We start from the raw sequence: 110,330 nt of genomic DNA, 5'->3' as shown, positions 1-110,330 counted from the left end.
TTCGTCGGCTTCGTCGCCCTCGACGCGTCGCTGAAAGTGCTCGAGGCGTTCGTCGGACTGTACAGCCTCCACCCGGGCGACGTGGAGACGTGGCTGACGATCGCGACCGGCGAGATGTGGTGGTCGTTCTGGCTGGTGATGGTCGGCCTCGGCTGGGTCGCGCCGCTCGTGCTGTTACACCGGCGCGACTGGCGTCGCCGACCGACGTTCGTCGCCGCCGCGGGCGCGAGCGTCGTTCTCGGCGTGGTCGGTACCCGTTTCAACATCGTCGTGCCCGCCCAGATCGAGCCCGCACTCTACGGCCTGCCGACGGGCGAATACGTCCCGTCGACGCCGGAGTGGCTCCTCTCGCTGGGCATCGTTGCGCTCGGTGCGCTCCTGCTTACGATCGGCACGGAACTGCTTCCGCTCGTTCCACGCGGTGAGACCCATGACTGATTCGAACGCGACCCACACGGACCCCGGAACAGAACGGACGGACGAACCACCAGCCGACGGTATCGATCGCCGCGATTTCGTCAAGGCGGTCGGCGGCATGGGGGCGCTCTCGCTCTCCGGCGGTATCGCGAGCACCGTGCTTGATTTCGACGGCTGGTTCGGCGAGGACGGTCACGGCGTCGGCACCGAGTACGGCGACTACGAGGCGTCGGACGTCGTCTACACGACCTGCGGGCAGTGCAACACGTTCTGCCCGATCAAAGTTCGGCTGGCCGACGAGAGCGGGACCGGCGAGTACAGTTCGCTCGTGCGCAAACTCGCGGGCAACCCGTACTCGTTTCTCAACACCCAGCCGAACGCGCAGGTCCCCTACGCCAGCGACCCCGAGGAGGTCGCGACCGGCGACCTGGAGGGAACCGGCGAGGTCGACGTGAGCAAGTGGTCGCTCTCGGGCGGACGGATCTGCCTGAAGGGCCAGGCCGGCATCCAGACGGCCTTCGACACCTACCGGCTGCGCAAGCCGATGAAACGCGTCGGTCCGCGGGGCAGCGACGAGTGGCAGACCGTCTCCTGGGAGCAGGCGATCGAGGAAATCGTCGAGGGCGACGACGAACTCGGCCACGACGGCCTCCGGGAGCTGTGGGCATACGCGCCCGAAGACGAGGTGATGAGCGACTGGGAGGCCGTTCAGGCGGGCGAGTTGAGCCGCGAAGCGTTCGACGAGCGATACGAGGACGTCCTGATCGACACGGACCACCCCGATCTGGGGCCGAAGGCCAACCAGATCATCGACGTCGGCGGCTTCCGGCGCAACTTCATCCGGAACCGGCTCTGGCACCAGGGGCTGGGCTCGGTCAACAGCATCCACCACGCCGGCGTCTGTGGGATCTCGAGCGTCGTGGGGAACAACCGCTCCCACGACGGCCAGAAGAAACGCCAGTACCCGGACGTCGAGAACTGCGAGTACCTGCTGGTCTGGGGGACCAACCCGATGGTCGCGAACAAGGGCCCGACGTGGCTCGCCCCGAAACTCACGAACGCGATTCAGGACGGGATGCGGATGGACGTCGTCGACCCCCGACTCTCGAAGACGGCCGAGAAGGCCGACACGTGGGTCCCGGTCAAACCCGGCGCCGACGCCGCGCTCGCGCTCGGGATGGCTCGCTGGATCGTCGAGCACGACCGCTACGACGAGACCTACCTCCGCAATCCCGGCGAGGACCCCGCCGCGGACGACGACGAACCGACCTGGAGCGACGCGACCCACCTCGTGCTCGTCGACGAGGACGAACGCCCCAAGGCCCGCGCGGACGATCTGGGCCTCGAGGCCGACGATCCCGAATCGTTCGTCGTCGTCGACGCCGAAACGGGCGAGCCCGCGCCCGCCGACGACGTCGAGGACAGCCTCCTCGACGTCGAGATCACGGTCGACGGACGAGCGGTCGCGAGCGCCTGGACGCTGTACCGCGAGCGCGTCCTCGAGTACTCCCTCGAGGAGTACGCCGAGATGGCCGGCATCGACGTCGATCTGATCGACGAACTCGCCGACGAGTTCACCAGCCACGGCAAGCGCGCGGCGATCATGGCCTACCGCGGGCCGGCAAAGCACACGAACGGGTTCTACACCGCGCGCGCGATCTCGACGCTCCAGCACCTGATCGGCAACTTCGACTGGAAGGGCGGACAGATCACCACCGACGCGGGCTACCGGACGATGAGCGGCCGGTACGAACTCGGCCAGGTCCCCGACGGCCACGAGCCGTGGGGAATCCCGATCCTGCGGGGCGGGGTCAACTACGAGGAGACCTCGCTGTTCGAGCGCGACGACGGCTACCCCGCCGAGCGGCCGTGGTTCCCCGTCGCGCCCCCGATGGCGACCCAGGAACTGTACGCCAGCGCCGACGACGAGTACCCCTACGGCGTCGAGGCGCTGTTCATCCGCCCGTACTCGAACAACCACGTTATGTCCGCAGCCGGCGGGGACACGATCCCCGACGTGCTCGAAGACGAGGACGCGATCGGGCTGATCGTCGCCTCGGACACGGTGCTGGGGGAGACCAGCCGCTACGCCGACTACGTCCTCCCCGAACCCACCTACCTCGAGCGCTGGGAGAACTTCGGCACGTATCCGAACAAGCGCCTGGCCGACGAGAAGCTCAGCCAGCCGACGATCCGCGTCGTCCCCGACGCGCGCCCGTTCGAGGAGGTGCTGATCGACATCTGGAAGGAGCTGGACCTGCCGGGCGTCGGCGAGGACGCGATCCCGGACGCCGACGGCGACCTGTGGTCGCTCGACACCTCGGAAGACTTCTACGTCAAGCTCGCGACCAACATCGCCTACGACCGCGAGCCCGTGCCCGACGCCGACGCCGAGGAACTCGAACTGTTCGAGCAAGCCCACGAGAAGGGGCTCGGCGAGCACTTCGACCTCGAGGAGTGGCGGGATGCGGTGACCGAGGAGGAGTGGCGCAAGGCCGTCACCGTCCTGAACCGCGGCGGGCGGTTCGAGGAGCCGATCGACGGCTACGAGGAAGCCTTCGCCGAACGCGGCCACGACTACGACTACGCCGGTCGCCACCCCGAGACGAACGCCTACGACGGCGACCACCTGCGCTACCGGCTCGGCACTCGCGTCGACTTCTACGACGAGGTCGCGCCGACCGGACGCCACGCCTACGACGGCGAGCGCTTCGACCCGCTCCCGCGCGTCGAGGACGTCGTCCACTACAACGGCGACGTGCAGGTGCCGGTGACGAGCGACGACGAGCCCGATCGACCGCTCCAACTGACCAACTGGAAGCCCCGAACACAGGGGATGAACCGGACGACCGGCTCGGCCTGGCTGCGCGAAACGCAGCCCGAGAACGCCGTCTGGATCAACCCCGCAGATGCCGAGGAGCGCGGCCTCGAGAACGGCGACCGGGCCCGGCTCGACGCGGGACGGCGGACCGTCGAGGCGACCGTCAGGGTCACGGGCGGCATCAGACCCGGCGTCGTCGGCACCGCCTGGGGCTTCGGCCGCCAAGGTGGCGGCGCGACCGAGACGACGATCGACGGCGAGCGAACGGATGGGGCGACCGAGGAGTACGGCCACGCCGCCCACTCGTTCGACACGCCCGGCGTGGACACGAGTGGCTACGCGAAGGGCCGGGACGCCGGCTTCGCGGTCAACCACGTTCAGCCGCTCGACGACGAACTCGGCGACGTCGGGCTGAGCGATCCCGTCGGCGGGAGTAACGCACAGTTCGCAGCCTACGTGGAACTCGAGCCCGTGAGCGACCGATGAGTATGATCGATACCCCAATGGCCGTAACGGTCGCCGACGCTCGCGCCGACCTGTACGGGCTGCTCGCGGCGGCGCTCGACGGCGAGACCGCCGTCCTCGCGGCGGCGATGTGCGACGGCTCGCTCGTCGACGTCGCGGCGACGCTCCCGGTCGAGATCGATGCGAGCGCCCTCGAGCGCGAGGACGTCGACGAGGAGGCGCTGTCGATCGCCTTCGATAACCTGTTCGTCGTCCCGGGTCCGAAGTACGTGCCGCCGATAGCCTCCGCCCACCGCGACGATCCCTCGGAGCCGTTCGAGTCCGACTCGCCGTTTCACGACGAGGGGAGCGCGGGCGAACTCCTCGGCGATCCCGCGTCGACGATGTCGGCGCTGTACGAGCGCGCGGGGTTCCAGCCACAGCGTGGGGAGTTCCCCGACCACGTCGCCGCACAGCTCGAGTTCCTCGGGGCAGCCGCGAGAGCGGAGGCGCGGGCGCTCGAAGACGGCGACGACGAGCGCGCCCGCGCCGAACGATTTCGGACGCTCCAGCGCGAGACGCTCGGACGGCTGGGCTGGCTCGACGCGTTCCACGAGGACGTCGCGGCCGCCGACGGCCGTGACGGCGTCTATACGGCGCTCGTCACGGTCACTCGGACCGTGACGGCCTGGCACGCTCGCGACCTCGAGGAATCGGATCGCTAAACACGGCTCGCGACGGTCCCGCTCCGTTCTCGCGCACGGCCGGATCCCAGGGTCCGTCGTCCTCGAGAAGGGAGACGGTCGCCGGAACGGTCAGATCGACTCGACGGCGACCTCGAGCGGCGTCTCGTTTTCCACGTTGTCGGTGACCGGACAGCGGTCCTCGACGGCCTCGAGCCACGACTCGAGCGTCTCCTCGTCCGCGTCCGCCTCCACCGCGATCGTGACCTCGAGGCCCTGGAGTCCGGACCGTGCGTCGGAGGGCTCGCCGCGGTAGCTGGCGTAGTCGACGTCGCCCTCGACCCGCAGCTCCATCTCCTCGATGGACAGGTCCTCGTCGCGGGCGACCATCGTCGCCGTCGAGTTCAGACAGCCCAGGACCGCACCCAGGAAGTACTCGACGGGGTTGACGTCCTTGCCGACGACGAACTCCGCGTCGCCGGTGTCGATTCGCGTTCGTCTCGGGCTGAGCCGCTCGCCTTTCAGTTCGTACGTCGTCGGTTCGGTCGGTGGTGTCATGAGTGCGGACCCTGCTACCAGGTCGTCCGTCTCGCCGAATAAGTCTTGGTCGGATTCTACAATTCCAAGAATCGGTCTCTCGGGACGTCACCGAGTCGTTCGACGAGACGGCGATGCCCAGACGAGGGCACTCGTGTGCCGTCGACCGTCGCTTTTCGACCGTCTTCTCGGAACGGAGACACTTCGATCTCGCTCGCTTCCGCGACCGGGCTCGAGGGGGGAACGCGACCACGCTTTCGACGACGATCGGCGCGAGTACTGCGTTTCGGCCGGAGCTCGACGGGGCGCAAAACGGTTCATCGACTTTGTACAATATTCGCACAACCCTTATACCGACGGGGCTCCTACCCCGAGCTAGTAATGGCAAACTCGATGGCGGAACAACTCCAGCAGGACATGCAGTGCGAGGGGCTGCTCGAGTGCATCCACGGACTGAAACAGCTCGACAAGGACTGCTTCCGGGCGCTGGTCGAGAGCGAGGAGCCGCTGACGATCGACGAGGTCGCCGAGCGGGTCGACCGCGAGCGTTCGACTGCCTACCGAGCGATCCAGCGGCTACTCCAGAGCGGCTTCATTCAGAAAGAGCAGGTCAACTACGACCAGGGCGGGTACTACCACGTCTACTACCCGACCGATCCGTCCCAGATCGCAAGCGACATGCAGCGGATGCTGAACGACTGGTACGCGAAGATGGGCCAGCTCATCCAGGAGTTCGAGGACAAGTACGAGGGCGTCGAGGACGGGACGCCGGCCGTCGAAGACATGCGAGCCTGATCCTCACCGACCCGTATCGTACTTGTACGTCGCCGTGTCCGGATCGATACCGAAGTCCTCGGCGCTCTCGTCGTCGCCCTCGTCCGCGGTCCGCTCGGTCGCTCGCTTGAACGCCTCCCGGAGCCGTTCGGGCATCCGGAACCGGTCGACCTCGATCGCTAACGGTACCGCGTCGGGGTCGATCCGCTCGCGCTTCTCGGCGCGGCGCTTCTCGAGCGGTGCGGGCAACTGCTCGGCGTCGATCCGGCGGAAGCCGAACCGGGCGAGGTAGGCGCTCTCCCCGGTCAGCGCGTAGACGGTGTCGAACCCCTCGTCGCCGGCGTACTCGAGCAGTCGCTCGACGACGTGGGCGCCGACGCCCTGGTCGCGCCACCCCTCGAGGACGCCGATGCTGGTCAGCTCGCAGACCTCGTCCGGGCCGTCCTCGTCGGGGTCGGTTCTGTGGACCCGGATCCGTCCGAACCCCGCCTTCTCGCCGGAGACCTCGTCGACCGCGACCACGTAGTCGCGGGAGCGAAACGCCGTGTCGTCGAGTCCCATCGACTCGATGTGGTCGAGCAGCCAGACCTCCTCCCTGTTTTTGGCGTCTCGGACGTACATGTGCGGACCTAGGCCAGCAGCTTCCAAAAGGGTTTGCTGGTCGGAGGTGTGACCGCGGGGGCGGTGGGTGCCCGAAGCGCCGGCTCGAGTGCGATAGGTGACGTAGCTGGCGCAGCTATTGTAGCTATTGTACCGAAGTCGGCAGGGTTATGTGGCTCTCGTCGGCTGTGTGCACTATCCGCTGAGGGAGACGTTCAGGACGGAATAGGTGCCTATCGTTCAGTGGATGGGATACACCATGACAGACGAGCCACGCGCGGTAAGCGTAGTCATCTTGAAAGGCGGTGTCGGAAAGTCGACGACTTCGATCAACCTCGCACGGCAACTCGCCGAGCGCGGGTCGACCCTGTTCGTCGATCTGGACCCCAACGGCCACGCGACGAACGGCCTCGGATTCGAGGACGCCTACCACGCCGAGACGGATCTGGGCGACGTTATCCTCGAGGGTGCGGCCACGCCCGGGGACGTGATCCGGGAGACGGAGTACGGGTTCGACCTGCTTCCCTCCTCGGACTCGCTCGAGGACGTCGAGACCGAACTGGCGGGCGCGATGCAGGGGTCGGCCCGGGTGAAGTCTAAGGTCGTCGACCCGCTGCTGGGCGAGGTATACGACTACGTCGTCTTCGACTGTCCGGCCTACCCCGGAATGCTCAACAACAACGCCCTGGTCGCGACGGGCAACGTCGTGATCCCGATCGAGCCCGGCTCGAGCGCTATCGGCGGCTACAAGCGAACGATGGAGCGGCTGATCGAGCCAGCCCGCGAGTACATCGACGTCGAGGTGCTCGCGATCGTCCCGAACAAGCTCGAGGACCGCATCGACCAGCGCACCGAGGACCGGGAGCTGCTCGAGAGCCTGAACACGGCCGAACACGAGGTCAACCCCGGTCAGCCTCTCCCCGAGGTCGTTCCCGAGTTCGCCCGGATCACCGAGGCGGAGTTCGAGCGCATCGACGCCGGCGAGCTCGAGCCCCCGAAGCCGGGCATTCGCCACCGGGCGGCGCTGTCCCGATCGCTGAGCCACGAGCAACCCCTGCAGGACTACGCCCCCGACTCCGACCAGATCGCGCCCTACGAGGAGCTCGCCGAGATCGTCGCGAACGGAGGGATCCAGCGATGAGCAACCCGTTCGACGACCTCGAGGCCGAGACCGCCGAATCGCCGAACGTCGAGGACGATGCGGAGACGCCCGACGCCGCGTCCGCCGACGAGTCGGTCGAGCCCACGGCGGAGGAAGACGCGGACGCGGTCGAGTCGACGCCCGCTTCGCCCGCCGAGAGCGGCCCCGCCTTCGAGTACGACGCGGTCCGCCAGCGCCCGCTGTACGCCCGCGGCGAGACCTGGGACGCCTTCGAGAAGAAGCTCCGGACGACGATCGCACCCGCACTGGCCCGGGAAGACGTCGTCGACGAGGAAACCCGCGAGATCCACGACGCGGTGCTCCGGTTGGCGACCGAAGAGCCCGAACGGATCGCCGAGCTGGTGCTCGAGGCCCGGCGCGAAAAGTAACGGGCGTCACGAGGCGAGTTCGTCCGTCGGCTCGAGGGCTGCACCAGCCGTCGAGAGCCTCGAGGGGCGAACCGATTCGAAACCCGCCGGCGCCACCTGAAGGAATTATCCCGCTCGCCCGCCGAGGACCGATATGCAGCGGTGGAACCAGCAGACGAGATCGACCGGGGACGAGGGTACGAGGGCTCGGACTCCGGGCCCGAGGGGGGAGGCGGCGTGACCGACGAGCCCCTCCCGGCCGAACGCCTCTCGCCGCTCGCCGCGCTCGTCGACGAGGTGCTCGCGGGCGTCGGCTACGAGGTGGCGGCCGCCACCGACGCGGTCGACGACGCCGTCCCCGGCTACGGCGGGCTGTTCGACCCCGAGACGACTCCGGCCGAGTTGCGCTCCGCGCTCGAGGAGCTGCTGGCGTCGGGACTCGCCCGGCCACCCGTCCCCGAGCCGTCGGGCGACGCCTTCGTCCTCTACGTCGACGGCAGTTCGCGCGGCAACCCCGGCCCCGCGGGTGCGGGCGCCGTCATCGCGGACGCTTCGGGGGACCAACTCGCCCGGCTCGGCCGTCCCGTCGGCTCCCGTGCGGGGAACAACACCGCCGAGTACGTCGCCCTCCAGCTCGGGCTCTCGGAACTGCTGGCTCGCTACGAGCCGCGCAGCCTCGAGGTCCGCATCGACTCGATGACGGTCGTCCGGGACGTCTGGGGCGGCGAGGACCCGACGGAGCCGGGCGTCGAGACGTACAGCGAGGCCGTCTCGGCGGCGCTGTCGAGGGTGCCGGAACACCGGTACACGCACCTGGCCGACAGCGACCCGAACCCCGCCGACGCGCTGGCGACGGTGGGAGCCGATATCGCGGCCTTCGGACCCGGATAGCAGCGCGACGTCGCTTACGGCGGCTTCCGCGGGTACGACGGCGATACGCGGGTCACTCGCCCTCGAGCCCGGGGGTTGGCCTCGAGCGCTCGTCTCGAGCCCCGTCGGTGTAGACCCCGTGTTCCCGCGGGTAGTCGGCGTGGAGACCCTCGCTGTAGACGTGGACCATCTCGGTGTCGGGACCGTCGTCCATCGACTGGCTGGTCGGGGGCGTCGTCTCGCCCGGTGCGGGTCGGCCCTCGGGTTTCGGGATCTCGATCCGCTGGCGGAGTTCGGCCTCGACGTCCATCGCCAGCGTCGTCCCGAGTCGCAGCCCCTCGAGCAGTCGTCGCGAGGTATCCTCGGTGAGGTGTTTGCAGGCCGCCCGATCCTCGCCGGCCTCGAGCAGCTTCCGGGCCGTCGCCTCGACGGCGTCGCGGTCCGCGAGCAGCTCCCGTTCGAAGCCCTCGATGGCGCCCACCACGTCGGCGTAGAACGCCTCGGGGTCCGCGGAGGTGAAATAGAGCAGGCGCTTGAACTCCCGGGTCGCGTACCGGGTGGCCTCCTGGAGCTTCCACCCGTCGTCGAGGAAGTTCGCGGCCGCGTTCGCGGTGAGGTATCGGTGCTGGCGAAACTCCGGGGGGACCGCCTCGACGCCGACGGGGATCGGCACGAACGGCGTCGTCGCGGCGCTCGTGACGGCGGTCCACAGCGTCTGGAGCTCCTCGCGGACGTCGGGCCGCAGGTGGGCGACCTGGCCGTAGCCCGCGTGGTCGGTCGCCCAGCGGGGATCCCGCACCAGCGCGAGGGTATCCTCGAGGCTGACCGGTGCCAGCTCCCGGAGCTCCTCCTCTCGAGCAGGCGGGTAGCGCGCGCCCTGGTAGAACTCGGGAGCCGTGTACTCCTCGGCTTCGGCGGGGAACTCGCCGATCCCGTAGACCTCGAACAGATCGAGGGTGTCGCCCTCGCCGTCCCACCACCCCCGCTCTTCCGCGAACTCGACCAGCCGATCCGAACCAACGAAGTCGGGGTCGTCCTCGTAGTCGACGGGAAAGTCGCGGATATAACCGAAATAGGACACCCGGACCTCGTCGGCGCCGAGCCGTTCGGCCGCCCAGAGGTCGCCGTCGGGGTGAGCGAAGTTGATGAACACCCACCCCTCCTCCTCGTCGGCGAACAGGTGGGAGTTGCCGCCGTAGGTCGAGTAACCGTGCTCGTCCATCAGCCCGCCGACGACCTCGACGGCCTCGCGGGCGCTCGAGGCCCGCTCCATCGCCGCCTTCGCGAGGTCGGAGTACTGGGGACCCGTCTGGGGGGCCTGCTCCTCGGCCAGTTCGACGAGCTCCGGCCGCGAGGGCGACCAGATGTCGCGGGCGGCGACGCCGTGTTCGTTGAGTCCGCCGTTGGTCAGCGGCGGGGGAAAGCCCGCCCACTCCGAGTACATCGAGGCGACGTACTTGTTCGTCTCCGAGGCCTGCGGGATCTCGGTCAGCTCGCCCGGGATGTCGGCCTCGTCGGTGACGCCGACGGTCACCGTCGCGTCCTCGGGGTGGTCCTGGCGGGGGACGATCTCGAGCCAGTGGCTCGAGGGCTCGTGGCCGAACCCGCCCAGCAGCGTCGAGCCGTCCGCGGTGAGCTCGCTGCCGACGTAGAAGCCGATGCTTTTCCCGTCGAGCGATCCGGGGTCGCTCGGGTCCTCGAGGCCCGCGTCGGTGCCGAACCCGCGGTCGCCCCGCCCGACGCCGGCGAACAGCGCCGCGCTCGCGCCCAGTGCTCCGAAGCCGCGTCTCGAGAGTCGTCTCTTAGCCACGTACTGTCACTCCGTCGGGTACGTTCGACGAATCGTTTGATAATAGTTAGCAATGATAACATAGAGAGAACGTAACGGATTCGAACCGGTCGGAGTTCCCGATTCCAGTCCCGGGCGGAGCCTAAAACTATAAACTACCACACACTAATACTGGAGTCGTCAAAGTCGCGACTATTCGACCGCTGGGGCAAATATCGCGGTTTTCGATGAACCATTACGATCGTTCGTCTCGAATTAACGATAATCCTTATGCGCACCGAGTTGGTTGGGTGAGACAGGATGGCACGTGAGAGCTGGGCGAGCCGCGTCGGATTCATCATGGCCGCGGTCGGGAGCGCGATCGGACTGGGGAACATCTGGCGATTCCCGTGGATGACCGCCGAGAACGGCGGTAGCGCCTTTCTACTGTTGTACCTGCTCATCGTCCTCGTCGTCGGGGTGCCGGGGCTGTTGGCCGCGTTCGTGATCGGCCGACGGTCGAACCGGAACCCGGTGGGGGCGTTCGAATCGCTCGCGGGATCGCGCGCCTGGACGGCGCTCGGCGCGCTCTGTGTCCTCACCTCGATCATGCTGATGTCGTTTTACAGCGTCGTCGGCGGCTGGATCCTCCGGTACTTCCTCGAGAGCGCGACGGGCGCGTACTTCGCGGACCCGGGGGGCCACTTCGCGGCGATCAGCTACGGCGCCGAGGCCTTCGGCTACCAGCTCGCCGTCCTCGCGGCCACGGCCCTGATCGTCGCCGCGGGGATCAGACGCGGCATCGAGGCGACGACGAAGGTGATGATGCCCGGCATCGTCGTGTTGCTCGTCGGGCTCGCGGTCTGGGCGTTCCGACAGCCCGGCGCCGCGCAGGGGTACGAGTTCTACCTCGGGTTCGACGGCGCCTACCTCGCTGAGAACTTCCTGTCGGTGCTGGGCTCGGCTGCCGGCCAGGCGCTGTTCACCCTCTCGATCGGCAGCGGAACGATGATCACCTACGCCTCCTACGTCGACGACGACCGCTCGCTGCCGCTGGACGCCTCGGCCATCGCCGTACTGAACCTCGGTATCGGCGTTCTGGCCGGGCTCGTGGTGTTCCCGCTGCTGTTTTCGTTCGCCGCGGGTCCGACCGAGGGCGGCCCCGGCGCCCTGTTCGTCGGCATCGCCGGCGCCTTCGCGAGTTTGCCCGGCGGGCGGCTCCTCGGCGCGGTCTTCTTCCTCGTCGTTCTCCTCGCAGCCCTGACGAGCCTGATCAGCATGCTCGAGATCCCGGTCTCGCTGCTGGTCGACGAGTTCGATCTCGAACGGTCGACGGCGACCCGGGGGCTGTTCGCCCTGGTCGCGGTCACCGGCGGCGTGAACGCGTTCAGTCCCGCGGTCTTTACCCTGTTTGCGGACCACCTCGTCGACCTGCTCCTGGTGCTTGGCCTGACCGGATTCATGGTGTACACCGCCTGGGTGCTCGGTCCGGCCGCGCTCGAGGAGTACCGCGACGGCGCGGGACCGATCTCGCGCCCGCTGGCGATCCCGTGGCGGTACGCGATCGGAACCGTCTTCCCGGCGTTCCTGCTCTTTACGTTCTACGCGGACGTCACGGCCCTGATCGGGCTCTCGGTAGGAACGGGGCCGCTGCTGGTCGCGACGCTGCTGACGGTGGTACCGTTCGTGCTGGTGGCCCGCCGCTCCGTCTCCCGGAACCGGCCGCAGCCGACCGAGAGCGCGGACTGACTGTCAGTCGCTCGCCTCGGCGATCTGAACCGTTCGCTCCGGTTCGACCACGCGGCGGTCGGGGAGGTCGGTCTCCGGCTCCCGGCCGACGGTGAAAAAGCGTTCGGTGCGGGTCAGCTCCTCCGTCGCCGGACTCGGTTTCGCCATGCGCTCGTACTCGACGGCTACGCCCTCGGGCTCGGCAGCGATGCGAACCACCGGCAACTGGTAGGAGGGGTAGAATACGGGCGGCAGGATCCCGATGACCCCGCTCCGGCGGTGGAGCCGCTTGAGCCACGTTCCGGTGTTGACCAGCAGCCCGCCCTCGATCTCGCGGACCCCGGGACGGTGGGTGTGGCCGTAGCAGTAGATCGTCGTCGCGGGTTGCTCGGAGAAGATCTCTCGGGCCGCCTCCTCGTAGGGTTCCTGGGGGTCGACGGTGAGTTCGGTCTCGAAGACGCCGAAGCGGTCGACGGTCTTTCTGATGTCGCGTCGAATGAAGTACAGCGGGACCCCGATCAACAGGAGGAGCCCGCCGATGGCGACGTTGAGCGCGAGGAAGAACCAGGCCGCGGTTCCGGCCCTGCCGAACTGCCCGAGAAACGCCTCCGTTTGGTCGACCGGCGCCGACCAGATTCCCGCGAGGTCAAGCCCCGCGAGCACCGCGAGGACGACGCTGACGTTGAACAACAGCAAAAAGGGGACCATCGAGTACCGCAACATCGGGTTCATCTCCCGGTAGAAGTACTTCGAGAGGAGCCAGACGGGCATCCGCTCGGTCGGCGTCACCGCCTGGACGTCCTTCAACCAGTTGTACCGCCCCCGGTCCGAGAGCTGTCCCGCACGGCTGGTCACGAGCGTGTTGTAGTAGTAGCCCAGCGGGGTCGCGTGGGGGTTGCCCCAGTCCTCGATCCGGTTGTTGGCGTCGTGCTGGTGGCCGTGCTCGAAGTGGATCGCCTGCTGGCCGACCTCCCGGGAGATCCACTTCTCCTGAATCAACTCGACGTTGTACTCGGCGAACCGGTCGGCGTACTCGTCGTAGGCCGCGAGCTCGTGGTCGTGGTTGCCCGGCAACAGCGTGATCGGGACGTTCTCGCCGGTCGCACGGAGCTGTTCGAACAGCTCCGGGTACGTCCGCTCGAGCACGTCGAACTTCTCGACCCCCTCGACGGTGGTAAACTCCCAGAGGCCGAACGCGTCGCCGTTGACGATCAACTCGGCGTTCTCGTCGGTCGTCTCGAGGCGCTCGAGGAAGGCGAGCAGCTCCTCGAGGAACTCGACGTGCTCGAGTTGCTCGTCGCCGCCGATGTGGAGGTCGCTGATGACGTAGTAGACCCGATCATCGGAGTCGGTGTCCATTATCCACACACTCCCGGCGGATCCCAAAAGGTGTTGTCTTCCGTACCGCGGACTGGAACCGGACTGCGAGATCGCAAGCCCAACCGCTACCCCGCGGCGGGCGGTGGATGGGGTATGGTCAGAATCTCGACGATCGTCATCGTGGTCGCGATCGTGCTCGGTATCGGCCTCCTCCCGATCCCCGTCATCCCCGGCGTGGGAATCCTCGTCGGCATCACGGGCGTGATCCTGGGAATTATTCTGCGGTTACTCGGGTACTAGCGACGGTACCGCGGCGGAGCCGCTTTTGACCCGAACGACGACGGCACAGCCACGGCGTCTCCGAGGCTGCGTCCTCGACTTCGCTCCGAGAGCGCCTCGCTTCGGCGGATACGCGGCTCGTCGACCGGGATCGGTCGTCCCGACGCCGGAGAACATTTGCGCCCCACAAAACACTCTTGACGGGGTACGTTCATGATGGTTTATAATGAGCGAGCGCGCCGACGAGGGAACGGCCAGCATCGACGACGTGCGATCGAACCCGATCCGAACCCGCGACGACTGGGAGCGGTACCGCGAGCGGGCCCGCGAGGACCCTGGCGCGTTCCACGGCTCGATCGCGAAACGGGAGATCCACTGGTACCACGACGACGAGGGCGCGTGGCTCTCCTGGGACGACGAGGACGGCGCGTGGAACGGGTTCGACGCCGAGACGGGCGCTCGAGCGAGCCGCGAGTTCCCCGAGTCCCGCGAGCCCTGGGACGTCGCATTCGACGACTCCGAGGCCCCCCTGTACGAGTGGTTCGCGGGCGGGCTGACCAACGCCTGCTTCAACGAGGTCGACCGCCACGTCCTCGCGGGCCACGGCGACGAGACCGCCTTCCACTTCGAGGGCGACCGCTGGGATCAGTCGAAAAACGACGGCCGGGGCGGTCCGGTCGTCTCCGAGGACGTCTCGAGGCGGGAGCTGCTGGTTCGAGTTGCGGAGGCCGCCCAGGTCCTCCAGAACCTCGGCCTCGAGACGGGCGATCGCATCGCCCTGAACATGCCCAACATCATGGAGCAGCTCTACTACACCGAGGCCGCCAAGCGGCTCGGGATCGTCTACACGCCGGTGTTCGGCGGATTCAGCGACAAGACCCTCTCCGATCGGATCGCCCGACTGGGCGCCGACGTGTTGATCACCAGCGACGGCGGCTACCGAAACGCCGAGATCGTCCCCTACAAGGAACGGTACGCCGACCCCGCGCTCGAGGACTACCTGCCCGTCGAGACGGTGACCGAGATCGTCGACGACACCCTCGAGGAACTCGACCTCCGCGAGCGCCACGCCGAGACGATCCGGGAACGGGTCGCGCGGGCGATCGAGGGCGAGGCCACCGTCGATCGGGGGCAGGCGATGCGGGGGGTCGGGAACGCCCTCGAGACGTTCGTCGACCTCTCGGGCGAGGCGCTCTCGGAGATCCGAACCGAGATCGCGCGCGCCCTGGTCGACTCCGAGGAACGGCTCGAGCGGGTGGTCGTCGTCGAACACACCGGCCAGGAGATCCAGACCCGCGAGCGGGACGACTGGTCGGCCGACCTGATCGCCGACGCCCGGAAAGATATTCTCGCGCAGGCGCGCAGCGAGGGATTCGACCTCGAGAGCTACGACGACCTGCTCGCGCTCAAGGATCGGGAACTGGTTCGGGCCGTCTGGGCCAGTTCGCGCCCCGTCCCCGTCGACGCGGAGTATCCCCTCTTCGTGATCTTCACGAGCGGGTCGACGGGGAAGCCGAAGGGCGTCGTCCACGTCCACGGCGGCTACACCGCCGGGATCGCGAACACGATGAAAGTCTCCTTCGACGTCGTCCCCGGCGAGGATACGATCTTCGTCGTCGCCGATCCGGGCTGGATCACGGGCCAGTCCTACCTCGTCAGCGCCTCGTTGACGACCCGGACGACGAGCATCTTACTCGAGGGCGCGCCCGTCTACCCCGACGCGGGCCGGTTCAGTTCGGTGATCGAGCGCTACGGCGCGACCGTCTTCAAAGCCGGCGTCACCTTCCTGAAGGGGATCATGGAGGACGACGAGAGCGTCGCCGACGTGCGCGAGTGGAGCACGGACTCCCTGCGGGTCGCAACCTTCTGTGCCGAACCCGTGAGCCCCGCGGTTCAGGAGTTCGGCATGGAGGAGGTCTGCGAGCGCTACATCAACTCCTACTGGGCGACCGAGCACGGCGGGATCGTCTGGACCCACTTCTTCGGCAACGACGACTTCGAGCTCCGGGCCGACGCCCACACCTACCCGCTGCCGTGGGTGTTCGGGAACGTCTGGGTCGAGGAGGAAGAGTACGCCGACGGCACCAGCGAGTGGCGCGAGGCCGACCTCGAGGAACGGGGCGAGATCATCGTCGAGGAGCCGTATCCCTACCTGATGCGGTACGTCTGGGGCGACCTCGAGGGGTGGGACGGCGCCGACTGGTCGGGCGAGTGGACGGGCGACGACGAGCGCTTCGAGGACGTCTACTGGGTCGAGAAGGACGGCGAGTACGCCTACCTGCAGGGCGACGTCGCCAAGAAGTACGCGGACGACTCCTTCAGCCTCCACGGACGGTCCGACGAGGTCATCAACGTCTCGGGCCACCGGATGGGCACCGAGGAGATCGAGGGCGCGATCCTCCAGGACAAGCGGATCAACCCCGACTCGCCGGTGGCAAACGCCGTCGTCGTCGGCGCCGACCACCACGAGAAGGGGCTGACGCCCGTCGCCTTCGTCCAGACAAAACCCGACGCCCGCCTCACCAACGAGGTCGAGGCTCGCCTCTCCCGGCTGGTCCGCGAGGAGAAAGGCGTCACCGCGGTTCCGGAGGCGTTCATCGAGGTCGAGGCGTTCCCCGAAACGCGGTCGGGGAAGTACATGCGCCGGATGCTGACCGCGATGTTGAACCGGGAGCCGATCGGCGACACGAGCACGCTGAAAAATCCCGACGTCGTCGAGTCGATCCGTCCGAAGTGCGAGCGCTGGCGCCGCCGCCAGGACCTCGCCGCGGAGCAGGAGCTCCTCGAGCAGTACCGCAACGTCACGGTCCAGTACAACGACGTTCGGGGCGCGGAGGGTGAACGGATCGCGACGGTCACGATCGACAGCCCGCCCGTCAACGCGCTCACCGAGCGGGCGTTAGACGAGCTCAACACCGTCCTCGAGCACCTCGATCGCCGCGAGGACGTCGGCGCGGTCGTGGTCACGGGCGCGGGCCCGTCGAACTTCGTCGCCGGCGCGGACGTCGAGCAGTTCTTGGAGGAGGTCCACGAGTTCGAGGACGCCGTCGCCTTCCCGAACACGGCCCACGAGGCCTTCCGCCGGATCGAGGAGCTGTCGGTCCCCGTGGTCGCCGCGATAAACGGCGCGGCGCTTGGCGGGGGCAACGAGCTCCAGCTCGCGGCCCACTACTCCGTCGCCGAGCGAAGCGCCGAGTTCGGCCAGCCCGAGCTCAACCTCAACCTGATTCCGGGGTACGGCGGCACCCAACGGCTTCCCCGCGTGCTCGGCGAACGGCGGGGAACGGAGGGGGTTCGCGACGCGGTGACGATGATCACGAACGGCCGAACCGTCGACGCCGAGGAGGCCCTCGAGCTCGGCCTCGTCGACGAACTCGAGACCGAGCGAACGGCCCGCATTCGGGCGTCGGAACTCGCCCGCGAACACGTCACGGGCGCGGGAAATACCCTGTCCGAGGCCCGCGAACGGCGCCTCGAGAACCGGTCGGCGTGGGCCGAGCCCGGCGAGTTCCCCGCCGAGGTGCTCGAGGACCCGATCGTCGAGCGCAACCGTCGCCAGTGTGAACACGCCAGTACGGGGCGGACGAAGGCCTTCGAGCGGGCCGTCGAGGCCGTCCGAGTGGGATTCGAGGAGGGGATCGACGCGGGTCTCGAGCGCGAGGCGACCCACTTCGCCGAGGCCGTCGTCGACCCCGAGGGCGGGAAGGCGGGGATCGAGAAGTTCCTCGAGCGGGCCAGCGAGCCGCTGCCGACCCGCGAGCGGTTCTCGCCTTCGCCCGAGGCGGAACGGGAACTGCTCGAGGAGGGCCGACTGCTCCCGCCGGGCGAGCCGTTCTACCCGGGCGTCGACGAGATTCCCGACTACCAGTACGCCCAGCTGGTCCGCAAGGACGACGAGACCGGCGAAGCCGACCACGGCGACCCCGAGGAGGCCGAGGTCGAGGAGGTCGTCCCCGTCGAGGAGCCCGGCCCGAACGAGGTGCTCGTCTACGTCCTCGCGAGCGAGGTCAACTTCAACGACATCTGGGCGATCACGGGGGTTCCGGTGAGCCAGTTCGACAGCCACGATCAGGACTACCACGTCACGGGAAGCGGCGGGGTCGCGCTGATCGTCGACGCCGGCGAGGCGGTCGTCCGCGAGGGGCGGGTCGGCGTCGGCGACCTGGTCACCATCTACTCGGGCCAGAGCGACGTGCTCTCCCCGCGGATGGGACTGGATCCGATGTACGCCGGCTTCTCGATCCAGGGCTACGAGGGGCCGAACGGTAGCCACCAGCAGTTCATGCTCGCCCAGGGTCCCCAGGTGCTGCCGATCCCCGAGGAGGCGTCGATCGAGCAGGCCGGGGCCTACGTCCTCGCGACGGGGACCGTCTGGCGCGCGCTGTTTACGACGCTTGACATCGAGCCCGAGACGTCGATGTTCGTCGAGGGCGCCTCGACCGGGACGGGCTGGGAGACGACGAAGCTCGCCGCCCGCAACGACGTCGACGTGACGGGGCTGTGCTCGAGCGCCGACCGCGCCGCGCGGATCGAGGGCCTCGGCGCCGACGCTCTCGACCGAACCGCCGACCCCTACGACGACATCTGGGGTCGGATCCCCCGCGAGGAGGACGCGTGGGACGACTGGAAGGAGGCGGGCCGGGAGTTCGTCGAGGCCTACGAGGCCCACCACGACGGCGAGCGGGCCGACTACGCCGTCAGCCACGCCGGGGAGCTCTCCTTTCCCCGGAGCTTCCAGCTACTCGAGGAGGGCGGGAAGCTCGCCTTCTACGGCGCCTCGACGGGGTACTACCTGACCTTCCTCGGCAAGCCCGGCGCGTCGACGCCCGACGCGATGTTCGAACGGGCCGACGTCCGGGCCGGCGACGGCGTCCTGCTCTACTACGGAACCGACACCGGTCCCGACGGGGTCGTCGACGAGACCGGGCTGCGAGCGATCGAGGACGCCCGCGAGGCCGGCGCCCGGATCGCAGTCGTCGCCTACACCGACGAGCAGGCGGAGTTCGTCGAGTCGCTGGGCTTCGGCGACGCCGTCGAGGGAACCGTCAGCCTCGAGGGACTGCGACGCCGCGAGGACGACTTCCGCTGGCCCGAGACGCTGCCCGATCTGCCCGACGCCCAGGCCGACCCCGAGGCGTTCAGGGCGGTCGTCCAGTCGATCACCGACGAGGTGTTCAAGCCCCTGGGGAAGGCGGTCGGCGACCTCCTCGGAACGCCGAAGAACCCGCGAGGGTACCCCGACGTGGTCTTCGAGCGGGCCGGCCACGACGCGCTGTACGTCAGCACGATGCTCGCGAAACCCCACACCGGCCGGGTCGTCTACAGCGAGGACCTCGAGGGCCGGCGCTACTCGATGTACGCCCCGCAGGTGTGGATGCGCCAGCGCGAGGTGTTGATGCCGACCGCGGAGATCCTCGGCACTCACCTCAGTAACGCCTACGAGGTCGAGCAACTCAACGAGGCCGTCGACGCCGGCGAGATCGACCTCACCGACCCCGAGGTCGTCGGCTGGGACGGCCTGCCCGAGGCCCACCAGGCGATGTGGGACAACGAACACGAGGCCAGCAGCTACGTCCTCGAGCACGCCCTCCCGGACGAGGGGCTGGCCTCGAAGGAAGAGCTGTTCCTCGCCTGGGCCGACCGCGGAAACTGAGCCCTCGAGACTGCGGGCGCCCCGCGTCGTGGTGCGACGGAACGAATCCGGGACGGGCCGAACTGTGGAACGTATTTATCCCACTCGTTCGGAATGAAAATAGGCCGGCGGAGCGCCTCTGAGACGCCTCGCGGTCCCTCCGGTCTGCTCCCCTATCGCTACTCGTTCGGTGCCCTCGAAACCGAGCGAACGGGTGGTGACGCCGTCGGACGGCGCGATTTGAACTATGTTTAGCCGTTTAGCATCTCTTCTTATTATAGTTAAACAATAGAAAGATTATTATGACTTGGTTAGATAGAATTACGTGGTCGGTGGGGGAGTTATTCGAACTGCCCTAACGGTCAGAGGTCATGCCTTTACCCTCGATCCCACCGACCTCGCACCACGAACTACTGCACGGACCACGCGGCGAGCCGGAGGGAGATGTCACTCGGCTCGCCTTTCGGGATGTCGCTCCTTCGAGGCCGGGACTCGAGCCCGTCGGCGTTCGCGCCGACCGATCGAAGCGGATTCGAACCGTTGTCACGCCCGTAGTGACGACCGCGTGACTATCCTCACACTCGCGGCCCACTTATTCCGCGGGACGACGATGGAAACGTATGGCGTTCGACTCCAAAACCCGCGCCGCCGGAACGTGCACGCAGTGTGGAAGCGTCTTCGCGGTCCGACGGTCGGACGGCGGGGCGGTCGAACCGATCGGCGTCCGCCGCTGTTCCTGCGGAGGGTCGTCGTTCGACGTCCTCGAGAGCGAACCGGCCGATCCGTGCGCGGCGAGCGACTGAGCGCGTCGGCGCAGCCGTTCGAGCGCTGACTATTCGGGAAACTGAGACGGACTCGTTCGTCATACTGTTCATATTCTGATAGGATGTCATATCCCTCGAGCGATCGGTTCGACCGATAACGGCGGCCGAGAGATAGCGATTCAGAGTTCTGTTCGATTCCGATATCGTATTATACCAATAGCTCAATCGGGGAAACATGTATGATTTAACCGGTTTCCAGCGAGACCTGTTGTACGTCATCGAGGGACAGGACGAGCCCCACGGGCTGGCGGTCCAGGAGGAACTCGAGAACTACTACGAGAAGGACATCCACCACGGTCGGCTGTACCCGAACCTCGACACCCTCGTCGACAAGGGGCTCGTCGAGAAAGGGCAGGTCGACCGTCGAACGAACTTCTACACCGTCACGCGCCGTGGCAAGCGCGAGCTCGAGGCCCGCCGGGAGTGGGAACAGCAGTACGTCGAGGACCTGCTCTCGGAGTAACTCGCGATCCCTTCTGGCGAGCCGATCGGACCGAAAGCGACCGCGGCGGTCGCGTCCTCGGCGTCCCCGAGGCCGGCTGTTCGGAGTCCGTAACCCGACGCACGGAGACCGTAACTAAGGGACGGCCGCCGAAGGAGTCGACCATGGCAGGATCCGGTCCCGAGCGAATCGGCGTGTTGGCCGATCCGTACCTCAACGAGTGGCAGGTACACGCTCTCGAACGGCTGCAGGCCGACCACGATGTGACGGTGCCGCTGATCGTCACCAACGAGGAGAAAGCCGACGGCGATCACGAAGCGTGGAACACGCGAGAGCGGATCGGACTCGCGGACGTTCGACAGTTCTTCGCGCTCCTCGAGCGACAGCGGGCGTGGGCCCTCGTGCTGGCGGAGCGAAACCTCGCGAAGCTGATCGGCGAGGAGCGACCGCTCTGGCGGCGCCACCCCGTCGATACCGTCGACTCCCTCGCCGGGGCCGACCGCGTCCGGTGCGATCCGATAACCGACGGCGCCTGGTACGAGTTTCCCGACGAGGTCGTCGACCGCGTCGCCCGAGAGTGCGACGCCGTGATCCTGTTCGGCTTCGGGCTCGTCCGCGGGCCGATCCTCGAGGCCACCGAGTTCGGCGTGTTGAGCTTCCACCCCGCCGACATTCGTTCCTACCGTGGAATGGGTCCGCCGGCGGTGTTTCGCGACGGCCGAGATCGGTGCGGCGCGACCCTCCAGCGGCTGACCGAGTCGATCGACGGGGGCGAAATCGTCGCGTACGACGACGTTTCGATCGAGGACTGTTCCACGCTGTGGGACGTCTTCGATCGCACCGTCGCCCGCCAGATCTCGCTGCTGAGCGAGGGCGTCGCCAACCTGCGGGATCCCGACTTCGAGCCGACGACCGTTCCGGAGGACGAGCTCGGCGAGGTGTACTACCGAAAGCGGCGCCGCGAGCTCTCCTTCTCCGGGGGAATCCTGCTGAAGAACCTCGTCGGTCGTGCCGAACGGCGACTGCGGCGCGGCGGTGGCCCCAGGGGATCGCCGACCGAACCGTCCGCGTCCGTCTCGAGTCACGGTCGCCCGCGGTCGGGAGATTAGTCCTCGAATCCGTCGACGGCTCCGTCCGACGATCTCTCGCCCTGCGTCGACGCCGTCGCTCGAGGTGATCGAACGCCGCCACCGTCCTCGAGTTTCCCGGGCCACGCGGCCGTCGGTCGCGACGGCGGCCCACGAACCGAAGCGCAGTCCCGGCTTCGCTTTCCCGGGAAGAAAGCGAGCGCTCGCGGTCCGGGGCCGCCTTCGACGTCCGCGTGACCGCCCGGGTGTTCCCGGTCCGACGGCAACCGGCTCAGGACGGGGTCAGCCGGTCCCAGAGAGACTTCATCTCCGACGCCGTCGACAGCGTGTTGAGCTCGCGGTAGGCCGATTTCTCCTCGTCGTAGTTCGACTCGAGGGGCGCCTGCGCGTCGTCGGAGAGTTCGAGTTCGGTCGCCAGCATCGACAGCCCCTCGTAGGTCGTCATCTCGAACCGCTCGGTCATCATCCCGGCGTTGAGATAGACCATATCGAGCAGGTCCTCGTCGTCGATCTGGCGCTCGAGGGTGCGGCGCTCTTCCTCGAGGGCGTCGAGGACCGGCATGTCCTCGGTCTCCGGGCGAACGTCGAGGGCGTCGAAGACGTCCTCGAGTCGCTGGACCTGGGTTCGGGTTTCGTCGCGATGGTCGGCAAACCCCTGGCTCAGTCGATCGTTGCCGGTGTTTCTCGACATCTCGTCGAGCGCGTCGACGAGTTCCTGCTCGACGTAGTACTGCTGGCGGAGCTTGTAGACGAACAGGTCGCGAAGGCCGGTGATACTCATTCCGTTTTAGCCGCCACCGACCACGTCCATAATCATCGCCCCCGAACACGCAGGGGAGACGGCCGCCCGGGCCGACTCGACGGTGTCCGCGTCGCTACTCCGACTCGAGGGAGGGGACGTCCGCGGGCGTATCGAAGTCGTGGTAGTGTTCGCCCTTCTCGGTGCTGAGGATGTCGAGCGCCGCGGCGCCGCCGTCGCCGGCGGCGATGACGGCCTGCCACTCCTCGGCCCGGACCATCGCGCCAGTCGCGTAGCAGCCCTCGACGCTCGTCTCCATGCTGAGGTTCACGTCGACGGTGTCCTCGTCGTCGAACTCGCAGCCGATCTCCTCGGCGATCGAGCGGTCGGCCCCCGTCGCGAGCACGACGTACGTCGCCTCGTACTCGCCGTCGTCGGTCTCGATCCGGAACCCGTCGTCGGTCTCCTCGACGGCGGTCACCTCCTCGTCGCCGTGGAGCTCGGCACCGCGGTCCTCGACCTGGCCCCGGGTGACCGCCATGAACTCGCTGCCGCTGATGCTGCGGATGCCGGGGTAGTTGAACAGGTGTGCCTTGTGCATCCAGGTCTCGTCGGTGTCGAAGACGATCGTCTCGAGGCCGTTTTTCGCGGTAAACAGCGCCGCGCTCAGTCCGGCCGTGCCGCCGCCGACGATGGCTACGTTTGACATGTTCGGACCTACGCCGACGTGTCAGTAAACGGTTGCGCAAGGGGCGGGTAGTTCCGATACTCAGTACCCGAGGGCGTCGGGATCGACGCGTTCGGCTTCGGGGGCGGGATCGCTCGAGACGGCGACGTCGCCGCGGGGCCCGTCCTCGCCGTCCGCGGACAGCACAATCGTCGCCTCGACCAGCAGCGGCGCGAGCACGCCCGCGATCACGGTCCCGGGGTTCGAAAGGGGCGCGCGGACGACGACCCGGTCGTCGGCTGCGAGTTCGCGATCGTCGACGACGCCGCGGGCCGCCTCGAGGGCCTCGCCGTGGGTCAGCGTCCGCTCGCCGTCGGTGACGAGGTCCGTTCCGGGATCGATCGAAAGCGGCGGGAACGAGGGGTTCTCGCTCCAGAGCCCGGCGTCGAAGTGGTGAACCCCCGGCTGGTCGGGCTTGTCGCCATAGTAGACCCGCTGGGCCCCCGGCGGTAGCTCGTAGGCGTCGCCCTCGTCTGTCGGCGCGACGAGGGCGCGGAACGCGTCCGCCTCGGCGAGGTCGGTCGGCGGATCGAACCGCGTGGTTCCCTCGAGCAGGGTCGTGCCGAAGAAGGCGAGCAGGGCGAAGGGGCCCTCGCCGACGACGCCGACGGTGACGCCCTCCCGAACGCCCGAGTGGCGCAGGAAGTTGCCGGCCTTCCAGGCGGAGGTACAGAGCCAGTGGCGGTCGTACTCGCGCTCGGTCGCGTCGACCAGCGCCGTCCGATCGCCGCGTCGCTCCCGCGCGAGCAGGTCGTCGACTGTCGCGGCGTGCATACGAGCCACTGGGAACCGGTCCCAAAAAAGCGCGCCGACTCGCGGGCGTCGGTCGTCAGTCGTCGGCCGCCTCCGCCGGCTGCTCGAGGTCGGTCCCCACCAGATCGAGAAACGCCGCGAGCCACTCGGGGTGGTCGGGCCAGGCCTGGGCGGTCACGAGGTTGCCGTCCCGCGTTACGGTCTCCGTCCACTCCGCGCCGGCCTGGCGCATATCGGCCTCGAGGGCGGGATAGGCCGTACAGGTCCGCCCCTCGAGGACGTCCGCGGCCGCGAGGATCTGCAGGCCGTGACACAGCGAGGCGACGGGTTTGTCTTCCTCGAAGAAGTGCCGGACCGTCTCGAGGACCGCGTCGTACGTGCGGAGGTACTCGGGCGCGCGCCCGCCGGGAACGACGAGCGCGTCGTAGTCGCTCGGGTCGATCGCTTCGAAGTCGTGGGTCAGCTCGAAGTTGTGGCCCGGCTTCTCGGTGTAGGTCTGGTCGCCCTCGAAGTCGTGGATCGCCGTCGGGCACTGGTCGCCGGCCTCCTTCTCGGGACAGACCGCGTGGACGTCGTGGCCGACCGCCTGGAGCGCCTGGAACGGCACCATTACCTCGTAGTCCTCGACGAAGTCGCCCGCCAGCAGGAGTATCCGTTCGGACATGGCGCGTTCACGTACGACGCGGCTCGGGAAAACTCGCGTTGCTACCCGTCGTGACTGTCACCCGAAGCGATATCTCGGCGCGCGCTCTCGAGCGGCGTGCCGTTCAGAACGCCCGCTTGATCTTCTCGAAGAAGCCCTCGTTGACCTCGATCTCGTCGCCGCCGGCCTCGGCGAACGCCTCGAGGGCGTCGCGCTGTTCCTCGTTGAGCGAGTCGGGCGTGACGACCTGGACCTTGACGTAGAGGTCGCCCTGACCGCGCCCGCGCAGGCGGGGCATCCCCTTGCCCTGCAGGCGGAACGTCTCCCCGCTCTGGGTCCCCTCGGGGACCTCGAACTCGACGCTGCCGTCGAGCGTCGGCACCTGCACCGTGTCGCCGAAGGTCGCCTGCGGGAACGAGATCGGGAGCCGGTAGCGGAGGTCGTCGCCCTCGCGCTCGAACTCGTCGTGCTCGGCGACCGCGACGTCGATCAGCAGGTCCCCGCGGGGGCCGTCCTCGGGGCTGGGCGAGCCCTCCCGTTCCATCCGCAGGGTCTGACCGCTCTGGATCCCGGCGGGCACCTCAACTGTCAGGGTCGCCTCGCCGCGGACGTACCCCTCGCCGCGACACTCGCCGCAGGTTTCGGAGTAGATCGTCCCCTCGCCCTCACAGCGCGGACAGGCGGTCGTCTGCTGGACGCGTCCGAGCGGGGTCTGCTGGACCTGCGTGACCTGACCGCGTCCCTGACACTCCGGACAGGTCCGGGCGTCGGCCTCGGGCGGGTGGCCCTCGCCGTCGCAGACGTCGCAGGCCTCGGGTCGCTCGACGCTAAACTGCTTCTCGACGCCCTCGTAGGCCTCCTCGAGGGAGATCTCGAGTTCGGTCCGCAGGTCCCGTCCCTTGCGCGGGCGCTGGCGACCGCGGCCGCCCCCGCCGCCGAAGACCTGTTCGAAGATGTCACCGAGGCCGCCACCGCCCATCCCGCCGCCCATCCCGCCGAACGGGTCGCCGCCCATCCCGCCGGCGCCGCCGCCGGCGTCGTAGCCGTGCTTTTCGGCCTGTTCGTAGCGGTCGTGGCCCATCCGGTCGTAGGCCTCCCGTTTCTCCTCGTCGGTCAGCACCTGCTTCGCCTTCTGGATCTTCTTGAACTTCTCTTCGGCGTCGGGGTCGTCGCTGACGTCCGGGTGGTACTCCGTGGCCTTCTCCCGGTAGGCGCTTTTGATCTCGTCGGCCGAGGCGTCGGGACTCACGCCGAGAACGTCGTAGAAATCCTCGCTCATTCGTTGTGGGCGGTACTCGGTTGAGACACTTGAAACGACCGTTCCCCCGCAACGGACTCCGGTCCGAGAGACGGCGCCGCACTCGAGGCGAGCGCGGTGGCGCCCGTGACGAACCACCCACCGAAAGGCGGCGTGCAGTTATCTCGGCGGCGATCGTACCGACGCGTATGCTCCGTGCAATAGTCGGCGTCCTCGGCGCCGTCGCGGCGCTGGTTCCCGAAAAGACGATCGAACGCTTCGAACGCGTCGCCCTCGAGGAGTCGGGGGACCGTCACCTCGAGCCGCGGGCGCGAACGGCCGTTCGGGTGGAAGGAATCCTCACGGTGGGGGCGAGCCTCCTCGGTGGGGCGACGTTCGCGGGGCTGATGAAACTCACCGGTGCGTTCGGCGCCGTCCTGCTCCTGTTTCCGGGGCGCTACCAACGGCTGGCGGGCCGACTCCTGTACGGCGATCCGGAGGCCGTCGAGTGGAGCGACGCGTTCGCCGACCGCGTCCGACTCGTCGGGGTGATCTACCTGCTGCTTGTCGCGAGAGCGCTCGGAAGGGATCGGAAGAACGATCGGCGGGAAGCGAACGGCGAGTCCGTCGAAAAAACGACCGCGAGGTCGTCGTTGCGATCCGTTAGTCCGCGTGGCCGCCGTTAGTTCTCCTCGTCGTCGTCTTCGACGTCGTCAGACTACGTCTGACGGGCTGACGAAAACGACTCAGTCTTCGTCGTTTTCGTCAACAGTGCGAATCGAAGATTCGCTGGCAGACGAAGACTCGTCCTTTCAGTCCTCGTCTTCGTCGACGTCCTCGAAGTCGGCGTCGACGTACTCCTCGTCGTCGTCACCGCCGGCTGCGCCGCCGGGACCGGCAGCGCCGCCCATGTCGCCCATTCCGCCGGGGCCCGCGCCTGCCGCACCGCCAGCGGCGCCGCCAGCGCCCGCCGCGCCGGCTTGCTGCTGGTACATCTGCTTGCCGATCTCCTGCAGCTCGGTGCTCAGCTCCTGAGTCGCGTCCTCGAGGTCCTCGGCGTCGGCCTCCTCGTCGTCGACGGTCTCCTCTAGGTCCTCGATCGCCGCCTCGATGTCGGCGCGGACGTCGTCGTCGATCTGGTCGTCGTTCTCCTCGAGGAGCTTCTCGGCGCGCTGGATCGTCGCCTCGGCCTCGTTGCGGGCCTCGATGCGCTGGCGTTTCTTCTCGTCTTCCTCGGCGTGTTGCTCGGCTTCCTCCTGCATCTCCTCGATCTGCTCGTCGGAGAGGCCGGCGCCGCCCTCGATGGTGATCTCCTCGCTCTCGCCGGAGCCCTGGTCCTCGGCGGAGACGTTGACGATCCCGTTCTCGTCGATCGAGAACGTGACCTCGATCTGGGGCGTCCCCGCGGGAGCCGGCGGAATCCCGCTCAGGTGGAACTCACCGAGCAGCTCGTTCTCCTCGGCGATCTCGCGTTCGCCCTGGAAGACCCGAACCTGGACGGTGGTCTGGTTGTCCGCCGCGGTGGTGAACACCTTCGACTCCTCGGTCGGGATCGTCGTGTTCTTCTCGATCAGCCGTTCGAAGAGGCCGCCCTTGACCTCGATGCCGAGCGAGAGCGGCGTGACGTCGAGCAGGACGATGTCGTCGACGTCGCCCGAGAGTACGCCGCCCTGGATCGCCGCGCCCAGCGCGACGGCCTCGTCGGGGTTGACGTTCTTCTGGGGCTCCTGGCCGGTGAGGTCCTCGACCTTCTCGCTGACCTGGGGCATCCGGGTCGAACCGCCCACGAGCAACACCTCGTCGATGTCGCCCTTGTCGTAGCCGGCGTCCGCCAGCGCCTGCTCGGTCGGCTCGACGGTGCGCTCGATGAGGTCCTCCGTAAGCGACTCGAACTTCGCGCGGGTCAGGGAGTCCTCGAGGTGGACCGGGCCGTCGTCGGTCGCGGTGATAAACGGCAGGTTGATGTCGGTCTCCTTGCGCGAGGAGAGTTCGATCTTGGCCTCCTCAGCGGCGTCTTTCAGCCGCTGGAGGGCCTGGCGGTCCTCTCGGAGGTCGATCCCGTGTTCGGCCTCGAACTCCTCGGCGAGGTAGTCGATGATCGCCTCGTCCCAGTCGTCGCCCCCGAGGTCGTTGTCCCCGTTGGTCGCGACGACCTCGTAGACGCCCCCGCCGAGGTCGAGAATGGAGACGTCGAACGTGCCGCCCCCGAGGTCGTAGACGAGGACGGTCTGGTCGGACTCGTCGTCGAGGCCGTAGGCCATCGACGCCGCGGTCGGCTCGTTGACGATACGCTCGACCTCGAAGCCGGCGATCTCGCCGGCGTCCTTGGTCGCCTGGCGCTGCTTGTCGTTGAAGTAGGCCGGGACGGTGATGACCGCCTTCTCGACGTCGTCGCCGAGGTACTCCTCGGCGTCGCGCTTGATCTTCTGGAGGATCATCGCCGAGATCTCCTCGGGCGTGTACTCCTCGTCGTCTACTTCGACCGTGTAATCTTCCTCGCCCATGTGGCGCTTGATCGACTGGATCGTCCGGTCGGGGTTCTGGACGGCCTGGTTCTTGGCCGGCTTGCCGACGAGTCGCTCGTCGTCGTTGAACGCGACGACCGACGGCGTCGTCCGCTCGCCTTCGGCGTTGGCGATGATCTCCGGATCGCCCCCCTCCATGACCGCGAACGCGCTGTTCGTGGTACCGAGGTCGATACCGAGAATCTTGTTGCTCGTCATTACGAGACGGGTAATGCTCACTTTGGTTTAAAGCTTATCACAGCGATCGACTGCACTTTGGATTATAGCTCACGGGGCGAGGGAAGACCTCTCGAGCCGGATATCGATTCGCCGCGCGAGGACGGCCCGGTCCTCGAAGCGAATCCTCGCGAAGATCGGGGGCGCTCGGTCCGCGATCCAGTTCGGGCCCGCGCCGCTGCGGCGAACGGGACGGTGAAAGCGAGTCGTCGATACCGGTCGCTAACGTCGGTAGGCGGCGGTTACGGCAGGGTAGCCGCCGTATACTGAATCTCGGTCACCGAATCCGAACGGACATGGATCGACGAACGTTCCTGTCCGGGATCGCCTGCGGGGGGGCGCTGGGCGGGTACGTCCTCACACGCGACGAGCGGGAAGAATCGGAGGTGTCTCAGCGGTCGGGGGAGCCGCGCGATCGGCGCGGCGAACGGACGGACGATCCGAACGGCCACGACGACGCGTCGGCCGGGGATTCCGACGACCCGTCGGACGAGGACTCGGCCGGTGACGAGGACGCCGAATCGGTGGTCGACCGCGTCGCGGACGCCGAGGGGATGGTCGTGTTCACGTACGACGACAGCCCGCTCGAGGACTACACGCTCACCTACGAGGTCCACCGGGAGTACGGCGTTCCCGNGAGGGGATGGTCGTGTTCACGTACGACGACAGCCCGCTCGAGGACTACACGCTCACCTACGAGGTCCACCGGGAGTACGGCGTTCCCGGCTGTACGGCGGCCTGTCCCGGCTACATGGAGGAACGAGACGCGTCCCTCGAGCCCGGACAGCTCCGGGAGATGCAGGACGACGGCTGGGGGGTCCTGTCCCACACCTACCACCATCGGGCGCTCGGCCACATCGAACTGACCGAACCCGCCCGCGAGGGCGACGACCGCCTCTACGTCCGGGCGAACCGTCACGGCGCTATCGCGGACGACCCGCTCGTGGTCTTCGACGAGGGGACCGAGACGACCGCGACGGTCGCCGGACGGGGCAGCGATTCGGTCGGGCAGTACGTCGAACTCGCGGAACCGATCGCCGAGACCGTCGGCCGGTCGGGGTACGTCAGGTATCCCGGGTCGTTCATGCGCGAGATCCTCGAGCGAACGGACGCCCGCCTCGAGTCGTGGGGACTGGACGTGACGGGATTCGTCTACCCGTACGGACGGTACGACGGCCTCGCCGAGGAAATCGTCCGCGATCACTACGACGCGGTCGCGAACCACCGCTACGGCGGTGGCCACAACGATCTCGAGGGCCTCGACCCGACGACGATGCGGCGGATGTACGTCGAGACAGACAAGACCACCCAGGACGACGTCGACGCGTTCATGGACGGGGCCGCCGAGGAGGACGTCCTCGCGATCGTCGGCGGCCACTCCCAGTACGACACCCTCACCGAGGATCGGCTCCGCTACACCATCGAGGCCGCCCTCGAACGAGACCTCGCGATCGTCACGATGGGGGAGGCGCTGACCGTCCTCGAGCACCCGGACGGGTAATCGGCGTTCGGCCGCGCTCGACGGTCTCGGCCGTCAGCGAACGATCGTTACCGAGACGGGGGAGCGACGCGTCACCGTCTCCGCGACGCTTCCGAGCAGCAACCTCGGGACGCCGGACCGCCCGGTGCTCCCCATGACGACGCGATCGACGTTGTTCTCCCGGACGAACTCGAGAATCTCCCGTCCGGCGTTGCCCTCCGTGAGCACCGTCTCGAGCGTTCGCCCGCGCTCGGCGGCGATCTCGGTCGCGTCCTCGAGGACGCGTTCCCCCTCCGCTCGGGCGAGTTCGTACGGCGTTCGCTCCCGATCTGCGGGGAAGGAGGTGACCTGTGCGACGTGTAAAGCGACGATCTCGGCGTCGGGGAACAGCTCGAGGGCCTCCTCGAGCGCCCGCTCGGCCTGCGACGAGCCGTCGACCGGAACGAGAACGCGATCCATACGCCGTCGACGCCGTCCAGCTCGAAATTCGTTGTCCGACGTCGACGGGAGTTGACAGCTTCGTCGTCCGCGACAACACGCCGGCTCGAGCGCTCGACGGGTCGACGAAAAATCGGTCGGGAGCCGAACGGGGATCTACTCGGCGTCGGTTCCGTCGTCCGACGACGCGTCGTCCTCGAGGTCGCCGTTCGAGACCGTCACCTGGGCGTTCTGGATGACCTTCTCGCCCATCTCGTAGCCCGGCGTGTAGACGTCGGCGACCGTCCCCTCGGGCTGGTCGCTGTCGACCCGCATCATGACCTCGTGGCGCTGGGGGTCGGTCTCGGTGCCCGGCTCGGGATCGATCTCGGAGACGTCCTCCTCGTCGAGGACGCGGTCGAACTCCCGCAGGGTCATCTCGACGCCCTCCCGCAGGCTCTCGACGTCGTCGCTGTCCTCCTCGAGGGCGCGCTTGAGGTTGTCGCGAACGCCGACGAGGCGCTCGACCAGATCCTCGGTCGCGCGGTCTTTCATCTGCTCCTGGCGCTTTTTCGCGCGCTTCTTGTAGTTCTGGAAGTCGGCCTGCTTGCGCTTGAGCCGGCCCTCGAGGTCCTCGATCTCGGCCTCGGCCTCCTCGAGTTCGGCGCGGAGCTGCTCGACGGGCTCGGCCTCCGCGTCGGTCTCGTCGGCGGTCGTCTCCGGCTCCGGCTCGGCCGTTTCCACGTCCGATTCGTCCCCCGCGTCGGTATCGACGCCGTCGCCGTCGTCGGGTCGATCCTCGGACGGGACACCCTGGGCTGACGCGTTCGTGCCCTCGTCTTCGCTCATGCTCGGATCAACGACCAGCGGCGGTAAAAGGGTTGAGATCCGGGCTCGACGGGGCGCGATCCGACGATATATGTGCCCGCCGACCGCAGTGTCCGGCGTGACACCGACGGTCGACGAGGACGCCCTCGAGCTCCGGTACGAGGACGGCACCGTCCGCCTCGAGGGACTCGGTTCGGAACTGGCGTCGACGCTGCGGGAACGGGTTCCCGAGCTCGAGGCGGATCCCAGATCGGGGGGCCGACGGGCCCCCGCCCTACGGTACGCGCCGCTTCGAGCGGCGCTGGCGCTCGAGGACGCCGACGTTCGGGATCGGGTGCTCGAGCTCGACTCCCTCCCGGCGCTGCGCTCGGCCTACGAGCTCCGGGCGTACCAGCGGGAGGCGCTGTCGGCCTGGCTCGAGACCGACCGCTGGACGGGCCTCGAGGACGGCGACCTCCCCGTCGACCGCGCCCCCGGAGGCGTCCTCGAGTTGCCCACGGGCAGCGGGAAGACCGTCATCGCGCTGAAGGCGATCGAACGGCTCGCGACGCCGACGCTCGTGGTCGTCCCGACGATCGACCTGCTCGAGCAGTGGCAGCGCGAACTCGAGCGGGAGTTCGACCGCGAGATCGGCCGTTTCGGCGGCGGAGAGCAGCGACTCGAGCCGATCACGGTCTCGACGTACGACTCGGCCTACCTCAAGGCCGACTCGGTGGGCGACCGGTTCGGGCTGGTCGTCTTCGACGAGGTCCACCACCTCGGCGGCGAGGGCTACCGCGAGATCGCCCGCCTGCTCGCCGCGCCCGCGCGACTCGGGCTGACCGCGACCTTCGAACGACCCGACGGCGCCCACGGGGTCGTCGAGGACGTCGTCGGCCCGCTCGTCTACCGGATCTCGCCCGACGAGCTGGCGGGCGAGCACCTCGCACCGTACGACGTGAAACGGCTCGAGGTGTCGCTCACCCCGACAGAGCGCGAGGCCTACAACCGCAACCAGGAGGTGTTCGCGGACTACCTCGCGACGTCGAACATCGAGTTCTCGAGCGGGTCGGACTACCAGGAGCTCGTCAAGCGCTCGGGGTCGGATCCCCGGGCCCGCGAGGCCCTGCTCGCGCGCCAGCGCGCCCGCGAGATCACCTACGGCAGCGAGGCGAAGGTCGACGCGCTCGAGGGGATCCTCGCCGAGCACCGCGGCGAGCGGATCATCGTCTTCACGGCGTTCAACGACCTCGCGTACGACGTCAGCGAGCGGTTCCTGATCCCGACGATCACCCACCAGACGGGGGCCGCCGAACGGCGGGAGATCCTCGAGCGCTTTCGCGAGGGGACCTACTCGCGGATCGCGACCTCGAACGTGCTCGACGAGGGCGTCGACGTTCCCGACGCCAACGTCGCGGTCGTCCTCTCGGGCAGCGGCAGCGAGCGGGAGTTCACCCAGCGACTCGGCCGGATCCTGCGGCCGAAAGAAGACGGCGGCCGCGCGCTGCTGTACGAGGTCGTCGCGAGCGAGACCGCCGAGGAGCGGACCTCGAGGCGCCGACGGGAGTGACGGCTCGAGGCTGCGTTCCGGCTCGGAACCCCGATCACGAACCGACGCAGCGCTCGTACAGGTCGACGAGCGAAACGGCGTGGACGGTTCCGGCGAGCGTCGCGCTGAGGACGGTCCCTACCAGAGGGACGCGCGCGAGCAGCCACGAGCCGACGCCGACGAGGAGGAGAATCCCCAGCAACGCGAACCCGCGACCCCGCGCGTACCGCCAGCTCGCGCCGATCGGGGCCAGGAGCCCGCGCTCGCGAAGGACCGTTATCGGCGCCAGGAGGAGTCGGACGGCGACGAACAGCGCGAGCGCGAGGACCGCCAGTCCGACCGGGAGACTCTCGGCGGCGTACTCGAACCCGCCCGCGTCGCCTCCCCGGGAGCCCAGTCCGACGAGAACCACGCCGCAGACGTAGACGAGACCGCGGTTCCGACCGATCGGCACGTCGCTCGCCCGCGCCATCGTCAGCCAGCCGGCGACGCCGACCGCGGCGACGGCGACGACCTCGAGCGCGAGGGCGTACCCGAGCCACGGGAGCTGGAGGTCGACGAGGGCGCCGAGCGATCGCCGCGTGACGGTCGTTCCCGTCGGATAGATCGCGGAGGCGACGTGGATCGTCGCCCCGTCGATCCCCGAGACCAGCGGCAGGGGATCGCGCTCGCGGAGCAGGTCGGCGCCGAGGAGAAGCCAGCCCGCGAGGAAGAACGGAACCCAGAGGCCCGGGTCCGCGCGGAGCCGGGCCGCGACCGAGTCGAGGACGGGCGGGCGCCCGTTTCGCGATCGGCGAGACCGCGCGCTCGAGACCGGTTCGGTACCGTCGGGGACGGACGAGTCCCCGCTTTCGGACGGTTTCGATCCGGGCTCGTCGGCGTCACCCCCGCGACCGTCGCTCATCGGGGCTCCTCCAGCGCGAGGACGCGCCCCCGGTTGACCGCGTACAGGCATCCGTCGCCGACGATCGGGGCCGACAGCGGCGCTTCGGGGGGTTCGTACCGGAACCGTTCGGCCCCGGTTTCGGCGTCGAGGGCGACCAGCGACGCGGCCCCCTCCACGGCGTAGACCGTCCCGTCGGCGACGACGGGCGTCGTTTCGGTCTCGAACGGCGTCGACCACAGCGACTCGCCGGTCTCGAGCGCGAGCGCGTGAAACCGATCGCGGCCGTCGCTCAGGAACGCCGTCCCCTCGGCGACCGCGACGGTCCCGTCGGTCGCGTTCCCCTCGAGGTCGCGCTCCCAGACGGGGCTCCCGTCGTCGTCGTCCAGCAGCGAGACGCCGCTCCGCGAGAGGACGACGATCCCCGCGTCCGTCGCGGGCGAACACAGCTGCATCTGGTCCTCGCGCTCGCGCCGCCAGCGTTCCGTCCCGTCCTCGCGGTCGTAGGCCGCCACCCGGTTCGGCCAGTTGGCGACGAACAGCGTCCCGTCCCGGACCGTCGGTCGGCCGAACGACGCGCCGACCTCCTCGCGTGCCGCCGTGACGCGCCAGCGTTCCGAGCCGTCGGCGGCGTCCAGCGCGACGACGTCGTTGGTTCCGTACACCGTCGCGTACACCGTCCCGTCGACCGTAACGGGGTCGACCGCGGGCCGGTGCTCGAGCGTCGGACGGTACTCCCCATCTTCCGGCACCGTCCATCGTCGGCTCCCGATCCCGCGGTCGGCTCCGGGGAGGCCGACCCCGCCGTCGGCGTTGAGTCCAGTGACGCCCCCCGTCGAGGTCACCGCCAGCGCTGGCGTCCGGTACGGCGACGCGCTGGCGACCGCCGGGCTCGAGGTGTACGGGCCGCGGCGTCCGAACCGCCGCTCGCCGGTGTCCGCCTCGAGGGCCAGCAGCCCGTCGCCGACGGCGTAGAGCGTATCGCCGAGGAGGATCGGCGGGCTCGCGCCCCGAAACCAGTCCGTGGCGTCGTGTACCCAGGCGACCCCGACGCCCTCGCTGGGACCCGACGCCCGGGGATTGTAGCCGGTTCCCGCGGGGTCGTGCTGGGCCATCAGCCAGTCGAACAGCGTCGACGAGGTCGACGGCGACCGCGTCCGTTCGGTCGCCGCAGCGCCGGTTCCCCCGACCAGCGCGGCGCTGACTCCGGCCAGGAGGTGACGTCTGGAGGGCATTCCTATCACACTCGTGATCGTATTGGCCCGTAAGTATTTCTATGAGGACTAGTCTCCCGGAATAGGAGAAGGCGAACCAGGAGCGTAGATTCCAATTCCGAGGAGTACGTTTTTAACGAATAATGTCTAATTCGATGTATGAATTCTCGTCGCCTCGCGATCGCTATCGGCGCGGTCCTCGTCGGCGCGTTCCTCGCCGGAACGGTCCTCGGTGCCGCCGGCGTGGGCACCCCCGAACCGGTGGTTACGCTCGAGAACGACGACGACGTCACCTACCGCGTGACCGCCTACACCGTCGAGGACCGGGACGCCGCCGGCTACCTCAACTTCGAGGTGACCGACGGCGGCGAGCGGCGGCTGGTGACCTACGCCGACCTCGTCTGGCCGGGCGGGTACCGGAACGTGACGCTCGTCGACGAGGCGGTCGACCGGGACGAGATCGTCGTCGGCCCCGACGAGACCGTCACCGACTCCCTCGAGGGCTGGACCCGCGGCGACGCGACCGTCTACGTCGTCGAGCGGGGGGAGGACCGCGTCCACCGGCGGTCGCAAACGGTGAGTTGTGATAGGCGCGGACAGGAGCACGAACTCCGGTTCTCGTCGGACTCCGGGGCGGGCAGCACGACGACCTGCGCCGGCGGCTTCGGCTGGCTGGTGCGGTGACTCGGAACGTCGATAGTTATATGGTAACTCTGTGTGCCAGATTCACTCATGCTCGGAGTACCGACGGGGACCGCCGTCGCGCTGTTCGTGATGGTGGCGCTCCCCGTAGCGACGCTCGTGCTGTACTGGATCGACCGCACGCGAAACGACGGCTACGTCTCGATCCTGGGGAGGCGGTGAGATGCTCTCGACGATACAGCTCACTTTCGGCGCGTACCTGCTCGTCCTGCTGGCGATCGGGGCGTACTTCTTCGCGACGACCGAGACCAGGCGGCTCTCGGACTACCTGCTCGCGGGTCGGAACGTCGGCGCCTGGCCCGTCGCCCTCTCCGAGGTGTCGTCGGTCGCCAGCGGCTGGACCTTCTTCGCCTGGGTCAGCGTCGGCTTCGCGACGGGGATCCACGGGCTGTGGTTCTCGCTGACGATGATCTTCGTCGTCGTCTTCATGTACCGCTACGTCGGCTCGCGGTTTCGCCGCCAGTCCGAGGCGCTGGGCAGCATCACGGTCGCCGACCACCTCGCGCTGGCCGTCTCCGACGACCGCGTCGGCGGGTACGTTCGGATCGTCGCGACGGTGTCGATCCTGCTGTTCATGGGCGCGTACGTCGGCGCCCAGATCATCGCGGTCGGCGAGGCGATGGACACCGGGATCGGGATCGACTACGCGGTCGCGGTCGCCGTCGGCGGCGTCGTGGTCGGCCTCTACACCACGCTTGGCGGATTCAACGCCTCCATCTGGACCGACGTCTTCCAGGGCGTGCTCATCTTCGTCGCCGCGGTCTCGCTCCCGGTTCTCATGATCGCCGAAGTCGGCGGCTGGTCGGCGTTCGTCGCCGAGGCCGCGGCCGTCGAGGACGCCGCCCTGCTCGAGCTGTCGGGCGGGCTCGCCGGCCAGGCGCTGCTGATCTCGGTGCTGGGCTGGGTCACCTTCGCGTTCGGCACGATCGGCCAGCCCCACTCGCTGATGCGGCTGCAGGCGATCCGCTCCGAGCGCCTGCTCAGCCCCGCCGCAGTCATCGCCGTCGCCTTCCAGTCGCTGCGGCTGACGGTGCCGCTGCTGATCGGCGCGGCGGGACGGGTCATCTACGGCTCGGTCGACAACCCCGAGAACGTCGCGATGCTCGCCATCGTCGACTTCTTCCCCGAACTCGTCGCCGGCGTTTTGCTCGCGGCGATCGTCTCCGCGATCCTCTCGACGTCGGACTCGATGCTGCTGGTCGCCTCCTCGGATTTCACTCGGTTCTACGAGGAGCGGATCGACCCGAGCGCCAGCCAGGGAACGCTCATCCTGCTGGGCCGGATCGCCGTCGTCGTCCTCGCCGTCGGCGGGGTCGCCATCGCGCTCGCCCAGCCCGGAACCATCCTCGAGATCGTCGAGTTCGCCTACATCGGGCTGGGTGCGACGTTCGGTCTCCCCTTGCTGTTCCTGCTGTTCTGGGAGCGGACCACCGGCGAGGCCGTCCTCGCGGGGATCGTCGCCGGCCTGGTAGCGACGCTCGGAACGTACGCCGTCACCGAGCACTACTCGCTGCTGGTCTGGCCGATCTGCATCGCGGCGATCGTCGGCGTCACGCTCGCGACCTCGAGGACGGGCTCCGCGGTCGCCGACGTTCCCGAGCCGACCTCGAGTTCCCAGCTCGCGGACGACTGAACCCGGTCCGACCGGGTCGGATCACTTTTGCGTTCGCCGTGCTCACTCGAGACTGATGCTGACGAAGGACCTGCTTCGCGTTTCGCGGGCGGGTGGCGGGTACCACCCGCAGTTCGCGAGCCGCGAGCACCGCCCGCTTGCCGCCCGCGTCATCGGGACCTACCAGGGTCACGTCGGTCGTTCCCGCGAGGAGCTCGAAACCGCACTCGCAGACCTCGAGCCCGACGCGGACCACTTCAAGCTCGTTCGCGGCTTTTCGGCCCTGCTCGAGCGCGACGCACGCTTCGAGACCGACGCCGAGATCGACCCCGAACGCGCCCGGAAGGCGACGTTCGAAGCGGCCGAGGACGTCGGCGTCGTCACCACCGGGGAGCGCGAGAGGGCGCTCGGCCGCGCGGCCGACGGGCTCGGACTCTCGACTGCGGCCCTCGAGCGGGCGCTGTACGCCGACCTCGAGGAACGGCAGGTCCTCGCGGCGGTCGACCCCCGGTGGGACCCCGACGGGCTGGTCGCGCAGTACAACCTCTCGCTGGCCCAGACGGCGCTGTTCGACGCGACCGAGCTGCGGGTGCGCTCGAGCGATCCGAAGGCGCTCGTCTCGGCGATCAAGCGCCTGCGGCTGATGTACGAGATTCGGAAGACGGGCGAGGTCGACGGCCCGAGCGAGCGCGAGGTCGTCGTCACCGGTCCCACGCACCTCTTTCGCGCCACGCGCCGCTACGGCACCCGGTTCGCCCGCCTCCTGCGGACGATCGCGAAGGCGAGCGAGTGGCGCCTCGAGGCGACGGTCGACGACCGGGGCACCGAACGGGTCCTCGAGCTCTCGGACGCCGATCCCGTGCGGGTGCCCGACGCCGAGCCCGTCGCGGACGTCTCCTTCGACAGCGGCGTCGAGGCCGACTTCGCCGGACGCTTCGCGAGCCTGGATCTGGACTGGGAGCTCGTCCGCGAGCCCGAACCCCTCGAGACGGGGACCCGGGTGATGATCCCCGACTTCGCGTTCGACTACTCGCACGGCGAGTTCCGGGTCTTCTTCGAGATCATGGGGTTCTGGACGCCCGAGTACGTCGAGAAGAAACTCGCCCAGCTCGCCGACCTCGAGGACGTCGAACTGGTCGTCGCCGTCGACGAGAGCCTCGGCGTCGGCGAGGAGATCGCCGCGCGGGACTTCCGGGCGATCCCTTACTCCGGCAGCGTCCGGCTGAAGGACGTCCGCGACGTCCTCCGGGAGTACGAGCGCCAGCTCGTCGCCGACAGCGCGGCCGCGCTCCCCGAGGAGCTGCGACCCGACGCGGACGTCCGCACTCTCGAGTCGCTGGCCGCAGACCGCGGCGTCAGCGAGGACGCGCTGGCCGACGTCGCCTTCCCCGAGCACGAGTTGGTCGGCCGGACGCTCGTTCGTCCGTCGGTGCTCGAGAACGTCGGCGAGGCGCTCGAGGCCGGCTCGTCGCTGTCGGAGGCGGAAGCGGTGCTCGAATCATACGGGATCGGGGACTCGAGCGCCGTCCTCTCGGAGCTGGGTTACCGCGTCGAGTGGGAAGGACTCGCGGGCGGAACGCTCGTCGAGCGAGAGCCGCAGTAGTCGATACCGTCCTTCCCGTGTTCGGTCTCGATGCGACATCCACGCGGGTCAAGCCGCAACGCAGGTAGGCGAGTGGACCGTCCGGCGTCGAGTCTCCAGTACCGACCCAACTGCCGCGGGGTGGGACTGAAAGGGCCAGGGGCTTTCGCGGTACTAACGACAGAAACAGTCCTGCTTGCACGAACACAGGGAATCGCCACGCCCTCCCCAGCCGACTCACTCGCTTGCGGACTCACGGCCACTGGCCGTTCGCCCGTCCGCGGCGCGTAGCGCCGCGCTCCGCTCGTTCGTCCACTGGCAGAGCACGCTCTGCCAAGCCATTCGCTCGTGTTATCTGCTCACGGGCACGGAGTGCCCGTTCGCACGGTACGCGGGGCCGTCGGTCCCGCGCTACTCGCGAAGACCTCGCGCGGCATTGTCGACCGCCCTCGCTCGGGCTCGCGGCTCTCTCCGGTCACCGCTCGCTTTTCGAGGTGCTCGCACGCTCGCACCTCGCTCTGCTCGAGCGGTCGACAGCGCACGCCACCGCAGAAAGAACGGTCGGATCGAACTGAGACATGGTCCGCCTGTACCGAACGAGAGTTTCACAGCTCCCGCTGTCGTCCCTTCGGCACCATCGAGCGCAACTCGCCGTGGACGTACAGTCCGACGCCGATCGGCTCGAGCTCCCCGGCGACGTCGTGGGCGGCGATCAGGTATCCCCAGTCGCCGTCCCAGCGCTCGAGGTCTCGGTCCTCGCCCGCGGCGAACGCGCGGGCCTCGTCTGGCTCGAGTTCGATCACGCACTCGTCGGCCTCCCGGCCGAACCGCTGGACGAAGTCGGTCGTCGGCTTCCAGTGCTCCTGGCGCGTCCGCAGGCAGGTCATTCCCAGAGCCTCGATCTCGACCGGGGAGGGAGCCGACCCGCCGTAGACCCAGATCTTGCCAGCCCCCTTCTCCCAGAACGTGTGGTCGTCGAACGTTTCGGGCGCGATTCCGAACCGGTCCGCGAAGTAGTCGACGACCGCCTCGCGGCTGGCTCGCCCCTCGACGGTTCGCTCGGCGGCGGTCGCCGGCAGGCGGCCGAACTGCTGGCCGTCGTTTTGCTCGAGGTCGCCCTCGCTCACGCCGTTCGAAGCGTCGTTGCCCATCAGGCCGTCACCTCCAGTTTCGCGACGAAGAATCCCCCGGTGTCGTTCTGGTGGGGGTAGATCCGCGCGGCGCGCTCCAGACTCGAGTCGTACTCGTCGCCGTCCCACTCGGTGAGTCCGGGCGAGTGCTCGAGGTCGAGGTCGAAGTCGACGACCCGACAGTCCTCCGCCTCGAGGACGTGCTGGACGACGGCCTCGTTCTCCTCGGGGGCGAACGTACACGTCGAGTAGACGACGGTGCCGCCCTCCCGCGTCGCCTGCACGGCTCGTCCGAGAATTCCCTTCTGGATCCCCGAGACCTCGTCGAGGTAGCCTTCCGACCAGCCGTCGAGCGCGTCGGGGTTCTTTCGGATCGTCCCCTCGCAGGAACAGGGCGCGTCGACGAGGCTGCGGTCGAACTCCTCGAAGTCGAACCGCTCGAGCGAGTAGTTGCGGGCGTCGTCGTTCGTGACCGCGAGGCTCGTCGCACCGAGCCGTTCGGCGTTGAACCGCAGCGCCGAGATCCGGCCGAGGTTGCTGTCGTTGGCGACGACGGTACCCCGATCGTCCATCAGTGCCGCGAGCTGAGTCGCCTTCCCGCCGGGGGCGGCACAGCTGTCCCAGACGCGCTCACCGGGTTCGGGTTCGAGAACGGTCGCTGGAACCGCAGAGACCTCCTCCTGGCCGTGGGTAAACCCGTGAAACGACGACCAGGTCGAGCCCGGCGAGTCGGTCTCGAGGCGCAGCACCCGGGGGTTCCAGTCGGCCCGCTCGTAGCCAACGCCCTCCGCCTCGAGGGCGGCCGTCGCTCGGTCAACGGTGGCCTTGATCGCGTTCACCCGGACGGCATTGCCGAGCGGGCGCTCGCAGGCCGCGAGAAACGCCTCGAAGTCGTCGACGATCGGTCGATACCGCTCGAGTGGCTCCATCGCCCGCGGGTTCGGGGCCTCGTCGCTTGTGGGTTTCGAAGCGCCGGCCGCGGCTTTATGTCGGTCACCGACGACCGATAGCACATGGCAGGGATTCAGCGACAGGGTCCGGAGGTATCGCTCGAGGATCCGACGCTCGTCGAGGGGTTTCCCGGCGTCGGGCTCGTCGGCAAGATCGCGACCGACCACCTGATCAGCGAGCTCGAGATGGAGTACTACGCGAGCCTGGACTGCGAGGGGCTCCCTCGCGTGGTGACCTATCAGGGCGGCGAGGGGCGAGCGCGACCCCCGGTTCGGATCTACGCCAGCGAGGACGACAATCTGCTCGCGCTCCAGAGCGACGCGCCGATCGCGTCCGCCGCCGTCGACTCGGTCACGAACTGCGTCTCGAAGTGGATCGGAAAGCGGGAGGCCCGCCCGATCTACCTCAGCGGGCTGCCCGCCGAGCGCGAGGAGCGACCCTCGCTGTACGGGATTGCCACCGGCGACGAACTCGAGACCCTCGAGGACCACGGCATCGACGCCCCGCCGGAGGACGGCGTCGTCAGCGGCCCGACGGGCGCCCTGCTCAACCGCGCCGCACAGGACGGCGGCGACAGCCTCGGCCTGATCGTCGACTCGAGTCCGCAGTTTCCCGATCCCGAGGCCGCGAGCGTCCTCCTCGAGGACGGCGTCGCGCCGATCGCGGACGTCTCGATCGACGTCGGAGAGCTGGTCGATCGGGCCGAGGAGATCCGGGAGAAACGCGAGCAGTTCGCCCGCCAGATGCAGGAGATGAGCCAGGAGGAGAGCAGCCAGGCCCAGCCGCTGCGGATGTACCAGTAGCGAGGACGTCGAACCCCGGATGTGAGGGCCGTTGGCACCCGAGGGCGGCACTCTTGCTCACGCAATCCCAACCCCTTTTCGGCTCCTGGCGTAACCTCCGGGTATGGCAGACGAAATCGCCGCAGACTTCTGTTCGCGAACGTCGAAGGGAATCCCGATGCTGGGACTGGGTACCTGGCAGAACGAGGACCCCGAGGCCTGTGCCGAGAGCGTCCGAACCGCCCTCGAGACGGGGTACCGGCACGTCGACACCGCACAGGCATACGACAACGAGGACGCCGTCGGCGAGGGGATCGCCAGCGCCGACGTCGACCGGGAGGAGCTCTTCCTCGCGACGAAACTCTGGATCGACAACCTGGGCGCCGACGACGTCGCGGAGACGGCTCGCGAGAGCATGGACCGTCTCGGCGTCGACTACCTCGACATGCTGTACGTCCACTGGCCCGCCGGGGAGTACGACCCCGAGGAGACCCTGGGCGCGCTCTCGGAGCTGTACGACGAGGGACTGATCGAGAACGTCGGCGTCAGCAACTTCATGCCCGAGGACCTCGAGACGGCGATCGACGTCTGCGACGCCCCGATCGCGGCCAACCAGGTCGAACTCCACCCGCTGCTCCAGCAGCCGGAGCTGCGCGAGACCTGCGAGAACTACGACGTCGACGTCGTCGCCTACTCGCCGCTGGCCCGCGGCCAGGTGTTCAACCACGAGGGGATCCAGAACGTCGCGGCCCGACACGGCGTCAGCGAGGCCCAGGTCAGCCTCGCCTGGCTGCGCGAGAAGGGCGTCGTCGCGATCCCGAAAGCGACCGGGGAGGACCACATCGAGGACAACTGGGAGTCGCTAATGGTCGAACTCGACCGCTCGGACGTCGACACGATCGACAACATCGACGACGTCAGCCGCGAGGTCGATCCCGACTTCGCCCCCTGGAACTGACTCGAGCGAGTCCGTTCCGACAGTTTCAAACTCCTGAATAGCAAGAAATCGTACCGCTTTTCGAGCCGTCGCAGGCGTATGGCAACCCGCACACGGAGGGGTAATCGAGGGGCCGCTGGCCGTCGGCGGGATCAACGAACTGCTCCGGGCGAACTTCGAACTCGCGGGCGCGGCCTACGCGGCGATGTGGATCGCGATCGCGTTCCCGCTGGGGTGGCTGTTCGGGCTGGCGATCGGACTGGCAACTCTCGTGCGTCCGTCGGGCTGAGTCGGGACCGCGGGCAAGCGGTATGCTCCTCCTCGTTGTCCCACGGGTATGACCGAAAGCGGCGAAACGATCGAACCCTTCCCGCCGGGGCGACGCGGCACCGTCGACTACATGCGAACCGCCGGCCGACGGAGCGTCGTCCACGGGCTCGTCGAACTCGACGTGACCGAGGCCCGACGGCGCATTCGCGAACTCGAGGAGCGAACGGGAACGAAATACTCGTTCACCGCGTTTTTGATCTCGTGTCTGGCCCGGGCGATCGACGACCATCCCTGCGTCCAGACGTACCGCGACTGGCGGGGGCGGCTCGTCCGGTTCGAGGACGTCGACGTGAACGTCCTGATCGAGCGGGAAATCGACGGCGAACGGATCGGCGTCCCGCACGTCCTCAGGGCGGCGAACCGGCGCTCGCTCGAGTCGATCCACGAGGAGATCCGAGCGGCTCAGACGGATCCGAACGCGGGACGACAGCGCGGGCTGTCGGCCGTGGGACTGCGACTCCCAGGCCCCGTCCGACGACTGTTCTGGCGGCTACCCCGGACCTTTCCCCGACGCTGGAAGCGCGTCGCCGGCACCGTCGCAGTGACTTCGATCGGCATGTTCGGTACCGGCGGCGGCTGGGGAATCAGTCCGACGAACTACGCGCTCCAGCTTACCGTCGGCGGGATCGATCGAAAACCGGGAGTCCTCGACGGGGAGGTCGTGCCTCGAGAGTACCTCAGCCTCACGGTGACGGTCGATCACGACGTCGTCGACGGCGCGCCCGCCGCCCGGTTCGTCGGACGTCTACGGGAACTCGTCGAAGCGGCGCACGGGCTGGAACCGGATCCCGAGGCGTAGCTCTCGGTCGACCGCCACTGACTCCGAACCCGTTCGGCTTTCCTCGAGCGCCAGGTCGAGCGTACTGCCGGTTTCCGATACCCTTTGGAGGTTCGCCGTCCCACGATTACGTATGGAGTTCGACCTGCCGACCACGGCGGCCACATTCATCGCACTGATCGCGCTCGGGACGGTCGGGATGATCGCCTCGGGAATGATGGCGACCGAGAACGTCCTGATGATGGTGGTCCCCGCGATGGTGATCTTCGGAGGGATCATGCTGCTGATCGGGATCAAACACGGCCAGTACCGGGCGATAAAGTAGCCGGCACCCTCGAGCCCGAGCCGCTCTTCTATCGTCCGTCGGTGAACGTCCAGCGAGTCGCATCGGTCGGGAACTCGGACCACGCGAACGCGACGTCCGGACGGACCCGGAAGAACGGCGTTCCGTGCCGAACGTCGTACTTCTCCTCGTAGGCCGCCTCGAGTCGCTCGAGGAGTTCGGCGCCGGCCGTCTCCTCGTCGAGTCGTTCGGCCCGGCCCTCGAGGATGACCACCTCCTCGGCGTCCTCCCGGTGGACGACGATGGCGTCGTTCCGCTCGAGGTTTCGCACCCACCGCGTCCCCTCCCCGCCGCCGCAGTGGAAGGCGCCGTCGACCCAGACGCCCCAGGTCGGACGGACGTGTGGAAACCCGTCCGGGCGAACGGTCGTGGTCCAGTAGGATCGGTCCCCGGCCAGCATCTCGCCGACGAACCCCCAGGGGAGCAGCCCATTTTCGTCGTCGGGAATCCCGTAGCTGTCCTCGGTCGCGGGTCGGGACCGGTTCGCGTCGTCGACGGCTCTCGAGTGATCGTCGCTCATCGAACTGCACACGCCACGGAGCCGCATGAAACGCACCGCTGTCGACCGTCGCACCGAAAGGAAAGATCCGGTTTCGAGGCGCTACTCGGCCGCGAACGCGCCTACATGTAGCCCAGATCGCGCAGGCGCTCCATCAGGTCCTCCTTGTCCTGGGCGCGGCCCGCGCGCTCGGTCGTTCCCTCGAGGTCCTGGAGCCAGGCGGGGTCGTCCTCGGTCTTCTCGGTGCTGATCTCGCTGCCCAGCGACCGGAACCCTTCCCAGTACTTCGGCGAGACGGGGGTGTCGGCGGGCTCGAGGTCGTTCGGCAGGTCGTCTTTCCCCTCGGGAACGTAGCCCTCGTCCGGGAACTCGTCGACGGTGTCGGGCACGACGAAGTTCCAGAACGCCTCCCAGACGGCGGCCTCGTCGAACTGCAGGATGGGCTGGACGCGGTCGTGAGGCGGGTAGATGTCGGGGTCGTGGCGCGGCGAGAAGAACGTTTCGTCGGCGCGGGCCTCCTGTTCGTCCCAGCGGACGCCCGAAAGGATGCCGTCGACGTCGTGGGCCTCCAGGGCGTTGTTCAGCGCGACCGTCTTCAGCAGGTGGTTGCCGACGTAGGTGTCGAGCAGGAACGGGAACGTGTCCTCCTCGTACTCGAGCAGCTCCCGGACGTGGCGCTGGTTCTGCTCGTTCAGATCGCCGATCTCGATATCGTCGCCGGGCTCGAGGTCGTTTTCCTCGACGTACTCGCCGACGTCCTCGTTGCGCGCGTAGATGACCTCCAAGTCCCACTTCTCGGCCCAGTCGTCGACGAAGTCGTGGATCGCGTCGAAGTGCTGGTAGTGGTCGATGAAGATCGCCGGCGGGATCTCCAGGTCGTAGCGCTCGGCGACCTCCTTGACGAAGTACAACACGAGCGTCGAGTCCTTGCCGCCGGTCCACATGACCGCCGGGTTCTCGTACTGCTCGAGACCCTGGCGGGTGACCTCGATCGCCTTCTCGATCTTGTCGTTGATGTGCGGGTAGTCCTCGGGGTCCTCACCTTCGCCGTCGTCGTAGTTCACGTCGACGTAGTCGGGGAAGTTCTCGGTCATCGTACTGTAATTAGATATAATTAGGAGAGTTAAACCGTTTGCGGGACCGGAAACCTCTGACGGAACTCCGGAGGCCGACCCGTCGCGCGCGGCGAGTGAACACATCGTTTATGTACTCGGGCGCGGGAATACTCGCCATGATCGACGGGGTCGCCGCCGCGTTCGTCCTCGCCGGAGTCGCCCTCCTGCTCTCGGGTACCGCCCTCTCGGTGTACGGAATCGTCGCCGTCGGCCTCGCCGCGGGCGCCGGCGCGGGCTCCCTGGTCGGCCCCGCACTCGGCCTCGAGGCGGTCGGCCCGGGCGTCGCCGCCGCCGTCGGCGCGGTCGTCGGCGGCCTCGGAAGCTACCTGCTGGTGTCGGTTGCCGTCTCGCTGCTGGGGTTCGCCGTCGGGGCCCCGCTCGCGCTGGCCGCGCTCTCCTCGAGTTCCGCCGCGGCAGGGTGGCTCCCGGAGTGGGGCGGCGCGGTCGCCGTCGGCCTCGTCGCCGCCGTCCTCGCGCTGGTACTCACGCGGTGGGTGATCGCGGCGATCACGGCGGTCGTCGGCGCCGCCCTCGCCTCCCGGGCGCTGACCCCCGAGGGACTCCTCGCCGCCCGCGAGTCGCTGACCCTCGAGCCGCTGCTGTTCGACGTCGGATCGCCGACGTTTCTGGCGCTGGTCGCGATCGGCTTCCTCTCGCAGTTCGGCTTCCTCTCGCTCGGAACGCTCCCGCGACTCCTCTTTCCCCGGCGCCGCGAGGACTCGAGGGCGACGCGGTAACCACGGTCGACGACGGAACGATGCGGCTCGTCCTCGAGGGCGGCACCGACCTCGGTCGGAAGCTGGAACTCGATCTCGCTCGAGTTCCGGGTCGGCCGTCGTTAGACCGACCCGCGTTCTCGGTCCCGAAGGGATATCACCGCGCGAACAGGGCGTTGTGACCGTGACTCCGGACGAGGATCGGAAGAACGGGTCCGACGCCGGCCAGCGCGAACGCGCCGCCGCCGTAGACGCCGTGGTCGACTCGAGTGCGTCGCCGTTCGGCGAGACGTCGACGCCGTCCCGACGACCCAACTCGAGCAGCAGGGCGTCGTCGCGCAGCCGCTCGAGGCCCCGAGCCGGGCCGAGAAAGAGCGGCGCAGGGACGACCGAGACGAGCGCCGCGAGCGCGATCCGTCCGACGAGCCTGTAGCTGGTCGGATCGTGCATACTCCGGATACGAGGGGACGGAATAGCGCTACCGTCGGTCGGATTTCGAAGCACTCCCGCGTCGAGAATCGTCAGTCGCTGATGAACTTGTTGTCCCGCCAGTTGACCCCGCCCTGGCTCGAGCTGTGGTCCCGGGGCCCCTCGACGACCTCGATGTCGGCGGGTCGGGGCTCGCCCTCGACGATCCGGGTCGCCTCGAGCTCGCCGTCGAACTCGGCGATCGCGGTCAGGGTGCCCTTCTCGGCGGCCTCGGCGATGTCACAGAGGACGAGGAACATCTCGTACTGCAGCAGCGAGTTCTGGAGGACGGTCTCGCGGTCGCCCTTGAACGCGGCGTACTCGACGAGCTCGGACTCGATCTCCTCCTCCTCGTCCTCGTCCCAGCGAAACGAGTTGTGGCGCTCGTCGGGGTCTTCCTCGTAGACTCGGTTCTCGGTGACGCTGGCCTTGAGCTGGGCCGTCGGGGTGTACTTGCTTACCGATTCGTCCTTGGCGACGGCCTTCAGGATCAGCGTGTTGTTTCGTCGCGTGATCTCGACGTCCGAGACGCCGTCGGGAAACGTCGCCTCGTCGATGTGGTCGTGGAGATCTTCGAGGGGCAGTTCGAGGGTCGAGTGGAGCCGATAAACGTGTCTGGATTCCTCTGTGGACATAGTGGGAAGGTGTGGAGCGGTCGTTGGCTTATAATACGGTCGCGTGGCTTATATGACCTGCTATTAAATTCAGTTCTGAAGCGGACGAATGAATTCAAAGCGGCCACGCCGCGAGTTATTCCGCCGCGAGGGTTTCCTCGAGTTCGCCCCGCTCCTCGAGTTCCGCGAGGATGTCAGATCCGCCGACGAACTCGCCGTCGACGTACGTCTGCGGGATCGTCTCCCAGCCGCTGCGGTCCTCGAGGGCCGCGCGGAACTCGTCGAGCGAGTCGAGGACGTCGACGGTCTCGTACTCGTCGCGGTACTGGTCGATCAGCCCGAGCGCGCGCCGCGAGTAGCCACACTGGGGCATCAACTGGGTCCCCTTCATGAAGAGGACGACCTCGTTGTCCGCGATCGTCTCGGCGACCTGCTCGTCGACTTCGTCCTGGTCGAGCCCCTGGTTCGGTGGGAAGTCCATACCCGGGGTACGGTCGTGAGTCGGATAGACCTTACGTCCCCGGACCCGCGGGGCCGAACTGCGAACGTGGAGTCGTTTCAGTCGGCCGCGCTCGAGGTCGCCACCACGTCGAGCTTCTCGGCGGCGTAGCCGAAGACGTCGCGGTAGCCGTACGAGGACATGAGGACGGGATAGAAGGATTCGGTGGCGACCTGGACGTCGCCGTCGGCGGCGGCGAAGGGATCGCCCGGCTCGATCTCGGTGAAGTTGTCGACGAAGACCTCGTAGCTGTCGGCCTCGCCCTTGGGAATCGAATCGACCAGCCGGTACACCGGGAGGTCGCGACCGACGGTGTCGCCGGGGAGGGCGCCGACGGCGGTCAGAAACGCCCGCGCGAGTCGGTCGGCGTTCTGGGCGGCCGTCTCCGAACCCTGCAGCCCGCACTCGACCTCGACGGTGTTGATCTCGGAGAACAGCCGTCCCTCGGCGAACTCGCTGGTCTCGACCATCGCCTGGACGGGCAGTTGCGGACAGATCGACTTCGCCCGCTCGTTGATCTCGTTGACGATCGCGAACGGCTCGGCGTGGCTCTGCGTCGAGTGCATCGAGAACGTGAAACAGCCCGACAGCTCGTCGACGAGCTCGTCGGCGAGTCGGCCCTCGTGGGTCTTCGCGTCCTGATCGCCCGGGAACGCCCGGTTGAGATCCTCGTCGACGAACCGCACCCGCCGCTCGAGGGCCTCCTCGTTGGCGACCACGAGCTTGACGGGACGCTCGACGGACGGGTTCTCGTCGAGCAACCGCTCGACGGCGCGAACCCCGCAGGGCTCGTCGCCGTGAATTCCTCCGACGACCGCTATCTCGGGCGTTCCGGTCCCGAGCTGTGCAACTTTCATTACCAGCCGTAGGAACTTCGGCTTCAAATGCGATTCGGTCCGATAGCGGGCGGAACGGCCCGGCGACCGACCCCGTATCAGGGACCCTCCTCGAGCGAGGCCGCGAACTCCCGATCGACCGATCGTGCGGTCGGTCGCTCGCCGTCCAGCGGAATCTGCCACTCGTCGATCGCGGTCGGCTCCTCGAGGGCCGTTTGCAGGGTCTCCCGGACCTCGCGGACGTCGACGCCGTAGTAGTCGTCGGGGATCCCCTCGAGGTACTGCAGGGCCGTCCGAAACAGGCTCTCCATCCCGCCGTCGTCCTCGAAGTCCGCGCGCTTGGAGGCGCCAGCGGCGACCTGGACCATCCCGTGGAGGAAGGCGCTCTCGGTGGTTCCGCGGCCGTAGTTGTACCACTCGAGTTCGAAGCAGTCGTGGGACTCGTGGAACGCCCCGTCGTTGAACAGCCGCACGCCGTGGACGACGGCCCGTCGGAGCGTGCCGTGTTCCCAGCCGTTGGACTCCCCGCGGTCGGGATCCCAGCCCGTCGGCTCGCCCGAGGTCGGCGGCGCAACGGAGTAGTCGCGCGTGTGGTCGGTCATTCCTGGACGGCGGCTCGAAGCGAGTCGGCGAACGGTACCATGCCGTCCCGTTCGGGCTCGAGAGTCCCGTGCGTTTCGCCCGCGGCTTCGATCGCCGCGAACCCGGTCGCCGCGGGCGATCGCTCGAGCGACGGACGGATCGCCGGGCGCGAACGCGCGCCCAGAACGCTTATTCCGGGCGGGAAGCGATCCCGGATCGATGAAACACCCCGACGGAAGCTGCCTGCGCTGTGGCGGCCGGCTCTTCGGACACGCCGACGGCGGCTACGCCTGTCACAACTGCGACGCGCGACACCTCCTCGAGCCCGGACCCGGGCCAGAGGGCGGGGGCTCGAGCTCCCGGCGCCGGAACCCGAACGCGGCCGAGGGTGACAACCCGTCGCTCACTCGATGAGCGGGAGGAACACGCCGAAGATCCAGACCGAGAAGAACCCGACGACGAACCCGAGGCCCTCGGCGTAGGTGAACAGCGTCTCCTCCCAGGCTGGGAGCCCGCCGAAGACCGCGTGACCGAGCAGTTCGCCGCTCGCACCCAGGACGAGCAGCCCGAGGCCGAGCAGGAATCCCGACTTGGCCATGAGGGCGTAATCTCGAGTGCCGTACCGTCCCATAGCCGACCCTTTCCCCGTCCCGTTATAGGTTTGTTCGTTCGAACTCCCGGCGGCGGGGGACTCGAGCGGCGGTTCGAACGGAGCCGAAACCGCAGAGTATTCATACGGTAGCCCCGAACCGTCGACCGCGTGCGAGGGTAGCCAAGCGGTCAACGGCGGCGGACTCAAGATCCGCTCGTGTAGACGTTCGTGGGTTCGATTCCCTCCCCTCGCACTCACCAGAGTGCGGCAAGAGCGAGCCTCTTGCCCTCGCAAAGCTTCTCGCGACCGACGACCCGCAAGCGACGGCTCCGCGCCGATCCGAAACGCGACCCCTTTTTGACGCCGGCCCGCCGACACCGTGTCATGAGCGACTCGAACGAACTCGAGCGACGCGCCGACACCGCCGGGCGAGCGGCTCGAGCGGGCGCCGCGATCGCCGGCGAGGCGTTTCGCACGACCCTGGACGTCGAGACGAAAGACGGGAAGACCGACGTCGTCACGCGGGCCGACCGCGAGGCCCAGGTCGCGGTGATCGAGGCGATCCGCGAGACCTACCCCGACGATCCCGTCGTCGGCGAGGAGGACGACGCGCTGAAGGCGGTTCCCGAGTCGGGGCCGGCCTGGATCGTCGACCCCATCGACGGGACGAGCAACTTCGTTCGGGGGATCCGATCGTTCGCCACCGCCGTCGCCGCGGTCGTCGACGGCGAGCCCGTCGGCGCCGCGATCGTCTGCCCCGCCCTCGAGGACGAGTACCGGAGCGGTCCCGGCGGGGCGTTCCGAAACGACGAGGGGCTCGCAGTCAGCGACTGTGTCGATCCCGAGGCCGCGACCGTCTCGCCGACGTTCTGGTGGAACCGCGAGCGACGCGACGAGTTCGCCGCCCTGAACCGCGAGCTCGGCGCCCGCTTCGGGGACGTGCGACGGTTCGGCTGCGCCCAACTCGGGCTCGCGATGGTCGCCTCGGGCGCGCTCGAGGGGATCACCACGAACCTGCGGGCGAACCCGTGGGACACCGTCGCCGGGGTCCACGCGATCCGGGAGGCCGGCGGGACGGTGACCGACCTCGAGGGCGAGCGCTGGCGCCACGACAGCGAGGGGCTCGTCGCCTCGAACGGCGCGGTTCACGACGAACTGCTCGAGGCCGCACGGGGTGTCGACGCGTAGGCTGGCGGTTTTCTCGGAGTGAAAACCGGAAACGGTAAGCGGTCGCTCCAACGGGTATCGGTTATGGACGAGTACATCGAGCGGTACGGGGCCATTCGGATCTGGGCCGCGGCCGTCACCGTGCTCGCTGTTGCCGTCGTCGCCCTCGCGGCGGCGTTTCCACAGCGAGTGTACGTCGATCTCATCTGGCAGTACTACTGGGGGCCGGTCGTCGCCGACGCCCACGGCTGGAGCTGCGTCGCGTGGGCCGACGGCGCCCAGGTGCCCTGTACCGAGGTCGGCCTCGACGCCGGGCCGACCGCCGAGCCCGGCTACACGGCGGTCTCCTACGCGGGCTACATTCCAACGCTTCTGCTGTTGTTGGTCGGGATCTACTTCCTGATCGACTGGCTGGACCTCGAGCGCTACCGGGCGGGCTTTTTCGCGCTGTTCCCGTTCATGCTGTTCGGCGGCGCGCTGCGGGTCGTCGAGGACACCAGCGTGGCGGCCTACCGGGAGACGGGCGAGCTCGTCCTCGAGCTCCCCTGGATCGGGTTCCTGATCAGCCCGCTGATCTACTTCACCGTCTTCCTGGTCGCGTTCGGCGCGATCGTCGCCGCGGTCTGGCTCGAGCGCAACGACTACGTCTCGGGCTACGAGTACCCGCTGGTCGCCATCGGGGCGGTCGCGCTCGCCGCGACCCTCGCGTTCCTGGGGTACACCGCCGCGACCGAGCAGTACGCCGTGTTCCGTCCGCTGATCCCGACGATCGTGCTCGGGGCGGCGACCGTCTCGACCGCGGCGGTCTGGCTCGGGATCGAGCGCTTCGCGCCCGGGCTGAACCGCGGCACCGGGTACATGGGGATCATCATCATCTGGGCCCACGCCGTCGACGGCTTCGCGAACCAGCTGATGCTCGACTGGTCGCACCTCTGGGGGATGACCTACACGCCGAAACACCCAGTCAACGAGGCGATCGTCACCTACACCGCGGCGCTGCTCCCCGAGAGCGCCGCGGTTATCGGCAGCGCGTGGCCCTTCGCCCTCCTGAAACTCGCCGCGCCCGTCTTTATCATCTGGCTCTTCAACGAGGAGATCTTCGAGGAGAGCCCGCGGTTCGCGTACCTGCTTTTGGTCGCCGTCGTCGCCGTCGGGCTCGGGCCCGGCACCCGCGACATGCTCCGGGCGACCTTCGGGGTCTGACGCGGCTGATCCGTCGTCGCGTCCGCCTCGAGTCGACGCGCTTTTGCGCCCGCCCTCGGATATCCGTCCCGAATGAGCGAGCGAGAGCCACACGCCGGTTCGGAGCCCTCGGTGCGCGCGGATTCGTCGTCCGAGGCCGATCTCGAGCGGCTCGTCGAGGAGCTCGAAGAACTCGAGGAGCTCGTCGACCACCCGGCCGAGCGCGAGCAGGTTCGACGGGCGATCCGCACCGCCCACCACGTCCCGGGGCTCCACGCGGTCGAGAACGGGATCAAGCGCTACACCACCCGCGACATGGCCGAGGCGTTCGTCGGCAGCATCCTCCTCTCGCTTCCCCTGCTCGTCGAGGACGGCGTCTTCGAAATCGCCGAGCACTTCGTCGAGTTCACGGTTGCGGGGGTGCCGGTCTTCCTGCTCTCGAACGTGTTGTTCATCGGGCTGTTTACGACTGCGCTGCTCTACTGGACCGACATCCGCGACCTCGGCGTAACCGACCCGCTGTTCGGATTCGTCCCCCGTCGCCTGGTCGGTATTCTGGGAATCTCGCTGCTCACGGCGACGGGGCTGATGATCATGTGGGGGCGGATCCTCGAGGGAGAGCCGACGGCCGCGGAGGCGTTCGGACGGATCACCGTCATCTGGACGGCGGGGGCGTTCGGCGCCGCGCTCGGGGACATCCTGCCGGAGAAAAACGAGGGGGACGACACCGCGATCGGCAGGATCGACGACCGGGACCGCTGATCGACGCCGTCGACGAACGGACGGTGCCGGATCGGGAACGACTTACGGCCCCGAGATCCAAGGAACGGGTATGACAGCAGATTCGCCCGCGGACGCGGGCTGGTTCGCGGGGCTCGACCCCGAGGACGGCGAGGCGCTCGCCGCCTCGATCGCGGACGGGTCGGCCCCCGAGCCCGCCGACTGGCCGGCGCGGGCCGTCGAGGCGGGCTTCGCGAGCGACGACGAGGAGTACTACGACCGACTCGAGGCGGCGACGACGGCGGCGACCCGCGAGGCCGTCGAGCGCGCCGAGCGGGCCGACGACCGACAGCTCGTCCACGCGGTGCGGACGATGGACGACTGCACGCGGACCGCGAACGAGCTCGCCGAACGCCTCGCCGAGTGGGCCGGGACGATCGACCCCGACGCGGGCGCGGGCGTCGACTACGCCCGCGAACTCGCGGGAGAGGAGGGACGCGTCGACCACCCACGCGTCCGCTCGCTCGCCGAGCGGATCGACGCGCTGGCCGACGAGGCCGAGGCCCTGCGGGAGTACGTCGAGCGCGAGACGCCGACCGTCGCGCCGAACCTCGCGGCGCTTGCCGGCCCCGTGCTGGCGGCCCGGCTGATCTCGCTGGCCGGCGGGCTCGAGAACCTGGCGAAGAAACCCAGCGGAACCGTGCAGGTGCTCGGCGCCGAGGACGCGCTGTTCGCCCACCTTCGGGGCCACGCCTCCTCCCCGAAACACGGGATCATCTACACCCACGACGCGGTGCGGGGCACCCACCCCGACGAGCGGGGGTCCGCGTCGCGGGCGCTCGCGGGCAAACTGGCCATCGCGGCCCGCGTCGATCACTACTCGGGCGAGCGCAAGCCCGAACTCGAGGCCGAACTCGAGGAGCGCATCGAGACGATCCAGGTTCGAACCGCCGACGGCGAGGACGACGGGAACGGGGGTGACGGCGAGTGAGCGACCTTCCCGCGGGCGTCGAGCGCCGTCGGTTCGACGGCGACGAACGGCTCGCGACGCGGGGCGAGCCCGTCTACGGCGAACCGACCGACGGCGAGTGGCGCGCCTGGAACCCGAACCGGTCGAAACTCGGCGCGATGCTCGCTCTCGGCATGGAGACGGGGCTCGAGGGCGGCGACGACGAGACGGTGCTGTACCTCGGCGCCGCCAGCGGCACGACGGTCAGCCACGTCGCCGACGTCGCGGGACCGACCTACGCCGTCGAGTTCGCCGCCCGGCCCGTCCGGGACCTGCTCGAAGCCGCCGACTCCCGACCCCGCCTCTTCCCGCTGCTCAAGGACGCCCGCAAGCCCGAGACCTACGCCCACGTCGTCGAGCGCGACGTCAACGTCCTCGTCCAGGACGTCGCGACGCGGGGCCAGGCCCGGGTCGCCCTCGAGAACCGCCGCTTTCTCGCCGACGACGGCCGACTGCTGCTCGCGGTCAAGGCCAGAAGCGAGGACGTCACCCGCGAGCCCGCGGCCGTCTTCGCCGACGTCCGCGAGGAGCTGGCCGAGGAGTACGAACTCCTCGAGAGTCGGCGACTCGACGACTACCACGCCGACCACCTCGGAATCGTCGCGCGACCCCTGTAGTCCGGGAACCGCGGCGGGCGTTCGCGGTGCCGTCGACCGCTCCCCTCGCGAACACCTATATGGCGATCTGTCATATCCTACCGTGGTATGTCCGAACACCCCACTATCGGCGACACCCTCGAGCAGACCGTCGCCCGGTACCCCGATCGGGACGCGATCGTCTATCCGCGGAAGGACCAGCGCTGGACCTACGCGGCGTTCGACGAGCGAGTAAATCGGCTGGCGAACGCCCTGCGCGAGGCCGGGATCGAGAAGGGGGATCGGGTCGCGACCGTCCTCCGGAACGGCTCGGAGATGGCGCTGACGGTCTACGCCTGCGCGAAGATCGGGGCCGTCTTCACCCCGCTTAACTTCCGGCTCCCGGCCGGCGAGATCGAGTACATCGTCGACGACGCCGGCGCGAAACTGGTGCTATTCGAGTCCGCGACCGAGGAGGCGGTCGCGGGCGCTCGCCCGGCCCTCGAGACCGTCGACGACTATCTCTCCGTCGACGACGACGTTCCCGAGTACGCGGGGGGATTCTACGACCTGCTCGAGTCGGGCTCGAGCGAGCGACCCGACGTAACCGTCACGGAGGACGACGTCTACGCGTTCATCTACACGTCGGGGACGACGGGCCGCCCGAAGGGGGTCGTCCACGAACACCGGAGCATGGTCGAGCACAGCCTGCTGTGTATCGCCGAACTGAACCTCACCCGCGACGACGTCGGCCTGTCGGTGATGCCGCTGTACCACTGCGCGGAGCTCCACTGTAGTCTCTTCCCCCGTATCCACCGGGGTGCGACGACCGTCGTTCACCACGAGTTCGAGCCGGAGACGGCCCTCGAGGCGATCGAAACCCACGGCGTGACGACCCTCTTCGCCGCGCCGACGGCCTGGAACGGCCTCTCGCTGACCGCCGCCGAGGCGGACGTCGACGTCTCCTCGCTTCGGATCGGCCTCTACGGTGCGGCCCCGATGCCCGAGCAGGTGCTGGACAACTGCATGGAACACCTCTGTGACGACTACGTTCAGGCCTACGGAATGACCGAGATCGGTCCCGCCGGCGTCTTCCAGTCGCCGGAAGACCAGCGCTCGAAGCAGGGGTGTGCCGGCCTCCCCGCGCTCAATCACGAACTGCGCGTGGTCGACCCCGGCGCGGACCCCGACCGCGAGGTCGACGACGGCGAGGTCGGCGAAGTCCTGATCGCGAGTCCGTGCGCGATGCGGGAGTACTGGAACCGTCCGGAGGCGACTGCCCGATCGCTGCGCGAGGCCGATAGCGCGACGTGGTACTACACCGGGGACCTGGGCTACCTCGACGACGACGGCTACCTCTACGTCGTCGACCGGAAGGACGACATGATCGTCTCCGGGGGCGAGAACGTCTACCCGGCCGAGGTCGAGGACGTCCTGTTCGCTCACGACGGCGTCGAGGAGGCGGCCGTCGTCGGCGAACCGGACGACGAGTGGGGCGAGCGGGTCGTCGCCTACGTCGTCGCCGACGCCGTCCCCGCGACGGAACTGGACGCGTTCGTCCGCGAGAGCGACCGACTCGCGGACTTCAAGCGTCCGCGAACGTACTATTTCGTCGACGAGCTCCCCAAGAACCCCAGCGGCAAGGTCCAGAAGTTCAAGCTCCGGGAGGACGAGGCCGACCTCGAGCCGGAAGCCGATCCCGTCGCGTAAATCGCCTCGCGGTCGCGCGGGCCGAAACGCCGTTCGCGAACGAACGGCTCGCACGGACTCCGTGATAAAGCGTGCCCCGAACCCGTTTTGCGGGTATTGCGAGCCCGCGGGAATCGCGCTCGGCCATTATGTGGTCGCCGTCCCGTGACTCGAGTATGGACTGCAACCAGTGCGAGCAAACGCCCGAGGGCGGCTGTACCGTTCGCGGCGTCTGCGGCAAGGAGCCCGATATCAACGGGCTACAGGAGCTCGTTATCTACGGACTCAAGGGGATCTCGGCGTACGCGACCCACGCCCGCGACATGGGCTATCGCGATCCCGACGTCGACGCCCTCGTCCACGAGGCGCTGTACTCGACGCTGACCAACGTCAACTTCGACAGGGACGACCACGTCGACCTGGCGATGCGGGCCGGGGAGGCGGCCGTCGACGTGATGGAACTGCTCGACGAGGCACACACGACCGAACTCGGGGTGCCCGAGCCGACGGAGGTCCCCCAGAACGCCGTCGAGGGCCACTCGATCCTCGTGACGGGCCACGATCTCTACGGGCTCAAGCAGTTGCTCGAGCAGACCGCCGAGGAGCCGATCAACGTCTACACGCACTCGGAGATGCTGCCGGCCCACGGCTACCCCGAGCTCGCGCGCTTCGACCACCTGAAGGGCAACGTCGGCGGCGCCTGGCACGACCAGCGACTCCTCTTCCAGGAGTTCCCGGGCGCGATCGTCGGCACAACCAACTGCGTCCAGCCGCCGAAAGAGGAGTACCGCGATCGGTTCTTCACGACCGGGCTGACCGGTCTCGAGGACGTCGAGGCGCTCGAGGGCTACGACTTCGAACCCGTGATCGAGACGGCCACGTCGCTGCCCGCGGTCGACTGGGAGAGCGACGAGACCGTCACGACCGGGTTCCACCACGAACCCGTCCTCGACCAGTTAGACGAGATCGTCGACGCCGTCGAGTCGGGCAAGCTCCGGCGTTTCTTCGTCGTCGCGGGCTGTGACGGCCCGACGCCCGGACGGGACTACTACCGCGAACTCGTCAAGCAGATCCCCGACGACTGCGTCGTGCTGACGACCTCGTGTGGGAAGTTCCGGTTCAACGACCTCGAGATGGGGACGGTGCCCGGGACGGACATCCCCCGCTACGTCGACCTCGGCCAGTGTAACAACTCGATCTCGACGGTGAAGATCGCAGGTGCGCTCGCGGAGGCGTTCGACTGCGGCGTCAACGATCTCCCGCTGTCGGTGGTGCTATCGTGGTTCGAGCAGAAGGCGATCGCCGTCCTGCTGGGCTTGCTCCACCTCGGCGTCGAGGACGTCCGGCTGGGGCCGACGGTTCCGGAGTTTCTCACCGAGTCGAACGTCGAGTTGCTCCACGAGGAGTTCGGCCTGCAGCCGATCGGCGAGCCCGAGGCCGACCTCCGGGAGATGCTCGGCGAGCCGACTCCCGGCGCGGCTGCCGGGCCCTCGCCCGCCGACGACTGAGCCGGCGACGGACGGTCGAACGCCGCCCCGGCAGCGCCGGCCGCGCTCGTGATCCCGAGCCAAACGGTATTTATCGGCGCGGCCGAAACGTGGCACCGATGGAACGCGGGTCGCCGGAATCGTTCACGCGCATGGGCACGCTCGGGATCGAAGAGGAGTTCTACGTCGTCGACGAGCGGGGCCGCCCGACGAGCGGCACCGACGAGCTCGTCTACGAGCACGATCCCCCCGAGATCCTCGAGGGACGGCTCGACCACGAGCTGTTCAAGTTCGTCATCGAGACCCAGACCCCGCTGATCGAGGAGCCGGGCGACGCCCGCGAATCGCTGCTCTCCGTCCGGGAGGCGCTGACCGACCACGCCGAGGCCCACGGCTACCGGATCGCCGCGGCGGGGCTGCACCCGCTGGCGAAGTGGCGCGAGCTCGAGCACGCCGAGAAACCCCGGTATCGCTCCCAGCTCGATCGCATCCAGTACCCCCAGCACCGCAACACGACCGCGGGGCTGCACGTCCACGTCGGCGTCGACGACGCCGACAAGGCGGTCTGGATCGCCAACGAGTTGCGCTGGTACGTGCCCGTGATGCTTGCGCTCTCGGCGAACTCGCCGTACTGGAACGGGTTCGACACCGGGCTCCAGTCGGCCCGCGCGAAGATCTTCGAGGGCCTGCCCAACACCGGAATGCCGACCGCTTTCGAGGACTACGCGGCGTTCGATCGGTTCGAGCGCCGGATGCTCGAGACCGACTCGATCAAGGATCGGGGCGAGCTCTGGTACGACGTCCGCCCCCACACGGCCCACGGCACCGTCGAGCTGCGAACGCCCGACGGCCAGGCCGACCCCGACGTCGTCCTGGCGTTCGTCGAGTACGCCCGCGCCCTGGTCGAGGCGCTGGCCGAGGAGTACGAGGACGGAACCTCGGGCCGCGACCACCGCCGCGAGCTCCTCGACGAGAACAAGTGGCGCGCGATCCGCCACGGCCAGGACGCCGCGCTCATCGATCGGGACCTCGGGGGGACCGTCGACCTGGGCGAACTCGTCGACCGGGAGTGCGAACGGCTCGGGATCGACGGCATCCGCGAGGTCTACGAGCGCGAGAGCGGCGCCGAACGCCAGCGGCGCCTGCGCGAGGAGGAGGGGACCGACGCGCTCTGCGAGTCGCTGTTGCTCGAGACCCACTGACTCGGTTGCTGCGTCGGACGCTGCTCGGCTCGACGATCAGCGAGGCGTCCGCGGTTCCCCGCGCGCGGCACTCTCGGCGAGGGCGTCGACGACCCGCATGTTCGCGATCGCCTCGTCGGCGTCGGTCCTGGGTCGGGCGCCCGACGCGACGCAGTCCGCGAAGTGCTCGACCTGCAGGCGGTAGTGGTCGACCGGGTCGAACGTCTCGACCGCGTGGCGGCCGTCGATCCGGTACTCCAGCTCGAGCGGTTCGTCCAGCGGCGCGTCGAAGGCGTCCGCGACCTCGAGCCAGCCGTTTTCGGCCTCGACGCGGTAGCGCTGGACCTTCGGCGTGTCCAGACCCGACGCGATCCGGGCCGAGGCGCCGTCGTCGTACTCGAGGATCCCCGCGAGTTCGGTGTCGACGCCCGTTCCTCGGGAGTCGTGTGCGTGGGCGTAGACTCGGTCGGGCTCGCCGAGGAACTGGCGGGCGGCCGAGACGGCGTAGCAGCCGACGTCCATCAGCGAGCCCCCGGCCAGCTCCTCGCTGAGGCGCACGTTCCCCGGGTCGTCGCACAGGGCGAACTTGAACGACGCCGAGACGGAGCGAACGTCCGCCAGCTCCTCGCGGGCGAGTTCGATCGCGCGCTCGGTTCGCGGGTGATAGCGGTACATGAAGGCCTCCATGAGGGTGACGCCGCGGTCCTCGCAGTGGGCCGCCACCTCGCGGGCCTGGTCGGCGTCGACCGCCAAGGGCTTCTCGCAGAGGACGTCCAGCCCGGCGTCGGCGGCCCGGATCGTCCACTTGGCGTGGGCGGCGTTGGGCAGGGGGATGTAGACCGCGTCGATCCCGTCGTCCTCGAGCAGGTCCTCGTAGGCGCCGTAGCTCCGGGGAACGTCGAACGCGTCGGCGAACGCCCGCGCCCGCTCGGGATCCCGGGAGGCGACCGCCCCGACCGCGTGCTCGCTCGCGTCGATCGCGGGCAGCACCGACTTCCGCGCGATTCCCGCCGTACCGATGATGCCGAACTCCATGTCTCCGATCTCTCAGGGGGTCCTAAAGAAGGTGGCCGCTCGAGTTCCCGACGGCGCGGCCGAACCACTATGTGATCCCGTCGGATACGACGAGCCATGAACGTCTACCGGACTCGAACGGGACTCCGCCACCAGTTTCGGGACGTCCTGAACTTCTACTATCCGGCCTGTATCGACACGACGGTCGGGGGGTACGTCGCCCAGCTCGACGAGCGCGACGGCCACGTCTACGACTCGCAGACGAGACACCTCGTCGCGACCGCGCGGGGCGTCAACAACTTCAGCCTGGGCGTCCTCGCCGACGGCCCCGACTGGTGTGACTACGCCGCCGAGCACGGTCTGCGCTTTCTCTCGACGGCCCACTGGGACGCCGACCGAGAGGGGTACGACTGGCTGCTCGAGGGCCGGACCGCGACGGATCGCACCCGGTACTGCTACGGGCACGCGTTCGCCCTGCTGGCCGGCGCCCGGGCCCTGCAGGCGGAGGTTCCCGGCGCCCGGGCGGAGCTCGAGCGCGCGTTCGGCGTCCTCGAGGAGCGCTTCTGGGAGCCCGAACACGGCCTGTACGCGGATCGGGCCTCGCCCGACTGGGAGCTCTCGAGCTACCGCGGCCAGAACGCGAACATGCACGCCTGCGAGGCGCTGCTGGCCGCCTACGAGGCGACGGGCGAGGATCGGTTCCTCGAGCGCGCCGCCACCGTCGCCGACCGCTTCACCCGCGAGGTGACGAGCGCGACCGACGACCTGCTGTGGGAACACTACGCCGAGAACTGGGAGCCCGACCTGTCGTACAACGCCGACGAGCCCCGCCACCAGTTTCGTCCGCCCGGCTACCAGCCCGGCCACCACGCCGAGTGGGCGAAGCTGCTGGCCCTGCTGGCCGAGCACCGATCGGCGTCGTGGCCCCTCGAGCGCGCGCTCGAGCTGTTCGACGCCGCGATCGACCTCGGCTGGGACGACGAGCACGGCGGGCTCTACTACACGGTCGAAGCCGACGGCGAGCCGATCGTCCCCGACAAGTACGGCTGGGTTCATACGGAAGCCATCGGCGCGAGCGCCCTGCTCTCGCGCCACGACGCGGCGTACGCCGACTGGTACGACCGCCTCTGGGAGCACTCGGTCGAACACCTCCGCAATCCGAAGTACGGCAACTGGTACGAGCGCCTGACTCGCGAGCACGAACGCGACGACCCGAACCGCGGGACGGCCGTCGAGCCGGGCTACCACCCGCTGACGAACTGCTGGCTCGCGATGGGCGTCCTCGAGGACGCGCCGACTGCATTCGAGTGATCGAGAGGAAACGTGTCTCCACCGTCTCGATCACCCCGTCGCAGCGACGTACCCCAGCGATACCCGTCGCGTTGCGGCGAGCGTCGCGTAGGCCCTGAGCAACGATCCGACGACGAGCGCGCTCGAGAGAGCGAGTCCGAGCAGGAAAACGGCCGCACCGCTACACCAGCCGACGAAGTAGGCGGCGCTCCCGGCGACAGCGTCGAGGGCTCCGAATCCGGCTCGGATCGAACCGCTTCGGGCACAGTTCCCGATCCCGATCGGGAGCAGGTAGCCGGCGAGCGGAACGAGCGCGAGGACGGGGACGCGATCGCGTGGACGAACACGCAGGGCTAGGCGATGAGCAGCGCCGTATCGCGTGCTCGCCGCGCAGCGGAGATCGCAGTGCCTTGTCCGTACGCTGGTCTCGAGCGCGACCCGGTTTACGTCTTCCGCGACCGAGCTCTCAACGACGGTAACCGTCTCGAGGCACCGTCGAGCGATCGGACTCCACAAGGAATCGGCTGACGGTACCGCATCTCGGGTCGGACAGTAGCCATCTTGGACCGGGATTAACGTCTATGAGTACTACTGATATACACTTACTACTGGTTTATAAAAAGGAGGTATCTGTGAACTATGTATATAATTATCTCTGGTAAGATATTAAACTAGTGCTATTCATATACGGATTCAAATGTTTGTGAAAGATTATTTATACTGTTACAAGTTATCACAGGCCGTATGTCGACTGATCAAAGCGAGAGCAACGACCAGGGTGAGGCGGATACGTCCAGACGAACGTTCCTGAAAGCAACCGGAGCAACGACAGCAGCAGTCGGGGCCGGTGTAAACACTGTCGGTGCAGAGGAAGGAAACGAGGACATCCAGGCACTCATCCAACGGATGAGTCTCGAGGAAAAAGTCGGCCAAATGACTCAGGTCGCACTCGGTGAGGACGGCGAAGGGCTCGGTCCGAACGAGGAGTTTACCACGCACGACGACGTCGACACCATCGGCGATCTGTTCAGCGAACACTACGTCGGGTCGATCCTGCACGGTGGATCGTCGGGTCCGACTCAGGACGGAACGGAGTTCGTTAGCGGACTTAACGACCTACAGGAGTACAACGTTGAGAACACGGACCACGGAGTACCGTTCATTTGGGGTGGCGACGCTCTGCACGGGAACTGCTTTCTCGACGGATGTACGAGCTTCCCACAGCGACTCAACATGGGCGCGACGCGTGACTTAGAGCGGGTCGAAGCTGCTGCAATGCACACTGGCGAGTCGGTCGCCGCGATGGGTGGCCACTGGAACTTCGGCCCGACTGCCGACCTTCTCCGGGATATGCGCTGGGGGCGGTTCTTCGAGGGGCACAGCGAGGACGCGATGCTTCTCGGTGAGATGGCGCGTGTCCGTGCTCGGGGGTTCGAGTGTCACGACCAAGTTGCGGCGACGGTCAAGCACTTCAGCGGCTACGGAACGCCGAACATCGGCAATGACCGAGCGCACGTTCGAACGTCGCTTCGTGACCTTCGCACGAGACAGTTCCCGCCCCAGGAACGCGCGCTCGAAGAGGCAAAGACCGTGATGGTAAACAGCGGTGCGGTCAACGGGAAACCCGCACACGCGTCCGAGTGGCTGCTGACGACAGTTCTTCGAGAACACTACGAGTTCGACGGGGTCATCCTTACCGACTGGGACGACTTCGATCGAAAGATCTCGAACCACGAGTACGTTCCCGACACCGAGGATGGCTGGCGACGCGCCGTCAAGGGTGGACTGGACGCAGGGATCGATATGTGTATGTGCGGCGCCGAGACCCCGCCGACGCGGTTCATCGAGACGACGATCGAACTCGTCGAGGACGGCGAGATCGACGAACAGCGTATCGACGAATCGGTGCGACGGATCCTCGAACTCAAACGTGACGTCGGACTTCTCGAGGAACCGTACGCCGACGAAACTGCGATCGAAGGTCTCGTCGGCGGCGCACAGGACGTCTCCGAACAGCTCGCGAAGGAGTCGCTGGTCCTGCTCGAGAACGACGACGGAACGCTTCCGCTCGAGGGCAGTGAGGAAGTGTTGCTTACTGGTCCGGGTGTCGATAACGGTACCGAAAACCGGTTCTTGATGCAACACGGCGGCTGGACGTTGGGCTGGCAGGGCGTCGAGGAAGGCGAACCGACCGAGGACGGCCCGCGACCGCGCCAAAGCACGATTGCGGGCGAACTCTCCGACCGGCTCGGTAACCGATTCACCCACGTTCCGACGTCGTTCGAAGCGGATCCGTACGGAACCGTGCAGGACTTCGAGAACGGGCGGTTCGATCTCACCGACGAGCAATCGGACGCGATCATCGACGCAGCAGGAACCGCCGACGCCGCCGTCGTCGTTCTCGGCGAGGGGCCACACAACGAAGGGTTCGGTGATCGTGACCGAATGCGGCTTCCGGAGGCCCAGCAGGAACTCGTTGCACTGCTTGCGGACGAACTCGACGACGAGGTGCCGCTCGTCGGTGTCATCTTAGCCGGGAGCCCGCGAGGAACGGACGAAACGTTCCAGCACCTCGATTCGATCCTGTTCGCCGGGCAGCCCGGAAGCGATACCGGTGTCGCCGTCGCCGACGTCCTGTTCGGCGAGTACAACCCGTCGGGCAAGCTGCCGTTCACGTGGGAGTCGAACGTCGGATTCACGCCGCTGTTTTACGATGATTACCCGCCCCGTCAGTCCGTCGGCGCCGAGGACGGTATGGTCCAGTACGAGTTCGGACATGGACGTTCCTACACCGACTGGGAGTACTCGGCGGTCTCCCTGTCAACGAACACCGTCGAATCACCTTCGTCAAAACCGACCGTTACGGCCGAAGTAACCGTCGAAAACACCGGCGATATCGACGGCGAACACATCGTAGAGGTGTACAACACGAAATCGTACGGTTCCGTTCTCCAGCCCCACCGACGCCTCGTAGGGTTCGAACGGGTGCAGGTTGATGCCGGTGACTCCGTGACGGTAACGGTCGAGTTGGATCTCTCGACGCTCGAGGTCGTTCCCGGTGACGTTCCCGGAACGCAACCAAAGGTCGTCGAAGCCGGCGAGTACGAACTCTCCGTTGGCGACCGAACGATGACACTTACGATCGGACAAACCGAGGGAATCTCGGAGAGTGAGGCGATCCCGATTCCTCATGCCGACAGTACGGAAAATTCGAGGACTGCTAGGAATCTGCTCGCACTCTTCCAGTAGCAGTAGACGCTTCTCGACTTCCGTTTCCGCTCTCGAAGTCGGTTCGAGAACCCCGGACGAGGCAGATACGTACGGTTCCGGCGAGACTCCGCTCTGGTATGTGCCGTTCGAAGATCGGTAGTGGACTCGGCTCGCATCCGAAATCCGGCCCCGTCGCGTATCCGACGAGCGGAACAGAGGCCGCATCAATCGCTCGGTGGACGAACGCCAGCTGACGTGGTCTAGACAGTACCGGTTGTTAGATAGCGTCTGCAGACGTACCGTTTTCTCGTCGGGTTTGCTCGCAGCGCTCGCTCACCGCTCTCTGCTCACGGGCGCTTCGCGCCCTCTGCTCACGGACGCGCAGCGTTCGTTCGTACGGTATGCGAGACCAACGGTCTCGCACTATTCGCATGGTCAGTGGGACCGCCGGTCCCACTCGACTCCAACAATCTACGTTAAAAAAGCCGCTCGCTCCTGCTGGTCGCTCGCGGGTGCTGTGCTCGAACCGCACCGCAGCGGTATCGGTTTCGCCTGTATGCAACACGATCATCAAAAACCGATCAAGGTCACAAGGTTTCAGCGGAGCCACAAAGGTTTATCCATGCACGCGGCCTCGTGGACACGAGAGGTACATGGCTTCAGACGACACCGACGAGCGCCCGGAGGGGGACGACGGACGGCTCGAGGCCGACGGAGCGGATCGAGCGCCGGCAGCCGAGGAGGTCGACCAGCGCATCGTCGACCTGCTCTCGTGGATCCTCGACACGGAGACCCGCGCGCGGATCTACGTCCACCTGCTGGCGGACCCCGGCAGCACCTCCGAGGAGGTCGCGACGGGAACCGGGCTCTACCCGAGCACCGTCCGCGAGGCGCTGGCGGAGCTCCACGACGAGGGGCGCGTCACCCGGGAGAAACGCCAGAGCGAGGGGGCGGGGAACAACCCCTACGAGTACACGGCGATCCAGCCCAGCGAGCTCGTCGGCGGCGTCGTCGATCAGGTCCAGCGCGAGCTCAACGCCATCTTCACGCTCGACCGGGCCGACACGCCCGACGGGGCAGAGCTCGAGCCGGTGACGATCACCGTCGACGACGCGGACGCGGACCCCGAGGAGGACGATCCGATGATGCTCGAGGACGACATGGACATCGACGCCGGCGACCGAACTGACGACGACGAGGCGACGGAGACCGACCGATAAACGACCGTTTCGACCGCGAGCCGTTCAGGAGTCCGCGAGCCCGAGCACCGCGGGTCGCTCGAGTTCGAGCTCGCCGCCGACGGCCGTCGCCGACAGGGTCGGCCACTCCCCGGTTGTCGTGAGCACCTCGACGTCGTCGTCGACCAGCGCGGTGTCCTCGCTTTTCGCGCCCTGCACCGTCGGGTTCCAGGCGTAGGCCATCGGCGCTCGGACCGCCGCGTCGTGACCCGGAGTCGCGATCCACTCCCGGCCGGCGAAACCCGCGGCGCCGCCCTGGTGGTGGCGCTCCCACTCGCCGTCGTACCCCGCGTCGGCGTAGGCTTTCTGGATCGACTCGAAGACGTCGCCGGCCGTCCCCCCGTTTTCCGCCGCCTGCCGGGTCGCGGCCAGTGCCGTCGTCTCGACGCGGGCCGCGACGCGGTGGCGCTCCTCGAGCCAGGCCGGCGGGTCGAAGGCGACGGTTCGGGTGCAGCTGGCGTGCAAGCCGCGTCGCTGGGCCGTCACCGAGACGAGCGCGTAGTCGCCGAGCTCGGCGGTCGTGGGCGTGTAGTGGCGGTACCGTCGGGCTCGCTCGCCGCCGCCGACAAGGACGACGGGCGTCTCGATTCCCCGCGCCGAGAGCGCGACCCGCAGCGCGGTCGCGACCTCCCGTTCGGTGTCGTCGGGCTCGAGCTCCCGACAGACCGACTCGAGGGCCCGCGCGGTCTCCCGGCCGAGCTCGCGGTAGCGCTCGCGGTCGCGCCCGGTCAGGGGCTGGCGGAGGGCGGTCGGGTCGACGGTCTCGAGCCCCGGGACGTCGATGTCGGCCGCGGCGCGCTCGCCGTCGGTTCGGTCCGCGATCGCCTCGGCCAGCGAGGCGTCGTACCAGGGGTACCGCTCGACGGCGGCGTCCTCGAGGTCGGGCAGCTCCTCGACCTCGATGCGTTCGGCCTCGATGTCGTTTGTCACCACTCGAAACTCGCCGTCGAAGCCGACGGCCGCGTCGCCGGCGTCGCCCTCGCGGTCGACGACGTTGTTCCCCCCGGTGAGCCAGGCGAAGGCGTTCGGTCGAGCGAACCAGATCGAGTCGAGGTCACGGCGCTCCAGGGCGCGCTCGAGTCGGGCGCGTTTGTCCATGTCGGGCGCTGGCGAGGGCGCACCTTGAATCCGACGAACCCGTTCGGCCCGCGGGGCGCGAACGGGACGAATCCGAGCCGGTTCGGGTCCGACTCGGGCAATCTAAGTACGGGTGGTCCCAACCCCCGCCAGAACGCCCGTGTCGACTCAGAGCCACACCTCCGGTCTCGGACTCCGCCCGCTGATCGCTCGGTTCGGTTTTCCGCACCTCCTCGCGGCGACGCTCGCGTTGGTCGCGTCGACGATCCTGCTCGGCGTCGCGGCCAAGGCGACCGGTTCGGGGCTGGCCTGTCAGGCGAACTGGCCCCAGTGCGACGCCGGACCGTACAACCTCTTCCCCGCGAACCTGCCGAGTTTCTACGAGTGGTTCCACCGCTTCGTCGCGATGTTCGCCGGGTTCGCCATTATCGGCTCGGCGGTCGCGGCCTGGCGCTCGCCGTCGATCGATCGCCGCGTCACCGCCCTCGTCGTCGGCGGGATGGTCCTGACCCCGATCCAGGTCGTCCTGGGCCGCGAGACGGTCACCCAGTACACGATGGACATCCTCTCGCTACACTTCTGGACCGCGGTGACGATCTTCTCGATGTTCGTCGTCGCGACCGTCCTCGTCTGGTCGGACTCGCTGCGAGCGGGCCACGTCACCGCGGCGCTCGGACTCGGCGCCCTCGCCGTGCCGGCCCACGTCGCGCTCAGCCCGCTCGAGGTGAGCCTGATCTCGAACTACTCGCCGACGACCCAGCTGCTCCAGTACGGCGCGACCCTCGCCCTGCTCGCGGGAGTGATCGTGGCCGCGATGGGCGGTCGGTGGCGCTTCGACGATAGGCGCCTCTCGGGGCTGCTGTCGGTCTCGACCGTCCTCGCGCTCGTCGTCGCCTACCTCGGTCGGCGGGCCGTCATGACCTACAGCGCCACCCTCGACGGACTCTACGTCGCCGCGGCGCTGGCCCTGCTGGGTACGTTCGCCGCCGCGATCGTCCGAACTCGGACCGCGAAAACCGTCTGAAGTTCTCGTTTTTCCGCGGTTCGTCAGCCGACCGCCGAGACGCCGACCGCAGCGGCGACGGCGGCCAGCACCCCGGCGACCAACAGCGCGTAGTTCGCCACGGGGTTCTTCGCTGGCGTCACGCCCAGGGTGTACCGCCGTCGCGAGAGGGGCCAGAACGGGCGGACCCCCATCGGCGTCAACGCGTCGGCGAGCAGGTGCGACCCGACCGAGAGCGTCCCGACGGCGAACGCGAACGCGACGAACGCGACGTCGACAAGCGGCGACGCCGCCTCGACGAGGACGGACGCGGCCGCCGCCAGCGCGGCGCCGACCAGCGCCGCGAAGACGAGGGTGTGGGTCGGCCCGCGGTGCTCGAGAAACGGGAGGCGGTGGTCGCAGTCGGGAAGCGTCGACAGCGAGACGCAGACGAGCCCGCCGACGATCGCCGCGGCCTCGTAGCCCGCGAGGCCGACGGCGGCACCGAGAGGCGCGTACGCGAGCAACGCGGCGCCGTAGTGGCCGTGCTGGTACATCCTCCCGAACTGTGTCGTGATCGCTGATAAGTTTCCCGCCCGATGGCGACGATCGAACGGCTCGCGCCCGACCGCGGCCGTTATGGGCTCCCACCACCTCACTCCGGCCGTGCAAAACGTCACCGACAGGACGAGCAACCCGTTCGGCATGCGACCGCCCTTCGATCGGAGCCCTCCCGGCGACCGACCCGCCGTCTTCGGCTACGGCGACGCCAACGCGGACTTCCACCTGATCGGCGACCACCCCGGCGTCCACGGCGGTGCCGACACGGGCGTCCCGTTCAGCGCCTCCGAACTCGAGCCGCTGCGGGCGGTCTGCCGCGACGTCGGATTCGAGAGCGGCCCGTCCGACGAACCCGACTTCGAGAACCTGTTCGCCAGCTACGTCCACATGTGTACGCTGCCGCCCGGCGAGGCGCCGACCGACCGGGAGTACGGCGACCTCGAGCGCTACTTCGACGCCGAGTTGCGCGCGATCAACGCCCACATCCTCATGCCCGTCGGCGAGCGGGCGACCGACCGCGTCCTCGAGGGGTACACCACCCAACGCGGCCGGATCGACCTCGAGATGCCCGCGTTACACGCCACGGAAATCCGCGGTCGAGGGTTTCTCGTCGTCCCGATCCGGGAGCCCGCCGCGTGGGAGGACACGGAGCAGGAGGCACTGCGCATGCGCCTCGAGGCGATCCTCGGACGGGACTACCGCCAGACGAAAGGCGTCGCGACGATGGTCGGCTAGAAGTCCTCGAGCGAGGCCTGGCCCGCGTCGGGGGTCGAGTCGGCCGCCCGTTCGGTCTCGGTTCCACCGCCCGACCCGTCGGCGCCGTCCGCCCAGCCCTCGAGGCTGGTCTGGTCGGCCGCGGCGAACTCGAGGTTCGCGACCCTGACGCCGACTTTCCTGACGGGGTCGCGCTCGAACTCCGCGAACAGCTCTCGAGCGATGCGCTCGACCAGTTCCGGCTGGTCGATCGGCCCGGGTAGCGATCGCTCGCGCGTGTTGACCTCGAAGGGGGGTTCGACGGCCTTGACGCCGACGGTCCGATAGAGCGCACCCTCCCGTCGAGCGCGGTCGGCGACCGCGGCCGCCAGCGTCTCGATCTGCTCGTACTTCGGCTCCGGCTCGGCGACGGGCTCGGCGAACGCCGACTCCCGCGAGAAGCTCTTGGGGTCGCCCTTCGGCTCGACCCGTCGGTCGTCCTCGCCGCGGGCGCGGTCGTACAGCTCCCGGCCGCGCTCGCCGAACCGCTCGACCAGCGGCTCGGGGTCGGCCGCGGCGACGTCCCCCGCCGTCTCGAGGCCCATCTCCCGCAGCTCGCGGGCGGTGACGGGACCGACGCCGTGGAGCAGGTCGACCTCGAGCGGGGCGAGAAACTCCCGGAGCTCGCCGGGGCGGACGACGGTCAGTCCGTCGGGTTTGTCGAAGTCGCTGGCGATCTTAGCCGCGCTCATCGTCGGCGCGGCGCCGACGCTGACGACGATGCCGACCTCCCGTCGGATGCGGTCCTTGACGTGGCGGGCGAAGCCGTCGGCGACCTCCCAGGCGGTACGATCGGTGACCTCGAGGTAGGCCTCGTCGATGCTGACCTCGCGGACGACGTCGGCGCAGTCGTGCAGAATGTCCTGGACGTCGCTCGCGACGGACTCGTAGTAGTCCAGATCGACGGGGCGGTAGTGGCCCGTCTCCGGTTCGGCGAGGTCGGGGTCGTGATCTGCGGCGTCGGGCTCGAGGGCGGCGCGACGGGGGAGTCGTTCCAGCGCCGTCGAGATCGCCTGCGCGCTCTCGACGCCGAACTCGCGGGCCTCGTAGCTGGCGGTGGCGACCGCGCCGTTCGTCTCGCCGGGCTCGTACCCCATCCCGACGACGACGGGTTCGCCCTCGAGTTCGGGCTCGCGAAGTCGCTCGCAGGCGGCGTAGAAGCAGTCGGCGTCGACGTGGAGGACGATGGGATCCTCCTCGTCCTCGTCCTCGACTCCCGGAAGTCGCGGCCCGTCTGCCATTCACTCGAGAGTTCGAGCGCACGGATGTGAACGTTGCGCCCTCGTCGACGGTGTCCGAGCCGTCGCCGCGGCTCGCCTCACCGACCCGCGATTTCCGCGCCCGTCCCGTCGACGTCGAACGTCTCGGTCGACTCGCGGCCGTCGGTGAACGTCACCCGAACGCCCTCGGGGTCCCAGGGCTCGGCGACCCGGACCAGTCGCCCCTGCGGCGCCAGGTCGTCGGTCCGGCCCTTCCGACGGATGCAGACGTAGCAGTGAACCCGGTCCCCCTCGCGGACGACGTGGGTGACGCGGGCGTCGGAGGACTGGCCGGAGGAGGCGACCAGAAGGTCGACGACGAACGACTCGCCGAACGCCGTTTCCTCGAGAAACGCCCGCTCGTCCGACGCGAGCGCCGCGTCTCGCTGCTCGGCGATCTCCGCAGGCGGCTCGAATCGATCGAGCTGTTCGGGACGCGTCGCCAGAATCGCCCCCTGATCGTGCCACAACCGACCGACGGACGAGAACTGCCGTGTCTCGAACTCGAGTCGGTCGTCCCGAAACGACGGACGGGCACAGAGCGCCGGGAGCGAACAGCCGGCCAGGGGAACGGTTCCGAGCGCCGCGAGGAGACCACGACGGCTCATCGATCGACACTTTACTCCCGTATGACAAGTACGTTGGCCTCCGGACGCGGCGAGGCCGTGCGAGTCCCGCACTCCAAATCGACCGGTACCCGGTCACTTTTTCGTCCGGCTTCCGACACGAGAATCGAGGATCCGTTCGTATGACCCGACCGACCGAAGGCGAGACCCACACGTTCGAGCGCGCGTTCACGACCGAGGACGTCCGACGGTTCGCGGAGCTCTCGCGGGACACCCAGGACCGCCACACCGAACCCGACGCCGAGGGCCGACTGCTGGTCCACGGCCTGCTGACCGCGACCCTGCCGACGAAAATCGGGGGCGACCTCGAGGTGCTCGCCTCCTCGATGGAGTTTCAGTTCCGTCGCCCCGTCTACACCGGAGAACGGATTACCTGTACGTGGACCTACGAGAGCGTCCTCGAGCGCGAGGACCGCTACGAGCTGGCGGTCGACGTCGCCTGCGAGAACGGGGCCGGCAAGACGGTGTTGACCGCGGCCGTCGAGGGGCTGATCTGGAAGGAACGGTGATCGGTCGTCGGCCTCGAGCGGCCGACGCGAGGGCGACAGTCAATTGTAGCCGCGCCAGCGGTGGCCGCACTCGGTACACTTGAAGAAACGGGTCGGGGGCTCGTCGGCCGAGGCGGTCTGTTTGAGCGTGTACCACGCCTCCTGGGTGCCACACTCGTCGCAGACGACGTCGGTCGCCTTAGGCTTGCCCTCGAAGTTGGCGTCCTCGCTCGATTCGATCACGTCGTCGTCGGTCTGGGACTCGGTCGTGACGAACTCGCTTTCGGCCTCGCGGTCGCGCTCGCTCGAGGCGCCGCAGTTCGAACAGACCATGCGGTCGCCGTCGGCTTTCATCATCGAACCGCAGTCGTCGCAAAACTGCATGTCCGCACGTACGTACACACAGCGACAAAACTCCCTCGCTCATCCGCCAGCAGACGCCCCACCAATGCGTTTCGACGGAGCACACAGTGAGATCGTCGCCGCCGCACCGAGTGGCCGTCGATCAGTCCGTCTTCTCGCTGTCGTCCACCAGGGAGGAAACGACGAGCCGTTTGATCCCACGCCGAAGGAGCCCACTGGCTGCGGGTTGAGAGATGTCCAGATTGGCGGCGACGTCGCTGAGGGTTGCGTTCCGTGGATCTTCGAAATACCCCGTGTCGAGTGCGACGAGGAGCGCCTCTCGTTGACTGTCGGTCAATCCCGCGTCCGTATTCCCTAACCCAGCGTATTCGTTCACGCGCAGCAACTCGATATCGATGTCGTTCCGTTCCGAATACTCCCAGAGAGGGGCCAGATTCGTCCGGTCGGGCATCCATACCGTTAGAATCCAACCGTTTCCGTCGTTTTTCATATCGAGTATGACACCGTTGGCAGTCGAGATAATCGGTGAGATGATCTTCGCTTCGTCGGTATACTCGAAGCTGTAGATCGCCTTCCCGTCTCTGGTTTCGATAACGCGTTCGAACTCGCCGACGGTGTGATCGTTCCGCAGTCCGTCTTCGAACCGGCGGAAATCGGACGACTGTATGCGGTAGAAGAATTTCCCCGACGTCGGGTCAGTTCCCGCCTCCAACACCGACTCGACTTTCGAACTCGGGTCGTGAGTGACTGTCTTTGTGAGCACTATGTCAGGGTGCTCGATTCGGACGACTGCTTTGATATCGGTCACTGTTCTATCGGGTAGGGGCCTTCAATACATGAATACGTATATTTGGTGAAGCCCGTAGCAACTATCAGAACCGGTTTGCTGGATACAGAGGATGTGACGCACCGAGGGGCGTTCCAAATCGGAGACAGCGAAACGCTACGCAGAACGAGGCGAACGCGCATCAAAAATCTCTCGTGGACCCCTCTGGGCGATACTCGTCCGTTTTGCTCGCCCTCGTCGCCCTCGCTGTCCGCCGAGCAACCTGCGAAAGCGGTCGGGAACGCGTGAACTCTTCTGGACCCGATATAAATGGATTATTCGATTAAGAGTGAGACCGATGCGGGCACGGTCGGTATGCAGTATGTATGGCACGGAGATACCACGCCGATGACCGAGGTAGCGACACTGAAGTAAAAATCTACCTCCCTGCCGGGGTCACCCCGCCGTTCGATACCGGTCGCTTCGAGCGTCTCCGGACGTCGCTACTCAGCCGTTACGTTGACTCATAATGGATTTCCCTCAGATAGATTCGGCCGTGTTCTTCGGGTCGATTACGATGGTCACGTGGGGAATCTGGGTAGTTCTGGGCAACGCCGCCTCGGAGTCCATCGATCCGCGGACGGCCGCCGCGATCTCCTATCTCGTTGCGGGGCCTCTCGCACTCGGATTTATCCTCGTTTCGGACGCATCGCTCGCCATCACCGCGAAAGGAGGGCTGCTCGCCGGCGCGGCCGGACTGTTCACGGGAATCGGCCTGATTTCGATGTACGTCGGCCTCTCCGGCGGGTCAACGACGGTCGTCTCTACGCTCGGTGCGATGTACTTCGTCGTCGCGGCTCTCATCGGGATGGTCGTTCTCGGAGACGAGGTTACGATAACGAGATTTGCCGGGATCGCGTTCGCAATTATTGGGGTCGCCCTGGTTTCCCAATAGATTCACCCCGACCTGACCCTCTCCCACGGCTGAAGCCGTGGGATTTCTCCTCGAACCACTATAACGAAATCGTACGACCAACTGCTGGAACGGACTCGGATAGCGTGCTCGAGTTGGCAACAGAGAGCTCCGACACCGTCCCAGCCGAGGCGCTCGCGCTGTTCCGCCTCGCTCCGCTCGCGATCGGCCAGCGCGCGCCACTGCGGTGGAGGACCGTCGATCCGTCGGGTCCGTTCACTTCCGATCCGTCCCGAGGTCGACCGTCGCCCCGCCGGTCGCCGCGGCCGAGAGGACGACTTCCCCGCCGACGCCGCGATCCGCGAGCGCGTCCTGGGCCGCGCCCCTGGCCTCGGTGGCGTGGTCGGCGTCGGTGAGCCCGTAGACGACCGGGCCCCACGAGGACTGGCCGACGCCCGTGAGGACGGGACAGTCCTCGAGGGTCGCGACCAGCTCGCCCGCGGGCGGGCGGAACACCCCTCCCTGGGCGTCGGCGTACCAGGAGCCGTTCTTGCGGCCGATCTCGGCGATCGCCTCGCCGAAGGCCTCGAGGCGACCCTCGGCCGCAGCGGGCAGCAGCTTGCGGGTGACCACGCCCGCGAGCTCGTCGGCGACCGCGGGGTCGGCCCGCTCGACGACCGCGCGCATGCTGGCGTCCTCGTTCTCGCCGCTGCGCCCGGGGTCGGCGTCGGGGACGACGATCAGAAAGCGCCAGTCCTCGGGCAGCCGGTGGCGGGCGACGACCGGAGGGACCGTCCAGTCTCCCTCCGCGGGCGGCTCGGTCGTAAACCGGCTCGTGGGGTGGCCGGCGTCGACGACGAACCCGCCGTCCTCGAAGGTCGCGACGCCGACGCCGCTGCGGCCGCCCCGGCCCATCGCGGGCGCCAGTTCGCGCACCCGGGGCTCGAGGCCGTGGGCCCGCGCGGTCGCCGCCAGCACCGCGAGCGCGAGCTGGGTGCCGCTGCCCAGGCCGACGTGGCGCGGCAGGCGCTGCTCGAGCGAGAGCTCGATCCCCGGGACGCCCAGCGCGTCGGCGGCCCGCCGAGCGTACTCGGCGACGAGCGGGTCCGACGCCGCGACCGTCGACGCGGGGTCGGCGACGACGGTCGCGCGGGGCCGCTCGAGGCCGACGCCGACGCCGCCGTAGAGGCGCCGGCGGGCCAACGAGAGGTTCTGGAAGCCGACGTGGAGGCGCGCGCCCGCGCTGACTGTGGCCGTCGTCATCGCTGTTCCCGCCGTAGGGATCCGCTCGGGAAGGGGGTTTCGTCCCTGGCAACGGTCGGCGTCGGGGCGCTCGAGGGGCGCCCGGTCACGGGCGGGGCGCGGCCTTCTGCATAGCCGTCTCGGCGATGTTGCCGCCGTAGTCCGCGCTCCGGGACAGCGAGTCGAGCACGAGCCCGAGCGACTGGGCCTGCACGGGCTCGAGCTCGTAGAGCATCTCGTCGATCGTCCGGGTGTGGTCGTCGATCTCGGGGACGGCCTCGAGGGCCTCGTGACCGAACGACGTGGCCTCCTCGCCGTCGGCGAACAGCGCGTCCATCGCCGTCTCGAGGATGTCGGCGGTGTCGGCATGAAGCGCGAGCAAGGCGTCGGCGACGTCCTCGGGGACGGCATCGAGCTTGAGTGCGAGGGCCGAAATCTTGGCGGCGTGGTCGGCGACGCGCTCGAGCTGGCGGGCGCTGGAGTGGTAGTCGAAACAGTCCTCCCGCGAGACGCCCAGCCCCTCCGCGGCCCGGGGGGAGCGAAGCGTCGCCCGGAAGATCCGGGAGACGACCAGAAAGAGGCGGTCGACGTCGTCGTCGCGCTCGACGACGTCACGGGCGATGTCGTCGTCGTTCTCGACCAGGGCGGTGACGGCGTCGGACAGCATCGAGGTCGCGATCAGACGCATCCTGGAAACGGCGTTGACGATCGACAGCTCCGCGGAATCGAGTAGATCCTGGATGACGACCAGCCCGTTGTTCTCCTCGACGACCTCGACGCCGACCAGTCCCTGGGTCGCGTTCCTGATCGCCCGGCGCTGGTCGGTCGTAATCCGGTTCGCCTCCAGGCGGATGATGTCGAATCCGCTGACGTACATCGTGAAGATCGCCCGGACCAGCTGTTCGTTTCCTAGCTCCGAGACCTCGAGGGACCCCTCCTGGTGGGTCGTCTCCCGCTGCGGGGTGAGCAACAGCGTGTCGTCTTCGGAGTAGATCTCGACGGTCGTTCCGCTCGCGACGCCGTTCTCGGTGGCCCACGTCTTCGGGAGCGAGACGGTGTACGTCGACCCGCCCGTCACCTGCACCTTGCGCGTCTCCATGGGTGGCAGTTGTCACAGAGGGCTATAAATCTGCATCGATCTATAGAGACGACCGGATATCTCGGCGAAGCGCCGCCACGCTCCCGTTTTCGGACTGTGGGACGACGGTATCCGACCGTATCAGTACGTCGTTAACAGTATCGGAACGTAGTACTATATAGATATTTATAAATATATTGCTCTCGGTTGCAGGACGGGCGGACCCGCGATCCCGCCGATCGTCCGATCTCGAGAAGTCGAACCGGTTCGACGGCGAAGGATCCGTCGATAGGCGTTGGCTGTCACGCTTCGATACCCGGGCGTTCGGGCTCGTCGCGACGGAGCCGCGGCAATGGGCGATCGTCCCGAGGGGGTCGTCGGAGAGGGAGACGGTCCCTGTCTCGAGAGGCACGGAGGGGGTCCGTACCGGGATATGTCCCTCCCGACCGATATATAGACCACATAGCATCGTACTTTTACTATCTCCCGAATCGAGTACTCGATGGCAGACAACCGGTACGCGACTTCGGCGGGTGGCGTCTCGCGGCGAAAACTCCTGGGCGCGGTCGGATCGGCCGGCGCGGTCGCGGTCGCCGGCTGTTCCGAGACGAACACGGGGGACGAGAGCGGCGACGGGGAGCTCTCCGGAGAGGTCGTCGTCAAGGGGTCGAGCACGGTGTTCCCGATCTCCGACGAAATGGGCCAGCGGTTCATGGAGGAGTACCCCGGCGTCAACGTCACCGTCGACTCAACGGGCAGCGGCGGCGGCTTCGAGAACCACTTCTGTCCCGGCGACGCCGACATCAACGGCGCCTCGAGGCTGATCAAATCCGAGGAGGAGGACCACTGTGCGGAAAACGACGTGACGCCGGTCGAAATGGAGGTCGCCGGCGACGCGGTGACGATGGCGGTCAGCCCGGAGAACGACTGGGTCGACTGCATGTCCTTCGACGAGATGGCCCAGATCTGGCAGGAGGGCGGCGCCGAGACCTGGGCGGACGTCAACGACGACTGGCCCGACGAGGAGTTCGTCCTCTACGGCCCCGACACGACCTCGGGCACGTTCGACTGGTTCACCGAGAACGTCGTCGGCGACGCCGGAAACCACCGTACCGACTACGAGCCGACCGAGGACGACAACATCATCGTCGAGGGTATCGAGGACGACCCGCACGCGATCGGTTACTTCGGCTACGCCTACTACGAGGAGAACCAGGACCGCGTGAAGGCCCTCGGGGTCAGAGAAAGCGAGGACGACGACTGCGGGGACCCGGGGCTACAGGCGGCCAGCGAGGGCGCCTACCCGATGGCTCGGCCGCTGTTCGTCTACCCCTCCGAGGAGGCCCTCCAGCGCGAGGAGGTCGCCGAGTTCATGCGGTTCTACATCGAGAACTCGTCGGCGGACTGGATCGCCGACGAGGTCGGGTACGTCCCGGCGAACCAGGACATCGTCGACGAGAACCTGTCGACGCTCGAGGAGACGACGGGCAACTGACGGCTGCGGGCACTTTCACCTGTACTTTCACCGTGATCTCTCAATGAGTACTGATTCAGTAGCCGCCGACCTCACCGGGTCGGTCGACGGACGTATCGACAGGGAACGGCTGTACCGCTGGGTGCTGTTCGGCTGCGCCGCGCTGACGGTGTTCGTGACCGGAAGCATCGTCGTCACGCTCGCCGTGGACGCGGTCGCGTTCTTCCGGCAGGTCTCACCCGTCCCGTTTTTCACCGGGACGGAGTGGGAGTCGAGTCGAGGGTCGTTCGGCGTCCTCCCGCTGGTGACCGCGACGCTGATCGTCACGGTCATCTCGGCGCTGGTCGCCGTTCCGATCGGCACCGCGGCCGCGGTCTACCTGAGCGAGTACGCCAGCGATCGGGCGCGGTCGGTGCTGAAACCGGCCCTCGAGATCCTCGCTGGCATTCCGACGGTCGTCTACGGCTACCTCGCGCTGGTGTACCTGACGCCGTGGCTGCGGGCGGCCGGGCTCGAGTTGAACCTGTTCAACCTGCTGTCGGCCTCGATCATGGTCGGGATCATGATCGTTCCGATGGTCTCCTCGATCAGCGAGGACGCGATGAGCGCGGTGCCGGACTCGCTCAGGGAGGCGGGCTACGGCCTCGGCGCGACGAAGTTCGAGGTCTCGACGGGGGTCGTCATCCCCGCCGCAGTCTCCGGGATCTTCTCGTCGTACATCCTCGCGCTCTCGCGGGCGATCGGCGAGACGATGATCGTCGTGATGGCCGGGGGAATGCAAGCGCGCATGTTGGACGTAACGAACCCCCTCGCGAACCTCTTCGACTCCGGACAGACGATGACGGCCGCGATGGTCCACGCCGTCACGAGCGACGCGACCGGCGGGACCCCGGAGTTCTACTCGATGTTCGCGATCGGGCTGACGCTGTTTTTCATCACGTTCGCAATGAACCTGCTCAGCAACCGCATCGCCGCACGATACCGGGAGGAGTACCGATGAGCGCGACTCGACCGACCACGGACGACTCGCGGGGGGTGGACCGCTGATGGCGACCGCAGACGACGGAACCGACCGCTGGTTCGGCGCCGACGGACAGGTCAGCCAGCTCCGGGGTGCGCTGTTCAAGGCGTCCTGTCTCGGGGCGACCCTGCTCGCGCTCGCGCTGGTGTTCGTGTTCCTGCTGTACGTGTTCAACAACGCGATCCGGCCCGCGACGGCCGATACGGGCTGGCTCCTGACGGTCGCCGGAACGGTCGTCCTCCCCGCGGTCGCCCTGACGGCCTACTACTACCGACGCGACACTCGAGCGGGCGAGGTCGCGTACACGGCCCTGGGGGTACCGGTGGCGGCGACGCTGCTGGCCGGCGGCGTCCTCATCGTCTTCAGACACGTCGTCACTCCCCACGAGTGGCTGGCGTTCGTCGTGGCCGCGGCCGTCGCCTACGGGGTCGTCGCGGGCCACCGCCGCCTGCGGGGCGACGCGGCGCCCGGCCTCGAGCGGACCGCGGTCGTCGCGCTCGTTCCGTTGCTCGCGATCGTCGGCGTGCCGGGATTCGGCGTGGATCACCAGCTCCGGACGCCGCTGCTCGGCCAGGAGCTGTTTCGGCTCTCGGTGTCGGTGCCGGAGCTCCTGCCGAGCCTGCGCGAGGTGATCCTCGCCCAGCCCGCTCTGCCGATCGCTCCGGCGTCGATCCTGCTCGCGTTTACGGTCCCGATCGCCGCGGCGACCGCCCGACGCGTTCGGAACGTTCGGAACCGCGATCGGGACGCGGCCGTCGCCGGCATCGGGACCGTCGCCGTCGCCGGCATCGGGATCGTCGCCGCGCCGGCGGTCGGCCTCCCGGCTACCGCCTGGGTCGTCGCGACGACCGTCGTCGGCGTCCCGATCGGACTGTACGTCGAATCCGTCCTCCGACGCGGGGAGGGCGTTTCCGGACTGGCGTTTCCCGTCGTCGTCGGCCTCGGCGTCGCGCTGGCGTTTGCCGTCGTCGAGGCGGTCGGGTTCGCGGGTCCGGACCTCTGGCTCGACTGGAGCTTCCTGACCGGGAGCCACGACACGACTCCCCGGGAGGCGGGGATCTACCCCGCCCTCGTCGGCTCCGTGATGATGCTCGTCGTCGTCGCCGTCGCGGCGTTTCCCGTCGGCGTCGGCGCCGCAATCTACCTCGAGGAGTACGCCCCGACTCAGGGGCGTCGGAGCTCGGTCGTCGAACTCATCGAGATCAATATCGCGAACCTCGCGGGGGTTCCGTCGGTCGTCTACGGCGTGCTCGGGCTCGCGCTGTTCGTTCGCGGCATCGGGATGCGGGCCGGCATCGTCGTCGTCGGCGGGTTGACGATCGCGCTGTTGATCCTGCCGATCATCATCGTCTCCGCCCAGGAGGCGATCCGGAGCGTTCCGGACTCGGTTCGCCAGGCCTCCTACGGCGTCGGCGCCACGAGGTGGCAGACGGTTCGCAGCGTCGTCCTCCCGCGGGCGATGCCCGGGATCCTGACCGGGACGATCCTCGCGTTCGGCCGGGCGATCGGGGAGACCGCCCCGCTGTTGATGATCGGGGCGGCCGCGGTCGTTCGCGTCCCGCCGGATACCTTCACGAGCCTGTTCAGCGCGATGCCCCGCCAGATCTACTCCTGGTCGAAGCTGATCGACGCCGACTTCCGGTACGGGGTCCTCGCGGCGGGGGTCGTCACGCTGCTCGTCGTCCTCCTGATGCTGAACGGCTCGGCGATCCTCCTGCGGAACAAGTACCAGCGCGAGGGATGAAACGGGACGACCGACGAGCGGGCGGCGCCTCGACGGCGAACGTCGCCGCAGCGTCGGAGACGCTGCCCGACGGTCGCGCGGAGGGCCGAGAGCGGAATCGACTCGCGAACCGACCGAACGCACTCGACTGACATGGCACGAACCGACTACCAGCAGCAACTCGAGCAGTTGCGCACGAACGTCGTGGAGATGAGCGACGCCGTCAGCCGACGGCTGCAACGCGCCCTCGAGGCGTACGAACGAAAGGACGACGCGCTCGCCGCGGAGGTCATCGCCGGCGACGACGAGATCAATCGGCGCTACCTCGAGCTCGAGCGGGCCTGTATCGAGCTGCTCGCGCTCCAGCAGCCCGTCGCCAGCGACCTGCGATTCGTCGCCGCCTCCTTCAAGATCATCACCGATCTCGAGCGGATCGGCGACCTCGCGGTCAACCTCGGCGAGTACACCCGCCGGGCGGAACGGGACCGCTACCCCGACGTCGACATCGCCCGCGTCGGGGCGGAAACGGTCGCGATGGTCGAGGACGCGACGCGGGCCTACGCCGACGGCGACGCCGCGGCGACCCGGGCTATCGCCGCGAGGGACGACGAGATCGACGAGCGGCTCGAGCGCGCGAGCCGGACCGTCGTCCGGAACCTCGTCGAAACCGAGCCCGACGACGTCGACGCGGTCCTCGAGGACGTCTCGCGGATGCTCCTGACGATCCGCGACATCGAACGGGTCGGCGACCACGCGGTCAACGTCGCCGCGCGGACGCTGTACATGGTCGACGACGACGACGGGCTGATCTACTGACCGCAACGGCGCGAACTCGACCGTCGCGCTCGAGCGAACGACGCGAGCGGGGACCGACACCGCCTCGTCGCCGCGGCCCGAGCGACCCGCGCCGTTTAGTAGCCCGGCGTCGTCCCGTACGGTACGCTATGTCAGGACACGGGGACGGTCGAATTCCGGTGACGATCCTCAGCGGCTACCTCGGCGCCGGCAAGACCACGCTGGTCAATCGCCTGCTCGCGAACGAGGCGGGGTACGAGATCGCGGTGATCGTCAACGACATGGGCGAGGTCAACGTCGACGCGGAACTGATCGCCCGCGAGAACGAGGCGGAGGGGGTGATCGACCTCTCGAACGGCTGCATCTGCTGTCGGCTGCAGGGCGACCTGCTCGAGGAGGCCCGTCGGCTCGCCGAGACCCGCGAGTTCGACTACCTGCTCGTCGAGTCCTCCGGGATCAGCGAACCGATTCCGGTGGCGCGAGTGTTCCTCGAGGGTACCGAGGAGAGCGAGATCGATCCGACCGAACTGTTCGAGCTCGATACGACGGTGACGGTCCTCGACACCTACGGCTTCTGGAAGGAGTTCGACGCCGGCGCAACGCTGCCCGAGGGCGCCCAGCCCGACGAGGAGCGGCCCCTGAGCGAGGTGCTGGTCGAGGGAGTCGAGTTCTGCGACGTCCTCCTGTTGAACAAGACCGACATGGTTCCCGACGACGTCCTCGAGGAGATCGAGACCGTCGTCGAGCGGCTCCAGCCTCGCGCCGAGCGCGTCCGGACGACCTACGCCGAGGTCGACCCCGATCTCGTCCTGGGGACGGGACGGTTCGACTTCGAGGACGCGAAACGTTCTCAGGGGTGGAAGCGGGAGCTGCGCGGCGAGAGCCACGACCACGGACACGATCACGGCCCGGACGCGAGCGCGGCCGAGCGCCACGGCGTCTCCTCGTTCGTCTTCCGGGCCGACGAGCCGTTTCGTCCCGACGAACTGGGCGCGTGGCTCGAGGACTGGGACGAGTCGGTGATCCGCGCGAAGGGGGTCTGTCACGTCGCCGGGCGCGAGGAGGTGATCGGGGTCAGTCAGGCCGGCCCCGCCGTGCAGGCGGGACCGATCGGCGAGTGGGGCCCCGACGACGATCGGCGGACGCGACTGGTGTTCATCGGCCGCGAGATGGACGAGGAGCGACTCCGGACGGAGCTCGAGTCGATGCTGATCGAGTCGGGGCGGGCGATCGAGGGCGACTGGACGGACCCGTTCCCCCTATAACTCGAGTTCGTCGCTGAGCTCGTCCCAGGACTCGTGAAAGCCGTGGGTCGACTGCGTCGTCGCCGACTCGGGGAGGGCCTCCTGGTAGACGTCGTCGTACTCGAGGAGCTGCCCCCAGCCGTCGGTGAACGAGTAGTTGCAGTACTTGCACATGACGCGAGATAGCACCGTCTCCGACATAGGGTTGGCGTCGATCGAGGGACTGCGATCAGCCGGACCGTCAGAAGAGCCATACCGACGGGGCGCCGAGGACGCCTACCACACGAGAGCATGACTCCGAAACGAAACGGCGCGTACGTCGGCAGTTCGACCGACGTCGTCGAGCGATCCTGCGATCACTGCGCCTGGCACGCGGTCGACGATACCTACCCCGACCTGATCGAGCGCTACCAGAACCACCTCCGCGCGGAGCATCCGACGGTGTGGCTTCGGCGCTAGCCGTCGGGACCGCTCCGCCGCGGTGGATCGAAGCCGGCGTCCCTAGCCGATCGTCAGCACGCGGTCCGCCGTCGTGACGACCTCGAGGAGGTCGCCCATCGTCGAGACCGGACACATCTCGCTTCCCTCGCCGTTTCGGATCTCGAGACAGGTACCACACGCCAGCAGCTCGCCGCCCGCGTCGTCGAACGCCTCCATGCGGTCCCTGACGTCGAACCCCTCGTCGTCGATCTCCTCGGCCTCGACGCCCTCCCCGAGCAGGAACGCCGAGACGTCGTGGCCGTCCTCGAGCGCCGTGATCCCGAACCGGAACGCGTTCCAGGCTCGCTCGGGGTCGCTGGTCTCCAGGACGATGCCGATGTGCTCGACGTCGTCGGTTGCTTCCGCCATAGTCGTGTATTGTATACCCAATACCATTAACTCTTCTGCTGGCCGGTTTCGGAAACGGTCGTCACGATACGCCCCGACGTCCGACGGCGGGAGGCGGCCGAGAGCGCAGCGTCCGCTACCCGCAGCCGTGGTGATCGACAGAAATCGTGCGTCCCAGGACCGATCGCGGGCCCCGAAACCGCGGTTCGTCCGCGGTTCGTCCGCGGTTCCGTCGGTGAGGACGGCCGTCCCGCTCAGGGCTCGAGCAGGACCTTGACGACGCCCTCCTCGCGGTCGTCGAAGCGCTCGTACATCTCCGGGGCCTCCTCGAGGTCGACGCGGTGGGAGACGACCCAGCTGGGGTCGGCCCGGCCCTCGATGATCATGTCGCGCAGCTCGCGGTTGTACTGCTTGACGTTACACTGGCCGGTGCCGAACCGGAGCCCCTTCTCGAAGAGCTTCCCGAAGTCGATGCCGAGTCGTCCCTGGGCGGCCATCTCGTCGGGCGCGCCGGGGTCGGAGGGGACGTACAGCCCTGGAACCCCGATCTCGCCGGTCGGTCGGACCGTCTGGATCAGCTGGTTGAGCACGACCGCGGGGTTCTCGCGGGCCGGGTCGTAGGCGTCGTCGCCGGGATCGGTCTCGGGGTCGATCGCCTGGTAGCCGACGGCGTCGACGCCCTTGTCGACCTCGTCGCCGTGGGCCTCGACGATCTGCTCGACGGGATCGCCCTCCTCGAAGTTGATCGGGCGGGCGTCGCAGTGGTCCTCGGCCATCTCGAGGCGACTCTCCACGCGGTCGACGACGTAGATCTCGGCGGCGCCCTGCAGCTTCGCGCTGTAGGCGGCCATCAGACCGACGGGTCCCGCCCCGTAGATCGCGATCGACTCGCCGGGCTCGAGGTTCGCCAGTCGGGTGCCGTGCCACCCCGTCGGGAAGATGTCGGCGAGCAGCGCGAACGAATCCTCGTGTTCGTCGCCCTCCGGGAGTTTCAGCGCGTTGAAGTCCGCGTACGGAACGCGAAGTTTCTCGGCCTGCCCGCCCTTGTAGGGTCCCATCGCGACGTAGCCGTAGGCGCCGCCGGCGAACCCGGGGTTGACGTTGGTACAGAACCCGGTGTAGCCGTTCTCGCAGTTCCGACAGAACCCGCAGGCGACGTTGAACGGCATGACGACGCGGTCGCCCACCTCGAGGCTCGTGACGGCTTCGCCGACCTCGCTGACGGTGCCCATGTTCTCGTGGCCGAAGACGATCCCCTCCTCGGCGGCGGTTCGACCCTCGTACATGTGGAGGTCCGACCCGCAGATACAGGTCGTCGTGATGTCGACGACGACGTCGTTGGGGTGTTCGATCTGCGGTTCGTCTACTTCCTCGACGGCGACCTCGTGCGGTCCCTGGTATACGACAGCGTTCATTGACATTCGATATCAGACTCCACGGTACCTGCCACGAATCTCCGGGTAAAGGTTGCTGTGATTAGCGCTGTGGTTGTTGTGCATCTCTAGTAGTGAGATCGAGTATCTAGTATCGGATGGAGCAATCGAACGAACGGTCGGTTTCGGTCGGGCCCCGACAGCTATTACGACCCGCCACCCCAAGCGCCGACTATGAGGTCTCAGCGATCACTGTCGGGGGTCGTCCTCGCGGGCGGCTACTCGACGCGGTTCGGCGAGGACGACAAGGCGGTCGCGGAGCTCGCGGGAACGCCGATGATCCGGCGGGTCGCCGACCGACTCGCGACCGTCTGCGACGAGCTCGTGATCAACTGCCGCGAGGAGCAACGCGGGGCGATCGAGGCGGCGATGGCCGACTTCCCCGAGCCCGTCGCGTTCGCGGTCGACCCCGAACCCGATCGCGGACCGCTGGCCGGCATCGCCGTCGGGCTCGAGGCCGCCGACCGGGAGTACGGCGCGGTCGTCGCCTGCGACATGCCGTTCGTCGACCCCGCCCTGCTCGAGCGACTCGCCGACCGCGCCGAGGGCCACGACGGGGCGCTCGTCAAACTCGAGGACGGCTGGTACCAGACGACTCAGGCGGTCTACCGGGCCGATCCGATGGCCCGAGCCTGCGCCGACGTCCTCGAGCGCGAGGACGGACGGATCCTCGCGGCCATCGAGGAGCTCGACGCCGTCGTCGTCGGCGAGGACGAACTCGAGGGCGTGAGCGAGGCGACCTTCGAGAGCATCGACACGAAGGCGGCGCTCCGGGAGGCGGCCGATCGGCTCGAGGCGGCGGACCGAATCCGTTAGCCAGTTCGCCGATCGCCAGCAACCCTTGAGGAGAAGGCGTGACTTATGTCCCCCCGAGACAAGATCCGACCATGAGCAGCGACGATCGGTTCGACCACGGGAAAGACGAGCGCCTCCAGAGCCGCGAGGTCACGGAGGGCGCCGAGAAGGCGCCCCACCGCGCGATGTTCCGCGCGATGGGGTTCGACGACGAGGACCTCTCCTCGCCGATGATCGGCGTCCCCAACCCCGCGGCCGACATCACGCCGTGTAACGTCCACCTCGACGACGTCGCGGACGCGGCCATCGAGGGCGCCGACGCGGCCGGCGGAATGCCCATCGAGTTCGGGACGATCACGATCTCGGACGCGATCTCGATGGGGACCGAGGGGATGAAGGCGTCGCTGATCTCCCGCGAGATGATCGCCGACAGCGTCGAACTCGTCAGCTTCGGCGAACGCATGGACGGTCTCGTCACGATCGGGGGCTGCGACAAGAACCTGCCCGGGATGATGATGGCCGCGATCCGAACGGATCTCCCCTCCGTGTTCCTCTACGGCGGCTCGATCATGCCCGGCGAGCACGAGGGCCGGGACGTCACCATCGTCCAGGTGTTCGAGGGCGTCGGCGCCTACGGCACCGGCGAGATGGACGCCGAGGAGTTGGACGAACTCGAGCGCAGCGCCTGTCCCGGAGCGGGCTCCTGTGGCGGCATGTTCACCGCGAACACGATGGCCTCGATCTCCGAGGCGCTCGGGCTCGCGCCGCTGGGCAGCGCCTCCCCGCCCGCGGAGGACGAGGAACGGTACGCGGTCGCCGAGCGCGCCGGCGAACTCGCCGTCGAGGTCGTCGAGGAGGAGCGCCGCCCCTCCGACGTCCTCTCCCGCGAATCCTTCGAGAACGCCATCGCGCTCCAGACCGCGATCGGGGGGTCGACCAACGGCGTGCTCCACCTGCTGGCGCTGGCCCGCGAGGCCGGCGTCGACCTCGAGATCGAGGACTTCGACGAGATCTCACGGCGCACCCCGAAGATCGCCGACCTCCAGCCCGGCGGCTCCCGCGTGATGAACGACCTCCACGAGCTGGGCGGCGTTCCCGTCGTGATCCGACGACTGCTCGAGGCCGACCTGTTCCACGGCGACGCCATGACCGTCACCGGGCGGACGATCGCCGAGGAACTCGAGCACCTCGAGGACGAGCGCGACCTGCCCGCCGATTCCGAGCTCGAGGCCGACTTCCTCTACACCGTCGACGAACCCAAACAGGAGGAGGGCGCGATCAAGATCCTCTCGGGCAACCTCGCCCCCGACGGCGCCGTGCTCAAGGCGACCGGCGAGGACCAGTTCCACCACGAGGGCCCCGCCCGGATCTTCGAGAACGAGGAGGAGGCCATGGCGTACGTCCAGGAGGGCCACATCGAGAGCGGCGACGTGATCGTCATCCGTAACGAGGGACCCAGCGGCGGTCCCGGGATGCGCGAGATGCTCGGCGTCACCGCCGCGGTCGTCGGCGCCGGCCACGAGGACGACGTCGCCCTGATCACCGACGGGCGGTTCTCGGGCGCGACGCGGGGTCCGATGATCGGCCACGTCGCCCCGGAGGCGGCCGTCGGCGGTCCGATCGGGCTGCTCGAGGACGGCGACGAGATCACCGTCGACATCCCCGAGCGCACCCTCGAGGTCGACGCCAGCGACGCGGAACTCGAGGCCCGCCGTGAGGAGTGGGACCGACCCGAGCCGGCCTACGACGCCGGCGTGCTGGCGAAGTACGGGCGGGACTTCGACTCGGCCGCGAACGGCGCCGTGACGAATCCCGGCGTCAAACGGGAGTAGCCTCCCTTCGATTTCCTGCACGGGTCTTTCCAGGCCCCGTCTCCGAGTACCGAACAGAGCGAGGGATGCACAAGTACTGTCTCGAGTGCGGCTGGCGGGCGAGTACGGAGGACGGTGACAGCGAGCGGGAGATATCGCGAAAGGCGATCGAGCACTTCGTCGAAACGGGACACACGGTGGACTCGATCCCGCTTCCCCCCCGCTGCGTGATCAAAAACTAGGGCTCGGCGGGTTCGGAATCCCCGTTCTCGACGTCGCGGACCCGCACGTTCGGGACGTCGCGTGCGTTTCTCTCCTCGTTCCGACGGCCACACGCCTCGGCTCCGCGGGGCTACCCGCGGCGCTCGAGGATCCGATCGACGATCAGCCGCGTCGAGAGCAACTCGTCCTCGCTGGCGGGTTCGCGCGCGCTCGCCCGCCGGACCTCGCAGTCGATTCCCCGAGCCGACAGCGCCTCTCGGATCGCGTCGGCGTCGTGGTGCTGGTCGTGGCCCAGCGCGATCACGTCGGGGTCGATCTCCTCGATCGGGACGAAGATGTCCTCCTCGTGACCCAAAAGCGCCTCGTCGACGGCTTCGAGCGCGTCGACGACGTCCCGGCGCTGGGTCGCGGGACAGATCGGCGCCGCCTTGTGGTCGACGTTGGCCTTGCGGGCGACGATCACGTACAACCGGTCGCCCATCGCGGCGGCGTCCTCGAGGTAGTGGACGTGGCCCGGGTGAAGGATGTCGAAGGTGCCCTGCGCGATGACGGTACGGCTCATTCGGGCGATCGCGCCTCCGGCGCGGGTCGTCGATCGGAGTCCGAGTCGTCGGTCGCCTCGAGTGAGTGAGTTGCGTTCGGAGTCATTGGAGATCCTCGTCGATGTCGGCCTGTGTGAAATCGAAGAAATCGTCGCCCTCGGGGAGCTCGACGTCGATCACGTTCAGGGTCGTCGGCTGGCCCCGGGAGTCGAAGGCCTTCCAGTCGGTCCGTCGGTACGGCGCTCCGATAATGACGTGGACGCTCCCGCGGCCGAACGTCTCTAAGTCCGCGTCGCTCGGGCTGATCACGCCGTTGGGATGGGAGTGGACGCTGCCGAGCGCCTTCACGTCGTTGGGTATCTGGCTCGTCCGGACGGTCGCGCTGACGCTGTTGGTCTCCGTTCCCGGCACGACGAGCACGTCGGTGATGACGAGCCCGTCCCGATCGAGGCCGAGCTCGCGGGATTCGGTGCCGCGAAGGAACCCCATGTACTCGTCGGGGTGGGCGGCCTCGGAGGACTCGATGGCGAACTCGAGGGTCTCCTCGGCGATCCCGAGGATCTCGCTCGAGCGAAACAGCGCGTCGAACAGCCCCATACCCACCCGTGCGGGCTTGCGGTTGCTAAACGTTCCGAAAGGCCACCCCGGGCCGGCAGGCTTAACAAGGGTTATACGCGCCCGCCACAAACAACGGCCAACGATGACTGCTGAGCCCGCCGGCGACGCCGGCGACGGCGACGGGGATTCCGTCGTCTACGATCTCGCTCCCGACTGTACCGCAGACGATCTCGAACGAAATCGACCCTACCTCGCTGAAATCAACGGCATCGTCGACTACGGCGTCTTCGTCGATCTCTCGGATTCGGTCTCCGGCCTCGTCCACGAGTCCGTCCTCGAGGGCACCTACGCCGTCGGCGACGAGCTCGTCGTCGAGCTCGAGACCGTCCGGGACAACGGCGACATGGCGTTCGAGCCGGTCGACGTCGACGACTACACCCTCGAGGCGGTCTCGCGGGACTACTCGCTGACCGGTACCGACCGCCTCGAGGCCAACGTCGGCGACCAGATCCACGTCGAGGGAGAGATCGTCCAGGTCAAACAGACCGCCGGCCCGACGATCTTCCACGTGGCCGACGAGCAGGGGATCGTCCCCTGTGCGGCCTTCGAGGAGGCCGGCGTCCGGGCGTACCCCTCGATCGCGGTCGGCGACGTCGTCCGCGTCACCGGGGTACCCGAACACCGCGACGGCGACGTCCAGATCGAGGTCGACGGCCTCTCGAAACTGGAGGGCGAGGACGCCGACGAGGCCCGCGAGCGACTCGAGGCCGCCCTCGAGTCTCGGGCCGAGCCCCGCGACGTCGAGCCGCTGATCGACTGGCCGGCCTTCGAGAAGCTCCGGCCCAACCTGAAGGAGGTCGCGCGGCTCCTTCGCCGGACGGTGCTGGAGGGACGCCCCATCCGCGTGCGCCACCACGCCGACGGCGACGGAATGTGCGCCGCGGTACCGGTCCAGATCGCCCTCGAGCGGTTCATCGCCGACGTCCACGAGGACGACGACGCGCCCCAACACCTCATCAAACGGCTCCCGGCGAAGGCCCCCTTCTACGAGATGGAAGACGCCACCCGGGACCTGAACTTCGCCTTGGAGGACCGCGAGCGCCACGGCCAGCAGCTCCCGCTCCTGTTGATGCTCGACAACGGCTCGACGGCCGAGGACGTCCCGGCCTACGAGACCCTGGCCCACTACGACATTCCCATCGTCGCGCTCGACCACCACCACCCCGACCCCGACGCGGTCGGCGAGTTGCTCGACGCCCACGTCAACCCCTACCTCCACGAGGAAGATTACCGGATCACGACGGGGATGCTCTGCGTCGAGCTCGCGCGGATGATCTACCCCGGGATGACCGACGAGCTGCGCCACGTCCCCGCCGTCGCGGGCCTCTCCGACCGCTCGAAGGCCGACGCGATGGACGACTACCTCGAGCTCGCCGCCGAGGAGGGGTACGACGAGCAGCGGCTCAAGGACGTCAGCGAAGCGCTGGACTACGCGGCCTTCTGGCTGCGGTACAACTCCGGCGATCGGCTGATCCAGGACCTGCTTCAGGTCGACTCCGACGACGAGAAGCGCCACCGCGAGCTCGTCTCCTTCTTCGCCGACCGCGCCCGGGAGGAGGTCGACGAGCAACTGGAGGCCGCCACGCCCCACGTCGAACGCGAGGAACTGGACAACGGCGCCCACCTCTACCGGATCGACGTCGAGAACCACGCCCACCGATTTACCTACCCCGCACCGGGCAAGACCACCGGCGAGCTCCACGACCGCAAGATCGAGGAGACCGGCGATCCCGTCATCACGGTCGGCTACGGTCCCGACTTCGCCGTGCTCCGTTCGGACGGCGTCCGGCTGGACATCCCGAACATGGTCTCGGAGCTCGAAGAAGAGATCCCCGGCGGCGGCGTCTCCGGCGGCGGCCACCTCGTCGTCGGCTCGATCAAGTTCGTCAAGGGCAAACGCGAGGAAGTGATCGACGCCCTCATCGAGAAGATGGCCGAGGCCGACATCGACGAGGCGCTCTCGAGCGCGGCGCTGATCGACGACGACTGATCGGGCGGTCGATCCGCGGACGAACGGTTCGCAGGTCGGTTCGGCCGACGACAGGGTTTCGGCACTCGGTTTTCGTGTCGAATCCGATCGATCGAGTCGGTACGTGGAGAGTGCGAACGTACCGTCCAGCGCCGATTCTGCAGCGCCGATCAGCCGCCACAGGTGGGACTGAACAGGCTGGCGCGTTGAGCGGATGCTTCGCGCCGACTGCTCGAGGGACTACCGGTTCCTCGCTGCTCGAGAGACGAAGCTCTCCCGTTGTTCGAGGAAGGCGAGCGACGAAAGCACCGCAGGGAGACGCCATCGAGGAGCGTGGTTCGAGAGAGCCGTGCTCTCCTCAGTGGTCTCCGATATCCTGGTGGAGTTACAATTCTCGAGAAGTAAAAATATAATGGTTTGTTACACTCACCGAGAGAAAGGTATGTGTACTAATTAATGCGGTCTGATAAGACTGGTTGTAGATGTCGAAAGAAAAACCAGACCAACTGGGTAACGGGGGAAAGAGCGTCACTCGGAGGTTCTATTTGCAAGGGTTGACTGCCGCCGGAGTTGGACTGGGCGGCCTCTCGATGACGACTGGCGCGCAAACTGAGGACTCCCTTCCGGCACCGTTCTGTGGCGACGCTGCTACAGGGCCGACGGACCCGCCAGGACAGGCGGGACAGTGTATCGACTGCGTGCGTGAGGTCTGTGAAAACGAGCCGGTCGCCGTCGCCTTATTCAGTGGCGGTCTTTCCGGCCAATGCTTTACGCTCTCGCCCGAAGAGATTCCGGAAAATGCCGATTACATCACGCTCAAAGCAGGCCAGTACTGTTTCTTGGGCGAGGTCCCGGAGGATCCGCAGGAAGACGTTACGTGGTGCATAGAACAATCTAACGGTCAACCGGACAGGTTGCCGGACATCAGCAATGTAACTCTGTACACGTGTCCAGACGAAGCTCCCCCGTCTGTCGACGACGTAGACGTTACCTGTGAGCAAATAGTCATCACCACCTCGAACATCGACGATGGTGAAACGCTCGACGTGACGGTTGATTTTTCGGACGGATCCACGGAGGAATATACCCCGACAGTCACCGATAACCAGGCGACCGTTACGTTGCCTGGCGATCGTGACCCAGTAGACCTTCGGATCGAGTACGACGGGCTAATTCTGTTCGATGCAGGTGTGGCGGCATCGGATGCACCATGTGGGGATAACCCGGCCGTCACCGATATTGAGGTCACGTGTGCACAGATTACTATCCAGACCACGAACATCGACGAGGGCGAACAGCTGGATGTAACGGTGGACTTTACGGACGGTTCCACAGAGACGTACATATCGACGGTCGGTGCTACCGGTGTTGTAACGGTCGAACTCCCGGGGGATCGCGATCCGGAACGTCTCACCGTAGAGTACGAGGGGTTACTGCTGTTCGATCAGCTCGTGGCAGCAGCGGATGCACCGTGTCGGAGACAGCCGGAGTGCCCGCCGGGTCTCGACATCGTATACAAGTACTACAAGAAGAAAGGAAAGTGGTGTCCGAAAGTCGAAACCGGAGGCGATCCGGATGCATTTTCGATCGAAGGTGACCGCAAGAAGGTGACGATCTCTGCACCCTTCCCGTTCGCCGTCAGCTATGCCGTGCAGCAAAAGAAACACGACAAGTGCTACGACGGCCAGAAGGACACACACCACAAGAACTGCAAGGAGCAGGACCCTGTACTTGCCGAGCCAGTCGACGGTCAGTACTGTGCGACGATATCGTGCAAGAAGAAGATCTGCTGGTTCCGCGTCTTCTGTCCGGAGGATAACTCGGGCGATCCCGTCAGTAACAGTTGAACAGGGCCCGGAGATCCAAACAGCTGAAGCCGACAGCGGTCTTTTGTGCGCAGACTGGGTTAGTACGGTTCGCTGCGCGGCCCGTACCGATCGCGAATTTCGCGGCCGGCACCAGATACGGAAGTCGCTACTCCCCACCGCTGTCTTGCTGGGACGCGAAAGTCTGCGTCGCTCGAGCCTAGAACTGGTACCGCCGCTCGTCGTCCATGCTCGGATACTGGTCGGCCCCGGTCATCTCGTCGTAGGTCATCCCCGAGAGGTACTCGTCGTAGGTGACGTCGTACCCCGAGCGCAGCTGGAAGTCGAGTTTGCCGCTGTCGACGGTCGTCTGGAACAGCATGTGGATCGCCCGCCGGACGAGTTCGTCGGTCGCCTCGGGCTCGAGGGCCGTCTCGAGCAGCGCCAGCTCGTTTCGCGTCTCCCGGTCGAGGGCGACGGTCAGCTCGTCGCCGACGTCGGCGTACGACTCCTGCATCTCCTCGTTGAGGTCGTCGAGGCTCATAGGGGGGCGGACTCGCGCGGGCCGGATAGACCTTTCGTGCTCGCCCTCGAGTACGGGCGGCGATCCAGTACACGTAAGCCGGGGCGGTCGCTAGAACGGCCGATGAGTGACGCCGACGCAGACGTCGACGCCGACGAGCCGTCGGTGCCCGACGACCTCGCGGACGTCCGCGAGTCGCTGATCGCGTGGTACGAGGACGACCACCGCTCGTTCCCCTGGCGTCGGACCGACGACGCCTACCAGATCCTCGTCAGCGAGGTGATGAGCCAGCAGACCCAGCTCGACCGGGTCGTCGACGCCTGGGAGGACTTCCTCGAGCGCTGGCCGACGACCGCCGAGCTGGCGGCCGCGGATCGAGCCGAGGTCGTCGGCTTCTGGACCGACCACAGCCTCGGCTACAACAACCGCGCGAAGTACCTCCACGAGGCCGCCGGACAGGTCGAGGAGGAGTACGACGGCGAGTTTCCGACGACGCCCGAGGAGCTCCAGGAGCTGATGGGCGTCGGGCCATACACCGCGAACGCGGTCGCGAGCTTCGCGTTCAACGACGGAAACGCGGTCGTCGATACGAACGTCAAGCGCGTGCTGTACCGAGCCTTCGACGTCCCAGACGACGAGTCGGCCTTCGAGGAGCGGGCGAACGAACTCATGCCAGCGGGTCGCTCACGGGTTTGGAACAACGCCGTCATGGAACTGGGCGGGGTCGCCTGTCGACAGACGCCCCGCTGCGACGAGGAGGAATGTCCCTGGCGCGAGTGGTGTTCGGCCTACGAGACGGGGGATTTCACCGCCCCGGACGTGCCGACCCAGCCCAGCTTCGAGGGGAGCCGTCGGCAGTTTCGTGGACGCGTGATCGGAACCCTACGGGAGTACGACGAACTCGAGCTCGACGCGCTCGGGCCGCGGATCCGGGTCGATTACGCCCCCCAGGGCGAGCACGGCCGGGCGTGGCTCGAGGGGCTCCTCTCGGATCTCGCGGACGACGGGCTAGTCGAGGTCGAACGGCGGGACGGGACGACGGTCGCGCGCCTCGAGCGGTAGGCGTCGAACGGCGTCTCGAGGCCCCGCTCGTCCTCCTCTCGCTAGCTCGAGCGAGGCAGGCGGTATCAGGCGTCGCTCCTCGTCGTTATGGGAGAACGATCGGTTGGGGCAGATTCGAACCTCGACGAGACGTGCTCGCTCACGGCGCGAAGCGCCGTTCACAAGCGCGGTCGCCGACCGCGCTCTCGCTGCGCGCGACTCGTCTGGTTCAAACTGCTCAACGTGACGGACGCACTCCTCACTGCGTTCGTCGTGCTAGTTCGTCAGAAATGGGTTGGGGCAGATTTGAACTGCTGCGAGACATGCTCGCTCCGCTGCGCGTGACTCGCGTAGTTCGCACTCGCCTTCGGCTCGCGCTCACTGCCGGCCTCCTCATGAAGGTGTCGGACGACAGAAACAAAAAACAACCCGCGGACAAGTCACTCACGATGTGCACACGGTCCGTGTACTCAGGTCTGTAATTGGGACTGGTCGCGCAGATCTGGCAGGAGTCTCTGTCGTGATTCATGGTGAGACAAACATGGCACGACAAATGACTCCCAAACAAGCCGCCGAACGGTACCTCAAAGAAAGAGAGCCTAACACTAGTAAACTAATTAGTTTACTCTATATCGAAGTTGATGGTCAGAGGCATATGATCACTATGTTCTGACCACGTTATGTGCTCTCCAACTTCGAAATTAGATACAGAATCAACGAGCCTACTCGGGATAAAGAAATGGTCTGTATGGAAGGGACGATCCTCTTTCCTATGCATATAGAACGTGGATTCAGACTCATCCCCATACTTATCACCGCTAATCGTGTGATACGCACTGCATAGACCGTGATCCTCCAAATCAGAGATCACATCCATATAGTCCCCACACAACCCATATTTCGGGTTCTCATCCCACTGCACATTCCAATTCACATCCCCAGCAATTATGCAGTCTTCATCGAGAAAGTCGTAGTGTTGTAATGCGGTCCACAGCTGTCCGATATAGCGTTTCTTCGGGTTTTCCTTGTTGTTCATCGCCCACACGTTCAGCAGTTTTAGATCGGGTTTCTCGACGATTCTGACCGGCAGAAAATATTGAGCAGGGACTTCTTCTTCAATTCGGTCTAATGTGTATCCGTTGCGAGTGTAGACCCCGAGTCCTTTGTTGGGGTTGTTTCCAGTCCACTCCCAATCACTGAATTCATCCCATGTACCGTTATGCTCAGGGTGTTCTGACTCTTGAATCAGCAAAATGTCTGGATCGTGATCCTCCAGTAAGGCACTCTTCTTTTTTCGGAACGCCATGTTCGCGTTCCACGATACGATTTTCATACCATAGAATATCCATCCAATACATTAGTTCCACTGAAAATATAAATATCCGAATTGAAATCAATACTGAGAGGCCTATATAGAATTTACACACGCACCCTTTGGTTCTCCGAGATCACTACGAGTCGACGTAGGAAACCTAATCAGGATTCCTTGTGAAAGCGGTTCGCGAGAAATGGGTTGGGGCAGATTTGAACTGCCGGCCTCCTCCATGTCAAGGAGGTGTCATAACCAGACTAGACCACCAACCCGCCTGGTTTCGCGTCCGTGGCGTCGTGCGCCACCTCGCCTGCACTCCTTGCTTGCCGACGGCCGTAATTGAAGGTTTCGAATCGTCGGTCGTGCGTAACTCTCCACCACGGACGGCGATACGCTTAAGTCCGTGTACGAATTTGAACATCATAAGACAACTCCGTACATTGGTACTCACTATGCAGGACTTCATCGAACGCGTCACGGACGGCGAGGATCTCACGCAAGAAGACGCTCGAGCGGCCTCGCGGGCCGTCTTCGAGGGTGCAACCGACGCCCAGATCGGCGCCTTGCTGACGGCGCTGCGGGCGAAAGGCGAGACTGAGGCCGAGATCGCCGGCTTCGCCCAGGGGATGCGCGAGGCCGCCCGCACGATCGAGCCCGATCGGGCGCCGCTGGTCGACACCTGCGGTACCGGGGGAGACGACTACGACACGATCAACGTCTCGACGACCAGCGCGATCGTCGCCGCCGGGGCGGGCGTTCCGGTCGCCAAACACGGCAACTACTCGGTGTCCTCGTCGTCGGGCAGCGCGGACGTCCTCGAGGAGGTCGGCGTCGAGATCGAGGCCGAACCTCCCGCCGTCGAGGACGCCATCGAGCGCGACGGGATCGGCTTCATGCTCGCGCCCGTCTTCCACCCGGCGATGAAGGCCGTCATCGGCCCGCGCAAGGAACTCGGGATCCGGACGCTGTTTAACGTCCTCGGGCCGCTGACCAACCCCGCTGGCGCCGACGCCCAGGTCGTCGGCGTCTACGACCCCGATCTGGTGCCCGTCCTCGCGGACGCGCTCGCGCGGATGCGCGTCGAACGCGCGCTGGTGGTCCACGGCGCGGGCACCGACGAGATCGCGATCCACGGCGAAACCCGCGTCGCGGAGGTCGAGGGAACCGACGTCGAGGAGTACACCATCGAGCCGGCCGACATCGGGCTCCCCGAACACGAGATCGGCGACATCGCGGGCGGCTCGCCGACCGGGAACGCCCGCGACATGCGCGGGATCGTCGAGGGCGAGGTGGCCGGCGCCAAGCGGGACGTGATCCTCGCCAACGCCGGCGCGGCGGTCTACGTCGCCGGCGAGGCCGACTCGCTCGGGGCGGGAGCCGACGCCGCGCTCGAGGCGATCGAGTCGGGCGACGCCGCGGCGAAACTCGAGGAGCTCTGCGCCCAGAACCGCGCCGAGCCCCCGGAGCAGGAGGCCCGATGACGCGGGTGAAACTCTGCGGGACGACCGACGAGGACGATCTCGAAACGGCCGTCGCCGCGGGCGCCGACGCGGTCGGACTGATCTCCGAGGTCCCCGTCGACACCCACCGCGAGCTCTCTCGTGTCCGCGCGACAGAGCTCGCTGCGGCCGCGCCCCCGTTCGTGACGAGCGTCCTCGTGACGATGCCCGAGACGCCGACGGCGGCGATCGAGCTGGTCGAGACGGTCGGCCCCGACGCCGTCCAGCTTCACGGGACGCTCGCGCCCGAGGCCGTCGCGACCGTCCGCGAGGAGGTCGACGCGACGGTGCTGGTCGTCCTCGAGGCCGGCGAGACCGACGCGGCGACCGCCCGGCGGTACGACGCGGTCGCCGACGGGCTGCTCGTCGACACCCCCGCGGCCGAGGGCGGCGGGGGCACCGGTGAGACCCACGACTGGGAGCTGACCCGCGAGCTGACGGCCGACCTCGACTCGCCGATCGTCCTCGCGGGCGGACTATCGCCCGCGAACGTCGCCGACGCGGTGCGGACGGTCGAGCCGTTCGCCGTCGACGTCGCCAGCGGCATCGAGGACGCCGACGGCGCGACCGACGCCGACGCCGCCCGAGCGTTCGTCGAGCGAGCGAGAAGGGCGACCGCACCGATCCCCCACTCATGAGCGAGGCCGAACGAACCCCGACCGAGGCGCCCGCACTCGACCTCGACCGGGAGGCGTTTCGCTCGCACGTCGGCGACGCCGACGCGGACCGCCCCGTCGTCGTCCGGGCCGTCGCCGAACTCGAGGTCGAGACGTCGCCGCTCGCGGCCTACGCCGCGCTGACCGGGCGAACGAGCGACCGCGAGCGGTCGCCGTACGNGCTCGAGAGCGCGGAGAAGACGGCCTCGAGCGACCCCGACGGGGCCTTCCGACCGAACGCCTCGCGGGCCGACCGCCACGCCCGGTACTCCTACGTCGGCTACGATCCGGAGGCCGTCGTCACCGTCGATCCCGACGGGGCCTCGGTCGAGGCGCTCTCGGCGAATCCGCCCCTCGAGGACCTCGAGCGCGATCCCGACGGGGACACCGTCGACACCCTCAGAGCCGCCCTGCCCGACGCTCGGCTCGCGAACTTCCCGGACCACGATCGACAACATCTGGAGGGGGGACTCGTCGGCTTTCTGGCCTACGACGCCGTCTACGACCTCTGGCTCGAGGAGGTCGGCTGCGAGCGACCCGACTCGCGGTTCCCCGACGCGCAGTTCCTGCTCACGACCAAAACCGTCGCGTTCGACGAGCGCGACGAAACCGTCTCGCTCGTGTTCACGCCCGTCCTCGAGGACGGCGACGACCCCGACGCGGTCTACGATCGCCTGCTCGCCGAGGCCGAGGACGTCGCTGGGACCCTCCGGGAGGCGTCGGCGCCGGAGCCGGGCGGGTTCGTCCGCGAGGACGAGCGCGCGGGCTCGCGCGAGGAGTACCAGGAAAGCGTCCGACGGGCGAAGGAGCACGTCCTCGACGGCGACATCTACCAGGGCGTCATTTCGCGCACCCGGGAGCTGTACGGCGACGTCGACCCGATCGGATTCTACGAGGCGATGCGGGAGATCAACCCCTCGCCGTACATGTACCTGCTCGAGCACGACGACCTGACCGTCGTCGGCGCGAGCCCGGAGACGCTGGTCTCGGTGCGCGGTCGCGAGGTCATGTCGAACCCGATCGCGGGCACCTGCGACCGGGGTGCCGGACCCGTCGAGGACCGTCGCCTGGCCGGCGAGATGCTGGCCGACGAGAAGGAACGGGCCGAACACACGATGCTGGTCGACCTGGCGCGCAACGACGTGCGCCGGGTCGCCGAGCCCGGTTCCGTGCGGGTCGACGAGTTCATGAACGTGCTGAAGTACAGCCACGTCCAGCACATCGAGTCGACGGTGACGGGTCGGCTCGCGACGGACGCGGACGTCGCCGAACCGCGCTCGGCAGCCCGGGAGACCGCGTCTCCCGATGCGTTCGACGCGACGCGGGCCGCGTTTCCGGCGGGCACCCTCTCAGGGGCCCCGAAGATACGCGCGATGGAGATCATCGACGACCTCGAGTCCGAACCCCGCGGGCTGTACGGCGGCGGGGTCGGCTACTACTCCTGGACTGGCGACGCCGACTTCGCGATCGTGATCCGTACCGCAACCGTCGAAGAAGGCGCGGCGCCACGCGCCGCGGATACGCGAGCGGGGAACCCGCGAGCCAACGGCGACTGCGATCGGATCACCGTCCAGGCCGGCGCCGGACTGGTCGCCGACAGCGACCCGACCGCCGAGTACGAGGAGACAGAAAAGAAGATGGGCGGCGTGCTGGCCGCCCTCGAGGCCATCGAGGACGAACGGACCGAGGCGACGCCGGAGGTGGGTCGATGAGCGCGACCGAGGCCGAGGGCGAGCGCGATTCGGAGGGCGAGAGCGTCCGCGTCCTCGTGATCGACAACTACGACTCCTTCACCTACAACCTCGTCGAGTACGTCAGCCAGCAGCCCGGCGCCGAAACCGAAGTGCTCAAGAATACGGCTTCGCTCGAGGATGTCCGCGCCGTCGACCCCGACGGGATCATCGTCAGCCCCGGTCCGGGTCATCCGAGAAACGACCGCGACGTCGGCGTCTCGACGGCCGTCCTCCGAGAGGTCAGCCCCGAGGTCCCGACGCTGGGCGTGTGTCTCGGCCTCGAGGCGGCCGTCTACGCCTACGGGGGCTCGGTCGGTCGCGCGCCCGCCCCGGTCCACGGGAAGGCGTGGGCGGTCGACCACGACGGCGAGGGCGTCTACGCCGGCCTCGAGCAGGGGTTTCGGGCCGGCCGGTACCACTCGCTGGTCGCGACCGAGGTGCCCGACTGCCTCGCGGTGACGGCGACGGCCGACCACGACGGCACCGAACTGGTCATGGGCGTGCGCCACCGCGAGCACCCCCTCGAGTGCGTGCAGTTCCACCCCGAGAGCGTCCTCACTGCGGTGGGCCACGACGTGATCGAGAACTTCCTCGAGGAGCTGTGACGGCCATCGACTCGTCTATCCTCGACGCGCGACGTTCTGTTACCCCCGGCTGAGAGACCTCGATTGCAGTGGCGCGCGCTGACAGTGGACGAGCGACCGAACGAAGTGAGTGAGCGTTAGCGCGGAACCGACGGTTCCGCGAACCATGCAAACGGGCGCTTCGCGCCCGTGAGCAGAAATCGGCTGGGGAGGGCGTGGCAACCTTGTGTTGCCAACTCGAGCAGAACGCTCGAGTTCGCGGCTACTACTTCGTCGACGTGATCGTCCTACAACTGAGTGGGCTTACCCAATTACGCCGACGGTGTAAAGCCCCGCGAGGGCGACGCCGGCGACGATGCCGACCCGGACGGCGAGTTTCATCGCCACCCGGACCGCGAGAATCGCGACCGCGACGAGGGCGAGGGCGACCAGTGCGAGCAGGAGTCCCGTGCTGGAGGTCAGTGGCTCGAGCATACGCGAGACTCCGGACGGCAACTATGTAGTCTTTCTGGATATATTGAAATACTCGAGTAGCGTACTGTTTCTCTTCCGAACTATTTCCGGAGTAGATGAGCGAATTCATCGCCCGCAAATTTACTTTCAGTCTGATCTGAAAATCATTAAGACGGTCGCCGCCGTAGTCTCTCGTAAGCGCGAAGGGCCGTTTCGCCCTCGCGTCGCGACCGTGACGGAGTAGATACATAGCTACGCAACTGTGATTGTATTACCACAACAAGAATGGAAGAATACCACTACAATTATGTGGCACCGATGAATACCAAATCTTCGTCAGATAACACTGACCGCGTGTACGACCCGCGCGCTAACAAGAATTGGTCGTGGTGATACATCATCGTAAGAAGCGTACCAGAGATCATCGCATCGGGCGGTGTTGGCCTTGTCTACTTTGGTGAGTGGGTCAGGGCCATCCTCATCGCCCTTGCGGTGATCCTATGGCGATCCGAATTGGTACTCAAACATCGTTCCTAACTGCGATCACAGTCAGGGCGATATTCTGGTATTTTGCCACACACTTTAACTAGTGGTGGCATGATCCAGAATACGCAATTCCAGCATATTAAGCTTTACAGAACAAAGTTCTGGCTTGCCGCTGTATTCTGAGGTCGTATCACCAATGTCATTTAAATTACTAGAAGCATCCGCCAACTGTTAAGACCATCCATCTCGTATCCACTAATGAGAATAATATCGCCTTCGTTGGAGCGAAAGAAGGCCTAAATCGTAGATACATCTGAACAAATTAACTTGTACTACCACAATATGGATAGGAGTAGAACAGTATGCTTATGAGGAAAGCATGAATATCGAACCTTCGCTACAGATGACCGACGCCATAACTTGGACCTGCGCCAGAATCAACAGACGTCGACGGGTTAGCTACGAGGTGACCCGCGCATGAGCGAGTCCGACCTCTCCGCGGAGGAGCTTACCCTCCCCATCAAGCGCACCGAGGGCGACACCCTCGAGGGGCGCCTGACCGCCAACGCCTACGAGAACATTCTCCCCGCCCGATACCTCCGCAAGGACGCCGACGGCGAGCTCATCGAACGACAGGAGGACCTGTTCGACCGCGTCGGCAAGAACATCGCGCTCGCGGAGGCCGTCTTCGAGGCCGAAAAGCGCGACCTCGAGATCGCGGTCGCGCCCGACCAGCTCAAGCCCGACCACCCGCGGCGGGACGAACTGGCCGCGGAGGTCTTCGGTGCCGGTACGACGGCGGACGATCAGGCCGAAGCCGCGCTCTCTATCTACAACGTCAACAAGTTCGCCTACGACACCGTCGTCCCGGAACTCCCCGACGAGATCCGAACGCACGTCGAGGACGTCGCCGAGGAGTTCCAGGAGATGATGGAAAACCTCGACTTCATGCCGAACTCGCCGACCCTGATGAACGCGGGCGACGAGCTCCAGCAGCTCTCGGCGTGTTTCGTCGACTCCCCCGAGGACGACATCGACGACATCCACCAGACCGCGAAAGAGGCCGCACAGGTCTTCCAGAGCGGCGGCGGGATGGGCTACGCCTTCTGGCGGCTGCGCCCCTACGGCGACGCGGTCGGCTCGACCGGCGGCATCGCCAGCGGCCCGATCACGTTCATGCGCACCTACGACCAGATGTGCGAGACGATCGCCCAGGGCGGCGCGCGACGCGGCGCCCAGATGGGCGTCATGCGCGTCTCCCACCCTGACGTCATCCAGTTCATCCACGCCAAGAACAAGGACGTCTCGCTGGCCGAGACGCTCCGGCTGAACGACCCCGACGACTACACGCACACCTCCTTCCAGGACGCCCTGGACGAGGCCCGCGAGCTCATCGACGACGAGGGTCGCGTCCCCAAACACCTTCGCAACGCCGTCGAGGGTCACCTCTCCAATTTCAACATCTCCGTCGGCGTCACCGACGACTTCATGGAAGCTCTGCAGGCGGGCGAGGAGTTCACGTTCACCAATCCGCGGACGGGCGAGCCCCACGTCGCGACCGCGGAGACCAAGGAACTGTACGAGATGTTCGGCCTCGGCGAGCACGTCGAGGTCGGCGAGGAGCTGTCGATTCCCGCCGAGGAGCTCTGGGACGATATCGTCGAGGGCGCCCACGAGAACGGCGAACCCGGCGTGATCTACCTCGAGCGAGTGAACAAGCAACACTCCTTCGACGTCGAGAAACACCCCGACCACCGCATCCTCGCGACGAATCCCTGCGGCGAGCAGCCCCTCGAGGAGTACGAGGCCTGTAACCTCGGCCACATCAACCTCTCGACGCTCGCCGACCTCGAGGCGCCCGACTGGCGCGTCTGGTACGACGAGCACGGCGAGGAGTACGACGACCTCGAGGCGGCCGTCGACGCCTTCCTCGAGGAGGCGATCGACTTCGAGGAGTTCGATCGGCGCATCGAGATGGGGACGCGCTTTTTGGAGAACGTCGTCACCATGTCGGACTTCCCGGTCGAGAAGATCGAGCAGAAGGTTCGGGAGATGCGCAAGATCGGCCTGGGCATCATGGGCCTGGCGCAGCTGTACATCCAGCTGGGCATGGAGTACGGCAGCGAGACCTCCAACGAGGTCGCCCGCCAGCTGATGACCCACATCAACCACACCTCGAAGTGGACCTCCCACGAGCTCGCCGAGCAGCGGGGCAGCTTCGAAGAGTGGGACACCTCCAAGTACGCGAACCCGACCGAGTACCGCGAGTGGTTCGAACACCAGACCGGTCTCGACGCCGACGACTGGGCCGAGGGCTTCGCGATTCGGAACCACAACACGACGACCATCGCGCCGACGGGCACGACCTCGATGGTCGGCAACACCACCGGCGGCTGCGAGCCGATCTACAACGTCGCCTACTACAAGAACGTCTCCGACGACGTCCAGGGCGACGAGATGCTCGTCGAGTTCGACGACTACTTCCTGCGCGTACTGGAGGACAACGACGTCGACGTCGACGCGGTCAAGGAGGAGGCCAAAGAGCAGATGGCGACCAACCGGTTCGAGGGCGTCGAGGGACTCTCGACGGTGCCCGACGCCATCGGCGAGCTGTTCGTCACGACCGGCGACCTCTCGGCGAAAGACCACGCCGGCGTACAGGTCGCCTGTCAGGCCGGCGTCGACTCCGCGATCTCGAAGACGGTCAACGCGCCCAGCGACTCCACGCTCGAGGACGCCAAGGACGTCTTCGAGTACATCTACGAGCACGGCGGCAAGGGCGTCACCTACTACCGCGACGGCACTCGTAGCAAGCAGGTGCTGACGACTCGCGCCGAGAACGCCGACTTCGCCGACGAGACCGAGGCGGCCGAGGCGCTCGCCGAACAGATCGAGGAAATCTTCGGCGGCCTCGAGGCGTTCCTCGAGAGCGACGAGGTTCAGGACGTCCTCGAGGACGACGGCGGCTCGCTGGCCGAGGCGGACGACCGCGACCCCGTCCAGGTCGACTTCACCGAGAAGCGCGAGCGCCCCGACGCCCTCCACGGCGTCAGCCAGCGCATCGACACCGGCTACGGGAAGGTGTACGTGACGATCAACGAGGATCCCGAGACGGGCCAGCCGTTCGAGCTGTTCGCGAACATCGGTCACTCGGGCGGGTTCACCAACTCCTTCACCGAGGCCCTGGCGAAGGTCATCTCGACGTCGCTGCGCTCGGGCGTCGACCCCGAGGAGATCGTCGACGAACTCTGCGGGACCCGGAGCCCCAAGGTAGCCTGGGACAAGGGCGAGCAGATCCAGTCGATCCCCGACGCCATCGGCACCGCGATGCGTCGCTACCTCGAGGGCGAGATCGACAAGCCGTACCCGACCCAGCAGACCTTGGAGGACGCCGCGGACGCCGAGATCACCGACGGACCGAAGACCGACGGCGGCGCGGCCACGGAGGCGGCGAGCGACGACGTCCAGGACCTTATCGACGCGGGCGAGTCGCCCGAATGCCCCGACTGCGGGGCGCTCTCGCTGTACTACTCCGAGGGCTGCAAGACCTGCGAGTCCTGCGGCTGGAGCGAGTGCTAACCGGTCGCTGAGTCTCCCTCTCGTTCGTTTCTCGCGGTTCGTTTCACGTCTCGATCTTCCCCCATCATGCTCAGGTGATACTACTTTGCGCGTCGCGTGCGAACGTTCAGCATGAGAACGACGCGATCGCTCGTTATCGAGACCGATACCGACGAGGTGCTGCTGGGCGAACCGGTGACGATCCGCGTGCGGGACCGGTTACAGAACCCCCTCGAGGGCGTCACCGTCTCCACCCGGCGGAAGGGCGTTCGAACCGACGAGACGGGACGCTGTCAGCTCACCTTCCACGCGCCCGGCCTGTGGTCGCTCACCGCGACCAAGCCGAGCGAGGGCGAGATCACCTACAGGCCCGCGACGACGCTGTTGCGTGCGGTCACCAGACCCGCGATGGCGCGGCGGGTCCGTCGGATCGCCGCTCTCTCGGAGTGAACCGGAACCCCGCAGTACTTGGGGACTCGAGCGAACGGACGCGTATGAGCGACGAGGAGAGTACGGACGCCGACGGACCGATGGACGCCGCGTCCGCCGGCGCGCCCACCTGTTCGTACTGCCAGGCGCCGCTGTACGAGCGCCACTGCAAGTACGTCTGTCCGCAACACGGCGTCGTGATCGACTGCAGCGATCCGTTCCGGTGAGCGCTCACGCGTCGGCGCCTCCGACGACTCGGGACTCGGACAGCCGACGGTAGAGCGGCCCGCCGACCAGAAGCGCCGCGGCGAGCGCGCAGCCGAACGCCAGCGAGAGCCCCGGCCCGTCGCCGCCGGCGGCAACGGTCGCCGTCGAGGCGCCGACGGCGACTCCGGCGACCGTCCAGGGGAGTTCCCCGACGGCGGTTCCGACCAAAAGCTGTCCGAGCGAAACGCCGCTGACCGCCGCGGCGCAGGTCGCGACGTCCGAGGGGATCGGCGCGAACCGGGAGGCGACGACGCCCCGGATCGGTCCCGCAACGTCGTAGTAGCGTCCGACTGTACCGCGGGCGCGCTCGAGGAAGCCCTCGAGTCGGCCGGCGGGGGCTCCCCGCGCTCCACTGAGGACTCGGCGGGCGATCAGAAAGACCGGCACGGCGGTAGCCGTGGCGCCGGCGAGGGCGATCGGGACCCCGAGCGGGACGCCGTAGCCGTGTCCGACGACCACCGCCAGCGGCGTCGTCGGCAGGGCGAGGGCCGGCCGGAGCAGGTACAGTCCCGCGACGAGGACCCCGAACCGTACCGGGTCGGCCGTCGATGATTCGACGACGGCGACGATCCTCGAGGGCGACACGAACAGACCGAATCCGACGACCGCACCGAAGATGGCGACCGCGGCGAGTGCGCGACTCGGGGGAGTGCTCATCGCCCGTCGTTCGAAGCGGTCGGTTGAAGCCTTTGTGTCCGACCGTCAGCACAACGTTTATTCGCCCCGCCGGGTCAGTGTCGGGCGATGAACGGCGACGAGCCCGCGGTCGATCCGACCGACGACCGAGTCGAGCTCGGGCTGGCGCTGCTGGAGCGACTCGAGCACGAGTCGCTGCCGCTGCCGGCGGTCGTCGATCGGATCGAAACCGTCACCACCGACCCGACGGTGACCCGGACGATCCTCGACCAGGCCGAGCTTCGGGGGATCATCGGCCGCGAGGACGGGATCGTCCGTCCGAAGAGTCGCCAGTACGTGCGGTTCGACCGGGACGTGATCACGAAAGAGGGGGAGTTCTCCTGTCGGCGCTGCGGCTCGGGGCTGTCGACGGGCTACTTCATCGACCTCGAGGCCGGCGAACTCGGCCCGTACGGCTCCTCCTGTATCCGGAAGGTGACGGGCCGGGAGTAGCCTACCGGCCCTGGCGGAGCTCCTCGACGAGTCGGTCGATCGTCCGGCGTTGCTCCCGGAGGCGCTCGTTCTGGCGTTCGATAGCGTCCTCGAGGGCCTCGAGGCGCTCGAGGACCTCCCGGTCGGGTCCGTCGTCGCTCGAGGAGGCGACGGCCGCCCGTCCGACCTCTCGAGTGGGCTCTGCCGTCGAGGCGGCGGCGCCGTCGGCCATCGGCTGTCGAGACTCGACCGCCGCCCGTCGACGCTCCGACGGTCGAGCCCGAACGGCTCGCCGAGAGGTCGACGCGGCCGTCGCGCCGTCCGGAGCCGCGTCGGTCGCCGACTCCGACCTCCCGCGATCCTCGTCGAGATCCCTCCCGGCGTCGGCCTCGTAGTAGGAGATCAGCGCTCGCTTGAGCCGCTCGCGTACGTCGTCGGCCGCCTCGTTCGGCGTCTCGATCCGGCGCTGGCGGCCGTCGACCTCGAGGACGATTCGGGTCGCGACGTCACCGCTCTCGAAGGAGAGGTTCGTCACGTTCTCGAAGTGATACGCCCGGTATCCGTCGTCCCAGACGGCGCGTCCGACGTGCTCGATCAGGCGCTTCTCGGTCACCACGAGCGTCAGGTCGTCGAACCGGTACACCTCGACGAGCCCCTCGCCGGGATCGACGGCGCCGTTGGCCTCGAGCATCCCGATCAGGATCGGCCCGAGGACCTCCTCGACTCGGCCGGCGGGGACGGTCAGCTCGCGGGATCCCTCGAGTGGGTACTCGAGGGTCAGCGCGGACTTGCGACGGCCTTCCGAGAGGGTCAGGCGGTCGGCGTCGTAGGACAGCTCCTCGATCGATTCGTCGGTCAACAGCCCCTCGGCGCGGTAGACGATGCACTTCGAGTCGGCGACGAAGAGTTCGTCGTCACCGCCGATCGAAACCCGGGTGCGGATTTCCTCGCCGCGGAGTACGGACTGGACGATGGCGGGAACGGTCATTATCCGGCGTTGGGTAGGGCAGGTGATAAATGCGTGGGTCCTGCTTGCATGGCCGTCCGGAAAGGGAAGGTTAAAGAAACAGACCGCACTACTCGAAAACGAGCCCGGGTGGCTTAGCTGGACATAGCGCCGCACTCATAGGGTTCAGAGATTCGGTGCGGTTTCGCCTTGGAAGCCTCCGTGTCCCACAGAGGACTGCCGAGCCTCGAACCTGGGACATGCGGAGATCGAGGGTTCGGAGCCCTCCCCGGGCACTCATCAAATTCTTTACATGCCCACGTAAAAACACCCCGAGAGACGGGCGTTTGCAATCATTCCTCGAAATCCTGTAGTGCCAATTCTATAGCAGATCGCGGTTTTCGGCACCCTCAAGCGGCGGCAACGGAGGTAGCAGCATGACGTCCGTCGCGGACAATCGTGCGCGCGGCCTGGATGTTGAAGACGAGAGCTGCCGTCAGTGGCCCCTCAAGCCGATCGTTGATGACTGCGGCCGACGAGACGACTGGTACGATCTCGTCGCGACAGAGCCCTTCAGTGTCGCTGCTCGGTCGGTCGACGCCGGTGATCCGATCGAGTGCAAGTCCTGCTGGGTTCGATACGAGTCGCGACAGCGTCGTGGCCAGTGGTGGATCTCGCGCGCGAACCACGAGCGCCTCGTCAATGCCAGCGGCTGGTACATCCTCTCGGTCGTCGCTCCCGATACGGAGTACATTGTCCGGATGTCGCTGGTCGCCGCATCGGTCGTCGACGGGCTTATTGACGGCACGTGGTGGAACTGCGGCCGCGGCGGTCAGACCGTCGAGCAGTACAAACAGCTCCCGTGGTCGACCGTCTTTGACCCTGCCGAGGTTCCCGGAGGTGAACGCGCGTGAGTTCGTCTACGAGCGCGTACGAGCCCGACTGTCCCGAGTGTGGCTGGATCCTCCCTGAGTCCTGGCGCCTCGAAGACGATCGCTCTCGCTGGGAGTGTCGCAACTGTCGGCATACCTTCGGTGTCCACGAGGTGATTCAATGAGCGTCGCTCCTCGAAGCGCCGAGGACGTGAAGGAGCTGTTCGAGTCGCTCCGCGATCGCATCAACGACTTCGAAGCGCGGCTCGACGCGTTCTCGAACTGGCTCGAGAACACCGACGACCGCGTCAGCGAGCTCGAGGACGAGAACGACGAACTTCGAGCCCGTCTTGATGCTCTCGAGTCGCGGATGAACGTCCTCGAGGACGACTCCAGCAGCAAGGAGGGGAAGATCCAGCAGATCGTCGCCGGCGCCGAGAACAATCGCACCGGCGATCAGTCCGCAGTCGTGATGAACGCCGCGAAGATCGTGACGGTGACCGGCGTCTCACGACGCTACGCATACGACCTGATCGAGGACCTTCCCAAGCAACACCACTGGATCCTCACGCGGAGCGAAGCGAGAGAGCGCCAGTTCGGAAGCATCGAGATCGACGACGGGAAGCAAACAAAGGCGATCGTGATCGACTTTGAAGCACTTCACAGCGACCCGGAGGCTGTGAACAAGTTCACCACAAGCTCCGAGGGAGGGGGGCGGTAGAGATGGGTTCTTTCCAGCGCGGAATTCCACCGCCCTTTCATTCGGCTAAAATCTCGTTGTAGTAGTAGTGTTAATTATCGAACGATTAGCGGTGGGTGTGTTCGCTCTCGGCTCTCTCTCGGAGAGAGCGAGGGAGTTCGACCCGCCGTCGGCCTGTGGTGAACAAGTTCAATGGGCACTCAGAACACATCGGCGGAAGCGAGCACTCGCAATCTGGGAGAAGAGATCCTTTCTCGCCTCTCTCGGAGCACGTGGGCGAAACAGTTCCTGATCGAGGCGGTCGTCGACGAAACCGGCTGTGATCACGAGACTGTCCTCGAGGTATTCAACGATCTCGAGAACCGGGGTCGGATCTACACCTTCAACGGGGTGGTCAAGCGGACATGAGTGTCCCGACACAAGCAGCGACGTCCGACCGCCCGCGGTATCCGGAGATCGACGAGGACATGGGCGAAGATCCCGCACGGTTTCTCTCCTCGTCTGAGCGCTACCTCCCGCTAGCTCGAATCCTCAGGATCCAGGATCGCGGTCTACTCTCGGCGTACCGTGCCGTCGAGCTCCGCGAGTTCGGTGGTCGCGACGTCATCCTCGAGGCGATCGACGAGCGGGAACACGAGCTTATGGAGGAATTGCGATGAGTGAAGCAGACTCTCCAGATGGGATGACGGAATCACAGAGACGCAAACGTAGTAAGGGCGCCTATGAGACAGTTATCCACACTATCGAATTCAATTCGGGCCGAGTCCAGCCACCGCTCGCGAAACAGCCGTCGGTGATCGGCTCGCTGCACGCTGCAGGTTACGGAAGCTACGGCCTCGATAGCCTTCATAGCACAATCGTGGCTTGCTGCGAGAGCGGCGACCTATTCCGAGCAAAGGACGCCAAGGCCGATCCGCGACTCGGGATCAATAACGAGCAGAGACTGGTCGAGAAGATCGAATCGAACCTCTCGTACGATAGCGACCCTCGGACAGATGTAATTGGACTTGCGAATCAGCGGATCGCGTTCCTCCGAGGTGATCGCGATACCTGAGGAAGCCGATCGCGTCTGTGAGGCCTGTGGTATCGAGAAGATCGGCGAGCGCTGTCCCACTCGCTGGTGTAGCGACCGTCACCCGAGTGTCGACGAAGTCCTCGGAGACCGTAATCGAAATGATATATAATGACACGCGCTGTTTTGAATGCCATGAGCGCCGGATCGGCGACTCGAGGACGTGTCACAACTGTGGCTCCGACCTCGAGTACGAGGAAGGTGATCGGAATGTCTGACTGCTCGCACCACGATTGTCTCGGATCGACGGTGATCGAACCTACCCGTCTCGAGGATGCCGTCTGCTATCGATGCGAGGCGATCAACCCGGAGGTGGACGATGTCGAGTAAGGGGCAGACATCCTCGGAGGATACGACCCTCGCAGACCTGCCGCCGAGCTCGAAACTGATCCACAAGATCCTCGAGCACGAGGACGAACTTACGCAGCACCAACTCGCCGAAGAGTCCTTACTCAACCAACGCACGATCCGGTACGGTATCCATCTCCTTGAAGAGGAGGGGCTGATCGACAGCCGACCGAGCCTCGAGGACGGACGCCAGTCGCTGTACTCCCTCCCAGGTGATCGCGATGGCCGGTAACACGAAGATCCACGTCCGATTCGGGGGCTCGTGCTCCGGCTGTGGGAAATGGATCCAAGCAACGCCGACACTCAAAACCAGCTCGAAACTCACAGAGGCCTGGATCCGCTGCGGGAACTGCGGCCAGATCACACTATGCGAGCAGGATGCAACCAAGCCGGCTGGCAAACTGACTGATTCTGATGAGTGAGGAACTCGAACAGCTCCCACCGACAGCAAGATTCGTCTACTATCGGTACTTCCCGAACGTCGCTTCGTGAACTGTGCTGAGCCATGGATGAACAGAGCGAATGCCGGTGTGGTAACTGAGTGAACAGGAAATAGAATCCACGGATGAGGAGAAGTGAAGTAAGAAGGCTGAGATACGC

General features: G+C 67.2%; 114 protein-coding genes and 3 tRNA genes (1 of these 117 running past the window's edge). 72 read left to right on the top strand and 45 right to left on the bottom strand.

Translation table 11 applies throughout. The features are described from left to right. The 3 genes in view from nrfD to C492_RS01005 are tightly spaced (at most 2 nt apart) and all read left to right on the top strand, a layout consistent with a single transcriptional unit that may run on beyond the window. On the top strand, positions 1 to 438 hold the 3' end of the coding sequence (nrfD, locus tag C492_RS01015; protein WP_049892575.1) for an NrfD/PsrC family molybdoenzyme membrane anchor subunit. 822 nt of this gene lie to the left of the window's left edge; 438 of the gene's 1,260 nt are visible here — the last part of the coding sequence; its start codon lies beyond the left edge, outside the window; its stop codon occupies positions 436 to 438. Further along, on the top strand, positions 431 to 3,724 hold the full coding sequence (locus tag C492_RS01010) for a molybdopterin-dependent oxidoreductase (RefSeq protein WP_008419684.1): 3,294 nt from the start codon (positions 431 to 433) through the stop codon (positions 3,722 to 3,724). The genes nrfD and C492_RS01010 overlap by 8 nt, the downstream gene beginning before the upstream one ends. A 2-nt stretch (positions 3,725 to 3,726) precedes the next feature. Continuing rightward, entirely contained in the window at positions 3,727 to 4,407 is a 681-nt protein-coding gene (locus tag C492_RS01005) for a TorD/DmsD family molecular chaperone (protein WP_239643369.1), read from the top strand. Between the two features lie 90 nt (positions 4,408 to 4,497). On the opposite strand, the gene C492_RS01000 is transcribed toward C492_RS01005, so the two are convergent. Further along, positions 4,498 to 4,923, bottom strand: a complete 426-nt coding sequence (locus C492_RS01000; protein WP_008419682.1) for an OsmC family protein — start codon at positions 4,921 to 4,923, stop codon at positions 4,498 to 4,500. A gap of 360 nt (positions 4,924 to 5,283) precedes the next feature. Here C492_RS01000 and C492_RS00995 point away from each other — a divergent pair, with 360 nt between their 5' ends. After that, positions 5,284 to 5,697, top strand: coding sequence for a helix-turn-helix domain-containing protein (locus C492_RS00995; RefSeq protein ID WP_008419681.1), 414 nt, complete (start codon positions 5,284 to 5,286; stop codon positions 5,695 to 5,697). A 3-nt stretch (positions 5,698 to 5,700) separates the two neighbouring features. Here C492_RS00995 and C492_RS00990 read toward each other — a convergent pair whose 3' ends face one another. Continuing rightward, a complete protein-coding gene (locus C492_RS00990) occupies positions 5,701 to 6,297 on the bottom strand; it encodes a GNAT family N-acetyltransferase (protein ID WP_008419680.1) in 597 nt (198 codons plus the stop codon). Positions 6,298 to 6,535: 238 nt separating this feature from the next. Here C492_RS00990 and C492_RS00985 point away from each other — a divergent pair, with 238 nt between their 5' ends. From C492_RS00985 to C492_RS00975, 3 genes are all read left to right on the top strand, one after another. After that, complete coding sequence (locus tag C492_RS00985; protein ID WP_086009408.1) at positions 6,536 to 7,417, top strand: ParA family protein; 882 nt, start codon at positions 6,536 to 6,538, stop codon at positions 7,415 to 7,417. After that, complete coding sequence (locus tag C492_RS00980) at positions 7,414 to 7,806, top strand: hypothetical protein (protein WP_008419675.1); 393 nt, start codon at positions 7,414 to 7,416, stop codon at positions 7,804 to 7,806. The genes C492_RS00985 and C492_RS00980 overlap by 4 nt, the downstream gene beginning before the upstream one ends. A 216-nt stretch (positions 7,807 to 8,022) precedes the next feature. Next, a complete protein-coding gene (locus C492_RS00975) occupies positions 8,023 to 8,676 on the top strand; it encodes a ribonuclease HI family protein (protein ID WP_049892583.1) in 654 nt (217 codons plus the stop codon). A 52-nt stretch (positions 8,677 to 8,728) separates the two neighbouring features. Here C492_RS00975 and C492_RS00970 read toward each other — a convergent pair whose 3' ends face one another. Beyond that, a complete protein-coding gene (locus C492_RS00970) occupies positions 8,729 to 10,465 on the bottom strand; it encodes a C69 family dipeptidase (protein ID WP_008419672.1) in 1,737 nt (578 codons plus the stop codon). Between the two features lie 279 nt (positions 10,466 to 10,744). On the opposite strand from C492_RS00970, the gene C492_RS00965 reads away from it, so the two are divergent. Continuing rightward, positions 10,745 to 12,172, top strand: a complete 1,428-nt coding sequence (locus C492_RS00965; protein WP_049892572.1) for a sodium-dependent transporter — start codon at positions 10,745 to 10,747, stop codon at positions 12,170 to 12,172. 3 nt (positions 12,173 to 12,175) lie between these two features. On the opposite strand, the gene C492_RS00960 is transcribed toward C492_RS00965, so the two are convergent. Further along, the gene (locus C492_RS00960; protein ID WP_008419670.1) at positions 12,176 to 13,510 is read right to left on the bottom strand and encodes a metallophosphoesterase; all 1,335 of its coding nucleotides are present in this window, start codon (positions 13,508 to 13,510) and stop codon (positions 12,176 to 12,178) included. 114 nt (positions 13,511 to 13,624) lie between these two features. On the opposite strand from C492_RS00960, the gene C492_RS24375 reads away from it, so the two are divergent. The 5 genes from C492_RS24375 (at position 13,625) to C492_RS00940 (ending at position 21,757) form a co-directional block, all read left to right on the top strand. Continuing rightward, positions 13,625 to 13,771: a hypothetical protein gene (locus C492_RS24375; RefSeq protein ID WP_169333429.1), complete on the top strand. Its 147-nt coding sequence runs from the start codon at positions 13,625 to 13,627 to the stop codon at positions 13,769 to 13,771. A gap of 205 nt (positions 13,772 to 13,976) precedes the next feature. After that, entirely contained in the window at positions 13,977 to 19,403 is a 5,427-nt protein-coding gene (locus C492_RS00955; protein WP_008419669.1) for an AMP-binding protein, read from the top strand. A gap of 599 nt (positions 19,404 to 20,002) precedes the next feature. Beyond that, on the top strand, positions 20,003 to 20,185 hold the full coding sequence (locus C492_RS00950) for a hypothetical protein (protein ID WP_008419668.1): 183 nt from the start codon (positions 20,003 to 20,005) through the stop codon (positions 20,183 to 20,185). A 196-nt stretch (positions 20,186 to 20,381) separates the two neighbouring features. Continuing rightward, on the top strand, positions 20,382 to 20,669 hold the full coding sequence (locus C492_RS00945; RefSeq protein ID WP_008419667.1) for a PadR family transcriptional regulator: 288 nt from the start codon (positions 20,382 to 20,384) through the stop codon (positions 20,667 to 20,669). 143 nt (positions 20,670 to 20,812) lie between these two features. Then, positions 20,813 to 21,757, top strand: coding sequence for a formyltransferase family protein (locus C492_RS00940; RefSeq protein ID WP_008419666.1), 945 nt, complete (start codon positions 20,813 to 20,815; stop codon positions 21,755 to 21,757). A gap of 250 nt (positions 21,758 to 22,007) precedes the next feature. Here C492_RS00940 and C492_RS00935 read toward each other — a convergent pair whose 3' ends face one another. The 5 genes from C492_RS00935 to dnaJ all read right to left on the bottom strand — a co-directional run bounded on the left by C492_RS00935 (position 22,008) and on the right by dnaJ (position 25,877). Next, positions 22,008 to 22,517, bottom strand: a complete 510-nt coding sequence (locus C492_RS00935; RefSeq protein WP_008419665.1) for a YciE/YciF ferroxidase family protein — start codon at positions 22,515 to 22,517, stop codon at positions 22,008 to 22,010. A 94-nt stretch (positions 22,518 to 22,611) separates the two neighbouring features. Then, positions 22,612 to 23,184 (bottom strand): NAD(P)/FAD-dependent oxidoreductase, encoded by a 573-nt coding sequence (locus C492_RS00930; RefSeq protein WP_008419662.1) that lies wholly within the window; start codon positions 23,182 to 23,184, stop codon positions 22,612 to 22,614. 60 nt (positions 23,185 to 23,244) lie between these two features. After that, positions 23,245 to 23,976, bottom strand: coding sequence for a hypothetical protein (locus tag C492_RS00925; RefSeq protein WP_008419660.1), 732 nt, complete (start codon positions 23,974 to 23,976; stop codon positions 23,245 to 23,247). Positions 23,977 to 24,031: 55 nt separating this feature from the next. Continuing rightward, positions 24,032 to 24,619, bottom strand: coding sequence for a DJ-1/PfpI family protein (locus C492_RS00920; RefSeq protein ID WP_008419658.1), 588 nt, complete (start codon positions 24,617 to 24,619; stop codon positions 24,032 to 24,034). Between the two features lie 103 nt (positions 24,620 to 24,722). Next, on the bottom strand, positions 24,723 to 25,877 hold the full coding sequence (gene dnaJ / locus C492_RS00915) for a molecular chaperone DnaJ (protein ID WP_008419657.1): 1,155 nt from the start codon (positions 25,875 to 25,877) through the stop codon (positions 24,723 to 24,725). Between the two features lie 167 nt (positions 25,878 to 26,044). On the opposite strand from dnaJ, the gene C492_RS00910 reads away from it, so the two are divergent. After that, a complete protein-coding gene (locus tag C492_RS00910) occupies positions 26,045 to 26,521 on the top strand; it encodes a hypothetical protein (protein ID WP_008419656.1) in 477 nt (158 codons plus the stop codon). A gap of 126 nt (positions 26,522 to 26,647) precedes the next feature. Here C492_RS00910 and dnaK read toward each other — a convergent pair whose 3' ends face one another. Continuing rightward, positions 26,648 to 28,558 carry a molecular chaperone DnaK gene (gene dnaK / locus C492_RS00905; protein ID WP_008419655.1) on the bottom strand — a complete coding sequence of 637 codons (1,911 nt, stop codon included), beginning with the start codon at positions 28,556 to 28,558 and terminating at the stop codon, positions 26,648 to 26,650. A gap of 260 nt (positions 28,559 to 28,818) precedes the next feature. Beyond that, on the bottom strand, positions 28,819 to 29,193 hold the full coding sequence (locus C492_RS24075; protein ID WP_008419654.1) for a hypothetical protein: 375 nt from the start codon (positions 29,191 to 29,193) through the stop codon (positions 28,819 to 28,821). Positions 29,194 to 29,219: 26 nt separating this feature from the next. On the opposite strand from C492_RS24075, the gene C492_RS00895 reads away from it, so the two are divergent. Beyond that, complete coding sequence (locus C492_RS00895; RefSeq protein ID WP_008419653.1) at positions 29,220 to 30,077, top strand: polysaccharide deacetylase family protein; 858 nt, start codon at positions 29,220 to 29,222, stop codon at positions 30,075 to 30,077. Between the two features lie 33 nt (positions 30,078 to 30,110). Here the strand turns inward: C492_RS00895 and C492_RS00890 are convergent, their stop codons facing one another. Beyond that, positions 30,111 to 30,515, bottom strand: a complete 405-nt coding sequence (locus tag C492_RS00890) for a universal stress protein (protein ID WP_008419652.1) — start codon at positions 30,513 to 30,515, stop codon at positions 30,111 to 30,113. A gap of 135 nt (positions 30,516 to 30,650) precedes the next feature. Beyond that, on the bottom strand, positions 30,651 to 31,322 hold the full coding sequence (locus C492_RS00885; RefSeq protein WP_008419651.1) for a nucleotide exchange factor GrpE: 672 nt from the start codon (positions 31,320 to 31,322) through the stop codon (positions 30,651 to 30,653). A gap of 70 nt (positions 31,323 to 31,392) precedes the next feature. On the opposite strand from C492_RS00885, the gene C492_RS00880 reads away from it, so the two are divergent. After that, positions 31,393 to 32,850, top strand: a complete 1,458-nt coding sequence (locus tag C492_RS00880; protein ID WP_049892571.1) for a DEAD/DEAH box helicase — start codon at positions 31,393 to 31,395, stop codon at positions 32,848 to 32,850. Between the two features lie 34 nt (positions 32,851 to 32,884). Here the strand turns inward: C492_RS00880 and C492_RS00875 are convergent, their stop codons facing one another. Both C492_RS00875 and C492_RS00870 read right to left on the bottom strand, forming a co-directional pair. Next, positions 32,885 to 33,733: a hypothetical protein gene (locus tag C492_RS00875; RefSeq protein ID WP_008419649.1), complete on the bottom strand. Its 849-nt coding sequence runs from the start codon at positions 33,731 to 33,733 to the stop codon at positions 32,885 to 32,887. Then, positions 33,730 to 34,947 (bottom strand): PQQ-binding-like beta-propeller repeat protein, encoded by a 1,218-nt coding sequence (locus C492_RS00870; protein WP_008419648.1) that lies wholly within the window; start codon positions 34,945 to 34,947, stop codon positions 33,730 to 33,732. The genes C492_RS00875 and C492_RS00870 overlap by 4 nt, the downstream gene beginning before the upstream one ends. Before the next feature lie 138 nt (positions 34,948 to 35,085). Between C492_RS00870 and C492_RS00865 the strand changes: the two genes are divergently transcribed. The 4 genes from C492_RS00865 to C492_RS00855 are packed head-to-tail and all read left to right on the top strand — an operon-like array spanning position 35,086 to position 38,843. Next, positions 35,086 to 35,610 carry a hypothetical protein gene (locus C492_RS00865; protein WP_008419647.1) on the top strand — a complete coding sequence of 175 codons (525 nt, stop codon included), beginning with the start codon at positions 35,086 to 35,088 and terminating at the stop codon, positions 35,608 to 35,610. Between the two features lie 48 nt (positions 35,611 to 35,658). Further along, positions 35,659 to 35,790 carry a hypothetical protein gene (locus C492_RS25480; protein ID WP_275040313.1) on the top strand — a complete coding sequence of 44 codons (132 nt, stop codon included), beginning with the start codon at positions 35,659 to 35,661 and terminating at the stop codon, positions 35,788 to 35,790. A 1-nt stretch (position 35,791) separates the two neighbouring features. Continuing rightward, positions 35,792 to 37,261, top strand: coding sequence for a sodium/proline symporter (locus tag C492_RS00860; protein WP_008419646.1), 1,470 nt, complete (start codon positions 35,792 to 35,794; stop codon positions 37,259 to 37,261). Between the two features lie 55 nt (positions 37,262 to 37,316). Continuing rightward, entirely contained in the window at positions 37,317 to 38,843 is a 1,527-nt protein-coding gene (locus C492_RS00855; RefSeq protein WP_008419645.1) for a DUF790 family protein, read from the top strand. A gap of 584 nt (positions 38,844 to 39,427) precedes the next feature. Here the strand turns inward: C492_RS00855 and C492_RS00850 are convergent. Then, a complete protein-coding gene (locus C492_RS00850) occupies positions 39,428 to 39,973 on the bottom strand; it encodes a DUF7122 family protein (protein ID WP_008419644.1) in 546 nt (181 codons plus the stop codon). Beyond that, a complete protein-coding gene (locus C492_RS00845) occupies positions 39,973 to 40,881 on the bottom strand; it encodes an RsmB/NOP family class I SAM-dependent RNA methyltransferase (protein WP_008419642.1) in 909 nt (302 codons plus the stop codon). The genes C492_RS00850 and C492_RS00845 overlap by 1 nt, the downstream gene beginning before the upstream one ends. An 84-nt stretch (positions 40,882 to 40,965) precedes the next feature. On the opposite strand from C492_RS00845, the gene C492_RS00840 reads away from it, so the two are divergent. The 4 genes from C492_RS00840 to C492_RS00825 all read left to right on the top strand — a co-directional run bounded on the left by C492_RS00840 (position 40,966) and on the right by C492_RS00825 (position 44,055). After that, positions 40,966 to 41,706: a proteasome assembly chaperone family protein gene (locus C492_RS00840; RefSeq protein WP_008419641.1), complete on the top strand. Its 741-nt coding sequence runs from the start codon at positions 40,966 to 40,968 to the stop codon at positions 41,704 to 41,706. Between the two features lie 103 nt (positions 41,707 to 41,809). Beyond that, positions 41,810 to 42,643 (top strand): aldo/keto reductase, encoded by an 834-nt coding sequence (locus tag C492_RS00835; protein ID WP_008419639.1) that lies wholly within the window; start codon positions 41,810 to 41,812, stop codon positions 42,641 to 42,643. Between the two features lie 316 nt (positions 42,644 to 42,959). After that, complete coding sequence (locus C492_RS00830; protein ID WP_008419637.1) at positions 42,960 to 43,751, top strand: 2-oxo acid dehydrogenase subunit E2; 792 nt, start codon at positions 42,960 to 42,962, stop codon at positions 43,749 to 43,751. A gap of 112 nt (positions 43,752 to 43,863) precedes the next feature. Further along, the gene (locus C492_RS00825; RefSeq protein ID WP_008419635.1) at positions 43,864 to 44,055 is read left to right on the top strand and encodes a DUF7333 family protein; all 192 of its coding nucleotides are present in this window, start codon (positions 43,864 to 43,866) and stop codon (positions 44,053 to 44,055) included. A 28-nt stretch (positions 44,056 to 44,083) separates the two neighbouring features. On the opposite strand, the gene C492_RS00820 is transcribed toward C492_RS00825, so the two are convergent. Both C492_RS00820 and C492_RS00815 read right to left on the bottom strand, forming a co-directional pair. Beyond that, positions 44,084 to 44,593 carry a pyridoxamine 5'-phosphate oxidase family protein gene (locus C492_RS00820; protein ID WP_049892569.1) on the bottom strand — a complete coding sequence of 170 codons (510 nt, stop codon included), beginning with the start codon at positions 44,591 to 44,593 and terminating at the stop codon, positions 44,084 to 44,086. Positions 44,594 to 44,694: 101 nt separating this feature from the next. Beyond that, a complete protein-coding gene (locus C492_RS00815; RefSeq protein ID WP_008419631.1) occupies positions 44,695 to 45,666 on the bottom strand; it encodes a phosphoadenosine phosphosulfate reductase family protein in 972 nt (323 codons plus the stop codon). 137 nt (positions 45,667 to 45,803) lie between these two features. On the opposite strand from C492_RS00815, the gene C492_RS00810 reads away from it, so the two are divergent. Then, complete coding sequence (locus C492_RS00810) at positions 45,804 to 46,424, top strand: phosphate ABC transporter permease (protein ID WP_152424777.1); 621 nt, start codon at positions 45,804 to 45,806, stop codon at positions 46,422 to 46,424. A 163-nt stretch (positions 46,425 to 46,587) separates the two neighbouring features. After that, positions 46,588 to 46,836 (top strand): hypothetical protein, encoded by a 249-nt coding sequence (locus C492_RS24070; RefSeq protein WP_049892568.1) that lies wholly within the window; start codon positions 46,588 to 46,590, stop codon positions 46,834 to 46,836. 88 nt (positions 46,837 to 46,924) lie between these two features. Here C492_RS24070 and C492_RS00800 read toward each other — a convergent pair whose 3' ends face one another. The 4 genes from C492_RS00800 to C492_RS00785 form a co-directional block, all read right to left on the bottom strand. Further along, a complete protein-coding gene (locus C492_RS00800; protein WP_008419626.1) occupies positions 46,925 to 47,506 on the bottom strand; it encodes a DUF7110 family protein in 582 nt (193 codons plus the stop codon). 115 nt (positions 47,507 to 47,621) lie between these two features. Then, a complete protein-coding gene (locus C492_RS00795; RefSeq protein ID WP_008419624.1) occupies positions 47,622 to 47,966 on the bottom strand; it encodes a glutaredoxin family protein in 345 nt (114 codons plus the stop codon). A gap of 77 nt (positions 47,967 to 48,043) precedes the next feature. Then, positions 48,044 to 48,841, bottom strand: a complete 798-nt coding sequence (locus C492_RS00790; RefSeq protein WP_008419622.1) for a M14 family metallopeptidase — start codon at positions 48,839 to 48,841, stop codon at positions 48,044 to 48,046. Positions 48,842 to 48,918: 77 nt separating this feature from the next. Beyond that, entirely contained in the window at positions 48,919 to 49,422 is a 504-nt protein-coding gene (locus C492_RS00785; protein ID WP_008419620.1) for a DUF309 domain-containing protein, read from the bottom strand. A gap of 199 nt (positions 49,423 to 49,621) precedes the next feature. Here C492_RS00785 and C492_RS00780 point away from each other — a divergent pair, with 199 nt between their 5' ends. Beyond that, positions 49,622 to 49,816 (top strand): hypothetical protein, encoded by a 195-nt coding sequence (locus C492_RS00780; protein ID WP_008419618.1) that lies wholly within the window; start codon positions 49,622 to 49,624, stop codon positions 49,814 to 49,816. On the opposite strand, the gene C492_RS00775 is transcribed toward C492_RS00780, so the two are convergent. Continuing rightward, on the bottom strand, positions 49,806 to 50,033 hold the full coding sequence (locus C492_RS00775; RefSeq protein WP_049892567.1) for a DUF7860 family protein: 228 nt from the start codon (positions 50,031 to 50,033) through the stop codon (positions 49,806 to 49,808). The genes C492_RS00780 and C492_RS00775 overlap by 11 nt on opposite strands. Positions 50,034 to 50,164: 131 nt before the next feature. On the opposite strand from C492_RS00775, the gene C492_RS00770 reads away from it, so the two are divergent. From C492_RS00770 to C492_RS00730, 9 genes are all read left to right on the top strand, one after another. Continuing rightward, positions 50,165 to 50,247 (top strand) — tRNA-Leu (locus C492_RS00770). Between the two features lie 131 nt (positions 50,248 to 50,378). Continuing rightward, complete coding sequence (locus tag C492_RS00765; protein WP_008419614.1) at positions 50,379 to 51,182, top strand: inositol monophosphatase family protein; 804 nt, start codon at positions 50,379 to 50,381, stop codon at positions 51,180 to 51,182. Positions 51,183 to 51,245: 63 nt separating this feature from the next. Then, the gene (locus C492_RS00760) at positions 51,246 to 52,364 is read left to right on the top strand and encodes a DUF63 family protein (protein WP_008419612.1); all 1,119 of its coding nucleotides are present in this window, start codon (positions 51,246 to 51,248) and stop codon (positions 52,362 to 52,364) included. A gap of 72 nt (positions 52,365 to 52,436) precedes the next feature. Then, positions 52,437 to 53,105 carry a hypothetical protein gene (locus tag C492_RS00755; protein ID WP_008419611.1) on the top strand — a complete coding sequence of 223 codons (669 nt, stop codon included), beginning with the start codon at positions 52,437 to 52,439 and terminating at the stop codon, positions 53,103 to 53,105. A gap of 70 nt (positions 53,106 to 53,175) precedes the next feature. Beyond that, a complete protein-coding gene (locus tag C492_RS00750) occupies positions 53,176 to 54,054 on the top strand; it encodes an NOP5/NOP56 family protein (RefSeq protein WP_008419609.1) in 879 nt (292 codons plus the stop codon). Continuing rightward, positions 54,051 to 54,689 carry a fibrillarin-like rRNA/tRNA 2'-O-methyltransferase gene (locus C492_RS00745; RefSeq protein WP_008419606.1) on the top strand — a complete coding sequence of 213 codons (639 nt, stop codon included), beginning with the start codon at positions 54,051 to 54,053 and terminating at the stop codon, positions 54,687 to 54,689. The genes C492_RS00750 and C492_RS00745 overlap by 4 nt, the downstream gene beginning before the upstream one ends. Positions 54,690 to 54,776: 87 nt before the next feature. After that, a complete protein-coding gene (locus tag C492_RS00740) occupies positions 54,777 to 56,357 on the top strand; it encodes a long-chain-fatty-acid--CoA ligase (protein WP_008419604.1) in 1,581 nt (526 codons plus the stop codon). A gap of 155 nt (positions 56,358 to 56,512) precedes the next feature. Continuing rightward, positions 56,513 to 57,844 (top strand): hydroxylamine reductase, encoded by a 1,332-nt coding sequence (gene hcp, locus C492_RS00735; RefSeq protein WP_008419602.1) that lies wholly within the window; start codon positions 56,513 to 56,515, stop codon positions 57,842 to 57,844. Positions 57,845 to 57,942: 98 nt separating this feature from the next. After that, positions 57,943 to 59,025: a glutamate--cysteine ligase gene (locus C492_RS00730; protein ID WP_008419600.1), complete on the top strand. Its 1,083-nt coding sequence runs from the start codon at positions 57,943 to 57,945 to the stop codon at positions 59,023 to 59,025. 36 nt (positions 59,026 to 59,061) lie between these two features. Here the strand turns inward: C492_RS00730 and C492_RS00725 are convergent, their stop codons facing one another. Then, entirely contained in the window at positions 59,062 to 60,039 is a 978-nt protein-coding gene (locus tag C492_RS00725; protein WP_008419598.1) for a Gfo/Idh/MocA family protein, read from the bottom strand. Positions 60,040 to 60,135: 96 nt separating this feature from the next. Here C492_RS00725 and C492_RS00720 point away from each other — a divergent pair, with 96 nt between their 5' ends. After that, positions 60,136 to 61,329, top strand: coding sequence for an AGE family epimerase/isomerase (locus tag C492_RS00720; protein ID WP_008419596.1), 1,194 nt, complete (start codon positions 60,136 to 60,138; stop codon positions 61,327 to 61,329). 30 nt (positions 61,330 to 61,359) lie between these two features. Here C492_RS00720 and C492_RS00715 read toward each other — a convergent pair whose 3' ends face one another. Then, a complete protein-coding gene (locus C492_RS00715; RefSeq protein WP_008419593.1) occupies positions 61,360 to 61,824 on the bottom strand; it encodes a hypothetical protein in 465 nt (154 codons plus the stop codon). 228 nt (positions 61,825 to 62,052) lie between these two features. Here C492_RS00715 and C492_RS00710 point away from each other — a divergent pair, with 228 nt between their 5' ends. Continuing rightward, positions 62,053 to 64,557, top strand: a complete 2,505-nt coding sequence (locus tag C492_RS00710; RefSeq protein ID WP_049892566.1) for a glycoside hydrolase family 3 N-terminal domain-containing protein — start codon at positions 62,053 to 62,055, stop codon at positions 64,555 to 64,557. 614 nt (positions 64,558 to 65,171) lie between these two features. Then, positions 65,172 to 65,738, top strand: a complete 567-nt coding sequence (locus tag C492_RS00705) for a helix-turn-helix domain-containing protein (protein WP_008419589.1) — start codon at positions 65,172 to 65,174, stop codon at positions 65,736 to 65,738. Between the two features lie 24 nt (positions 65,739 to 65,762). Here the strand turns inward: C492_RS00705 and C492_RS00700 are convergent, their stop codons facing one another. Further along, the gene (locus C492_RS00700) at positions 65,763 to 66,854 is read right to left on the bottom strand and encodes a M24 family metallopeptidase (protein WP_008419588.1); all 1,092 of its coding nucleotides are present in this window, start codon (positions 66,852 to 66,854) and stop codon (positions 65,763 to 65,765) included. A gap of 139 nt (positions 66,855 to 66,993) precedes the next feature. Here C492_RS00700 and C492_RS00695 point away from each other — a divergent pair, with 139 nt between their 5' ends. Continuing rightward, positions 66,994 to 67,857 carry a COX15/CtaA family protein gene (locus C492_RS00695; RefSeq protein WP_008419585.1) on the top strand — a complete coding sequence of 288 codons (864 nt, stop codon included), beginning with the start codon at positions 66,994 to 66,996 and terminating at the stop codon, positions 67,855 to 67,857. 23 nt (positions 67,858 to 67,880) lie between these two features. Here the strand turns inward: C492_RS00695 and C492_RS00690 are convergent, their stop codons facing one another. Beyond that, positions 67,881 to 68,372, bottom strand: a complete 492-nt coding sequence (locus C492_RS00690; RefSeq protein ID WP_008419583.1) for a metal-dependent hydrolase — start codon at positions 68,370 to 68,372, stop codon at positions 67,881 to 67,883. Between the two features lie 109 nt (positions 68,373 to 68,481). Between C492_RS00690 and C492_RS00685 the strand changes: the two genes are divergently transcribed. Next, positions 68,482 to 69,111 (top strand): uracil-DNA glycosylase family protein, encoded by a 630-nt coding sequence (locus tag C492_RS00685; protein ID WP_049892580.1) that lies wholly within the window; start codon positions 68,482 to 68,484, stop codon positions 69,109 to 69,111. Here C492_RS00685 and C492_RS00680 read toward each other — a convergent pair. Both C492_RS00680 and C492_RS00675 read right to left on the bottom strand, forming a co-directional pair. Then, entirely contained in the window at positions 69,108 to 70,370 is a 1,263-nt protein-coding gene (locus C492_RS00680; RefSeq protein ID WP_008419579.1) for a DNA polymerase Y family protein, read from the bottom strand. The two genes, C492_RS00685 and C492_RS00680, sit on opposite strands and share 4 nt — an antisense overlap. Before the next feature lie 77 nt (positions 70,371 to 70,447). Next, a complete protein-coding gene (locus C492_RS00675; protein ID WP_008419577.1) occupies positions 70,448 to 70,996 on the bottom strand; it encodes a hypothetical protein in 549 nt (182 codons plus the stop codon). 140 nt (positions 70,997 to 71,136) lie between these two features. On the opposite strand from C492_RS00675, the gene C492_RS00670 reads away from it, so the two are divergent. Next, entirely contained in the window at positions 71,137 to 71,523 is a 387-nt protein-coding gene (locus C492_RS00670) for a hotdog family protein (protein ID WP_008419576.1), read from the top strand. Positions 71,524 to 71,562: 39 nt separating this feature from the next. Here C492_RS00670 and C492_RS00665 read toward each other — a convergent pair whose 3' ends face one another. Next, positions 71,563 to 71,886 carry a transcription factor S gene (locus tag C492_RS00665; RefSeq protein WP_008419574.1) on the bottom strand — a complete coding sequence of 108 codons (324 nt, stop codon included), beginning with the start codon at positions 71,884 to 71,886 and terminating at the stop codon, positions 71,563 to 71,565. Between the two features lie 121 nt (positions 71,887 to 72,007). Beyond that, positions 72,008 to 72,673, bottom strand: a complete 666-nt coding sequence (locus C492_RS00660) for a helix-turn-helix domain-containing protein (RefSeq protein WP_008419572.1) — start codon at positions 72,671 to 72,673, stop codon at positions 72,008 to 72,010. Between the two features lie 487 nt (positions 72,674 to 73,160). Here C492_RS00660 and C492_RS00655 point away from each other — a divergent pair, with 487 nt between their 5' ends. Next, positions 73,161 to 73,586 carry an EamA family transporter gene (locus C492_RS00655; RefSeq protein ID WP_008419570.1) on the top strand — a complete coding sequence of 142 codons (426 nt, stop codon included), beginning with the start codon at positions 73,161 to 73,163 and terminating at the stop codon, positions 73,584 to 73,586. Between the two features lie 234 nt (positions 73,587 to 73,820). Here the strand turns inward: C492_RS00655 and C492_RS00650 are convergent, their stop codons facing one another. Continuing rightward, entirely contained in the window at positions 73,821 to 74,807 is a 987-nt protein-coding gene (locus C492_RS00650; RefSeq protein ID WP_008419567.1) for a beta-ribofuranosylaminobenzene 5'-phosphate synthase family protein, read from the bottom strand. Positions 74,808 to 74,892: 85 nt separating this feature from the next. Beyond that, positions 74,893 to 75,885 (bottom strand): phosphate uptake regulator PhoU, encoded by a 993-nt coding sequence (locus C492_RS00645; RefSeq protein WP_008419565.1) that lies wholly within the window; start codon positions 75,883 to 75,885, stop codon positions 74,893 to 74,895. Positions 75,886 to 76,366: 481 nt separating this feature from the next. Here C492_RS00645 and C492_RS00640 point away from each other — a divergent pair, with 481 nt between their 5' ends. The 6 genes from C492_RS00640 (at position 76,367) to C492_RS00620 (ending at position 82,142) form a co-directional block, all read left to right on the top strand. Continuing rightward, positions 76,367 to 77,359 carry a PstS family phosphate ABC transporter substrate-binding protein gene (locus C492_RS00640; protein ID WP_008419563.1) on the top strand — a complete coding sequence of 331 codons (993 nt, stop codon included), beginning with the start codon at positions 76,367 to 76,369 and terminating at the stop codon, positions 77,357 to 77,359. A gap of 43 nt (positions 77,360 to 77,402) precedes the next feature. Beyond that, the gene (gene pstC, locus C492_RS00635; RefSeq protein ID WP_049892564.1) at positions 77,403 to 78,338 is read left to right on the top strand and encodes a phosphate ABC transporter permease subunit PstC; all 936 of its coding nucleotides are present in this window, start codon (positions 77,403 to 77,405) and stop codon (positions 78,336 to 78,338) included. A gap of 46 nt (positions 78,339 to 78,384) precedes the next feature. Continuing rightward, positions 78,385 to 80,103 (top strand): phosphate ABC transporter permease PstA, encoded by a 1,719-nt coding sequence (gene pstA, locus C492_RS00630; RefSeq protein ID WP_008419559.1) that lies wholly within the window; start codon positions 78,385 to 78,387, stop codon positions 80,101 to 80,103. Next, complete coding sequence (locus C492_RS25475; protein ID WP_275040312.1) at positions 80,100 to 80,234, top strand: hypothetical protein; 135 nt, start codon at positions 80,100 to 80,102, stop codon at positions 80,232 to 80,234. The genes pstA and C492_RS25475 overlap by 4 nt, the downstream gene beginning before the upstream one ends. 1 nt (position 80,235) lies before the next feature. Then, positions 80,236 to 80,898: a phosphate signaling complex protein PhoU gene (gene phoU / locus C492_RS00625; protein WP_008419556.1), complete on the top strand. Its 663-nt coding sequence runs from the start codon at positions 80,236 to 80,238 to the stop codon at positions 80,896 to 80,898. Positions 80,899 to 81,026: 128 nt separating this feature from the next. Next, complete coding sequence (locus C492_RS00620) at positions 81,027 to 82,142, top strand: CobW family GTP-binding protein (protein WP_049892563.1); 1,116 nt, start codon at positions 81,027 to 81,029, stop codon at positions 82,140 to 82,142. Here the strand turns inward: C492_RS00620 and C492_RS24370 are convergent. Beyond that, positions 82,137 to 82,295, bottom strand: a complete 159-nt coding sequence (locus C492_RS24370) for a hypothetical protein (protein WP_008419551.1) — start codon at positions 82,293 to 82,295, stop codon at positions 82,137 to 82,139. The two genes, C492_RS00620 and C492_RS24370, sit on opposite strands and share 6 nt — an antisense overlap. Before the next feature lie 117 nt (positions 82,296 to 82,412). On the opposite strand from C492_RS24370, the gene C492_RS24365 reads away from it, so the two are divergent. Next, complete coding sequence (locus C492_RS24365; protein WP_008419549.1) at positions 82,413 to 82,580, top strand: hypothetical protein; 168 nt, start codon at positions 82,413 to 82,415, stop codon at positions 82,578 to 82,580. Positions 82,581 to 82,622: 42 nt separating this feature from the next. On the opposite strand, the gene C492_RS00610 is transcribed toward C492_RS24365, so the two are convergent. Together C492_RS00610 and C492_RS00605 are read right to left on the bottom strand one after the other, a co-directional pair. After that, on the bottom strand, positions 82,623 to 82,970 hold the full coding sequence (locus C492_RS00610; protein WP_008419546.1) for a DsrE family protein: 348 nt from the start codon (positions 82,968 to 82,970) through the stop codon (positions 82,623 to 82,625). 233 nt (positions 82,971 to 83,203) lie between these two features. Further along, a complete protein-coding gene (locus C492_RS00605; RefSeq protein WP_008419542.1) occupies positions 83,204 to 84,364 on the bottom strand; it encodes a glutathione-independent formaldehyde dehydrogenase in 1,161 nt (386 codons plus the stop codon). Positions 84,365 to 84,556: 192 nt separating this feature from the next. Here C492_RS00605 and mobA point away from each other — a divergent pair, with 192 nt between their 5' ends. The 3 genes from mobA (at position 84,557) to C492_RS24360 (ending at position 87,230) form a co-directional block, all read left to right on the top strand. Then, positions 84,557 to 85,198, top strand: a complete 642-nt coding sequence (mobA, locus tag C492_RS00600) for a molybdenum cofactor guanylyltransferase (RefSeq protein ID WP_008419540.1) — start codon at positions 84,557 to 84,559, stop codon at positions 85,196 to 85,198. 71 nt (positions 85,199 to 85,269) lie between these two features. Then, positions 85,270 to 87,009, top strand: coding sequence for a dihydroxy-acid dehydratase (gene ilvD / locus C492_RS00595; RefSeq protein ID WP_008419539.1), 1,740 nt, complete (start codon positions 85,270 to 85,272; stop codon positions 87,007 to 87,009). A gap of 65 nt (positions 87,010 to 87,074) precedes the next feature. After that, positions 87,075 to 87,230: a hypothetical protein gene (locus tag C492_RS24360; RefSeq protein WP_008419537.1), complete on the top strand. Its 156-nt coding sequence runs from the start codon at positions 87,075 to 87,077 to the stop codon at positions 87,228 to 87,230. A 110-nt stretch (positions 87,231 to 87,340) separates the two neighbouring features. On the opposite strand, the gene C492_RS00590 is transcribed toward C492_RS24360, so the two are convergent. Together C492_RS00590 and C492_RS00585 are read right to left on the bottom strand one after the other, a co-directional pair. Next, the gene (locus tag C492_RS00590) at positions 87,341 to 87,772 is read right to left on the bottom strand and encodes an adenylyltransferase/cytidyltransferase family protein (RefSeq protein WP_008419535.1); all 432 of its coding nucleotides are present in this window, start codon (positions 87,770 to 87,772) and stop codon (positions 87,341 to 87,343) included. 82 nt (positions 87,773 to 87,854) lie between these two features. Further along, a complete protein-coding gene (locus C492_RS00585; protein ID WP_008419533.1) occupies positions 87,855 to 88,349 on the bottom strand; it encodes a Mov34/MPN/PAD-1 family protein in 495 nt (164 codons plus the stop codon). 103 nt (positions 88,350 to 88,452) lie between these two features. Here C492_RS00585 and C492_RS00580 point away from each other — a divergent pair, with 103 nt between their 5' ends. After that, the gene (locus C492_RS00580) at positions 88,453 to 90,360 is read left to right on the top strand and encodes a DHH family phosphoesterase (protein ID WP_008419531.1); all 1,908 of its coding nucleotides are present in this window, start codon (positions 88,453 to 88,455) and stop codon (positions 90,358 to 90,360) included. Positions 90,361 to 90,821: 461 nt separating this feature from the next. Beyond that, on the top strand, positions 90,822 to 92,186 hold the full coding sequence (locus C492_RS00575; RefSeq protein WP_152424776.1) for a hypothetical protein: 1,365 nt from the start codon (positions 90,822 to 90,824) through the stop codon (positions 92,184 to 92,186). A gap of 178 nt (positions 92,187 to 92,364) precedes the next feature. Here the strand turns inward: C492_RS00575 and C492_RS00570 are convergent, their stop codons facing one another. Next, positions 92,365 to 92,688 (bottom strand): hypothetical protein, encoded by a 324-nt coding sequence (locus C492_RS00570; protein WP_008419527.1) that lies wholly within the window; start codon positions 92,686 to 92,688, stop codon positions 92,365 to 92,367. A 102-nt stretch (positions 92,689 to 92,790) separates the two neighbouring features. Here C492_RS00570 and C492_RS00565 point away from each other — a divergent pair, with 102 nt between their 5' ends. Then, the gene (locus C492_RS00565; RefSeq protein ID WP_008419525.1) at positions 92,791 to 93,729 is read left to right on the top strand and encodes an HhH-GPD family protein; all 939 of its coding nucleotides are present in this window, start codon (positions 92,791 to 92,793) and stop codon (positions 93,727 to 93,729) included. A 601-nt stretch (positions 93,730 to 94,330) separates the two neighbouring features. Here C492_RS00565 and C492_RS00555 read toward each other — a convergent pair. Then, complete coding sequence (locus C492_RS00555) at positions 94,331 to 95,041, bottom strand: exonuclease/endonuclease/phosphatase family protein (RefSeq protein WP_008419520.1); 711 nt, start codon at positions 95,039 to 95,041, stop codon at positions 94,331 to 94,333. Between the two features lie 176 nt (positions 95,042 to 95,217). Further along, positions 95,218 to 95,292 (bottom strand) — tRNA-Val (locus C492_RS00550). 180 nt (positions 95,293 to 95,472) lie between these two features. Between C492_RS00550 and trpD the strand changes: the two genes are divergently transcribed. The 4 genes from trpD (at position 95,473) to trpG (ending at position 99,513) form a co-directional block, all read left to right on the top strand. Then, positions 95,473 to 96,501, top strand: coding sequence for an anthranilate phosphoribosyltransferase (gene trpD / locus C492_RS00545; protein ID WP_008419518.1), 1,029 nt, complete (start codon positions 95,473 to 95,475; stop codon positions 96,499 to 96,501). Next, complete coding sequence (locus tag C492_RS00540) at positions 96,498 to 97,157, top strand: phosphoribosylanthranilate isomerase (protein WP_008419516.1); 660 nt, start codon at positions 96,498 to 96,500, stop codon at positions 97,155 to 97,157. Before trpD ends, C492_RS00540 begins: the two co-directional genes overlap by 4 nt. Further along, positions 97,154 to 98,887: an anthranilate synthase component I gene (gene trpE / locus C492_RS00535; RefSeq protein WP_008419514.1), complete on the top strand. Its 1,734-nt coding sequence runs from the start codon at positions 97,154 to 97,156 to the stop codon at positions 98,885 to 98,887. The genes C492_RS00540 and trpE overlap by 4 nt, the downstream gene beginning before the upstream one ends. Next, complete coding sequence (trpG, locus tag C492_RS00530) at positions 98,884 to 99,513, top strand: anthranilate synthase component II (protein ID WP_008419512.1); 630 nt, start codon at positions 98,884 to 98,886, stop codon at positions 99,511 to 99,513. Before trpE ends, trpG begins: the two co-directional genes overlap by 4 nt. A 282-nt stretch (positions 99,514 to 99,795) precedes the next feature. Here the strand turns inward: trpG and C492_RS24355 are convergent, their stop codons facing one another. After that, complete coding sequence (locus tag C492_RS24355) at positions 99,796 to 99,966, bottom strand: hypothetical protein (protein WP_169333428.1); 171 nt, start codon at positions 99,964 to 99,966, stop codon at positions 99,796 to 99,798. Between the two features lie 942 nt (positions 99,967 to 100,908). On the opposite strand from C492_RS24355, the gene C492_RS00525 reads away from it, so the two are divergent. The 3 genes from C492_RS00525 (at position 100,909) to C492_RS24350 (ending at position 104,645) form a co-directional block, all read left to right on the top strand. Continuing rightward, complete coding sequence (locus tag C492_RS00525) at positions 100,909 to 104,010, top strand: adenosylcobalamin-dependent ribonucleoside-diphosphate reductase (RefSeq protein WP_008419510.1); 3,102 nt, start codon at positions 100,909 to 100,911, stop codon at positions 104,008 to 104,010. A gap of 111 nt (positions 104,011 to 104,121) precedes the next feature. Next, positions 104,122 to 104,439 (top strand): hypothetical protein, encoded by a 318-nt coding sequence (locus tag C492_RS00520; RefSeq protein ID WP_008419509.1) that lies wholly within the window; start codon positions 104,122 to 104,124, stop codon positions 104,437 to 104,439. Positions 104,440 to 104,483: 44 nt separating this feature from the next. Beyond that, positions 104,484 to 104,645: an HVO_2523 family zinc finger protein gene (locus C492_RS24350; protein ID WP_008419507.1), complete on the top strand. Its 162-nt coding sequence runs from the start codon at positions 104,484 to 104,486 to the stop codon at positions 104,643 to 104,645. Positions 104,646 to 104,649: 4 nt separating this feature from the next. On the opposite strand, the gene C492_RS00515 is transcribed toward C492_RS24350, so the two are convergent. Continuing rightward, on the bottom strand, positions 104,650 to 105,342 hold the full coding sequence (locus C492_RS00515; RefSeq protein WP_008419506.1) for a TVP38/TMEM64 family protein: 693 nt from the start codon (positions 105,340 to 105,342) through the stop codon (positions 104,650 to 104,652). 87 nt (positions 105,343 to 105,429) lie between these two features. Between C492_RS00515 and C492_RS00510 the strand changes: the two genes are divergently transcribed. Further along, on the top strand, positions 105,430 to 105,813 hold the full coding sequence (locus tag C492_RS00510; RefSeq protein WP_008419504.1) for a DUF5830 family protein: 384 nt from the start codon (positions 105,430 to 105,432) through the stop codon (positions 105,811 to 105,813). Position 105,814: 1 nt separating this feature from the next. On the opposite strand, the gene C492_RS00505 is transcribed toward C492_RS00510, so the two are convergent. Continuing rightward, entirely contained in the window at positions 105,815 to 106,780 is a 966-nt protein-coding gene (locus C492_RS00505) for a DUF7115 domain-containing protein (RefSeq protein ID WP_008419502.1), read from the bottom strand. Between the two features lie 102 nt (positions 106,781 to 106,882). On the opposite strand from C492_RS00505, the gene C492_RS00500 reads away from it, so the two are divergent. From C492_RS00500 to C492_RS00470, 8 genes are all read left to right on the top strand, one after another. Further along, positions 106,883 to 107,034: transfer RNA gene (locus C492_RS00500), tRNA-Met, on the top strand. Positions 107,035 to 107,175: 141 nt separating this feature from the next. Continuing rightward, a complete protein-coding gene (locus C492_RS00495) occupies positions 107,176 to 107,652 on the top strand; it encodes a hypothetical protein (protein ID WP_008419501.1) in 477 nt (158 codons plus the stop codon). Further along, positions 107,649 to 107,795, top strand: a complete 147-nt coding sequence (locus C492_RS25765) for a transposase (protein WP_152424775.1) — start codon at positions 107,649 to 107,651, stop codon at positions 107,793 to 107,795. Before C492_RS00495 ends, C492_RS25765 begins: the two co-directional genes overlap by 4 nt. Continuing rightward, positions 107,792 to 108,331 (top strand): DUF5798 family protein, encoded by a 540-nt coding sequence (locus tag C492_RS00490; protein WP_008419499.1) that lies wholly within the window; start codon positions 107,792 to 107,794, stop codon positions 108,329 to 108,331. Before C492_RS25765 ends, C492_RS00490 begins: the two co-directional genes overlap by 4 nt. Before the next feature lie 171 nt (positions 108,332 to 108,502). Further along, the gene (locus C492_RS00485; protein WP_008419496.1) at positions 108,503 to 108,718 is read left to right on the top strand and encodes a hypothetical protein; all 216 of its coding nucleotides are present in this window, start codon (positions 108,503 to 108,505) and stop codon (positions 108,716 to 108,718) included. Continuing rightward, entirely contained in the window at positions 108,715 to 108,969 is a 255-nt protein-coding gene (locus C492_RS00480) for a hypothetical protein (RefSeq protein ID WP_083898725.1), read from the top strand. The genes C492_RS00485 and C492_RS00480 overlap by 4 nt, the downstream gene beginning before the upstream one ends. Further along, on the top strand, positions 108,966 to 109,364 hold the full coding sequence (locus C492_RS00475) for a hypothetical protein (protein WP_008419492.1): 399 nt from the start codon (positions 108,966 to 108,968) through the stop codon (positions 109,362 to 109,364). Before C492_RS00480 ends, C492_RS00475 begins: the two co-directional genes overlap by 4 nt. A 337-nt stretch (positions 109,365 to 109,701) precedes the next feature. Next, a complete protein-coding gene (locus C492_RS00470; protein WP_049892560.1) occupies positions 109,702 to 109,962 on the top strand; it encodes a MarR family transcriptional regulator in 261 nt (86 codons plus the stop codon). Positions 109,963 to 110,330: the final 368 nt, after the last annotated feature.

This window comes from Natronococcus jeotgali DSM 18795 (assembly GCF_000337695.1).
Taxonomy (GTDB): domain Archaea; phylum Halobacteriota; class Halobacteria; order Halobacteriales; family Natrialbaceae; genus Natronococcus; species Natronococcus jeotgali.
Note: the sequence above shows the minus strand (reverse complement) of the source record. Positions and strands in the feature narration are given on the sequence as shown.

Excerpts from the sequence above, each read along its gene's own strand:
- dnaK (WP_008419655.1), bottom strand. The coding sequence starts at position 28,558 with ATGACGAGCAACAAGATTCTCGGTATCGACCTCGGTACCACGAACAGC.
- C492_RS00950 (WP_008419668.1), top strand. The coding sequence starts at position 20,003 with ATGGCGTTCGACTCCAAAACCCGCGCCGCCGGAACGTGCACGCAGTGT.
- C492_RS00815 (WP_008419631.1), bottom strand. The coding sequence starts at position 45,666 with ATGACCGAGAACTTCCCCGACTACGTCGACGTGAACTACGACGACGGC.
- C492_RS00670 (WP_008419576.1), top strand. The coding sequence starts at position 71,137 with ATGACCCGACCGACCGAAGGCGAGACCCACACGTTCGAGCGCGCGTTC.
- C492_RS25480 (WP_275040313.1), top strand. The coding sequence starts at position 35,659 with ATGCTCGGAGTACCGACGGGGACCGCCGTCGCGCTGTTCGTGATGGTG.
- C492_RS00505 (WP_008419502.1), bottom strand. The coding sequence starts at position 106,780 with ATGACCGTTCCCGCCATCGTCCAGTCCGTACTCCGCGGCGAGGAAATC.
- C492_RS00730 (WP_008419600.1), top strand. The coding sequence starts at position 57,943 with ATGGAACGCGGGTCGCCGGAATCGTTCACGCGCATGGGCACGCTCGGG.
- C492_RS00640 (WP_008419563.1), top strand. The coding sequence starts at position 76,367 with ATGGCAGACAACCGGTACGCGACTTCGGCGGGTGGCGTCTCGCGGCGA.
- C492_RS24360 (WP_008419537.1), top strand. The coding sequence starts at position 87,075 with ATGCACAAGTACTGTCTCGAGTGCGGCTGGCGGGCGAGTACGGAGGAC.
- C492_RS00480 (WP_083898725.1), top strand. The coding sequence starts at position 108,715 with ATGAGTGTCCCGACACAAGCAGCGACGTCCGACCGCCCGCGGTATCCG.
- C492_RS24355 (WP_169333428.1), bottom strand. The coding sequence starts at position 99,966 with ATGCTCGAGCCACTGACCTCCAGCACGGGACTCCTGCTCGCACTGGTC.
- C492_RS00980 (WP_008419675.1), top strand. The coding sequence starts at position 7,414 with ATGAGCAACCCGTTCGACGACCTCGAGGCCGAGACCGCCGAATCGCCG.
- C492_RS00885 (WP_008419651.1), bottom strand. The coding sequence starts at position 31,322 with ATGAGCGAAGACGAGGGCACGAACGCGTCAGCCCAGGGTGTCCCGTCC.
- C492_RS00940 (WP_008419666.1), top strand. The coding sequence starts at position 20,813 with ATGGCAGGATCCGGTCCCGAGCGAATCGGCGTGTTGGCCGATCCGTAC.
- C492_RS00610 (WP_008419546.1), bottom strand. The coding sequence starts at position 82,970 with ATGGCGGAAGCAACCGACGACGTCGAGCACATCGGCATCGTCCTGGAG.
- trpG (WP_008419512.1), top strand. The coding sequence starts at position 98,884 with ATGAGCGCGACCGAGGCCGAGGGCGAGCGCGATTCGGAGGGCGAGAGC.
- C492_RS00765 (WP_008419614.1), top strand. The coding sequence starts at position 50,379 with ATGAGCGACTCGAACGAACTCGAGCGACGCGCCGACACCGCCGGGCGA.
- C492_RS00875 (WP_008419649.1), bottom strand. The coding sequence starts at position 33,733 with ATGAGCGACGGTCGCGGGGGTGACGCCGACGAGCCCGGATCGAAACCG.
- C492_RS00525 (WP_008419510.1), top strand. The coding sequence starts at position 100,909 with ATGAGCGAGTCCGACCTCTCCGCGGAGGAGCTTACCCTCCCCATCAAG.
- C492_RS00675 (WP_008419577.1), bottom strand. The coding sequence starts at position 70,996 with ATGAGCCGTCGTGGTCTCCTCGCGGCGCTCGGAACCGTTCCCCTGGCC.
- C492_RS00935 (WP_008419665.1), bottom strand. The coding sequence starts at position 22,517 with ATGAGTATCACCGGCCTTCGCGACCTGTTCGTCTACAAGCTCCGCCAG.
- C492_RS00725 (WP_008419598.1), bottom strand. The coding sequence starts at position 60,039 with ATGGAGTTCGGCATCATCGGTACGGCGGGAATCGCGCGGAAGTCGGTG.
- C492_RS00865 (WP_008419647.1), top strand. The coding sequence starts at position 35,086 with ATGAATTCTCGTCGCCTCGCGATCGCTATCGGCGCGGTCCTCGTCGGC.
- C492_RS01000 (WP_008419682.1), bottom strand. The coding sequence starts at position 4,923 with ATGACACCACCGACCGAACCGACGACGTACGAACTGAAAGGCGAGCGG.
- C492_RS00855 (WP_008419645.1), top strand. The coding sequence starts at position 37,317 with ATGCTGACGAAGGACCTGCTTCGCGTTTCGCGGGCGGGTGGCGGGTAC.
- C492_RS00825 (WP_008419635.1), top strand. The coding sequence starts at position 43,864 with ATGGAGTTCGACCTGCCGACCACGGCGGCCACATTCATCGCACTGATC.
- C492_RS00540 (WP_008419516.1), top strand. The coding sequence starts at position 96,498 with ATGACGCGGGTGAAACTCTGCGGGACGACCGACGAGGACGATCTCGAA.
- C492_RS00475 (WP_008419492.1), top strand. The coding sequence starts at position 108,966 with ATGAGTGAAGCAGACTCTCCAGATGGGATGACGGAATCACAGAGACGC.
- C492_RS00835 (WP_008419639.1), top strand. The coding sequence starts at position 41,810 with ATGGCAGACGAAATCGCCGCAGACTTCTGTTCGCGAACGTCGAAGGGA.
- dnaJ (WP_008419657.1), bottom strand. The coding sequence starts at position 25,877 with ATGAGCGAGGATTTCTACGACGTTCTCGGCGTGAGTCCCGACGCCTCG.
- C492_RS00490 (WP_008419499.1), top strand. The coding sequence starts at position 107,792 with ATGAGCGTCGCTCCTCGAAGCGCCGAGGACGTGAAGGAGCTGTTCGAG.
- C492_RS24375 (WP_169333429.1), top strand. The coding sequence starts at position 13,625 with ATGGTCAGAATCTCGACGATCGTCATCGTGGTCGCGATCGTGCTCGGT.
- C492_RS00870 (WP_008419648.1), bottom strand. The coding sequence starts at position 34,947 with ATGCCCTCCAGACGTCACCTCCTGGCCGGAGTCAGCGCCGCGCTGGTC.
- C492_RS00850 (WP_008419644.1), bottom strand. The coding sequence starts at position 39,973 with ATGGGCAACGACGCTTCGAACGGCGTGAGCGAGGGCGACCTCGAGCAA.
- C492_RS00590 (WP_008419535.1), bottom strand. The coding sequence starts at position 87,772 with ATGAGCCGTACCGTCATCGCGCAGGGCACCTTCGACATCCTTCACCCG.
- C492_RS00515 (WP_008419506.1), bottom strand. The coding sequence starts at position 105,342 with ATGAGCACTCCCCCGAGTCGCGCACTCGCCGCGGTCGCCATCTTCGGT.
- C492_RS00470 (WP_049892560.1), top strand. The coding sequence starts at position 109,702 with ATGTCGAGTAAGGGGCAGACATCCTCGGAGGATACGACCCTCGCAGAC.
- trpD (WP_008419518.1), top strand. The coding sequence starts at position 95,473 with ATGCAGGACTTCATCGAACGCGTCACGGACGGCGAGGATCTCACGCAA.
- ilvD (WP_008419539.1), top strand. The coding sequence starts at position 85,270 with ATGAGCAGCGACGATCGGTTCGACCACGGGAAAGACGAGCGCCTCCAG.
- C492_RS00990 (WP_008419680.1), bottom strand. The coding sequence starts at position 6,297 with ATGTACGTCCGAGACGCCAAAAACAGGGAGGAGGTCTGGCTGCTCGAC.
- C492_RS00895 (WP_008419653.1), top strand. The coding sequence starts at position 29,220 with ATGGTCGTGTTCACGTACGACGACAGCCCGCTCGAGGACTACACGCTC.
- C492_RS24365 (WP_008419549.1), top strand. The coding sequence starts at position 82,413 with ATGACTCCGAAACGAAACGGCGCGTACGTCGGCAGTTCGACCGACGTC.
- C492_RS00690 (WP_008419583.1), bottom strand. The coding sequence starts at position 68,372 with ATGTACCAGCACGGCCACTACGGCGCCGCGTTGCTCGCGTACGCGCCT.
- C492_RS00680 (WP_008419579.1), bottom strand. The coding sequence starts at position 70,370 with ATGGCAGACGGGCCGCGACTTCCGGGAGTCGAGGACGAGGACGAGGAG.
- C492_RS00705 (WP_008419589.1), top strand. The coding sequence starts at position 65,172 with ATGGCTTCAGACGACACCGACGAGCGCCCGGAGGGGGACGACGGACGG.
- C492_RS24370 (WP_008419551.1), bottom strand. The coding sequence starts at position 82,295 with ATGTGCAAGTACTGCAACTACTCGTTCACCGACGGCTGGGGGCAGCTC.
- C492_RS00955 (WP_008419669.1), top strand. The coding sequence starts at position 13,977 with ATGAGCGAGCGCGCCGACGAGGGAACGGCCAGCATCGACGACGTGCGA.
- C492_RS00495 (WP_008419501.1), top strand. The coding sequence starts at position 107,176 with ATGACGTCCGTCGCGGACAATCGTGCGCGCGGCCTGGATGTTGAAGAC.
- C492_RS00710 (WP_049892566.1), top strand. The coding sequence starts at position 62,053 with ATGTCGACTGATCAAAGCGAGAGCAACGACCAGGGTGAGGCGGATACG.
- C492_RS00700 (WP_008419588.1), bottom strand. The coding sequence starts at position 66,854 with ATGGACAAACGCGCCCGACTCGAGCGCGCCCTGGAGCGCCGTGACCTC.
- C492_RS00585 (WP_008419533.1), bottom strand. The coding sequence starts at position 88,349 with ATGGGGCTGTTCGACGCGCTGTTTCGCTCGAGCGAGATCCTCGGGATC.
- C492_RS00620 (WP_049892563.1), top strand. The coding sequence starts at position 81,027 with ATGTCAGGACACGGGGACGGTCGAATTCCGGTGACGATCCTCAGCGGC.
- C492_RS00995 (WP_008419681.1), top strand. The coding sequence starts at position 5,284 with ATGGCAAACTCGATGGCGGAACAACTCCAGCAGGACATGCAGTGCGAG.
- C492_RS00795 (WP_008419624.1), bottom strand. The coding sequence starts at position 47,966 with ATGGACTTCCCACCGAACCAGGGGCTCGACCAGGACGAAGTCGACGAG.
- C492_RS00605 (WP_008419542.1), bottom strand. The coding sequence starts at position 84,364 with ATGAACGCTGTCGTATACCAGGGACCGCACGAGGTCGCCGTCGAGGAA.
- C492_RS00960 (WP_008419670.1), bottom strand. The coding sequence starts at position 13,510 with ATGGACACCGACTCCGATGATCGGGTCTACTACGTCATCAGCGACCTC.
- C492_RS00845 (WP_008419642.1), bottom strand. The coding sequence starts at position 40,881 with ATGGAGCCACTCGAGCGGTATCGACCGATCGTCGACGACTTCGAGGCG.
- C492_RS00945 (WP_008419667.1), top strand. The coding sequence starts at position 20,382 with ATGTATGATTTAACCGGTTTCCAGCGAGACCTGTTGTACGTCATCGAG.
- C492_RS00785 (WP_008419620.1), bottom strand. The coding sequence starts at position 49,422 with ATGACCGACCACACGCGCGACTACTCCGTTGCGCCGCCGACCTCGGGC.
- hcp (WP_008419602.1), top strand. The coding sequence starts at position 56,513 with ATGGACTGCAACCAGTGCGAGCAAACGCCCGAGGGCGGCTGTACCGTT.
- C492_RS00520 (WP_008419509.1), top strand. The coding sequence starts at position 104,122 with ATGAGAACGACGCGATCGCTCGTTATCGAGACCGATACCGACGAGGTG.
- C492_RS00930 (WP_008419662.1), bottom strand. The coding sequence starts at position 23,184 with ATGTCAAACGTAGCCATCGTCGGCGGCGGCACGGCCGGACTGAGCGCG.
- C492_RS00985 (WP_086009408.1), top strand. The coding sequence starts at position 6,536 with ATGACAGACGAGCCACGCGCGGTAAGCGTAGTCATCTTGAAAGGCGGT.
- C492_RS00775 (WP_049892567.1), bottom strand. The coding sequence starts at position 50,033 with ATGGGACGGTACGGCACTCGAGATTACGCCCTCATGGCCAAGTCGGGA.
- C492_RS00925 (WP_008419660.1), bottom strand. The coding sequence starts at position 23,976 with ATGCACGCCGCGACAGTCGACGACCTGCTCGCGCGGGAGCGACGCGGC.
- C492_RS25475 (WP_275040312.1), top strand. The coding sequence starts at position 80,100 with ATGAAACGGGACGACCGACGAGCGGGCGGCGCCTCGACGGCGAACGTC.
- C492_RS01005 (WP_239643369.1), top strand. The coding sequence starts at position 3,727 with ATGATCGATACCCCAATGGCCGTAACGGTCGCCGACGCTCGCGCCGAC.
- C492_RS00555 (WP_008419520.1), bottom strand. The coding sequence starts at position 95,041 with ATGAAAATCGTATCGTGGAACGCGAACATGGCGTTCCGAAAAAAGAAG.
- C492_RS00570 (WP_008419527.1), bottom strand. The coding sequence starts at position 92,688 with ATGAGCCTCGACGACCTCAACGAGGAGATGCAGGAGTCGTACGCCGAC.
- C492_RS00645 (WP_008419565.1), bottom strand. The coding sequence starts at position 75,885 with ATGGAGACGCGCAAGGTGCAGGTGACGGGCGGGTCGACGTACACCGTC.
- C492_RS00760 (WP_008419612.1), top strand. The coding sequence starts at position 51,246 with ATGGACGAGTACATCGAGCGGTACGGGGCCATTCGGATCTGGGCCGCG.
- phoU (WP_008419556.1), top strand. The coding sequence starts at position 80,236 with ATGGCACGAACCGACTACCAGCAGCAACTCGAGCAGTTGCGCACGAAC.
- C492_RS00830 (WP_008419637.1), top strand. The coding sequence starts at position 42,960 with ATGACCGAAAGCGGCGAAACGATCGAACCCTTCCCGCCGGGGCGACGC.
- C492_RS00485 (WP_008419496.1), top strand. The coding sequence starts at position 108,503 with ATGGGCACTCAGAACACATCGGCGGAAGCGAGCACTCGCAATCTGGGA.
- C492_RS00740 (WP_008419604.1), top strand. The coding sequence starts at position 54,777 with ATGTCCGAACACCCCACTATCGGCGACACCCTCGAGCAGACCGTCGCC.
- C492_RS00790 (WP_008419622.1), bottom strand. The coding sequence starts at position 48,841 with ATGAAAGTTGCACAGCTCGGGACCGGAACGCCCGAGATAGCGGTCGTC.
- C492_RS00840 (WP_008419641.1), top strand. The coding sequence starts at position 40,966 with ATGGCAGGGATTCAGCGACAGGGTCCGGAGGTATCGCTCGAGGATCCG.
- C492_RS00720 (WP_008419596.1), top strand. The coding sequence starts at position 60,136 with ATGAACGTCTACCGGACTCGAACGGGACTCCGCCACCAGTTTCGGGAC.
- C492_RS00565 (WP_008419525.1), top strand. The coding sequence starts at position 92,791 with ATGAGTGACGCCGACGCAGACGTCGACGCCGACGAGCCGTCGGTGCCC.
- C492_RS00580 (WP_008419531.1), top strand. The coding sequence starts at position 88,453 with ATGACTGCTGAGCCCGCCGGCGACGCCGGCGACGGCGACGGGGATTCC.
- C492_RS00920 (WP_008419658.1), bottom strand. The coding sequence starts at position 24,619 with ATGTCCGAACGGATACTCCTGCTGGCGGGCGACTTCGTCGAGGACTAC.
- C492_RS00655 (WP_008419570.1), top strand. The coding sequence starts at position 73,161 with ATGGATTTCCCTCAGATAGATTCGGCCGTGTTCTTCGGGTCGATTACG.
- pstA (WP_008419559.1), top strand. The coding sequence starts at position 78,385 with ATGGCGACCGCAGACGACGGAACCGACCGCTGGTTCGGCGCCGACGGA.
- C492_RS00800 (WP_008419626.1), bottom strand. The coding sequence starts at position 47,506 with ATGTCCACAGAGGAATCCAGACACGTTTATCGGCTCCACTCGACCCTC.
- pstC (WP_049892564.1), top strand. The coding sequence starts at position 77,403 with ATGAGTACTGATTCAGTAGCCGCCGACCTCACCGGGTCGGTCGACGGA.
- C492_RS24350 (WP_008419507.1), top strand. The coding sequence starts at position 104,484 with ATGAGCGACGAGGAGAGTACGGACGCCGACGGACCGATGGACGCCGCG.
- C492_RS00755 (WP_008419611.1), top strand. The coding sequence starts at position 52,437 with ATGAGCGAGCGAGAGCCACACGCCGGTTCGGAGCCCTCGGTGCGCGCG.
- C492_RS00750 (WP_008419609.1), top strand. The coding sequence starts at position 53,176 with ATGACAGCAGATTCGCCCGCGGACGCGGGCTGGTTCGCGGGGCTCGAC.
- C492_RS00510 (WP_008419504.1), top strand. The coding sequence starts at position 105,430 with ATGAACGGCGACGAGCCCGCGGTCGATCCGACCGACGACCGAGTCGAG.
- C492_RS00820 (WP_049892569.1), bottom strand. The coding sequence starts at position 44,593 with ATGAGCGACGATCACTCGAGAGCCGTCGACGACGCGAACCGGTCCCGA.
- C492_RS00810 (WP_152424777.1), top strand. The coding sequence starts at position 45,804 with ATGATCGACGGGGTCGCCGCCGCGTTCGTCCTCGCCGGAGTCGCCCTC.
- C492_RS00880 (WP_049892571.1), top strand. The coding sequence starts at position 31,393 with ATGTGCCCGCCGACCGCAGTGTCCGGCGTGACACCGACGGTCGACGAG.
- C492_RS00910 (WP_008419656.1), top strand. The coding sequence starts at position 26,045 with ATGCTCCGTGCAATAGTCGGCGTCCTCGGCGCCGTCGCGGCGCTGGTT.
- C492_RS00860 (WP_008419646.1), top strand. The coding sequence starts at position 35,792 with ATGCTCTCGACGATACAGCTCACTTTCGGCGCGTACCTGCTCGTCCTG.
- C492_RS00965 (WP_049892572.1), top strand. The coding sequence starts at position 10,745 with ATGGCACGTGAGAGCTGGGCGAGCCGCGTCGGATTCATCATGGCCGCG.
- C492_RS00780 (WP_008419618.1), top strand. The coding sequence starts at position 49,622 with ATGAAACACCCCGACGGAAGCTGCCTGCGCTGTGGCGGCCGGCTCTTC.
- C492_RS00890 (WP_008419652.1), bottom strand. The coding sequence starts at position 30,515 with ATGGATCGCGTTCTCGTTCCGGTCGACGGCTCGTCGCAGGCCGAGCGG.
- C492_RS00665 (WP_008419574.1), bottom strand. The coding sequence starts at position 71,886 with ATGCAGTTTTGCGACGACTGCGGTTCGATGATGAAAGCCGACGGCGAC.
- C492_RS01010 (WP_008419684.1), top strand. The coding sequence starts at position 431 with ATGACTGATTCGAACGCGACCCACACGGACCCCGGAACAGAACGGACG.
- C492_RS00575 (WP_152424776.1), top strand. The coding sequence starts at position 90,822 with ATGTCGAAAGAAAAACCAGACCAACTGGGTAACGGGGGAAAGAGCGTC.
- C492_RS00650 (WP_008419567.1), bottom strand. The coding sequence starts at position 74,807 with ATGACGACGGCCACAGTCAGCGCGGGCGCGCGCCTCCACGTCGGCTTC.
- mobA (WP_008419540.1), top strand. The coding sequence starts at position 84,557 with ATGAGGTCTCAGCGATCACTGTCGGGGGTCGTCCTCGCGGGCGGCTAC.